The following is a 115,343-nucleotide window of genomic DNA, read 5'->3' as shown; positions in this document are numbered from 1 at the left end:
GCCCAATGTATTGATTCGATCAGTCCTTACGTAGAAGAAGTAATTGTTCTAGATACCGGCTCTACTGATAAAACAGTAGAGATTGCCAAATGCAAAAAGGTTATTGTAGAACAAACTTCCTGGAATAATAGCTTTTCTATGGTTCGTAACGAACTCATAAGGATTGCCAGCAAACCAGTTATATTAATGATAGATGCAGATGAAATACTTGTGGCTGATCAACAAGAATTATTGCAACGAAGCTATAATTTTATAGTAGAGAATAATAGTATGATTGGAAGATTAAGCATAATTAATCAAACGGAGGATAATGAAACAACAAGATCATCGGCAGCCAGATTGTTCAGTAACAGTACCGACATTTTTTTTGAAGGTGCTGTACACGAACAAATACACTCTAAAAATAGATCACTATCATATTTCGATACTGAATTGAAAGTTATGCATGATGGTTACTCTAAAGAAAGAGTTGCTCGAAATAATAAGATCCAAAGGAATTTAGAATTGTTATTTTCTGAACTACGAGATAAACCAGAAGATTCTTACTTGAACTTTCAAATAGGTAGGACATATTCAGTTAATGGTGAACATGACAAAGCAGAACATTACTTGAATAAAGCGTATAGGTCTGCTAATGGTAATGAAATTTTTCATAGTACCATCATCCAAACGTATGGATGGACATTACTAGAAAATTCCAAATTCGAGACATTACTTGCGTTGCTTTATTCAGCGATAGATAGATACCCTGATTACACGGATCTATATTTTTTGTATGGATGTACCTTAACAAAAATGAAGTCAGTTAATCATATTGATTTAATACCTGGAATTTTTGAAGCGTGTATTGCTCTAGGTGAACCGGATTCAAGAAAATACGAGACAGTTTCTGGGGTTGGATCTTATAAGGCATTCTATAATCTAGGGATTTTCAAAGAATTAACTGGAGATAAAAAAGGGGCTATTGCTGCTTATCAAGAAAGCAGCTTGGAAAACTATAAACCAGCGATGGATAGATTGCAACTGATAACTAATGAATAATAGTATTAACGTATTTGGAGAAAAGGGGAGATTAAACATGCTTCAGGGAACATTAATTCCTAAGTATATGAAGGATTTTAAATGTATAGGGGGGAATGTGCGGATACTTGTTGTTCAGGGTGGACTGTTACTATCGATAAAAAAACATATAAAAAATATCAAAAATTAAATGATAATGAGTTACGTACAAAGTTAAAAGATAATGTTAAACGAATAAAGACAAGTGATATAAAAAGTGACGAACTGTATGCACGATTTATTATGGGCAGTAATGGCTGTTGTTCCATGTTAACAGAGGATAAATGGTGTCAGATCCAAAAAGAGCTTGGAGAAGAAGCGTTGTCTGTAACTTGCCAAAGTTACCCAAGGAATCTTAATAAGGTTGATGATAATTTAGAACTTTCAGCTAGAGTTTCGTGTCCCGAGGTCGCCAGACTTGCATTATTACAACCTAATGGAATTGAATTTGAGTCACTTGATTTTGAGATAAATCCAGTGTGGCCACTATATAGATACCAAGATTCGGAATCATCTAACGGAATAAAAAGTTATTTCTGGCCAGTTCGTATGCTTGCAATCGAGATCTTGCAATCACGCCAAATAAGCTTAGGGGACCGCATGTTGGTGTTGGGCATGTTTATTAATGCTCTGCAAACAGAAATAAATAATGCGAATGAGAGTAAAATACCGCAGATAATAGAATTATATCAAGCGAACCTAAAGGATTCCAATTTTCTAGCTTCTATCTGTAACTTAAATACTAACTTAGATGTTCAACTACAAGTTCTTTTTGAGCTTATCAAATACAGAACAAAATTAGGGATAGAAAGCGACAGGTATTTAATAACAATGAAAGAAATGATCGAGGGTTTTAATCAAGTGGATGAAAATTCAAATTTCGATTCGTTTAAAGAATGTTATAAAACTAACTTCAATGATTATTATTTTCCTTATATGCAAACTAAGGAATATATTTTGGAAAACTATGTAGTGAATTTGGTATATAATTTGTTGTTTCCAAGCAGTGATGGTAGGAATAGCTCTTTATTTGATGAATTCGTTATTATTGCGACGTTGTACGCTTTATTGAAGATTCATTTAGTAGGAGTATCAGGTAAACACAAATCATTAGATGATGAACTAGTTATTCGAGTTGTTCAATCTTACGCAAAGGTTATGGAACATAATAATCGTTACATCAAATCTGTTCTTGAAGAGCTTAAGTTGAATAATTACTATTCACTGGCACATGTGTCTGTGCTTGTAAAGGATATGAAAGTATAAATAATGCATCTATATTACATTCAAATTAAAGTATTAAATGGAAGGGACATCATTATACATGGTAAATGTAATTAGTGATTATTACAATCAATTTAAAAATGATATTGAGAACCTCTTAGAAGATGGTCGCTTTGATGATGCAAATCATCTTATTAGAGAATATAGGAGATTAGATCCTAGAAATATTGAAATCTATTCGGTTGAATCAGTAGTTGCAATTATGGAAGGTAATATGAATCGTGCTGAGCAAGCATTACGAATGGGACTTACTTTAGATAAAGATAACCCAGACCTTTGGTTTAACTTCGGATATTTTCATGAAATTAAGGGAGACTTAGTTGGAGCTTTACATTGTTATCAGAATGCAAAAAAAAATGCTTCTGAGGAGCTAATAGTACAAATTAACGATGTAATTGTTAAACTATCGAGTAAGGGTAAAGAAATCCCGTTAGAAGAGAAGGAATGTTTAGATAACAAGACTACCCCAATTGTTAGCGTTCTAATTCCAACGTATAACATGAAGGAATATTTGAAAGAAGCGATAGATAGTGTATTGGCGCAGGATTTTTCTAATTTAGAAATCATCATTGCAGATGATTGCTCCACAGATGGCACCTTTGAAGTGATGAGTGAATATAAAGACGATTCAAGAGTGCGTTACGTTCAAAACAAGGTGAACCTTGGTTCGAGCATAAATTCTCAGCAATTATTATACAAATACGCTCAAGCAAAATATGTATTATTTATTAATCACGATGATTATTTAACACAAACAGACTATATTAGTAAAGCAGTAGCAATATTAGAATCTAATCAAGATATCTCACTCGTGTTTGCTAATGTAAAAATTATGAATACGCAGTCCCCACAAGGTTTTAACGGAACCAATTTAAATATAGAAAGCAGGGTTGATGGTCTCGATTACTTTTTGAATTATCAAAAAGTAAAATATCCACCAATTCCGAGCACACTCACATCGATGTTTCGTAAGGATGATGCAATTCGTATGGGGTGTCTTTTAGAAGAAGTGTACAGTCAGGATACTTTTCTATATTTAAAATTGATGTTACTTGGTGATGTAGCATTTATCGAAAACCATGTCGGAGTTTACAGAGTACATGGCGAGAATTTATCAAATAATATGCCAAGTGATCGAGATTTTTCTACCGTTGAGGAATTTGAAAGACTATATACATTTGCATTGGCAAAAGGAATGAATGTAGAAGATTTAGAGCTTTGGTTGCAAATTAGAATATTTAATTATATACGTTGGAGGCTAACGTACATTTGGCCAAGTAACAGGAAATATGCACTGGAATTGTTACTAGCTATAGCGGACCAATATAACTTTGCGTTTGATTCTATTGTCTCTAACCTGCAATGGTCTAATCCTACTAAGTAAAGAAGGAAAAACTCGATGATATTTGTTACAAAACCTTATCTGCCTGATGAGGAAAAGTTTAATCACTATGTTTCTCAAATCTTCCGTTCGGAGAGATTAACCAATAACGGCGAATTACTATTAGAATTAGAGAGGCGATTAGCCTCATATTTAGGAGTAGAGAACATTCTGCTTGTCTCTAACGGCACCTTAGCTTTATCCGTTGCTTATAAATTATTGGGATTACAAGGAGAAGTTATTACAACTCCTTTTTCTTTTGTCGCTACTACAAGTAGTTTAGTGTGGGAAGATTTAAAACCAGTATTTACTGATATAGATGAAGAAACTTTGAATATTAACCCTGATGAAATTGAAAGAAATATAACTGATTCAACAACAGCGATAGTTCCCGTGCATGTTTTTGGAAATGGTTGCGACATAAATGAAGTCGAGGCAATTGCTAAAGAATACAACTTAAAAGTGGTATATGACGCTGCTCATGCTTTTGGAGTTAGGTATAAAAATCAAAGCATCCTAAACTTTGGAGACATCTCTATACTAAGCTTTCATGCTACTAAGTTATTTCATACTATTGAAGGTGGGGCTTTAATTATTAAGGATAGGGATTTATATGTGAAGGCTCGAAAAATGATTGACTTTGGAATAGATGGCCCAGACAGAGTGCGCTATCTTGGCATAAATGCAAAAATGAATGAGTTTCAAGCGGCTATGGGGCTTTGCGTATTAGATGATATAGAAAAAATTAATGAGAAACGCGAGAAATTGTTCAGGGCATATGAGGCTGCTTTTCAATTTGATCCACTGGTGAAGCTACAAAAACAAAACCTTAATTGCTCAAATAACTTTAGTTACTTTCCTATTATATTAGAAGACGAACAATCACTGTTGCTTGTCAGAGAGCAACTATCCCTTAAGGGTATTATTCCAAGAAGATATTTTCACCCTTCCTTAGATAGGTTGGATTATGTAGAGTCGAGATTCATGCCTGTCTCTAATTCAGTTTCAAGCAGGATACTTTGTCTTCCATTGTACGATTCCCTTGATATTAATGACCAGCGAAGAATTATTCAAACAGTGAAAGAGGCGTTGGTGAAATGAAGGTAGGGATAATGCAACCATATTTATTTCCATATATCGGTTATTTTCAACTAATTAATTGTTCAGATTTGTTTGTCATATATGATGATGTTCAATATATAAATAGAGGATGGATCAACCGGAATAGATTACTAAATAAGGATCAACCATTCCTCTTTACAATGAGCTTAAAAAAAGATTCTTCAACCTTAAATATTAATGAAAGAAAGTTCTCGGAGGAGTTTGATAATGAAAGTAAGAAATTATTGAAAAGTTTAGAGTATTTTTATTCAAAAGCGCCTTATTTTAAAGATACAATGAATTTGATTACTGATATATTTCAGTTCAATACTCAAAATATTTCTGAATTTATTTCCAATCATATTTCTAAAATATGTAAGCATCTTGATATTAAGACTCCTTTGCTACTCTCGTCTGAAATCAATAGAGATCCTAGTCTTAAAGGAGAAGATGCCATTATTGATATAGTTAGTTTACTAAAGGGAGACCATTATATAAATCCAATTGGTGGAACTAATTTATATTCGAAAAATCAGTTTGATATAAATGGTATCCAACTTAGCTTCCTTAAAACTAACGGCATCAGATATCCACAATTTAACAATGATGAGTTTGTATCTAATCTTTCAATTATAGATGTTCTAATGTTTAATTCAAAAAGCGAAATAAGTGAATTGCTGCTTAAGTATGAATTATTCAAGTAGTTATTTAATGGGAGAGGAACTCATGAAAATAATAGTTATTGGAGGAAAAGGCACCGCGGTTAATATTGCGGAACAAATTGTAGATGCTCATCGGTCCTACGGAGCAAAAGCAGAATTTTTGGGTTATGCGTTTGATGATCCTGCCTTTGGTGAAAATATTAATGGCCATCCTATATTGTGTAAAACAAGAGATTTAAATGCTATGTATAGCCATTATTCAGATATTGGATTTCTATACGCTCTATATAATCCTGATAAAATGAGAGAGAGAGTTCAATTGCTGAAGAGTTATGATATTCCTCGTGAGAAGTTTTGTAATTTTATACATCCTAACTCTTATATTTCTAAAAGCTGCAAGATGGGCTTTGGAAATGTGGTGTTATCACATAGTTCTGTACAAGCCAATGTAACATTAGGAGATTTTAATATTATCAATTCGAATGTTGTAGTGGAACACGATACTAATTTAGAAAGTAACAACTTTATTGCTGCATCTACATGCTTAGGATCATTTATTAATGTGGCTAATGGTGTATTTATAGGGCTGAATTCGACAGTAAGGGAACGTGTTCGAATAGAAGATTATGCTTTTGTAGGGATGGGTTCTAATGTTCTTAATGATATTGATGCCGAAAGGATTGTATTCGGTAATCCTGCTAAAGAATACAAAAGAAGTCTAAAATAGTCACTGCCTCATTTAATATTTGCGTTCGTAAAAGAAGCAAAGACGACAATTTTCAGGTGTTTTGCAAGAAAATCTTTTTTGGGAGTGGGTCGGGATGAGGGATATAATATAACACTTTTTTACGCAGAGAAGGTTATGTCTTAGTTGAGACCGAGGAGGATTCGAACATTTCTTCGATCTAATAGGCTTCAAAAACTCTGAAAAAAGTACAATCCCTAGAATTCGAGATTTGTTGAAGGCACTCGTGATTCGCAATAGACAAATTATAAATAGCCGACCAGCATAAAAACTGAATGGATGTTTAAACAATTCAAAAACTTGTGTCGAAGACTCCGGATCTCCGGGGGTCTTTTTTGTCGAAACTTAAGTATTGATTTTAATCTTGTACACTTCTGGAATTTCAATCAAGTCCTTTAGCAATAAAAGATAGAAGTCATAATAAAATAATCCTCGAAACTAGGAATATATACATAGACAAAAATGGATTAAAGTGCTAGATTAATAGTATAAAAGAACCAATATAATACTATAGGAGGATAAAAATTGAAGAAAACTAGCAATTTATTCCTTATTCTATCTCTGTTTTTAAGTTTAGCATTTATCAATCCCGCAGTAGTCGAAGCAGCAACTCAGTATACTGGTGGGCTACTGGATGGAGAGACGGTACAAATTGGATCTTCCGTAGGACAATCATCCTCTATAGCTACACAGTTGACAGACGATGATCCATCGACCTCAGTAGTTCTGGCTAACGGAAGTCTTGCTTGGTACACTTTTACTTCTCCTGTGGAGATTTCCGCGGTCATTGCAAGATATAGTAGCCCAGTAGCTGTTGAGTTTTATGATGTAAATAATAACTTACTACAAAGATATGAAATATTAAGCAGTGATGGAGTTCAAACGCTTCCGGCCCCGGTACAAAATGTTTCATCAGTTGCGTTGAAATATACGGGAGCTAATTCGAGAGTTTACGAATGGAATGTGTTTGCGGCTCCATTAACGGCTCCGTTGCCAACAGCGATTACCTGGATTCAAGGCGGTGATCAAGTAGCGAAACTGGAATGGACGGCAAATGGAGCAGAATCGTACAATGTTAAACGTGCTACTTCTCCAGGTGGACCTTATGCCACGATTGCGAATGTTAAAGGAACCTCATATTCCGATAACACCGTAACAAATGGAACGACATATTATTATGTAGTTTCCGCTGTTAATCAGGCGGGAGAAAGCAGCAACTCGCCTGAGAAGAGTATCAAAATTGAAGCAACGAAGTACACGGGAGGTTTGCTTGATTGGGTTACTTTGCAAGTAGGCAAATCGATATCCAATCCGACAGGAAATACACGAGAACTGACGGATAACAATATATCTACTACAAAGGTCATAAGCAATGGGGAATTTGTGTGGCATACTTTCCCTGCCCCAGTTGAGATTTCTGCGGTCATTGCCAAATATACTAATCCAGTAGCGGTTGAGTTTTATGATGTAAATAATAACTTACTGCAAAGATATGAACTATTAAGCAATGATGGAGTTCAGACGCTTCCGGCTCCGGTACAAGGTGTATCGACAGTTGCGCTGAAATATACGGGAGCTAATTCGAGAGTTTACGAATGGAATGTGTTTGCGGCTCCATTAACGGCTCCGTTGCCAACAGCGATTACCTGGATTCAAGGCGGTGATCAGGTAGCTAAACTGGAATGGACGGCAAATGGAGCAGAGTCGTACAATGTTAAGCGTGCTACTTCTCCAGGTGGTCCTTATGCAGTGATTGCGAATGTTAAAGGAACCTCTTTTTCTGATAACACCGTAACCAATGGAACGACATATTATTATGTAGTTTCTGCGGTGAATCAGGCAGGGGAAAGCAGCAACTCACCTGAGAAGAGTATCAAAATTGAAGCAACGAAGTACACGGGAGGTTTGCTTGATTGGGTTACTTTGCAAGTAGGCAAATCGATATCCAGTCCGACAGGAATTGCACGAGAACTGACGGACAACAATATATCTACTACTAAGGTCATGAGCAATGGGGAATTTGTGTGGTATACTTTCCCTTCCCCGGTTGAGGTTTCTGGCGTCGTTGCAAAGTATACTAATCCAGTAGCGGTTGAATTTTATGATGTAAACAATAACCTGCTGCAAAGATACGAACTATCTACCAATGATGCTGTAGAGACGCTACCAGCCCCCGTACCAGATGTATCGACAGTTGTTTTAAAATACACGGGAGCCAATTCAAGAGTTTACGAATGGAATGTGTTTGGGAAAGGCGGGGAATTGCCTCCAGAGGCACCATTTAATTTAGTTGCTACTGCCGGTAATAAAAACGTTGTTTTACATTGGAGCAGCAGTTCTAACAATGCCGCCACAAGCTTTAATGTAAAGCGAGCCACGGTATCTGGCGGACCGTATGCTGTAATTGGAACCGTAACAGGCAATACTTACAGTTACACAGATAGCAATGTTATGAATGGCACTACATATTATTATATTGTTACCGCGGTTACTGCAGCAGGTGAAAGTGGCGATTCAAATGAAGCTTCCGCTACACCGAAGGCAGTAAATCCTCCCGGTCCTGGTGATGGTCAAGAAGGAGAGCGGGCCTTGCTTCGTCTTATCCTTTTAAATGGCATCGATAGAGAGTACGACTTATCCATGACGGAGGTGAATGCCTTCATTAACTGGTATGAAGAACGTGCCAACGGCGTTGGAACAGCTATGTATGGTATCAATAAATACAATAATAATAAAGGGCCGTTTGTAAATCGTAAGGATTATGTATTCTATGATAAGATTATTACGTTTGAAGTGAATTCTTATGATACGGGGACAATTGTACCGGAAACCCCACCCTATGATCCGGGTGCCCATTAAGACGGAATGTATCTATAGTATTTATGCTCTTGGAGGTGCCGTAGGCGCTGCCAAGAGCATTTTTTGACATAACTTTAATTTAGCTTAATGAGGATCCTTTCACTACGTTTTTGTATAATTTGGACAGGTATTTTTCTGAAGAACTTGGTTCATTATATTTTTTACCGGGTAAATAACCCTAAATCTATTTTGTCCGCAAACTATTTTTGCCCGCCAGCTCAGGCCTGAAGCCAAGTCGACATTTTTTCGGTTTTTTTGCAAAAGAAAACCTTTTCCTTGGTAATTGACACTGGATAAGTCGGGTGCTATAGTCGGAAATGTGGACAATTAGTGTCACACTTTATTTGACAATGAAGGGAATGTTAGTGCATGCAAGGTAAAGTGAAATGGTTCAACGCAGAGAAAGGTTATGGCTTCATCGAGACTGAGGACGGCGGCGACGTATTCGTGCATTTCTCCGCGATCCAATCCGAGGGCTTCAAGACTCTGGAAGAAGGACAATCCGTAGAATTCGAGATCGTTGAAGGCGCTCGTGGCCCGCAAGCAGCTAACGTAATCAAATTATAATCATCCCGGCACAGCCGACCTACATAAACGGTATAGATGATTAACAGTTCGAGATTCGCTAGCCCAAGACTCCGGTTCGTCCGGAGTCTTTTTTCTGTGCGCCGACCCCTTTAAAATATTGTGCTAAAATTCACAATTCTGACTTTTTACATAGCCTTAACAAAATGCTATAATGAAGGTGCAAAGGAGGAGTGCCCAATGCAATTCACTATCCGAGGTCAACAAATTGAAGTGACCGATGCTTTGAAAGACTATGTTGACAAGAAACTCAGCAGGCTAGATAAGTATTTTGATGCACCCCCCACCTCCGAAGGATATGTCACACTGAATGTCATTCGAGGATTGCACACAGTGGAAGTGACCATTCCGCTCACAGGCGTGGTACTGCGTGCGGAAGACCGAAGCGACGATATGTACGCTTCCATTGACGCTGTTGTGGACAAGTTGGAACGTCAGATTCGCAAGCACAAAACCAAGCTGAACCGTAAGATCAAGCAAGAGGGCGGACTGAAGACGCTTATTGCGGCGAACGGAGCAGCGGCAACCAGTCAGATGGATGCAGAGCAAGTCGAGTATGACGAGGACAATTACGAAGTTGTCCGTACGAAACGTTTTACCATGAAGCCGATGGACGTGGAAGAAGCGATCCTGCAGATGAACATGGTAGGCCATAATTTCTTCGTATTTTCCAACATTGACACACAAGAAGTAAATGTCGTTTACAAGCGTGATGACGGCAAGTACGGATTGATCGAGCGGGACTAAGTTTTTAAACGGCATTCCAAACGGAATGTAGAGGCAGTTGGACCTGATCGAATTTTAAATTTTAAACGTTGAAATGAAATTGAAATGTAAGATGAGCCTTCATCCGTGTAAGCGGGTGGGGCTCTTTATTTGGATATATACGTTTTCGATGCGATAGGCATCGTAAAGACGCTGGCATATGATGGTAAGCCCATCGGAGTGTGCTGAATAGTGCAATCATTTTTTCAATGAGGTGGCTCTTAGGGGACTTCGGGGCCGTTTCTTTAACAGCTTCAGGTACAACGTCTTAAGGACTTCCTATATAAGAGGATTAACGTTCGGTTAGCCACGATTCAGCGATAGTTCTAGGGCGGAGTCTTTGTTGTTTTCGGACAATGAGAGATGAATATTTGGCACCCACTTAGATGTAGAGTTTCATTTATGAAATGAATATACTTCCATTGGTTATGACTGGGTAAATGCTCCACGCAACTTTTTTGAGCCTTCCCGCGTCTCATAGAGTAAGGGCTTCACGTAACAGACATCTCTTGTGATAGCACATATTGTTGCGGCATCCCTTACAAACTGTTACAATTTATGCAAACCCTCATTTTATGGGACGGGCTTTTTAGCCTGCATGAAATGGGACCATCATAAGGAATCAATGAATCGATTTCATCATTTAACCCTTTGGCATTTAATGAAGTTGATTCTATCACTTGTTTTGCACGAAAGGGGTTAACCATGCTAGGACTTGTCAAAAAGATATTCGGCGACACCAACGAGCGTGATGTCAAACGTCTCATGAAGACGGTCGATGTAATCAACAAACTGGAACCGGATTTTGAGAAGCTCTCCGATGAGCAGCTGCAATCCAAAACCGAAGAGTTCCGTGCGCGGATCGAGAAAGGTGAGACGCTGGAGGAATTGCTTCCTGAAGCGTTTGCGACAGTTCGTGAAGCTTCCAGACGGACACTCGGCAAGCGTCACTATGACGTGCAGCTGATCGGAGGAATGGCCCTCCACGAAGGCAGAATTGCAGAGATGAAGACCGGTGAAGGTAAGACCCTTGTAGGTACGCTGCCGGTTTACTTAAATGCCCTGCTTGGCAAAGGTGTTCACGTTGTAACGGTCAATGATTATCTGGCGCAGCGTGACAGCCAAGAGATGGCGCAAATATATAATTTCCTGGGAATGACGGTCGGGGTTAACCTGAGCGGCATGGAACACCCGGATAAACAGCAGGCATATGCTTGCGATATTACGTACGGAACGAACAATGAGTTCGGCTTTGACTATCTGCGGGATAACATGGTCCTCTACAAAGAGCAGATGGTTCAGCGCCCACTCTATTTCTGTATCATTGATGAAGTGGACTCCATCCTGGTTGACGAAGCGCGTACGCCGCTCATCATCTCAGGTCAAGCTCAGAAATCGACCGAGCTGTACTTTGCCGCTGACCGTTTCGTGAAGCGTCTGACTGCGGAAGAGGATTATACGGTAGACATTAAAGTCAAATCCGTGGCCTTAACTGAAAAAGGCGTAGCGCTGGCGGAGCGTTCCTTCGGCATCGACAACCTGTATGACCATAACCACGTAACCTTGAACCACCACATTGTACAAGCGCTGAAAGCGAACGTGATCATGCGCCGCGATGTGGATTACGTTGTTACCGACGATGAAGTGGTCATCGTTGATGAATTTACGGGACGTCTGATGGCTGGACGCCGCTACAGCGACGGACTCCACCAGGCGATTGAAGCGAAGGAAGGCATCGAGGTTCAGAACGAGAGTATGACCCTTGCAACCATCACCTTCCAGAACTACTTCCGGATGTATCGCAAGCTGGCAGGTATGACCGGTACGGCGAAAACCGAGGAAGAAGAATTCAAGAAGATTTATGGTCTTGAAGTGCTGCAAATTCCTACGAACAAACCAAATCAGCGTATCGACATGCCGGATGTGGTTTATAAGAGCGAAGAGGGCAAGTTTAAGGCGGTTGTAGCTGAGATCGTGGAGCGTCACAAAAAGAACCAGCCGATTCTGGTGGGTACGGTTTCCATCGAGAACTCCGAGCGTTTATCGGAAATGCTGAAGCGCAAAGGCGTCCAGCATAAAGTTCTGAATGCGAAGTACCATGCGGAGGAAGCGGAAATCATTTCCCGCGCCGGTCAGCCGGGATCGGTAACGATCGCGACGAATATGGCTGGACGCGGTACGGATATTTTGCTTGGTGAAGGCGTACAGGATATTGGCGGACTTCACATTATCGGTACGGAACGTCACGAATCGCGCCGGATCGATAACCAGCTGCGCGGTCGTGCCGGTCGTCAGGGTGACCCGGGGTCGACTCAGTTCTATCTGTCCCTCGGCGATGAGCTGATGAAACGTTTTGGTACGGACAACGTGCTGAACATGATGGAGCGCCTTGGTTTTGAAGAAGACCAGCCGATTGAGAGCAAAATGATTACCCGTGCGGTTGAATCCGCGCAGAAGCGGGTAGAAGGCAACAACTTCGACATGCGTAAAGTCGTTCTCCAATATGATGACGTCATGAACCAGCAGCGTGAGATCATCTACAAACAGCGCCGCGAGATCTTGGAGTCCCAAGACATTAAGCAAATCGTTGTAGAGATGATTAAGCCGGTCATTGATCGTGTCGTTCAGGCTCACTGCAGCGATGACATTCCGGAGAACTGGGAACTGCAAGAAGTGGCAGACTACGTCAACAGCAAGCTGCTGGACGAGGGTGCCGTTACCCGCGAAGATCTGTGGGGTAAAGAAGCAGAAGAGCTTACCGAGTACATCTTCGATCGCGTGATGAAGAAGTACGAAGAGCGTGAGCAAGCCATCGGCGAAGAAATGGTTCGCGAGTTCGAGAAGGTTATCGTGCTGCGTGCGGTAGACAGTAAGTGGATGGATCATATCGATGCAATGGACCAATTGCGTCAAGGTATTCACCTTCGTGCTTACGGCGGTACCGATCCGCTTCGCGAATACCAATTCGAAGGCTTCGAAATGTTTAATGCCATGATCGCGACGATCCAGGAAGAAGTGGCGACGTACATCATGAAGGCCCAAATCGCGACGAATCAGGAGCGTCAAGCCGTTGTGGACGAGAACAAAGTCTCCACGAACAGCAGCAGCGAACCTGCCGAGAAGCGTCCGGTCCAAGTGGCTGAACAGATTGGCCGGAATGATGCATGCCCTTGCGGCAGCGGCAAGAAATATAAGCACTGCCATGGACAGAACGCATAAGCGATACGGCCTATTGGCGATGAATATAATATAAGAAAAGCATCCATCGACACGCTTTTACAGCAGTCGGATCGCGTGTAGAGGATCATTTTCTTGCGATGATCGAATTTGTTCAGTTTCGCTAAAACCGACGAATTCGGTGATTCTTATAAGCCCGTCCAGAATATGGGCGCGAACTTTTCAACTCCCTTAAGAGCGGCAGATGAACCGGGTGATTGTGGTCTATTCCACCGTGATCCGGAATCACTGTTGCGCTTAAGGGAGTTTATCTGAATAAACAGCGAAACCTGTTGTGAAGCGATGTGACATGGATTTTCTCTTGAAATGGAACGTTTTTCATACAGGAGAGGGTATACTGAAATTATTACATGAAGATAAGAAAGGACGAGGACTCATGATCGATCCAAGTGTGAAGCAGGACCTGCGTGAAATTAGCAAGAAACTAACCAATCTTAGGGGGTCTCTTTGACTTAGATTTAAAGCAGGAGATGATTGAGAACTTTGAAGAGAAGATGGCGGCCCCGGATTTCTGGGAAGACAATGAGAAAGCGCAGGCGCTCATTGCCGAGATGAATGCCGTGAAGTCATCCGTTGATCAATATCTGAAGCTGCAAGCGGATTACGACGATGCCGTCGTGATGATCGAGCTGGCGGATGAAGAAGGCGATGACTCTCTTGCGGGAGAAATTGGAGAGACGATCAAGGACCTGGTTGGGCGTGTGGAAGAGTTTGAACTCCAACTGCTGTTGAACCAGCCTTACGATAAAATGAATGCCATCCTTGAGCTGCATCCGGGCGCGGGGGGTACCGAGTCGCAGGACTGGGGCCAAATGCTGCATCGCATGTATACGCGTTGGGCGGAGAAACGCGGCTTCAAGGTAGAGACGCTGGATTATTTGCCTGGGGACGAAGCGGGGATCAAGAGCGTGACGCTGCTCATTAAGGGCTACAATGCTTATGGGTATTTGAAGGCCGAAAAAGGCGTGCATCGCCTGGTTCGGATCTCCCCGTTCGATTCTTCCGGCCGTCGCCATACCTCATTTGTGTCCTGTGACGTCGTTCCGGAGATTAACGATGAGATTGAACTGGACATCCGCACGGAGGACCTGAAGATTGATACTTACCGTGCGAGCGGTGCCGGTGGTCAGCATATCAATACGACGGACTCGGCCGTACGGATCACTCACTTGCCAACGGGTGTGGTCGTAACCTGTCAGAATGAACGGTCCCAGATTAAGAACCGTGAGCGTGCGATGACCATGCTTCGTTCCAAGCTCTACGAGCGCAAGATTGAAGAGCAGCAGAAGGAATTGGCGGAAATCCGCGGCGAGCAGTCCGACATCGCATGGGGCAGCCAGATCCGCTCGTATGTTTTCCATCCGTACAGCATGGTGAAAGACCATCGTACACAGGTGGAGACCGGAAATATAGGAGCCGTCATGGACGGGGATCTGGATGCTTTTATCGATGGATATCTGCGCAGCCAGATCAAGCAGGAAGTCGAGTAGGACGTTGAGGAGAGATTTGAAGAACTATGGCGCAATCCGCTGGCAATCCATCGATTAACAAAAGAAAAAGAGAACCCCTGATTCCGATCAACGGTCCCCTTCGACAGACGGTGGACACCGTTTTTATCATCATCGGCTCCTTTATTATGGCGCTGTCATTTAATCTGTTTTTCTTGCCCAACCACATCGCCTCAGGCGGTGTGTCCGGATTGTCGGTTCTTGCGCAAGCATGGCTCGGCATTGAACCGGCCTTTACGCAGTGGGCGCTCAATATCCCCTTGTTTGTGCTCGGCTTCTGGCTGCTAGGACGTGACTATGGCATTCGTTCCCTTTTGGGAAGCGTGGTTTTGCCATTGTTCGTATTTTTGACCAAGGACTGGCCGATTCCAACCTCCAATCCCCTCTTGGCTTCCATCTATGGCGGGATCGGCGTCGGGATCGGCATGGGGCTGGTCTATCGCGGCAGGGGTTCAACCGGTGGATTGACCATCGTGGCTCAGCTCCTGCAAAAATACAGCGGCCTCAGCTTCTCCCTTTGCGTCGTGCTCTTGGATGCGATTGTGATCTCTTCGGCAGCCCTCGTGCTGTCGCTGGAGCAGGCGTTGTACGCACTCATTGGACTGTACGTGACAGGCAAAGTGATTGATGCGATTGAGCTGGGCTTTAGCTTCACCAAGGTGGCTTACATTATATCCGATCATACGGAGCCTATAACCAAGGCCATCCTCGAGGACCTCGACCGTGGATTAACCAAGCTGACCGCAGAGGGAGGCTATACGGGTGAACACCGGACGGTTCTGATGGTTGTGGTCGGACAGAGTGAAATTCCACGTCTGAAGACGGTGGTACAATCGGTGGACCCGAATGCGTTTGTCATCATTAGCAATGCCCATGAGGTATTGGGTGAGGGCTTCCGCAATATTAAGGCGTAAAACAATAAAAGCTGTGTCGAGAGGTTCTCGGCACTCGGAGAGGCGGTGTATATCACCGTCTCTTTTTTTTGTGGACTATAGAATGTATAAGTTTTCAGCGAAGCTGAACCGTTCGTTGAGTTGCAAGCAAAGCTTCCTCTAAACGTGGTCTGTCCTCTGTGAAGTGCGTCGATAGTCGTTTTTCCGATTGGGATCTACTGTCCGGTGGGAGCCAAGCCGATATGCCTTGAATTTTCCTTTATTTTTCTAGCAAAGAGCATATAATGGTATCTAATATTGTTCAGGGGGTAGGAGATTATGGAAATCGAACGGATCTTTGCTAATTTGCCGGTGCTGGAAACCGAACGCCTGAGACTTCGCAGAATATCGATGCAGGATGCGGACCAGATGTATGCCTATGCCTCTGATGATGAGGTTGCCAAGTACGTAACATGGGAAACTCACCGCTCGATCAACGACAGTAAGAAATTCATCCAGTTTATACTTGTCCAGTATGCCAAGCATGATATTGCCCCTTGGGGAATCGAGCTGAAGGAAAGCGGACGTCTGGTCGGGACGGTGGATTTCGTATGGTGGAAGCCCGAACAGCAGAGCGCCGAGATTGGATATGTACTCGCGCGGGATTGTTGGGGACAAGGTCTCATGACGGAAGCTGCTTCTGCTCTACTGAAACTCGGTTTTGGTGAAATGGATCTTGTGCGCATCCAAGCGCGTTGCATAGAAGGGAATATCGGCTCTCAGCGTGTGATGGAGAAGGTCGGCATGTCCTATGAGGGGACGTTGAGGAAGGGGATTAAGACCAAAGGACGGCATTGGGACCTCAAATTATACTCCATTCTAAAAGAAGAATATGAAACTCTTTAGCATTGTAAGGCGATTGGAATTCATGTGCAATGGGATCAAATTTGAATAATCCATTGTATTTATATGAATACAGTCGTATAATAATACATATTTATGAGACGGATAAAGTCAATGAATACCTAGGAATAAAGCGTGTGCTAACGCAGGAGACAAAAACTCCGAAGAAGACCATTACCAGCTTGACTGCTTCTTGAAGTAAAAATGATATCAAGAAGCACCAGTAGACACGCGTGGTTTTTGATAACCCATCATATGATGAGGATAGCATCAGCGGCAGCGTGATCGATCGGATAAGGAAACGGATGAGTATGACGTAGAGATGAAGGATGGATGAATGGGACCTTGCATAAGGTCCTTCAGCTGTTCCTTGGGGAGAGGGATGAGGAGAAATGACGGACACAAACATAGTAAAAGTAGCTATTGTAGGATCTACCGGCTACGGTGGCGTGGAACTGATCCGGCTGCTGCAAGCACACCCGCGCGTTGAGATTACATCGGTAATCTCGTCTTCAACTGCAGGCGTACCGATATCGGACGGTTTTCCGCATTTGACAAATATCATGACCCAGAACCTGGATGGCGTTAACCCGGCGGAAATCGCTGAGGTGGCAGACCTGGTGTTCGCGGCCACGCCTTCGGGCGTCAGTGCCAAGCTGGTGCCGGAGCTGCTGGATGCAGGCCTGAAGGTCATTGATCTGTCGGGAGATTTTCGCTTAAAAGACGGGGCAGTGTATGAACAGTGGTATAAGCATACGGCTCCGAGTGCGGAACTATTGGAGAAAGCCGTATACGGTCTATGCGAAGTGTTTGGCGAAGAGGTCCGCGATGTCGATTTCATCTCCAATCCGGGCTGCTATCCGACAGCGACGCTGCTCGGGCTGATTCCGGCCATCAGCGCGGGATGGATTGATGCCTCTTCCCTTATTATCGATGCCAAATCCGGCGTATCCGGTGCAGGCCGGGGAACGAGTTTGATGACGCATTATGCCGAGATCAATGAGAACTTCAAAGCCTATAAGGTGAATAAACACCAGCATATTCCCGAGGTTGAGCAGGTATTGACTCAGGTGGCGGGCGAACCGATTACCGTTACCTTTACCACCCATTTGGTGCCGATGACGAGGGGAATCATGACCACCATGTATGCCACGCTGAATGGTCCATACACGGAAGAGGATTTTATTGAACTGTATCGCCAGTATTTCAAGGATCGCAAGTTTGTGAGAATCCGGGACTTGGGCGTATGGCCTGGGACAAAAGAAGTCAGCGGGTCCAATTACTGCGACATCGGATTCGCGGTAGATGCGCGTACGAACAGAGTGACCATTATATCGGTCATTGACAACGTGGTGAAGGGTGCGGCCGGTCAGGCAATCCAGAACCTGAATTTGATGATGGGATGGGAGGAGAGCCTCGGACTTACGTTTACGCCGATTTATCCGTAAGCGGCTGGGGATACAGACATGGGAGAGAATATGTTTGCGATTATTGATGGGGGCAGCATCGTAACGCCGCAAGGCTTCAAGGCTGCCGGACTCCACTGTGGACTTAAGAAGACCGACCGTAACGATCTGGGTGTCATTGTATGTGACGTGCCTGCCGTGGCGGCAGCTGTATATACGACGAATCTGTTTCAAGCGGCACCGCTGAAGGTAACGCGTGAAAGCCTGCAGGACGGCAAGCTTCGCGCGATTGTCGTGAACAGCGGGAATGCCAATGCCTGTACGGGTAAGCAGGGTGAAGAGGATGCTTACACGATGCGTGCCAATACGGCTGCGCAATTCGGCCTGGACGAGAACGATGTGGCCGTCGCCTCAACGGGAGTCATCGGGGAACTGCTGAAGATGGACCGCGTTTCCTCAGGGATTGCTGGCCTGCCTGCACGACTTAGCGGCGGAAGCGAAGGGGCTGAGAGCTTCAGCCAAGCGATTTTGACAACCGATCTCGTGAAAAAGGAAGCCTGCGTGACCGTTCAAGTTAACGGTACGAAGGTGACTATCGCCGGAACAGCGAAGGGGTCGGGGATGATTCATCCGAACATGGCGACCATGCTCGGATTTATGACGACAGATGCGGTCATTGGTCAGGAAGCGTTGCAGCTGCTGCTGCGCGAAACGACCAATCTGACCTTTAATATGATTACGGTGGATGGCGATACGAGCACCAACGATATGCTGGTTGCGATGGCTAGCGGCATGGCGGGGCACGACATGCTTTCGCCGGAGCACCCGGATTGGGATGCATTCGCAGCTGGCTTCCATTATGTTTGCCAGCAGCTGGCGAAGGCGATCGCGCGTGACGGAGAGGGAGCTTCCCGCCTGATCGAGGTTCGCGTGGACGGTGCTGAAAGCGATGATGACGCGCAAGCGATTGCCAAGACGATCATTGGCTCCAGCCTGGTCAAATCCGCCGTATTCGGCGCAGATGCCAACTGGGGACGCATTATTGCGGCTGTCGGCCGTGCGGGCCGTCCGGTTAATCCGGAGACGGTCGATATTGCCATAGGCCCGATTTCGGTGCTGGAGCAGTCAAGACCCGTTGCTTTTGACGAAGATGCAGCTCTGGTTTACCTTCAGGGAGACACCGTGGATATTGACGTGAAGCTGCATATCGGAAATGGCTCGGCTACGGCCTGGGGCTGTGATTTAACTTATGATTATGTCCGCATTAATGCGGCTTATCGTACTTAGATAATCAAACATTCAGTAGGACGGAGGAGACGGATATGAAGAGCACGATCGATCAAAAGGTTACGCTGCCGGGTCAAACATCAGGTGCGGATACGTTCGTGATGAAATGCGGCGGCAGCACGCTCGCGGCCCTTCCTGACAGCTTCTTCGAGGATTTGAAGAATCTGCAGCAAAAGGGAGTTAACCCCGTTATCGTTCATGGTGGCGGACCCGCGATCTCCGGCAATCTGGAGAAGCTTGGCATCGAGACCGAGTTCGTGAACGGGCTGCGCAAGACGACGGAGGATGTGCTGGACGTTGTGGAGATGGTACTTGCGGGCACCATCAATAAGCAGATCGTACGACGGATTCAAAGCGTAGGCGGCTCTGCCATCGGTTTATCCGGCTCGGACGGCGGGCTGATCGAGGCCAAACCGGTGACGAACCACGCGGAGGTCGGCTGGGTCGGCGACGTTACGTTTGTGAAGTCATCCATCCTGAGCGGCGTGCTGGAGATGGGATACATGCCGGTGGTTGCGCCGATTGGGGTGGATCAATCCGGTCAGCGCTACAATATCAATGCCGATACGGCGGCGGGTGCCGTGGCTTCTCATCTGGGCGTAAACCGGATGATCGTTGTCACTGACGTACCTGGAATTATGAAAGGATCGGGCGGCGAGAAGCGGGTGCTTCCAACCGTGACGGTTCAGGAGATCGAGGATATGATCGGGACAGGCGAAATCTACGGCGGCATGATACCGAAGGTCAGAGCGGCCATCAGCTGCATTCACGGCAAGGTGAGCGAGGTTGTCATCGTGGACGGAAGCGAGCCGAATGTACTGAGCCGCGTGCTTGGCGGAGAAGTGCTGGGTACGCGCATCGTGAGGATGTAAATTGAGATTAGAGATTATAGACAGAGCGGCTTCAACGGAGTAGGTGGAATTGTTCTGGAGAAGCAGCGCGGTCGCCTTTGCCCCCGGATTTTAACCGCTGCAACCATTTCAATAACAATCTGGGGGCAACAGCGATCGGAAGAACAATCCACATGCGCAGTGCTGGTTAAGCTTAATGGATGTTCATATCGTACGACGGTTCAAACGTGAAGCACGAAGCTATGCCAAATGCAAAGGAGTGTGTGAAGGTTATGGGAAAAGAAACAGCAGCAGGCGGTGTTAAAGCAGCGAATGAAAGCTCGTTGTTCCAGACGTACGCCAGATATCCAATCGCCCTGGTCAAAGGGGAAGGAAGCTGGTTATGGGACGCTCAAGGCAACAAATATCTTGATTTTATGGCAGGCCTGGCGGTAACGAATCTCGGCCATGCCCCGATAAAAGTGAAAGAGAAGCTGAAGTCCCAGCTGGATGAATTGTGGCATGTCTCGAACCTGTTCCACATTCCGGGTCAGGAAAAAGCAGCCGAGCTGCTGACAGCGAACACCTGCGCGGATGCGGTTTTCTTCTGCAACAGCGGGGCGGAAGCGAACGAAGCGGCCATTAAGCTGGCGCGCCGCTACCATCAGAAGGTGAAGGGAACGGGGCGCTACGAGGTCATTACGTTTACGCAGTCCTTCCACGGACGGACGCTGGCTACGCTGACGGCCACCGGCCAGGATAAGGTAAAGGAAGGGTTCCTTCCGCTTCCGGCAGGCTTCAAAAGCGTTCCGCTGCATGACCTTCCGGCACTGGAAGCGGCTGTTAACGACAACACCGCTGCGATCATGATCGAAATGGTGCAGGCGGAGGGCGGTGTGCATCCGGTAGAGCCGGAGTTCCTTCAAGCCGTCACCGAGCTGTGCAAGAAGCATGGACTGCTGCTGATCGTGGACGAGGTGCAGACGGGCATGGGCCGGACCGGGAAGCTGTTTGCGCATGAGCATTACGGCATTGAGCCGGATATCTTTACCGTGGCCAAAGGGCTCGGCTCCGGGTTCCCGGTCGGCGCGATGCTGGGTAAAGCTTACTTGCGCGAAGCCTTCACGGCAGGAAGCCATGCGACAACGTTTGGCGGCACACCGATTGCGAGCGCCGTTATCCAGGCCACTATCGAAACGATGCTGGAGGACAATGTGCCGCAGCGTGCGGCCGAAGCCGGAGAATATTTGATGACGAAGCTGAATGAGAGCCTCGGCAGTCATCCCTTTGTGAAGGCGATCCGGGGTAAAGGTCTGCTGATCGGCATCGAATGCGTTGAGCCGGTTGGCGAGCTGGTGCTGAAAGGGCAGAGCCGCGGGCTGCTGTTCGTAACGGCAGGACCGAATGTGATCCGGCTGCTTCCGAATCTGTACGTCACTAAAGAAGAGATCGACCAGGCGGTATCGATTGTTACGGAACTTATACATGAGCATACGGCGGTTAGCCAAGCATAGAAGAATCGTGTTGCAGCATTTTGGACAATAACAGCATGGTTAAGGAGGACTGGAGAATATGGCCACTAGCGGACAAGTGAAGGAATTAAGCCTGAAAGGGCGGGATATGATCGAGCTGGACGAATACTCGACGGAAGAGATTCAGTTCTTGCTCGATTCGGCAATTGAGATCAAGCGCAAGCAGAAGAACGGCGAAGTCTATCAGCCGCTGAAAGGCAAGACGATCGGATTGATTTTTGAGAAGTCGTCCACGCGGACGCGGGTTTCATTCGAGGCTGGGATGTTCCAGCTGGGCGGACATGCACTCTTTTTAAGTAAAAACGATATTCAGCTCGGACGCGGCGAGCCGATCAGCGATACGGCGCAGGTGATGTCCCGTTATTTGGACGGCTTGATGATCCGTACCTTCGGGCACGATAACGTGGTCAACCTGGCGAAATATGCCTCCATTCCGGTTATCAACGGCCTGAGTGACATGGCGCATCCATGTCAGGTGCTGGCCGATTTGCAGACGGTGCTGGAGCACAAAGGCAAATTGAAAGGTCTCAAAATGGCCTTTATCGGCGATGGCAACAACATGGCGCATTCGCTCCTGATTGGCGGTGCCAAGATGGGCATGCATGTGGCCGTAGCCAGTCCGAAGGGCTATGAGGCGGATGCCAGCATCGTGAAGCTGAGCGAGGAAATCGCGGCGCAAACGGGTGGCAAAATTACGATTACGCAAGACCCGATCGAAGCCGCGAAGGATGCGGACGTGATCTATACGGATGTATGGGCAAGCATGGGCTTTGAAGAGGAGCAGGCACAGCGGGAGGCTGCGTTTGCGGACTACCAGGTGAATGAGGAACTTGTGAAGGCGGCGAAGCCGGATTACTTGTTCCTGCATTGCCTCCCGGCCCACCGCGGCGAAGAGGTCAGTGAAGGCGTGATCGACGGTGCCAATTCCGTCATTTTTGATCAGGCCGAGAACCGTCTCCATGCCCAGAAGGCTTTGATGGTTGCTTTGATGGCATAATGCCGTTGATGGCAAGCGAACATTCTCTATGAAAATGCGTCAATGGACGTTATCTTTAGTATAATGAACGACAGGGTTGATAGTAACAAAGAGAGGGAGTTTAACGATGGCAAAACAAAAAATCGTGCTGGCGTATTCCGGTGGCCTGGATACGTCCGTTATTCTGAAATGGCTGAAAGAAACTTACGATGCGGAGATCATTGCTTTCACGGCCGATATCGGCCAGAAGGAAGAGCTGGACGGACTTGAGGAAAAAGCGCTGGCGACCGGCGCCTCCAAAGTATACATCGATGATCTGCGCGACGAATTTGCAACGGATTTCATCTATCCGATGTTCCAGGCGGGTGCTATGTACGAAGGGCAGTACCTGCTCGGGACCAGCATCGCGCGTCCGTTGATTGCCAAGCGCATGGTGGATATCGCTCGTGCCGAAGGCGCGACGGCGATTGCGCACGGCGCTACGGGCAAAGGGAACGACCAGGTTCGTTTTGAGCTGGGCGTAGCCGGCTTGGCACCGGACATAGAAGTAATCGCGCCTTGGCGCATCGAGGAGTTCCGTAACTCCTTCCCGGGTCGCGCAGAGATGATCGCTTACGCGGAAGCCCATGGCATTCCGGTAACGGCATCCGCGGCGAAATCCTACTCCATGGACCGCAACCTGCTCCATATCAGTTATGAGAGCGGCGTGCTGGAGGATCCTTGGTTCGATGCTAGCGCAGAGGACAGCAAGGATATGTACCTGCTCAGCGTATCGCCTGAGGATGCGCCGGACGAGGCGGAATACCTCGAGCTTACGTTTGAGCAAGGGAATGTTGTTGCGCTGAACGGCGAAACGATGAGCCCGCTGCAAGTGATGGAGAAGCTGAACGAGCTGGGCGGCAAGCACGGCATCGGTCGCGTGGATATGGTGGAGAACCGTTTCGTAGGCATGAAGAGCCGCGGTGTCTACGAGACGCCGGGTGGAACGATCCTGTTCACCGCTCATCGCAAAATGGAATCCATCACGATGGACCGCGAAGTGATGAACCTGCGCGACAGCCTGATTACCCGTTACAGCACCTTGGTTTATAACGGTTTCTGGTTTGCGCCGGAACGTCTGGCACTGCAGGCCCTGGTAACCGAGAGCCAGAAGAACGTATCCGGTACGGTGCGCGTGAAGCTGTATAAAGGCAACATTATCGGCGCAGGCGTAAAGAGTCCGGTTAGTCTGTACAACCCGGATATTGCTACGATGGAAGCCGATCCAACGCAAGCTTATGATCAGGGCGATGCGACCGGCTTTATCCGCTTGAACGCACTGCGTTTGAAAGTGGCAACCGGCGTGAACCAGAATCAATAAGTTTACAATAATGAACAGGCTGAAGGCCGTTTTCATGCAAGGGAGCTCCGTTGATTCTCGCGTAACCGGGATCAATGGGACTTCTTAAGCGGGAAGCGGCCCTCTGCCTTAAACAGAGAGGGGCAAGTGTTGTGAGCAAGTTATGGGGCGGACGCTTTACGAAGCAGACCAACGCATTGGTAGAGGAATATACGGCATCCATCGGTTTTGATAAGCAGCTGGCTGAGGAGGATATCCAGGGAAGCCTTGCGCATGTGTCCATGCTGGGCAAATGCGGCATCGTGCCGGCCGAAGACGTGGAGACGATCAAGGCTGGCTTGAACAAGGTGCTGGAGCGCATCCGTGAGGGCAGCATCGAGTTCTCCGTTTCGGATGAGGATATCCATATGAACATCGAGAAGAATCTGATCGAGGAAATCGGACCTGTCGGCGGCAAGCTCCACACAGGACGCAGCCGTAACGATCAAGTGGCTACGGATATGCATCTGTATTTGCGTAACCGCGTGGTGGCGCTGACCGGCATGCTGCATGAGCTGCAAACCGCATTAATCGGGCAAGCCAAGGATAACCTGGACACAATTATTCCGGGGTATACGCATCTGCAGCGTGCTCAGCCGATTCTGTTTGCGCATCATCTGATGGCTTACGTGTCCATGTTCCAGCGGGATATCGACCGTCTGATCGACAGCTATAAGCGCATTAATGTGTTGCCGCTCGGGCAGGCGCGCTAGCGGGGACGACGTTCCCGATCGACCGCCATTTCGTGGCGGAGCAGCTTGGGTTTGACGGCGTTTACGAGAACAGTCTGGATGCGGTCAGCGACCGCGACTTCATTCTGGAATTCCTCTCGGATGCTTCCATCATCATGATGCACTTGTCCCGCTTGAGCGAGGAGCTGGTGCTCTGGAGCAGCACAGAGTTCAACTTCATCGAGCTGGATGATGCGTTCTGTACGGGCAGCAGCATAATGCCGCAGAAGAAGAATCCGGATGTACCAGAGCTGGTCCGCGGCAAAACCGGTCGTGTATATGGCAACCTGATGGGTCTGCTCACCGTGCTGAAGTCGCTGCCGCTTGCTTATAACAAGGATATGCAGGAAGATAAAGAGGGCATGTTCGATACGGTGGCTACACTGGAAGGCGCATTGCAGCTGTTTGCTCCGATGATTGCCACGATGAAGGTCAACAAAGGCCGCATGCGTGAAGCGGTGAATACCGACTTCTCCAACGCAACCGACATCGCGGACTTCCTGGTTGGCAAAGGGCTTCCTTTCCGTCAAGCGCATGAAGTGATCGGCAAGACCGTATTGTACTGCATCCAGAACAACAAGTATCTGCTGGACCTGACGCTGGATGAGTTCAAGCAGTTCTCGGAGCTGTTCGACGACTCCATTTATGGTGTGCTTCAACCCGAGACGGTAGTCAATGCGCGTAACGTTTACGGCGGCACGGCAACCGAGCAAGTGAAGGCGGCCATTGACCGCAGCGTGCGGACGCTTCAGGTTACGGAAGAATGGCTGGGTCTCCGTCAAGGGAATGTAGAGTAACGATACAGAAATCGCAAGCGTGAAAAAATAGAGGTGGACCGGCAAACGCTACATTTGCCGATCCACCTTTTTTAAGATATCAAAAAAGTATGAACGAATCGCAGGGGCGGTGTCCTCCATTGCATGCGGATAAACCGAACAGCGGGACAACTGCTGCCCGTAGGATGGGCATGCATATCTGGATTCATCAGGCTTTCAACGGAAGCCACTTCAGCACATCCTGAATGTGAGTATCCCAATATCCCCAATCATGGCCGCCTGGGCCTTCCAGATAGGTGAGATCGAGGGAGGTTTCTTCGCAGGCCTTGCGGAACGCTTGATTGTCTTCATAGAGGAAGTCTTCGGTTCCGCAGCATTGATAAAGCAGCGGCTTAGGCCCCTCTGATCGATCGACTTCCTGAAGCAGCCACAGCAGGTCGTTGTCGGTGCCGGTAATATCTTGATCTCCGTAGACTAATTGATGTTCAAACAAGGCCTCATTCCTCCGGACATGACCCGCCATATCGAGCGCGCCCGACAAACTGGCAGCTGCGGCAAAGGCTTCGGGACAGCGAAGGGCCAGCTTGAATGCCCCGTACCCGCCCATGGACAAGCCAGCGACGAAGTTATCTTCTCTCGCGTGGGATAACGGGAAGAAGGAACGGGCAATGGCCGGCAGCTCCTGGCTGATGAAGGTCCAGTATTTGCCGCCGTATTCCATGTCCGTATAGAAGCTGCGGTGCACCTGCGGCATAACGACGGCAATACCCATCTCGGCCACATAGCGTTCGATGGAGGTTCTGCGAAGCCAGATGGAATCGTCGTCGGACAGGCCGTGCAGCAGGAAGAGCGTCGGATGCAGCCCTTTTTTGGCATGATTGGTCATACCGATCTGCGAAGAGGTTTGCTGAGGGAGAATAACGGTCATGGACGTGCTGAGACCGAGTACCTCCGAGTAGAAGTGACATTGCATAAGAGCCATGTTATGTATCCCCTTTCACTTTTGTAAATGTGAGATCGAAAAGACGAGTCTATTTAAATCATATCACAATCCTCGGGGATATAAAGGCGGCTCGGGCCGGAATCGAAATGGATAGGATAAGCTGTATACTTCATCTCGGTCTTGAGACCGAGGCGAAGTTCAGCCATCGGGCTGTTCTATGATTAGCGGGGTTGTGGTATCTTAGAGGGAGATTATGGCTCCACCCTGGTGGAGGATGGACTTTTATTTAAGGTAATTGTTGTGATGAAGCAGTTTAGATATAGATAGTGATTACTTTGTGATATGGAGGATACTCATGATACCACGTGACGACAAGCTATCCGATCTGAAGATTACGGGCACCGGAAGTTCAAGCGGCGGCCAATACGACAAGGTACGCATTGACGGTGCCGGGCAAATAAATGGAGATCTGGAGTGCCGGGAATTGATAGGCAATGGAACGATGAGCGTCAATGGCGCCGTCGCTGCGCGTACGATTCGCGTGAACGGTTCGGGAACCATTAAGGGGGCCGTGGAGTCTGAGGAGCTGAATGTTGCCGGCAGCCTGAGCTTGAAAGAAGGATTGCGCAGCAGATCCATCTACATCGGGGGGCATTGCAGCGTTCACGGAGATTCCGAATCGAAGAAGCTTGAGGTTACCGGAAACTTGAGAAGCCATGGTGATGTGCGGAGTGAATCCGCCACGTTCCAGGGAGGCTTTAAGATCGATGGCCGCCTGCATGTTGGAACAGCGGATATCCGAGTATTGGGTCGCTGCCTTGCACAGGAAATCGTTGGAGACCGGATCACGATTCGCAAAAAAGGGAAGCGGCTCTGGGAAATGCTGTCCTTGTCTTTAAGGGGAACGCACCTGGAGGCGCGTATTATTGAAGGCGACGTCCTTGATCTCGAGTATGTCGAAGCTGATATCGTCCGCGGTAATCGGGTGATCCTAGGCAAAGGTTGCGAGATTCGGCAAGTGGAGTACAGAGATGAACTGTCACAGCATCCGGAAGCCGAGGTCAGAGCGTCCAGGCGGTTTTAAGGCTGGAAACCATCCCCGCGTTCAGGCCTTAGGCCGAACAGGTGGAATATACCGAGGCCTTCAGCGCAGATGCCATGGCAGAAGTCGGGACCTTTTATAAAATCGATGTCTTACACTAAATAGCGGCAAGGCAAACAGCCCGGATTCGCGGTTCTATTCGCGAATCCGGGCTGTTCCATGTTTCTACTATGTTCGGTATGACCAATGGGAAATCCTCAAGGGCTTTCGCCGCAGAACGGAACCGATAGAGTAGACGTCGATGTTTTCAATGCTATCTCCAGGTTTAGGGTGCGCTGATACCGTCCTCAATCACTTCCTCTTTCGGTGTGTCATTCGCTTCCGGCAGTTGGACCTCGCTTGTCGGATTGATGGCAACGATGCTGTTCTGGGGGCGATAGGTATCCTTGGATATTTTAACCTTCTCTACAACCTTGCCGTTTACTTTCTTGGTTCGGTAGGTTTCAACCACATAGCCTGGCTTCCCGTTCTGAACCACCTGCTTGAGTCCTGGCGGCAGCGAGTTATTGTGAATGACCTTCTCTGGTGACGGCAAGGTTTCAACGGTGGTGGACACAAGCTCATATTCCGTGTTTTCCGGGAAGGTGCCAAACATCTTCAACGTTAAATTACCGTGCGATACTTCCGATAAAATAAGCAGATGCTTGCCTGTGTTGTTTCGGAAACGGAAATTGATCGCCCCTTCCGCGAAGGTGGCATCCTGCCCCTTGGGCAGGTAGCTGACCGGAAGGGAATGATTCCGCCTTTCGGTGATCTCCAGTCCGATCAGTAGGGCGGCATGATACACCGTGCTGGATACCTGGCAGATTCCGCCGCCGATGCCGGGGACCAGCTTGCCGTTCACGATGACAGGAGCTTCTTCAAAACCGTATTCCTTTTTCGCGGTATCAATAATATGAGCATAATTGAATTCATCGCCGGGCTTCAGAATCATGCCGTCTACGGATTTGGCAGCAGCGGTCACGTTATGAACGCGTCCAGGCCCGCTGGATCCGAGACTGGTGGAGAATTCAACGATTTTGCGCTCAATCCCTTCATCCTGCAGCGATTTTACGGTAACGGGGGGCTTTTGACGGATGAGAGGCAGCGAAACCGTAATGATCTTATCGGGATTCGGCTCGGTGAAGTGAGACTCATTCGGAAGCACAGCGCTGAACCCTTCATAGAATGCGGGCCAATCAATACGGTATGCCGTTTTCTCCGGAGTGTACCGGACAACATCATCTTCGGATATGCTCCGCACCGCATTGACGGGTTCCCCGAAGCGTTCCTTTTGCCACTCTTCGCTCAGCCTCTCTTTTAACACATCACGATCCCAGTCCGTGGATATATGCCATTCCAGCTGAAAGTTACGCCGGTATAGAACTTGATCCCATAGTGATCCTTCGGACAACCTGGCGATAGCCTCCTGAAAATCGGCTGCGTTGAATTGAACCCCGGCCTCTCGGAGAGTGAAGCTTTCCGTGTGTCCCTTAAGCGCGTCCGATTGCAGCTCCACCTTCAGCGCTGTCATCGCCTGCAGCCGTTGATCCAGCTCTGACAGCACCTCGTCTGATGGTTTACCGCCTACCTGCCAACCGGAGAGAACAACCCCCTTCGGGAGTTCCTTCTGGTTCACGTACATCGTCAATAGACCGAAGCCGACGGAGAGGAGAAGACCGAAACTGATGACAATGATGAGACCAAGATGAATTTTTTTCATTCGAAACCACCTTCTTAACTTCGTATTGGCCGCAGTTCATGCACTTGTTCATGTATATGTCACGGTGGGCTTAAACTTTCGGGTACTCAAAAGGTAACAAATTTGTTACAATAGACGATGTCGTGAGGATTTTTCATGGATTTTAAAGGAATTCGATGGAAACTGTCGAAAGTATAATGGCTAATTAAGGATTGGGAAGTGATGAAGTGATCGAAATGCAGGACGTATGGAAGACCTATCCGAACGGCGCTCATGCGCTTCAGGGAGTTTCCGTCAAAATCAATCGAAATGAATTCGTCTATGTTGTCGGACCATCAGGTGCGGGCAAATCGACGTTTATGAAACTTATCTATAGAGAAGAAGTTCCTACCAAGGGTCAAATTTCCGTTAACGGATTTAATATCGGGAAGCTGCAACAGCGCAAAATCCCCTATGTTCGCCGAAATATCGGGGTTATTTTTCAAGACTATCGTCTGCTGCCCAAGCTGACTGCTTACGAAAATGTAGCTTTTGCCATGGAGGTTATTGAAGCGCCGCCGCGTCTCATCAAGAGACGGGTCATGGAGGTGCTGGAGCTTGTGGGTCTGAAAGCCAAGGCGAACCGCGAACCTTCCCAGCTCTCCGGCGGGGAGCAGCAGCGGATCGCAATCGCCAGAGCGATTGTGAACAACCCCGCCGTCATTATTGCGGACGAGCCTACAGGTAATCTGGATCCGGAAACCTCGTGGGGCATCATGCAGCTGCTGGATGAGATCAATTTCAGGGGAACCACCATCGTAATGGCTACCCACAACAGGGATATCGTGAACACCATGCGCAAACGCGTTCTTGCGATTGAGCACGGACAAATCGTTCGTGACCAGCAGAGAGGAGATTACGGGTATGAATTTTAGAACCTTCTTGCGGCACTTGCGGGAAGGGGCGAAGAGCGTTTTCCGGAACGGATGGATGTCGGTCGCATCCGTCACTTCCATCGTGGTGTCTTTGTTTATACTCGGCGTTTTCATGCTGTTAGTCATGAATGTGAACGCTTTAGCCGATAAAGCAGATAGCAATGTGCAAATCAATACGTACTTAAATCTCAACGTGGATGAGAAGCTGCGCGAGACCATTAAGGGTGAACTCGAGGCCATGCCGGAGGTCAGCGCCATCAAGTTCGTGTCCAAGGAAGAGGGCATGAAGGAGCTTGAGGAAAGCCTGGGCTCCGAATGGGTGGAAGGCTTCAGCGAGGCGGACCAGAATCCCCTACCGGATGCATTCGAAGTTTCCGTTATTGAACCGACCACGGTCGGTTTTGTTGCCGACAAGATTACGGCCCTGAACAAGAAGTATACGGAGGAGCCGATCCTGCGTGTCAAGTATGGGGAAGGCACGGTAGAAACCCTGTTCAAGATTACGAAGACGGTACGGAATATCGGCTTTATTTTCGTAGCGGGACTCGGCTTGATGTCCATGTTCTTGATCTCGAACACCATTCGGGTTACGATTTTGGCCCGTCGCCGCGAGATCGGCATTATGAAGCTTGTCGGCGCGACCAACAACTTCATTCGCTGGCCGTTCTTCGTGGAGGGCGCCATGATCGGCCTGATGGGCTCCATTGTGACGGTCACGCTATTGTTTGTAGGCTACAACCGCCTGTACGCCGCATCGCAAACGGATTTGACGTTAGCCCAAAGTTTAATCCCTCTAGGCGATTTGTGGCTGCCGATCGGCACCATTGTTGTTGGGCTGGGCATTGTCATTGGCATCTGGGGAAGCACCATGTCGATACGTAAATTTTTGAAAGTATAAAACAAGGTAAAGGATGGGGAGCGAAACTTGAAGAAGATCGCCGCAGGAGTAGCAGCCTTATTACTGGCCACTGTTATGATCCAACCGACCGTCGGACAAGCCGAGAAGAAGACTTCAGCCGATGTAGATCGAGAGCTGAGAGTGCTTCAGGAGCAGGTCAAGAAAGCTCGGGCGCAGAAGAACAAAGCAGCGGAAAATAAACAAGAAGCTCAGCATTACAAGAAGAAAACAACGAAGAATCTGAAATATGTGATGGAGCAGATCAGCATCGTCAGCAATGAATTGACCAAAATCTCCATGAAGATCGAGGAGACAGAGGATCTGCTAAGAAAAACGACCAAGGAACTTGAAGCGGCGGAGGAGCGTATCGGCTCCCGTGAGAAGCTGTTGGAATCCCGAATTCGCCTCATCTATATGGATGGGCAAGTATCGTATCTGGATGTGCTGCTCTCCTCGACCAGCTTCAGCGATTTTATTGAGCGTGCGGATTCCTTGAAGACGATCGTTAACCAGGACCAGGATTTGCTGGTGGAGCATAAGCAGGACAAGCTGCTGGTCATTGACAAGAAGAAGGAACTTGAAGGACAGTATGCAACCGCCAAGGACCTGTATGGCCAAATGGAGGACCGTAAGAGCATCTTGAACGAGAAGGAACAGGAGAAGCGCGTACTACTGGCCCAGTATGATCAGGAAATTGAGGATGCGGAAATCTTGACCGAAGAGCAGGATAGAATGCTGGTTGCCCTGGCAAGCAAACGTTCGGATCTGCAGAAGGAAAAGAATAAGCTTGCGGCCGAGGAAGCTGCCCGTAAAGCAGCGGCTGCCAAAGCGGCTGCGGCAAAAAGAGCGGCTGCGGCGAAAAGAGCCAAGGCGACCACCCTCGGCGGTAGTAGCGGCGGCGACGGATATACAGGTAACGGCGGACCATTCGCCCTTCCGGTCTCCGGAGCCAGACTGTCTTCCGGTTATGGGCCGCGAGTCCATCCGGTAACGGGTGAGGTTGGCAAGATGCATACGGGCCAGGATTTTGCGGCTCCGCAAGGGACGGAGATCCGTGCAGCCGAGAGCGGCACGGTGATCTTGGCCGAATGGTGGAGCGGTTACGGAAACTGTGTTATTGTTGATCATGGGGGCGGCGTATGGACATTGTATGGACATATCCGCAACGGCGGCATTAAAGTCAGCGAAGGCGATAAGGTGTCCAGAGGGCAGAAGATTGCCGAAGTAGGCTCCACGGGTCAGAGCACAGGACCGCATCTTCATTTTGAGGTTCGGGTCAATGGATCGCCGGTGAATCCTTCGCCTTATCTGTAACAGAATTTCATGACTTATACCATATAACCTTCAGACCGCTGTATAAATATTCCCGGCAAGCCAATCATATACTAGGTGGACGGGATTCCCCGTGTGTGTAGCAGTTGAAACGTACAAAGGCGGTGAAGTACTTGCTGAAAAAACGAACGGCTGTCTTTCTGGTCATAGCTGCCATGCTATGCGGCGTGCTGTTAACGATGGCTTTGACCCAGCTGCCCGCTCCCAGCCAGACTGGAGATGGTGAGGGGCTGCTGGCCAGTATAGCGAACAGGAATGGACTGGAGCAGTCTGAAGCGAAAAAACTGGGGACAGCAATTGACCTCATCGAAAGCAATTATTACAAGGATATCGATCGGTCGAAACTGATCGACGGCGCCATCAACGGGATGATGGAAGCGCTGGAAGATCCATATTCCAACTATATGGGAAAAGAAACGGCAGCCCAGTTTGAAGAGAGCATCGAGGGCTCCTTCTCGGGGATTGGCGCGGAGGTGTCCTCTGTAGATGGCAGTGTGGTCGTTGTGTCTCCGATCAAGGGATCTCCTGCGGATAAAGCCGGCATTCGGGCGAAGGACACCATCCTTTCAGTCAATGGCGAATCCTTGCAGGGCCTTGAGCTGAACGCGGCCGTCAACAAGATTCGCGGTCCGAAGGGCTCCAAGGCCGTCCTTCAGATCAAGCGTGCTGGCTCCGAACAGCCGATCGAGTATGTTATCGTTCGTGATGACGTCGATCTGGAAACCGTATCGGCACGGATGGAGAAGGGCGGAATCGGCGTTATTGAGATCTCCCAATTCTCGCTGAACACAGGCGAACGCTTTAAGGAAGAACTCGAGAAACTGGAAAGCCAGGGCATGAAGGGACTGCTGATCGACGTCCGGAACAATCCAGGCGGCGTGCTGTCCGTTGTCATTGACATTGCAGAGCAGTTCGTACCTAAAGGCGAGTTGATCGTTCAGGTAGAGGATAAGAATAAGAAGCGGGAGAAGCATCCGTCGAACGGTGAGGCGAAATCCTATCCGATTACGGTGCTGATGAACAAGGGCAGCGCCAGCGCTTCCGAAATTTTGGCGGGCGCGCTGCAGCAGTCGGCGGGAGCTACCTTGATGGGTGAGCATTCCTTCGGTAAAGGAACCGTGCAAACGAGCTTCGATAAGCAATTTGGCGATGGAAGCCTGCTCAAAGTTACGATTGCCAAATGGTTGACACCAAACGGTACCTGGATCCATGAGAAGGGAATTGAGCCGGATATTCAGGTGTCACAGCCGGAATACTTTACCGTTGCACCAATCGATAAGAAGAAAACCTATACGTACGACACCAATAGCACGGATGTGAAGAACGCGCAGATCATGCTTGAAGCCGTTGGCTATAAGACTGGGCGTACCGATGGCTATTTCGACCGGAACACGGAGAAGGCGATCAAGAGCTTCCAGAGCAAGCACAAGCTGAAAGCGGACGGTATTCTTAACGGCGCCACAGCCGAGGCGTTGGAAGCCGCATTGATCGAGAAGATTCAGGATCCGAAAGAGGATAATCAAATGAATCGCGGAATTGCCGAGGTTCGGAAGGAAATCGCCGCTCAGGCGTCGAACAAGTAAGAAGGCTGAACGTTAGCCTTCTTTTTTTCTTTTAAGATATCAGAAAGTATAAGCTTTGAAGCGTCTTGAAGCTGAAAGGAGCGTGGCAAGCTGTTGGAGACATTGAAACAACTGCTTATGTATGGGATAGATGCAGGCATACAACTGCTGACGCAGCCCTTTTATTATATTTCGATTTTGTTTGTGATGCTGTTTTACCGAAGGCAGGTGCTGGTGGAGCGCAAGCTGTTCCATGTGAAGCTGCATTCCTGGGGGTTGCAGACATGGCGAACGTTTCTAGGCGGGCTGCTGGCAGGAATCGGCGTGTCCGTCGTTGTGGCCTTCCTCGGGATATCCTTAAGCCTGGAAGCCATTATATGCATATGGGTGACTTCCCTGATCCTGATGCTGTTTCATATCCGGTACTTATGCTTTGCCTATTCCATCGGCCTTCTTGGAATCATTCAGTTTGGATTAAGCTGGTTTCCGAATTGGCAGCCGGATGGGTGGATCAGTCAAGTAACCACAACGATTGTTGGATTGGACATTCCCGCGCTGCTGGCTTTATCCGCCGTCCTGCATTTTGCCGAAGCCTTACTTGTCAGGATACAGGGTTCGGGTTTTGCTACACCGCTGTTCCTTGAGGGGAAGCGTGGCAAGCTCGTTGGCGGCTATCATATGCAGAGTTTCTGGCCCTTGCCCTTGTTCCTGCTTGTTCCGGCGGTAAGCGGAGGCAGCGTGCTGCCCTGGACGCCATTCTTCGGCGGTGATGCCTGGAGCGCAGGCTTTACGATGATGGCGCTCCCGGTCGTAATTGGCTTCGGGGAAATGACGCAGAGCATGCTTCCACAGGAGAAGGCAGGAATCACATCGAAGCGGCTCATATTCTACGGAGCGATTGTGCTGGCATTGAGCCTGCTTGCCGAGTGGTGGACACCGCTTACTATCGTGGCTGCATTAGCGGCATTATTGCTGCACGAAGGCTTGGTGTGGTACAGCCGTTATGAAGAGCAGCAGCGCAGTCCGATCTTTGTTCATCCGATTCGTGGATTACGCGTCCTCGCGGTGCTTCCGAATAGTCCGGCAAGCGAACTAGGCATTCTGGCTGGAGAGACGATTCTGAAGGTGAACGGTAAACTGATCCATAGCAAGGAACAGCTGCATAGCGCCCTTCGTCAGAATTCGGCCTTCTGTAAGCTGGAGGTTCAGAATCATCAAGGGGAGAGCAAGTTCCTGCAGCGTGCGATTTACGCGGGGGATCATCATCAGCTGGGAGCTATCGTGGCGCCTGATCCGAGAGATGGCATAGCGGTGAGATTGAAGCCGGTAAGCTTGATCACGCTGCTGGCGAATAAACTTCATATTCGCAGCAAGCGGGGTTCTTCCGGCAATGCAACGACCGGCGGCTCCGAAGAAACAGGTTTCCATTCATCATGATACTGGAAAGCGGGCCTTTGTCCTATATCGGACAGTGACCCGCTTTTTTGGTTGCAAAATGCTGTATATGGAGTTAGCCCTGCACTTTTTTTAAATAAAAAATGGCGATTTGCGTGCGGTCCCGAAGATTGAGCTTTCCCAAGATTTCGGTGACATAGTTTTTGACGGTACCTTCACTTAAATAAAGCTGTCCGGCAATTTCCTTATTGGACAGGCCCTCCGCAATAAGGACGACGACCTTCTTCTCGGTCGGGGTCAGCCCGAATTGTTCCAGCTCAGCGGATTTAGGGGCGGGCTGCGCCGTTGGACGAAGCATGCCGGACAGCTTGCGTGCGATATCGGGATGAATCAGCATGTTTCCGTCATGCACGGTTTTAATCCCCTGGATGATCCGGTCCGGCGGAATGTTCTTCAGCAGATAACCGCTGGCCCCGTTCCGCAGAGCTTCGACAATATATTCATCATCATCGAAGGTGGTCAGCATAAGCACTCGCACATCCGAGTGACGTTCACAAATCCGCCGCGATCCCTCTACGCCGTCGCATACCGGCATGCGAATGTCCATGAGCACGACATCGACAGGAAGTCCCTCCTCCAACAAAGCCAACGCTTCCTCTCCGTGCTCTGCGACAGCTGATACTTCGATATCCGGATCCATCCCCACCAGCAATTTCAAGCTTTCCCGAATGAACGGATCATCATCTACAATTAAAACAGATATCATGGATGTCCACGACCTTTTCGATAAAATAAGATACTGCGTCTTGTTATATTACATAATCTCACGCTTCCGGTAGACAGGCAGCCGGGTGATGACGGTAAAAGGCACGGTTCTCCGTACCTCCAGCGTCCCGCCCACCACTTGGGTTCGTTCGAGCATGCCGCTCATTCCGATACCTTGACGGTTTGATGAAGCTTCGCCGCCAGCCGGCTCCTGGACTGCACCATCGTTGGAAACCTCCATCCGGACGTCCTGTTCCCCGTAATGCAGGATGATCTGGACCCGTTTAGCCTCGCCATGGCGGATGGCGTTCGTGATAGCTTCACGGGCATTTTTGTATAACACCACCTGTTGACTGGGATAGAGCGGATAGGGAATTCCTTGCAATATTAGCTCTGTCTCGATCCCGGTCTGTCTGCCTGTCTCCTCCAGGAGCCGATCGAGGGAATAGTCGTCTGTAATCCGCCGCGCCGGATTCATCTGTTTCACGGCCGTTCGCATCTGCTCCATGCTCTCTCCCAGCTGGTCACGGATTTGACGGAGCATATCCATGCCGCGCGCGGAATCATGCGGAACGGTGAGGAGGGCTGCTTCCATCATCATTTTAACTCGAATCAGCCGGTGGCCGATGTCGTCATGCAGCTGGCGGGAGATCCGGTTGCGCTCCTCGGCCTGCGCCGCACTCTCTACCTGATGGGCGAATTGCAGCAATTGTCTGGCGGCCTCGTCCTGCTGGAAATGCAGTCTTTTCAGCTCGTCGTATAACTGAATATGATCCGCTTCCTTCTGCTTCATTTCATGGATGTGGTTGAACGTTACCGCCACGAACAGAAACAGTAGATTGGCGGTCGTCAGCAGCATTGCATCGTAATCGATAATAGCCATGTTGAGCAGCAGAAGGTGACCGAACGCCGCCCATTGCCTGCCTGGTCGCTCGAACAAGGGCAAATAGACACATAGGGTGGAGATGGATAGGAACACCATCATGAAGCCGAATTGATGACATAGCCACAGAGATAGTGGGATTTCCAGCAGAGCGGCTGCCTTCAGATAAGCAGGCGATGGCAAAAAGCGGCTTAGCACCGTAATCGCCAGAAACAGCAATATGTACACCATGTATGCCCCGTAATCATCGAGCTGCTGCAAAAAGATGTCCGCGGCGGCCGGAAGGAGAATGAAGCCATACCTTAGATAGGTGAGTGGGGATGTCACGTGCGATCAAACCCTTTTCCTTAGTGAAATCAAACCGTTCAAAACATTGGCTTCATTATATCACATGGATGTTTTCGGTAAGGAGATGACTTTCGTCACCCTATAAAGTGACTTCTTCTACCTTAAAAATTCGGCGATTCCAGATAGAATAAAATCAACGAATGGATACGAGAGATTTGAGAAATGGAGATGGTGAAGATGGCGGTCTTTCTGCAGATGAAGGATGTCGTGAAACGATATGGAAACAAGCTGTCGGTGGATCATATGAACCTGGAAGTGAACGAAGGGGAAATCTTTGGGCTTCTGGGACCGAACGGGGCGGGCAAAAGCACGTCCATCAATATGATCTGCGGACTTCTTCCCAAGGATCAGGGCAGCATTAAGGTGGACGGCATCTCGATTGAAGAGCAGCCGCTGGAAGTGAAGCGGAGAATCGGGTTGGTGCCGCAGGATCTGGCTCTGTACGAAGAGATGTCGGCTTGGGACAATGTTGCTTTTTTTGCAAAATTATATGGACTGCGCGGCCCTTTGTTAAAGGAACGAGTGGAAGAAGCGCTGGAGTTTGTCGGCCTGCAAGATCGGGCGAAGGAAAAGCCGTCCACCTTCTCCGGAGGGATGAAACGAAGATTGAATATTGCATGCTCGATCACGCACCGTCCGAAGCTGATCATTATGGATGAGCCTACGGTAGGGATTGATCCGCAGTCCCGGAATCATATCCTGGAATCCGTGAAGACGCTGAACCGCATGGGTTCTACCGTTATTTATACAAGTCATTACATGGAGGAAGTTGCCGCGATCAGTGATCGGGTGGCGATTATGGATCAAGGTCATGTTATCGCCTGCGGGACGCAGCATGAGCTTCGGGCACGCGTTGCGCATGAGGAAAAAATCATGCTTACTGCTGATGGGATCACACCGGAACTGGTGGAGGAGCTGACCATTCACCCGCGCGTTCGGCGCGTCACGCAGAATGATAACGAGATCGAAGTTTATGTACCGTCAGCTCAGGGTGAGCTGCAGGATATTTTGTTCATCTGCAGTAAACACCGTACGACGCTTCGCTCCTTGCAGTGCGAGGAGCCGGGGCTTGAAACGCTGTTTCTCAGCCTGACCGGGCGCACGCTTCGCGATTGATCATAAGGGACACGTGCAGAGGAATCCATGAAGGAGGAATACCGAAGATGAATATGATGATTATCGCCTGGTTTGAGCTGAAGCGGATGGCTACCAGCCGAACGGTGCTGATCAACCAGTTTTTGCTGCCGCTCATCCTTATTTTTATATTGGGAAACGCGCTCTCGGGCTGGTTCGGCAATGATCAGGAATTTAAACAGTCATCGGTCAGGGTGGGGTTTGTGTTGGGTGCTGCAGATGGAGGCCAGCTGCCGGGGAGTATTCAGGCTCTAACCGGCTCGCCGGAGATCCAGGAAATTCTCGTTCATGAGATGGCAGCCAGCCGTGAAGAGGTTGAAGGAAAGCTGCGCAGGGGCGAGGTCGATTACGCGGTAGTGGTTCCCGCTTCCTTTGATGAACGGATGGGTCAGGGAGCGGCCGTGAAGCTTGAATTGCTGCCCGGAAGAGACCGTAATCTCAACCTGGTGGCAGACACGATCTTTAAGACCTTTATCGCAGATGTCAATCACAAACAGGCTGAGGTTATCGTTATGGGCGGAGATAAAGTTCTTGCGGCTCAAGCGGCAGCACCTGTGGAAACCTCGTCTGGACCGAACGTAACCATCGGGAAACTGGGCGAGAAAGGAGCCACGTATTCAGCAGCCCAATACTACGCTGCCTCCATGCTGATTATGTTTCTTTTGTATTCGGGTCTGATGGCAAGCAGCAGTCTGCTGGGAGAGCGGGAAAGCCGGACCCTGTATCGCCTGCAAAGCGCACCCGTCACCCCCGGAACCGTATTTGCCGGTAAAATTATCGGCTGCAGTCTGATCACGCTTGTACAGGCAGCAGCCATCGTACTTGGTTCCATGTGGCTGTACGGCGTGAAATGGGGGCCCCACCCCCTGCTGCTTATCGTGGTCTGCGTATTAATCACATTATCGTCCATGACCATTGCCACGTTCATCACCCTGGTCTCCTCAACGGCGGCAGGAGCCAGGGGGCTCATGCAGGCGATCATTATCGCCATGACATTTGTGAGCGGGGGATTCATGCCGCTTCCCGTGGAATTTTTCCAAAAGATCGCTTCCTTCACCGTCAATCATTGGGCCATGCAGAGCATGCTGCGTATGATGCTGAACAGCGACGTGCATTTGATCGTCACCTGCCTCGGCATGCTGGCGGCGATTACCGCAGCTCTGTCAGCTGCAGCCATGATTACGTACAGAAAGGTGGGATACCATGCATAGCCTAACCATTGCCTGGCATATGGTGCGGCGCACGCTGGGGCGAAAAAGAGGCTGGATCGTCTACCTGCTGGTTCCTTGCGTGGTCGTTACCTTGACGGTGTTTCTCTTGGGGCAGACCTCGGCTGCAAGCATCCTGGTCTCATATGTGAATGAAGACGAAGGCCCGGCAGGTCAGTATCTGATGAATGAGCTGGAGCGCAGCGGCCAATACGTACTCAAGGAGTCCGAATCCGAGAATACGCTGAGAGAAGACTTGGTGGAGAATAAAAGTACCGTAGGCGTTTATATACCGGAGGGCTTCAGCGATGGGTTGATTGAAGGACAGCAGCCGCTGGTTCAGATATACGAGGTCTCAACCTCGGAGGCTTCGGTGATGATACGAATGACGGCAGACTCTGCGGTCACACGTCTGAGCGGCACAGCTGCTTTGATCCGGGAAACCTCGGAGCCGGATGTTGACCGAATGCTGATGCTGCAAGATGTGCTCAAGCAGTCCGCAATGAATCGGGTGGATACGGAGGTCACGGATTTGAATCTGTACGCCAAGCCAGGCCTATCCAACGTAACGGGTTTTACCCTGATGTTCATGATGACCCTCATCTCCAGCGTGGTCTCGATGATGATCGATGACCGCAGGCAGCGAACGCTGTCCCGCATGTACACGGCACCAGTGCGTGCCTATCAGATCGCTATAGGCAATTTTCTGGGCAGCTTGGTGGTCGGCTCGCTGCAGGTGATCATCGTGCTTGTGCTGAGCCGGTATGTGCTCCGTTACGATTACGGAGTGCCGTTATTACTGCATTTCCTTATTCTGACGGCCTTTATGCTGGTATCGTTAGGCGTGGCAAGTACGGTCGCCGGGTTGATCCGGAACGGGCAGAATGCGGCCATGATCAATTCCATGATCGTCACTCCGACCTGCATGCTGGGCGGGTGCTTCTGGCCGCTTGCCATCATGCCGGAGTTCATGCAGAAAATCGCCAACTTCATCCCGCAAAAATGGGCCATTGAAGCGGTTGAGATAGCGGCCACCGGTGGTACGCTATCCGATATCGCACTGCCTCTGGCTGTTCTCGGCTTGATGGCGGTCATTCTGCTCGCCGTCGGTTCTGCTATCCTGCGGCCAAGCGAGAGCGGAGTTGGGCACGGCGCATAAACGAGTATGCTGGATATCTCGTGGCTCTTAGGAACGTTGTCAGTGATCGAATCATTTTTTGATAAAACAAAAGCGCCCGGCCAGATCTGAATGCATGTCCATTCAGTCTGCCGGGCGCTTATTTACTATAGGTGACGATGGGTTAAAAGTTTTCTTAAGGCAAGGCAGGGGAGCGGGTTTAGCCGCATGACGCCTCTTCCTACTCCTTAAGCTGTCGTAGAACGGTAATTTCAACCCGCCGATTCTTCTGCTTGCCTTCGGCAGTCGCATTATCCGCGGCTGGTCTTGTATCGGCATAGCCTGCGTATTGGAAGCCTTCCGGGTCCAGCTTGCTGTTGTCGAGGAAGAAGCGCAGCACCGACATCGCCCGGGCACCGGAGAGCTCCCAGTTGTCCTTGTAACTGGAGTAGCGGCCGATTGGCACATTGTCCGTATGCCCCTCGATGCTCACCGTGGTGTTTAAATCGCTGAACAGGCTGGCTAATTTGCCCAGAACCGGAGCGGCCCCGGGTTTAAGCTCGGCTTTGCCGACATCGAACAGGAAGCGGTCGCTCAGCGTAATGGCAATCCCTTGCGGCTCGTCCGCGATGAAGATATCTTCCTCGAGCTGGTTGTCCTTCACGTATTGCTGAATGAGCCCCATAAAGTTCGCCAGCTCCTCCTCCTGGGCACGGAAAGCGAGCTCCCGCTCGGTTAGCGGCTCCGCCGCCGTATCTGCATCTTTCTCTTGGCCGCCCTCCTCTTCGGCAGCAGGCTTCGGCGGAGGGTTCTTATGGTTCTCCGTATCGGCTGTGCCGGTAATGCCGGAGCCCATCTCCAGGATGCTGTCACCGCTCTGGAAGGTGGCCTGCAGGGATTGGGTGACGAGTTTGTATTTTTCCGTATCGAGCCGGCTCATGGCATACATCACCACAAAAAAGATCAGGAGCAGCGTAATCAGGTCGGCATAGGTGATCATCCAGCGTTCGCGCTGGTCGCCTTCCGCCTGCTTGCGATGACGGCGCCGTCTATTCGGCTGTCTCATGCGCGATCCCCCTTGAGGACGGAATGTCCGTGGTGCCTGCGGAAGCGAAGGAGGCTAGCTTTTTACGAACCAACAGCGGGTGCTCTCCGTTCTGAACAGCCATAATTCCTTCGAGCAGCAGCTCCATATTTGCAATTTCTTCTTCGGAACGTGCTTTAATCTTCGACGCAATGGGCAAAAAGATAATATTGGCACTCGCGACGCCGTATAAAGTGGCGGTAAAAGCGACCGCGATCGAAGGTCCGAGACCGGTTGGGTCTTGCAGACTGCCCAGCACGTGGATCAATCCCATGACGGTACCGATGATCCCCATGGTAGGAGCATATCCCCCGGCGGACTCGAAAATTTTGGCATATCCTTCGTGCTTCTGCTCGGCGGCATTGATATCGAGCTCCAGGATTTGACGAACCATTTCCGGGTCGTTGCCGTCCACGACCATCTGCATGCCTTCCCGCAGGAACGGGTCCTCGTGATCGGCCGAGATGCGCTCCAGCGCCAGCACCCCGTCTCTTCTGGCTGTAACCGACATATCGACGATGGCGTCAATCAGCTCGTCCGACGAACGGTTGCTGCGGCCGAAGGCCAGCTTGAGCGCAGCCGGGATGGTGCGGAGCCGGGTAGCAGGGAAACTGACGATGACGGCGGCGATGGTGCCGCCGAATACGATAAGCGCCGCCGCACCTTGCAGCAGGCCGCTCAGATGCCCGCCTTCCCATAAAAACCCTCCGATCAACGCGGCCAAGCCGGCGAGAATGCCAAGAATAATCGTAATATCCATAACGCTGTATCATCTCCTTAAGGAAGTTAATTAACAATCATCGGTTCGCCTCAAGCTTGTCCAACATGGATTCCGGAGCAGCCGGACGGAAGGAAGCTGAGGCTTGGAACATTCGTGCTGGAACTTATTAAAATTTAATTAAACTGTTTGCATCAAAAAAACGTAAAGGGTATAATGAGACGGGAACAAATATTCTTATTCCTTACGTAGACACCACTAATTTCCCATAGTATATCATCGGGAAGTTTCGACATATCTTTTAGCATGAATTTCATTTTAGAGTATGAGGGTGATGAAGGGCAATGAGCGATTTAGTTGTCAGTACCAAATCCTTTGAGATCCAGTCTGAATTCCAGCCGCAGGGCGATCAGCCCACGGCTATTGATGCGTTGGTCGAAGGACTCCGCCAAGGGAAAAAACATCAGACGCTGCTAGGTGCAACAGGAACGGGGAAGACGTTTACGATCGCGCAGACAATCGCCAAAGTAAACCGTCCCACACTCGTCATTGCACATAACAAGACGCTGGCTGCACAGCTGGCCAGTGAGTTTAAGGAATTCTTCCCGAACAACTCCGTGGATTATTTCGTGAGTTATTACGATTACTATCAGCCGGAAGCTTATATCCCTTCCTCCGATACGTATATCGAGAAGGACTCCAGCATCAATGAAGAAATTGATAAGCTCCGCCACTCTGCAACGAGCTCGCTGTTTGAACGGCGCGATGTCATCATTGTGGCGAGCGTATCTTGCATATATGGCTTGGGTTCGCCGCATGAGTACGGCGAAATGCTGCTGTCGCTCCGGGTAGGCATGGAGAAGCCGCGGAATGAGATTCTGTCGAGGCTGGTTGATATCCAGTATCAGCGGAACGATATCAACTTCGTTCGCGGCACTTTCCGCGTTCGTGGGGATGTTATCGAGATTTTTCCTGCCTCAAAGGGGGAGCATGCCGTTCGCGTCGAGCTGTTCGGCGACGAGATCGAGCGGATCACGGAGATCGACGTCTTGACGGGCGAGCTGGTTGGAGAACGCGAGCATATTGCCATCTTCCCGGCGTCTCACTTCGTTACCCGTGAAGAGACGATGCGGGTAGCAATCGTGAACATCGAACGCGAGTTGGAAGAACGCCTTGAGCTGCTGCGCTCCGAAGGCAAGCTGCTGGAAGCGCAGCGCCTGGAGCAGCGTACCCGTTACGACATCGAGATGATGAAGGAAGTCGGATTCTGCTCCGGCATCGAGAACTATTCCGGCCCTCTGACCTTCAGGGAGCCTGGGGCTACGCCATATACGCTCCTTGACTACTTCCCGGACGATATGCTGTTTGTCATTGATGAATCGCATGTTACGCTCCCGCAAATCCGAGCGATGTACAACGGTGACCGGGCACGGAAAACCGTGCTGGTCGATCACGGCTTCCGCCTGCCGTCCGCGCTGGATAACCGGCCGCTAAAGTTTGAGGAATTCGAGGAGAAAGTGAACCAGATCATCTATGTGTCGGCCACGCCGGGACCGTATGAGATGGAGCACTGCGATACGATGGTTGAACAGATCATCCGGCCGACAGGCCTGCTCGATCCGATCATCGATGTGCGTCCGACTGAAGGGCAGATCGATGACCTGATTAGCGAGATCCATGACCGCGTGGATCGTGACGAGCGTGTGCTCGTGACGACCCTCACGAAGAAAATGGCCGAGGATCTGACCGATTACCTGAAGGAAATCGGCATCAAGGTTCGTTACATGCACTCCGATATCAAGACGCTGGAACGGATGCAGATTCTACGGGATCTGCGGCTTGGTACATTCCACGTGCTGGTGGGTATTAACCTTCTACGGGAGGGGCTTGACCTTCCGGAGGTTTCCTTGGTAGCGATTCTCGATGCCGACAAGGAAGGCTTCCTCCGTTCGGATCGCTCGCTCATTCAGACGATCGGCCGAGCAGCCCGGAACTCGGAAGGTAAAGTTATCATGTACGGCGATAAGATCACCGACTCGATGGATCGAGCGATCAAGGAAACCGAGCGCCGCCGCAGCATCCAGGTTGCCTACAACGAGAAGCACGGCATAACGCCGCAAACGATCCGCAAGAAGATCCGCGATGTCATCGAAGCAACGAAGGTTGCGGAGGGCAAGGCGGATTATCTGGTGGGCGAAGGACAGAAGATGTCGAAGAAGGATCGTCAGAAACTGATCCAGCGTCTCGAGGCCGAAATGAAGGAAGCAGCGAAGAACTTGCAATTCGAGCGTGCGGCCGAGCTTCGTGATGCGCTGCTGGAGTTGCAAGCCGAATAAATTTGGAGAGATGAATGACAGGGGGGACGGCCTATGCGGTCGTTCTCTTTGTGAAAATATAAGCACCAACATGCATGCCATATGGAGTAGGAGATGATATCGTTTGGCAAGTGAAAATATTGTGATCAAAGGCGCACGTGCACACAATCTGAAAAATATCGACGTCACGATACCGCGTGACAAGTTCGTCGTTCTTACGGGGCTTAGCGGCTCGGGCAAATCCTCTCTCGCATTCGATACGATTTATGCCGAGGGTCAGCGACGTTACGTGGAATCCTTGTCCGCTTATGCACGCCAGTTCCTCGGGCAGATGGAGAAACCGGATGTCGATTCCATTGAAGGCCTATCGCCGGCGATATCGATTGACCAGAAAACGACGAGCCGCAACCCGCGCTCTACGGTAGGTACCGTAACGGAAATCTATGATTATCTGCGTCTGCTGTTTGCCCGGGTGGGACATCCGCACTGTCCGGAGCATGGCGTGGAGATTACCTCCCAGACGGTCGAGCAAATGGTAGACCGCATTATGCAGTATCCCGAGAAGACGAGACTGCAAATTCTCGCGCCGGTCATTTCCGGGCGCAAGGGCGAGCATAAGAATCTGTTTGCCGATATTGCGAAACAGGGCTTCGTTCGGGTGCGCGTCGACGGAGAGCTGCGCGATCTGTCGGAAAGTATCGAGCTGGAGAAGAACAAAAAGCATACGATTGAGGTCGTTGTGGACCGGATCGTAGTTAAGGAAGATATAGAGGCACGTCTGGCGGATTCGATCGAGACCGCGCTGAACCTGTCAGGCGGCCAGCTTCTGGTCGATATCATGGGTCAGGAGGAGCTGCGGTTCAGCTCCAACTTTGCCTGCCCGATCTGCGGCTTCAGCATGGAAGAACTGACGCCGAGGATGTTCTCCTTTAATACTCCATTCGGCGCTTGTCCGGATTGTGACGGACTTGGCGTCGAGATGATTGTGGATCCGGAGCTGCTTGTGCCGGATACGAGCAAAAGCGTAGAGGAAGGCGCCTTCGCTGCATGGAGCGGGGGCACGTCGACTTATTATCCGCAGTTTCTGAAATCGGTCTGCGCACATTTCGGCATTCCGCTGGACAAGCCGGTCAGTACCTTTAGCCAGGAACAGATGAATAAACTGTTGTACGGTACAGGCAATGAGAAGGTTCACTTCCGTTATGAGAATGACTTCGGTCAGCGCAAGGAAGCGCATGTGACCTTCGAAGGCATCATTCCGAACCTGGAACGTCGCTACCGCGATACCAATTCCGAGGGGATTCGCGAATACATCGAAGGTTATATGAGCAGCAAGCCGTGCGATGTTTGTAAAGGTCATCGTCTCCGGAAGGAAAGCCTGGCGGTTACGATCAATGATCGTAACATGGCTTATGTGACCAGCCTGTCGATCGGAGAATCCCTGAAATTCTTCGATCACCTGGAGCTTAGCGAGAAAGAAAAACAGATTGCCAATCTCATTCTGAAGGAGATTCACAGCCGTTTGGGCTTCCTTGTCAATGTGGGCTTGGATTACCTGACACTCAGCCGTTCGGCGGGAACGCTGTCGGGCGGGGAAGCGCAGCGGATCCGGTTAGCTACGCAGATCGGCTCCAGCCTGATGGGCGTGCTGTACATTCTGGACGAGCCCAGCATCGGGCTGCATCAACGGGATAATGATCGCCTGATTTCAACGCTGGAGCATATGCGGAATCTGGGCAATACGCTCATTGTGGTCGAGCATGACGAGGACACGATGATGGCCGCAGATTATATCATCGACATCGGCCCGGGCGCAGGCATTCATGGCGGCCAGGTCATCGCGGAGGGAACGCCGAAGGAGATTATGAACGACCCTAACTCTCTGACGGGCCAGTACCTGAGCGGCCGCAAGTTCATTCCGGTCAGCAGCAAGCGCCGTAAGACCGATGGACGCTGGCTCGAGATTAAAGGCGCGAAAGAGAACAATCTGAAGAATATCAACGTGAAAATTCCGATTGGCGTCTTCACGGCGGTAACCGGCGTGTCCGGTTCAGGCAAGTCTACATTGGTCAACGAGATCCTGTACAAGACGCTCGCTCGTGACTTGAACAGAGCCAAAGTCCGTCCGGGGCAATACCGCGAGATGAAGGGTCTGGAGCATATCGAGAAGGTTATTGACATCGACCAGTCACCGATTGGCCGTACGCCTCGCTCCAATCCGGCGACCTACACGGGCGTCTTCGACGATATCCGGGATATCTATTCCCAGACGAATGAAGCGAAGATTCGCGGATACAAGAAGGGCCGCTTCAGCTTCAACGTGAAGGGCGGACGCTGTGAGGCCTGCCGCGGGGACGGTATCATCAAGATTGAGATGCACTTCCTGCCGGATATCTACGTGCCTTGCGAAGTGTGCAAGGGCAAACGCTACAACCGCGAAACGCTGGAAGTTAAATATAAAGGCAAGAACATCGCTGAGGTACTGGAGATGACCGTTGAGAATGCAACGGATTTCTTCCAGAACATTCCGAAGATACACCGGAAGATGCAGACGCTGATGGATGTCGGTCTGGGTTATATTACTTTGGGTCAGCCTGCCACCACGCTGTCCGGTGGTGAAGCCCAGCGCGTGAAGCTGGCTTCCGAGCTGTACCGCCGCAGCACGGGCAAAACGATGTATATTCTGGATGAACCGACCACCGGCCTGCATGTGGACGATATCGACCGTCTGCTCGTTGTCCTTCATCGTCTGGTGGAATCCGGGGAATCCGTCCTTGTCATTGAGCACAATCTCGATGTCATCAAGACAGCAGATTATCTGATCGACCTGGGTCCAGAGGGCGGCAGCGGCGGTGGTACCATCATCGCTACCGGAACGCCTGAGGATTTGGTGAAGGTACCCGAGTCTTATACAGGGAAGTACCTGAAGCCAATCCTGGAACGCGATACGAAGCGAACTAAGGAATTGAACAAGGTGGAAGCGGCACGTTAACAGCTGCTCCCTCGCTTCTGCTAGGGAGACCGGATGAATTGGCAGTATCTTAAACGAATCTGCTCCATGCTGGAGTGAACTGTGGGTACACAGCTTATTGCATTTCATATTTCAGCAGATGAACAAGGTTAGCGTAATAACAGAGTCCCTGGTTTTATTAACGGGGGCTCTTTTTTTATTTTCATATCATCCTCCAATATCTTCGCATTCCAGGATATGGTATGATCTTGATGATTGCGACAAATTGGAGGGATTGTATGAAGAGGATCACCTGTTCCGTTCTGATAGCTCTGGCAGCAAGTGCTTTATACATAAACTCATCCGATAGCGTTCAAGCAGATGATGTTGTACCCGTACCCGTCTCAGATAGGGGGCGCTTCGATGCACAGGAAGCCACTCTCCGGTTAACCGAGGAAGGACTCCATCCCGGTGACGGTAGTGGGGATCTCCATTCGAACGCGGCCATCACCCGGCAGGATTTTGTCATAATGATTGTCAAAGCTCTAAACCTTAGCACGGCTGAACGTCCGGAAGTCGCTACCTTCAAGGATGTACCCAACGATCACTATGCTTTCTCCGCCATCGAAGGTGCGGTTCATGCAGGGCTGGTGAAAGGGGTAGGGAACGGTAGGTTTGGACTTGGACAATCGCTGACACGTCAGGATATGGCTGTGCTGTATCAAAGAGCTCTGCAAGGGATTACTGATAAAGAAAACTCGGACGGGGAAGCCAAGCAGCTGGAGTTATATAAGGGCTCCTTCAGCCCTTATGCTAAGGAAGCTATCGAACTGGCCATGGAGTTAGGTCTCTTTCAGGAATCCGTGACCGAGGCTTGGAATCCCAAGGGTATCGTTACCCAGGAAGAAGCAGCTTTGGTTACAGCGAAGTGGTTGAAAGCCGTGGGGCACATCGTCTCCAATACTTCGGAGGATGAGGTAGAGACACCACCAGAAAGTGCTCACCCGGTCATCCATGGTATCGTAACCTCATCATCGGGATCAACATCCACAACTCCTTCCGTTCCTGGAACAGCACAGTCCCATGCGGGGACAGAGAACTTGGCATCTCAGCCGGATTTGCCGACAACGGCACCAACTGCTCCGACGGATCTGAAGTTCCGATATGAGAAGGGGCAGATTCAATTAACCTGGACAGCGAAACAAGGGGAAACCTACAATATCTATTACAGCGAGAAGTCCGGGACGGGTTATACATTATTGTCAGACGGAGCGAATGTGAAGTCAGGCAGTTACGCAACATCCGACGTGCGTTTTCAGGAGACGGCCTACTATGTAGTCGAGGCAGTGAACAGTTTCGGCAAGAGTGGTTATTCTAACGAAGTTTCGAGCCGTCCGAATAAAATATCCGGTCTTCAGGCCATCCTAAATGAGGAAGATGAATCCATTGGTTTAACCTGGACAGATGTGCAGGAAGGCGTAATCTATCATGTATACTACATAGGACCTGACGGAGTACTGTATCGTTTGAATGAGGAACCGTTAGTGAGCCGTGCATATCTTATTCCGAACCGCAATATGTTAGTAGGTCCGTCCGGCCAGTATGCGATCCATGTCGTTGCTGTAAACGAATTGAATGTAAGCAGTGAACCGTCCAATGAGGTTGCGCTGGAGGTCAAGAAGGACCCAGAGGATCGGATTACGATCACAGATCCTTCCGTGGCATTGCCAAGTGAAGACTTGGAGGAGGAAGAGGCAGTAGAGCAGGAATCGACTCCTGAGGAGTATGAATCACAGGAGTGAACGTTTTCTCGATCCTGACCGCAGTCACTTGGATATACGAAGCAGCCTATGCCTGAATCCATAACGCAAGCTTGATTTAACCTCTGCCGTGATGAAAGTCATGCTAATATCTGAAAATTTGGTTAAAAATGAGAAAATTCTATGACTTTTTTTGATTTTTAGGGGCGGAGGGCTTGCATCTGGACGGGCACATGGATAACATAGAAGAAGATATGTAAATTTGCCCGAGAAGAAACCCACGAGGAGGTACGTTTCATGATCCTTGCAGCAGCATCGGATGCGAGCGCGACATTTAAGACATTTGATATTTTCATGATCCTGTTTACGATTCTGATCTTTGTTGGTGTGGTTCGCTTGTTGATGGCCCGCCAAAAAAATAAATTCGCAATCGCTTTCGGTCTCGTCAGCTTATTTGTGTTCTTGTACTCTGACTATGCCATGATTACAGGATGGTTTAACAATTAGGTTGGCCTAGGCACCTTATGTAAAGCGGCTTCATATGACGAATGTAATGAGTTACATACAAACAAGACGCCCGTCCGCTGTTCGCAGTGTGGAGGCGTCTTTTTGTTTCTTCGGGGAAAAGTTACACGGTCCGCAGGAAAAACGTAAAAGAAATAGGTCTAGAAGCAATGGCTACAAATGGAAAAACATGATAAATTGAGGAGTACAGGTTGGCTGGGTAGAGGATGGAACCGGGGGAGGAACAAACGAATTGAAGAATATACAATGGCAAAAACGATCGGCGGCTGTACTGCTGGGGGCCATCATTATGGCGGGAAGCGGCGATGCGGTTATGCATACAGACATTGCGGCTGCAGCAAGCGCTAAACCCAAGAATACATATGAACAAAATGCGGTGCCTCAGGTTATCAGCCGGATGTCGCCATCGGTTGTTGGCATTATCGGAAAGGCCGCACAAGGAAGCAGCGAAGTGGATGACAGATACAACCTGGCGCACGGTACGGGGGTGATCTGGAAGTCAGACGGCTGGATTGTCACCAACGCTCATGTAGTGGACGGGCTTACCGGAATCACGGTCGTGACGTCAGACGGCAAATCCTATAAAGCCAAGGGCGTATACAGCGATCCTATGAGTGATATTGCATTAGTCAAAATAAACGCCAAGTCTCTGAAGCCGGCTAAATTTGCCGCATCCGCGCAAAATGCGCTGGTTGGAGAAACGGTGGTCGCCATTGGTACGCCAATCTCTTTCTCGTTACGAAACTCGGCATCCGTGGGTGTGGTTAGCGGCCTGAACCGGAGCGTCGACGGCTCTTATCGCCTGATTCAAACCGATACCGCCATTAACCCGGGTAACAGCGGAGGGCCGCTCGTCAATCTGAAAGGCGAGGTCATTGGCATCAACAGCAAGAAGTTTGCCGCTGTTGGCATCGAGAATATGGGCTTTTCCATTCCTGCGGAAACGGTCCATTATATTGTGGATCACTTATTGGAATATGGAGAGGTTCGAAGAGCCGGCCTAGGGTTGGAACTGGAAGAAAGCTGGTCCGCCATTGTGGGTCTGCCTTCAGACGATCCATTGACCGTTACGAAGGTGCTGTCCGAGCAAGCCCGAAAAGCTGGAATCCAAGAAGATGACGTGTTATATGCAATTAACGGAAAGCGCATCTATTCCGTCGTTGATATCAACGAACGGTTAAAGCCCTTCATTCCAGGCCAGCAGGTCCAGCTGCTGATGCAGCGGGATGGAGATATTGTAAATGTTAAACTGACGCTCAGCCAGGATGATAATCGAGCTGCTTCGTCAAGCGCTGGGGAGGCCGAGTGATGGTGAAGAGAGAAAGAACGAAGTCAAGCCGGCGTTTGCGGCAGATGACAGCTGGAACCTTATCGGCTTTGATGCTATTCACGTCATTATCCCTTCCCGTATGGGGAGATGACGTTGTGCCGGAGAAGCGTATCCTGACCGTGCAAAGCGGCAGCAGCTCAGCTTCGGTCAATGGCACCTCCTATACGATAGCCAAGCCGCAGCTGAAGCAGGGCGTATTGATGGTGCCGCTGGGCGTGTTTAAAAAAGCGTTTGGCAGCGAGATCAAGCTGGAGGGCGAGAACCGGGTTCGACTGCTGCAAGGACCGCATACGGTTGTGCTCGTTATCGACAACAAGACTGCCTGGATTGACGGGAAAAAGGTCCAGCTGCCGGCAGAACCGACGATGGTGTCCGGAACGCTGATGGTACCGCTGCGTCCGGTTGCCGCGGGGATTGGAGCCAAGGTAAGCTCCTCCCAAGGCAAGCTATCCATCAGCCTCATGGTCACGGATAAGGAAGAGAAGCATGACGAGGGCGAGATCAACAATACGACCGGGAAGACTCGAATCGGAAATAGCTATTATGAATGGAGTATGAATTATCCTTCCTGGATGATCGTTGGGAGAGGAACGGACGACGAGAGCGGTGCTGCTTTCAACGATGCTACGGGCCGCTATTATCTTGAGGTTCATGCCTCCTCCCAGAAAGTAAAGCTGAGTCCTGACGATCTGTTAGAACGGCTCCTGAAAGAACTGAGCGATTCCGGAGATGTTGTGCTTCACCAAGAGACGGTCGCAAGCGGAGCTGTGCCGTATGCCAGAGTCATTTTCCGCGATATCGACGGCGTCCTATGGGAAGGCCGGCAGTATTATGCCAATGACCGCGTCTATGAGCTGTATTTTGCCGATGCGGAAGCGGTTCACTATAAAGATATGGACAAGCACGCGAGCTTGCTGGGTTCTTTCAGAACGACCTATCAGGCGGGAGACAAATCATTAAAAGACGTCTCTTCCATCGTAGGTGGGCTCCGCGAAGCAGGAAATGAAGAATACGGCATATGGTTTGGCATTCCTGCAGGCTGGGAAATCAACAATAAGGATATGTTATACGGCAGCGAAGGAGAAGGTTATCTGTCCGTCTCGGTGACATCCGTACCGACAGGGGTTGATGGCACGCTCGCAGCTTGGGGGCAGCGTCTTAAAGACTGGCTGTCGGAATCCTTCGTCCAAGAGTCATACGAATACGTGGGACTTACGCCGGTGGAGATCTCGGGCGTCAAAGGGCAGATTCAAGAGGTTCGGTACAACTTCGGAGATAAATGGGTGACGGAATATGAAGTGATGATCCAGAAGAACGGCTACCGCTATTATCTGGAATATGCGGTACCGGATGGTCAAGAGAAGACGGCTGCCAACTGGAAGAAGGTGCTGGAATCGATCGAGATCGATTATGATGTGGTACCTGAGAACTTCGGCCGCATTGGCGAAGAAGGCTACCTGACCGATAAAACCAAGATGCGGAGCAAAAACTCCGAAACGTACCGCTATCATATCGACATTCCAAAATACTGGGAACCGCTGAATGATCAGTTCGAGCAGGGAACGGTCGAATATGGATTTGCCGGAGGCGGGTTTGAAATTAATGCACAGAAGGATACATCCGCAGACTTCATCGTCAGCAACCTGAAGCGTTATTATAATGAAGCCAGCACGGCTTCAGGGACGACGGTGAAATTACTTGGCGTGGATAACATCACGTTTGCCGGTGTGCCTGCCGTGTCGTTCAAGGTGCATCAGGTGAAGAACGGCGTTGGCTTTACCACCCAGGAGATCGTCTTTGAAAGCGGAAATATCGCGTACACGATTACGACGACGTTGAATGATGCCAATGCGACGGACATGCAGCAAGCCGCTTTGGAGCGTGCGCTGTCCTCGTTCGAGCTGGTGAAGTAGTCCGAAGGATGGAATATAAAACGCAGATCACATTTTAGTGAGCAATCATATTTTTGATAACGCGGATAGCTGTCCTGCTGCATCCATAGGGGTGCCGCAGGCAGCTATTTTTGGTTTATAGAGGTTGTTCAAAACCTTCTCGGTGCTGAAAATCGACCTTTTGAACACGCACATATAGAGAAAAGGAGCGATTCTCATCCGAAATGATAGAACATATGTGCCGTTCATGCGATCTGATATGGTAAAATTAAATCTGTGAGAGCAATGGATATGTAATTAAACCGGCTTACAGAAGAGGGAATAAGCGGATGAAAAAAACGATAGGCATGTTCGCCCATGTGGATGCAGGAAAAACCACGTTGGCGGAGCAGTTGTTATATATGACCGATACGATTCAGGAGCGCGGCCGCGTGGATCATCAGAGTGCTTTTCTTGATCGACATGACATTGAAAGGGAACGGGGCATCACGGTATTTGCCGATCAGGCCACCATGCATTTTAACGGATCCACTTATTATTTAATCGATACGCCGGGTCACGTCGACTTCTCGCCGGAGATGGAGCGGGCGATTCAAGTCATGGACGCCGCCGTCGTCGTTATAAGTGCCGTGGAAGGTGTCGAAGGGCATACGGAGACGGTATGGCAGTTATTGCGTAAACATGGCGTCCCTACGTTCTTGTTTATTAATAAAATCGACCGGGAAGGCGCGGATGTGGCGCGTGTGTTTGCAGAGATTCGGAGTGAGCTTACCGAAGACGTCTGTATGATCACAGAGGAGGATGTGCTGCACGAAGGCGTAATGAAGTCCTCGGTCATTGAGGCTATCGCGGAGCGGGACGAGAAGCTGCTGGAGCAATATATGGAACAGGGATATGAGGTTTCACGGTGGCTGGATACGATGACCGCGATGATTAGGAAAGGGCAGCTATTCCCCTGCTTCGGCGGATCAGCTCTGCAAAACGTGGGCGTGTCCCATTTCTTGCAGCAGCTGGATCTGCTGACGGTTACGGACTATGATCCCGGGGCTGATTTTGCCGGAAGGGTTTATAAGATTCGCCATGACGAACAGGGCGCAAGGTTAACCTATATCAAGGCCACGGCCGGAACGCTGCGGGTGCGCGACGAAATGACTTATTTCTCCGGAACGGAGACGATCACGGAGAAGGTGACGCATATCCGTTTGATCAATGGGGGGCGCGTGACGAATGTCGATCAGGTGCATGCGGGTGATCTGTTTGTCGTTACGGGTATTTCTTCAGCTGTGGCAGGGGATGGGCTTGGGACTCTGGGTGGTGGCCGGACGGTATATGAGCTTGTACCGACACTGAAGTCGAAGGTGCAATTCGACTCCTCGATTCATCCCAAGGATATGCTGCGCGAATTCCGTCTGCTGGATGCGGAGGATCCTTCCCTGTCTGTGCAGTGGGATGAGCATGCTCAGGCGATCCATATCCATGTGATGGGGATCATTCAGCTTGAAGTGCTGGAACGCATCGTGCTCGAGCGGTTCGGTTACCGGATCACCTTCGGTGAACCGGAGATTCTATATAAAGAGACCATAATGGAAGCCGTCGTAGGCTGTGGTCATTTTGAACCGTTGAAGCATTATGCGGAGGTGCATCTCCGGCTGGAGCCTGGGGAGCGGAACAGCGGCATCGTGTTCGCCAATGCTTGTCATCCCGATGTGCTCCCGGTCAATTATCAGCATCTGGTCGCCCAGCATGTCGGCGAGAGGGATCATCACGGGCTGCTTACAGGCTCACCTATCACGGACATCAAGATTACCCTGCTGAAGGGGCGGGCGCACAACAAGCATACGCACGGCGGGGATTTCAGGGAAGCGACCTACCGTGCGTTACGCCAAGGCCTGGAGAAGGCAGCCAATATGCTTCTAGAGCCTTACTATCACTTCAAGGTAAAGGTGGATGCCGAGTATATCGGACGGTTGATGTCGGATCTGACCCAGGCGAAGGCAAGCTTCGAGCCGCCGGAAACGGCGGGAAACAAAGTGACGGTCACGGGATCGGCTCCCGTATCGACCATGATGAATTACAGCATGGAATTAGCCGCCTACACGAAGGGAAGAGGTGCGATATCCTTGGTTTACGGCGGATATGGCCGGTGCCATAACGAGGCCGAGGTCATTGAACGTAAAGGATACGATAAAAATGCGGACCCGGAATACAGCTCCTCTTCGATATTTTGTGCGAAGGGAAGCGGATATGCGGTGCCGTGGGATGAAGCGGACCGTCATATGCATGTGTAAAGTGGCGAAGGAGAATAGGCGTGCAGGCAAGATGTGCGCGCTAGTGGAATATTCGCCGATTTCATATTGCTCGTGACAAGTGAATGGTGCAGCAATGAATTGAATGATGTGTAGCGAGGCAGAATGCTGCTGTGAAAGGTAATCATGCGTAAGCGAAGCCGTTATTAGCAGGATTAAATATCAATGACATTAATTATGTAATGGAGTATATAGACAATCGAGCGATTATGTTAACGACGTTGGACTATATAAGCACACCCGATGATTCAATTTAAATCCGTAATGAAATGCGCACGCGAGATATGAAATCATCCCGCGTGCGCATCGTAAAGAGATTTTATGAAGAGAGCGATCCTTTTTCAACAGGCTGCTGTCGCGTTGGCCGCATTGTCCAATAAGTAATGGCGGTCGTAATCAGCATTAACACACCAGTCATCAAGAATACCGAATGAATGTTAAAGATGCCGCTGATCATGCCGCCCGCGAGAGGTCCGGCCATCCCGCCAATTTGGTTGGCTGTCTGGTTGAGGCTGAACGCCCGCCCGCGGAATTCGCTTGGCGTATGTTTGACAACAAGGCCGTTGAGTGCCGGGAATACGGCACAGAAGAAGGCGCCGTAAGCAAAGCGGATGGCCGAGAATGCCCAAATGTTGCTGAACAGGATTTGAGCGAGCGATCCGATTCCGCCGGCGAGCAGACCAATCAGCAGCACCTTTTGGAATCCGATTTTGTCAGATAAGCGTCCCCAGCGGGCCGCAAACAGGATGCTGGCGATCCCGACGATGGAGAACACAAAGCCGGCAATCATCGAGGTATGTGATGAAGAGCCGCCGATTTGAGCGATATACAGCGGCAGTACGGGCTCGATCGTCATGACGGAAAACTGCGTCAGCACCGTAAGCATGAGCACGGTCATCAGCGCCTTGTTATGTCCGGCGACCTTAAACGTGTTTATGACGGAGACGCGCTCTTTGCTGGGTACGAATTTCTCTTCCTTGACCCAGAAAATGACAAGCAGCGTGGCTGCGAAGCACAGCATCCCTGCCAATCCGAATGCCATTCGGTTGCTGAACAGGGAGGCCAGGGTGCCTCCGATCATCGGGCCCATGATGCCGCCGGTTGCGGTTGCGGTGGACATCATGGAGAGTGCGTAGCCGACCTTTTTCTCGGGGGTATTGGTGCCTACAATGGCGATTGCACCCGGGATAAAGCCGGAGAGAAGGCCTTGGAGCAGGCGGAGAATCAGCACCTGATACTCATTCGTGACGAACGCCATCAGAATATAGATGACAAAGAGCACCAGCCCCGCGCGGATAATCATCGGTTTGCGTCCATATTTATCCCCGACGGCTCCCCAGAAGGGAGAGGACAAGGCGCCCGCAAAAAAAGCGGAACTGAACAGCAGTCCCGACCACATTTCCGTATGCTTGGTAACGCCGAGCTCAATCAGAAAAAGCGGGAGAAATGGTATGACCATCGAGAAGCTTGATGAAACGATAAATGAGCCGAACCATAGTATCCATAAATTCTTTTTCCAGCTTTCCATGTCTTCTTCATCTCCTGGTGTGCGATTTGTTGTAATCCTTCGAGCTTCGCCTCCTGTCTTTTGAAATGGGATAATGATGTATGTATTACATTTTTAGAGATAGCAAAAGTATGAACTTCGAGACTTGAGTCCTTGTTCGCCGAGAAGCTGCAGGAGTTCCTGCAGGAGAATCCGTAGGTTTACCGTCCTGGAGAAGGCGCTGCGCTTATCTCGAAAGAAAAACTTCCTCTACATGCGGTCTGTCATCTGTGAAGGTACGTCGATAGACGTTTTTCTTGAGAGATAAGAAAGTTGTTCATATATACATTGTGACATCCCAGCAGCGGGAGGCAGGATATGGATAAAGCAAAACGCCCCACTAATTTGGCAAACTGGAATGAACCAGACTGCCGCGCTAAAGCGAAAGGCGTGCAACTTCATCCTACACCACATGTTTTGGATTGGGAAGAGGCGGGGAATGGGGTTGGAGCGGTTGACGGCTCTTTTGGAGATGGGTTGGAACCGCCGGCTTATCGCATAAATAAAGGGCTTTCAGGATTCCATAAGACGTGGATGCAATATCGTAAAAATTATTTTTTTAGGGAGATCTTATATGAGAGAAACGCTGAAGGATCTATATTCAAATACGTTGTTCCAGCAAGTGACCGATCGGTTGAAGGAGGTTTATCCGGCATTCGATTCGAACCGGTTCATGGAGCTGATTCATAATGAAGCCTGGGGACAAGAGGAGTTCAAGCAGCGCATCCGGCATATTACGCTGGCCTTAACGGACACGCTGCCTGCTTCTTACCCGGAAGCCGTTCAGATTCTGAAACAGGTAGCCCCGCATTTTAGAGGCGTGGAATATGTGTTCTTCCCTGACTATGTCGAGGTGAACGGGATGGAGGATCTGGAGACCTCGATGGAGGCTTTGGCGGTATTCACGCATTCTTCCACGGCGGAGTTTGCGGTTCGGCCCTTTATCATCCAGGATCAGGAACGGATGCTGGCTCAGATGATGACATGGGCACAGTCCGATGACGAGCATTTGCGCCGGTTGGCGAGTGAAGGCTGCAGACCACGCCTGCCTTGGGCGTCGCAGCTGCCGGCCCTGATTAAGGATCCGCGTCCGGCGCTGCCGATCCTGGAGCAGTTGAAAGAGGATCCTTCCTTATATGTTAGAAAAAGCGTTGCCAATCACTTGAATGATATCTCCAAGGATCATCCGGAGCTTGTGCTTGAGATCGCCGCCAAATGGTATGGCAAACATCCGTTAACGGATTGGATCGTACGGCATGCGCTGCGTTCGCTCCTTCGGAAGGGTGATATCCGGGCACTGGCCATTTTCGGATATGAGGAGCTTGAAGAGCTGGAGGGTCTTGAGGTGCGCGAGCTGCGGATTAAGCGTTCCGTGATCGCAATGGGGGATGATCTGGAATTCGCTTTTCAGGTGGTCAACGAAACCGGCCATCCGATGGCGCTCCGCATCGATTATGAGATCGATTATATGAAGGCAAGCGGCAAGCTTGCGCCGAAACGTTATAAATGCTCGGACAAGATCTATGCGCCGGGAAGCTGGAAGGTGGAGAAGAAGCAGTCATTTAAACCGATCTCCACGCGTCGTTTCTATTCGGGTGATCACCGTCTTCACATTGTTGTGAACGGCAAGCGGTTGGCGAGCATGGATTTTGTGCTGGAGGGTGCGGAGTAAGAGTAGGAGGGCATGGTGCAGGACGATGTACTGGCAAACTTGAAGGCAGGTCGTGCACTGGCAAACCTGTGATGAAGGAATCCAGGAACCAGTTGACGGTTGGGGCGATTTCGTTCCAACGTTGTGTACATCGTGCGCACGGTGCGTGCTTCGCGGCATGCTTGGATGGCTATCGACCGCTGAGATGTTAAGGAGGTTCTGACGGATACGGATATCAACATGCTGTATCCCAGCTCCCTGATAAAGGTAGGGGGAAGTAATCTCCATATGCAAAAGAAAAGAGATAACACTAGCCCCGCACGGATAATCATCTGCTAGTAGCAGTCGCTGAGGATGATGTGAGGCAAGCCTTCCGATGGGAGGGCTTGTTTATTTTTCTTTTAAAGATGTTATGGCTATGAAGATAACAGGGAGTCAGATCATCACAGGGAGTTTAACGTCCGCGTCCCCACCAAACTAGATAATGAACCGCAGGCAAGCGAAACCGAGTGTGCTATGCGGATTATGGCAACACTATCAAAAGTGTGGAAATCAAGTTAGCAGGTAGAAGAGAAGCCGGACTTTTGGTAAACTAGATAAGTTGAAAAGCTTTCGAAGCATTTACAAAATCAATTGATATAGATGTCGGAGGCCCTGTTCTATGAACATAGAGTATGGCTTGCAGGTTTCAATGAAAGAATAGTAGTACACAGCACGCCGGCTTGAACCGGCCTGGGAGGATATAGATGGACACGAAAGCACTACGAAGAGAAGACGTGGAGCTGCTGGCACCGGCAGGGGATTGGGATTGCATGCGGGCCGCGGTGGCGAACGGGGCGGACGCGATCTTTTTTGGGGTCGAGAAATTTAATGCGCGCGCACGGGCGAACAATTTCCGGATGGACGAGCTGTCCGAGATTATGGCCTTCTTGCACAGTTATGGGGTTAAGGGGTTCCTGACCTTCAATATTCTGGTGTTCGAGAACGAACTGGAGGATGCCAAGGAACTGATCGATGCGTGCGTAGATGCAGGCGTGGATGCGGTGATTGTACAGGATTTGGGTCTGGTAAAAATGATTCGCGAGATTTCCCCGGACTTCCCGATCCATGGTTCTACGCAAATGACGATTACGTCGCCGGAGGCCGTTGAGTTCACGAAGCCGTTCAATATGGAACGTGTCGTATTGGGACGCGAGAACAATCTGAAGCAAATCCAGAAGATCGGGGAGCAGGCGAAGCTTCCAATGGAAGTATTCGTGCATGGTGCGTTGTGCGTGTCCTATTCGGGCCAATGCCTGACTTCCGAAATGTGGGGCGGCCGCTCCGCCAACCGCGGAGAGTGTGCGCAGGCTTGTCGTCTGCCGTACGATCTGATCGTGGATGGCGAGCAGAAACCAATGGGCGACGTCGCCTACTTGCTCTCACCGAAAGATCTGGCTGCGATCGATCTGATGCCGGAGCTGATTGAAGCGGGCGTGACCTCGTTCAAGATTGAGGGCCGGTTGAAGACTCCAGAGTACGTGGCTAACGTTGTGAGCAAGTATCGGAAGGCGATCGACCGGTATTTTGACGGCGAAGATGCGAGACCGAGCAAGGAAGAGGTGCGCGAGCTGCAGCAGAGCTTCTCCCGCGGCTTCACGCATGGCTTCCTGGATGGAACGAACAATAAAAAGCTGGTCGAGGGTACGTTCCCGAAAAGCCGCGGTGTGTACCTCGGCCGGGTGGAGCAAATTCTGCGTGACGGTGTCGTCTGCAAGCTGGATGCGCCGCTGAAGCGTGGAGATGGTATTGTGTTCGATGCCGGCGACCCAACGAAAAAAGAAGAAGGTGGACGCGTCTACGACGTTCGCCGCAAAGGCGTCAAGCTGGAGGGTGAAGCGCAGGAAGGCTGGATCGTCGATATCGTTCCCGGCCGGAGTGACGTGGACCTACGCAAGCTGCATGTCGGCGACCGGATCTGGAAGACCAACGATCCGGCGCTGGATAAGCGCCTCCGTCAGACGTACGAGACGGAGAAGCCGTACCGGGTATTCCCGGTACATGTGCGTATCAGCGGCCGTCCCGGACAGCCGCTGTCGACCTGGTGGACCGATGTGCAGAAGGGCACGACGGTCCAAGTGGATTCGGAGCTGGAACTGGAGATAGCCCAGAAGCGGCCGCTCAGCCAGGAGATCCTGGAGGAGCAGCTTGGCCGCCTGGGCGGAACGGTGTTCCAGCTCGAGGCACTCGACGTCGACCTGTACGGCGACGTCATCGTGCCGATTCGCGAGCTCAACAGCATCCGCCGCCGTGCGGTGGAGCTGCTCGCTGGCGAGCGGCCGAAGCCGCCCGTGTACGTGAAACGGGCGGTGTCGGTGTATGGCGATGCGGCTGTGCCCGCAGCGCCCGTGGCCCGCGGTGAAGCGAAGCTCACCGCGCTGTGCCGCAGCCTCCCGCAGGTTGAGGCTGCGCTTGAGGCCGGCGTCGAGATGATCTACGCCGACTTCGAATTCATCAAGCAGTTCCCGGCAGCGGTGGAAGCCGTGCGTGCAGCCGGCAAACAGATTGCGCTGGCAACGCCGCGCATTCACATGCCGGGCGAGAACGGCTACCACAACAACATCCTGCGCCTCCAGCCGGACGCCGTGCTGGTGCGCAACACCGGTGCGCTGTATTTCTACCTGCGCCACCGGATGGAGAACCCGGGGGCGAAGCATCCCCGGTTGATCGGCGACTTCTCCCTGAACATTGCCAACCACAAGGCGGTTGACCTGTTCCTCGAAGCCGGATGCGACACCGTCACGCCTTCCTATGATCTGAACATCCAGCAGATGGTGGATCTTCTTGGGAAGGCCGACACGTCCAAGATGGAGATCGTCATCCATCAGCATCTGCCGATGTTCCATACCGAGCACTGCGTGTACTGTACGTTCCTCAGCGAAGGAACGGACTTCACGAACTGCGGTCGTCCGTGCGAAGAGAGCCGCGTGTCCCTGCAGGACCGGATCGGCATGTCCCACCCGGTACGGGTCGACGAAGGCTGCCGTAACACCGTCTACAACGCCATCGAGCAATCCGGCGCCGAATACCTGGCCAACTTCATGGAGCTAGGCGTATCCAGCTACCGCGTGGAGTTCCTCGAGGAAACGCCGGAACAAGTCCACGAGGTCATCGATCTCTACAACCGCGCCCTGCGCGGCGAGATCAGCGGCACCCAGGTGTGGAAGAAGCTGAAGGCGACCAACCAGCTTGGCGTAACGCGGGGGCAGTTGGTGAAGTAAGGAAGCAGCACGCGTATTGCGTATATATCGAGCGATTTAATGAATAAGAGGGAGTGATGCCAAGTTAGGCATCACTCTTTTTTGCGTCGGAACGCTTCGTTTCGGCGCGTTCATGGCGGTGCTTGGATCGATAATGGAATAGAAACCCGACGTTCGGCTCGACGATCCAACCGAAGCCGCGTTTGATCCAAGACGAGGATAGCAGCCAAGTCAAGAGGGTGCCGAACAGGATTAGCAGCAGCTTGCCTCCGGTAGACCGGAACGCTTCAAACCAGCTCAGATGCTGCATCGTTTTGACGATGAACCCGTGAAGCAAAAAGACGTACATGGTATTAACCCCACGGGCGGTGAAGGGCGTATCCGACTCCGGAATGAGGGAGAGGACGCATAGTCCCATGATGACGGTGAACGCGTAGGTGATCATTCGGTAGAAGCCTGCATACCACGAGTCCAAGCCGAACTCCAGATAAGGCATTGCTCCGTAGAACCAGCTGGCATCCAGAATTGGCGATAGCATATACAGCAAGACAAATCCGCCAGCGAGCAGGGCAATCGATAGTAGCTGGAAGGATCGAGCCTTGATGGCATCCAGCCATTCCTTTTTGAAAACATATCCGATGAGAAAAAATGGCAGGAAGTACAGCGTGCGCGAAATGCTCGCGTAATAGTCGACATCGATCGAGTACCCGAGCATGATGGACATCGCGAAACAGACGACGAGCGGGTATTTGAGCATCAGCAGGTACGGCAGAAGCATTTTCCAGAGCATCATGCTGAACAGGAACCACAGGATCCAGTTGGGGTAAAAGTACGTGAAATCGAGCCGATCCAAGCCTTGCATGTAATAGTCGAACAGGGTATAGAGCGTCTCGAATATGAAATACGGTACGACCAGTCCCGACAGCAGGCCGACGTATTGTTTGGGGGATTGAATGCATTTGGCAAAATAACCGGCCGCAAAAATAAACAGCGGCATATGAAACGAGTAAATGAACTGATAAATCGCTCCCATTGCTGCTTCGCCGTTAAACGGCTCGATGAGATGCCCCACGACCACCAACAGGATCAGTATGAATTTGAGGTTATCGAAATAGGCGTCTCTCTCTTTCATCAGTAACCAGCTCCTTTGGCTTTTTGGTCCATCGAAGTTTCGTACTAGTATATCGGAGGAGTCTTGGCTATTTCCATGGATAAAACTGGGAGGCGTCATTTCCAGTTATCGGCCCCACCTTGAAAAAGCCACATCAAAACCGATAAGGTAAAGAGAAAGGTAACGCGGCCTAAGCGGCTAAAATCACGGACACTATGCCGCCTGCATCTGATAAAAACTGATTTTATCGATGGGTTGGCCGGACTCATGATACAATGTCATCAATATGGGAGACTTACTGGATTGGAGAAGATAAAATGAACATTCGTAAAGCGATCATACCGGCCGCTGGACTTGGTACGCGTTTCCTGCCAGCCACGAAAGCGATGCCGAAAGAGATGCTTCCCATTGTGGACAAGCCGACCATACAATACATCATCGAGGAAGCGGTCGCTTCCGGCATCGAGGACATTATCATTGTGACGGGTAAGGGGAAGCGGGCGATTGAGGATCATTTTGATTCTTCATTTGAGCTGGAACATAACCTAGCAGAGAAAGGGAAATGGAACCTCCTCGAAGAAGTGCGGAAGCCCTCCAACATGGCAGATATCCATTATATCCGTCAAAAGGAACCTAAGGGGCTGGGTCATGCCATTTGGTGCGCACGCAAGTTCATTGGAGATGAGCCTTTTGCGGTGTTGCTAGGCGATGACATTGTAGAGTCAGAGACTCCATGTCTCAAGCAGATGATGAAGGTATATGATGCCTACCAATCTGCCATTGTAGGCGTTCAGCCGGTATCCTGGGACGAAGTGGATCGTTACGGGATCGTAGATGGACTTCAGAAATCAGAACGAATCTATGAAACATCAAGATTGGTAGAGAAGCCCTCCCGTGCCGAGGCGCCTTCCAATCTGGCCATCATGGGCCGCTATATTTTGCCGCCGGAAATCTTCGATTTGCTGGAGAATCAGGAGGTTGGAAAGAACGGGGAGATCCAACTGACCGATGCGCTCTCCACCTTAGCTCATCGGCGCCCCATCTATGCGTATCATTTTGACGGGATGCGCCATGATGTCGGAGAAAAGCTGGGTTTTATTGAAACCAGTATTCATTATGCATTGCAGCGGGAAGATTTGAGAGAGGATTTACTTGCATATTTAAGCGGTGTTTTGGCTAAAGTTCGGTAAAAGCGATTTGTTACACATAAGAAAAAGGGGCAGTTGGGTAGAAGATTTCTACCACGAACTGCCTCCTTTTTAATTAGAATTGAAGATTAGCAAGTTGTTGAACATTGTCCTTCGCATTCGGATCAACTTGGGTTAGTTTCCCCATAAGGGCATCATCACTCAAGTTTTGTTTTTGCAATGCTGCCAGATACCAACGCACAATCTCCTGTTGGGTTGTCTGTGAGAGATCTTCTTGTATGCCGAGCTTAAGAGTTTCTGATGCTTGCTCTGGTTGATTCATCATGAAGTGCATTTTGCCTGTATGGAGGATCATGTCGGGTGTGTTTTCAAATGAGCGCCCTTGCAATTGACCTTCCGGTAATGTAGCCAAATGCTGAATACCTGTCTGAACCTTGGCAAATGCTTCAGTTGCTTGCTTGAAGTACTTGTCTTTCGTTGCTGCGTCTCCAGCCCCAAGTGCCTTCATCCCTAGATCATAACCTTTATTGATAATCTGTTCGGACCAGCTAATGTCCCATTTAAATTTATAGGCATTATTGATAAGTACTTCATAAGCTTGCTCCGGTTGCTGTTTCATTTCGTAACTTTCAATTAATCGACTAAGCATAGATTTGTTATATGGTTCAGCTTCTAACGCTTTATTTAGTAGATCAACAGATGCGCTATAAAAATTCTCATCTTGATTTTGCTTATATATAGTCTGATAGAGTGATGCGGTTAACAGTACTGAATCGGGATGGCTCGGGCGTATGCTCAGGTCTTTATCAAGGGGAGCCTTAATTTCCTCAAATGAAGAGCTGACCTGAACGATTCTGCCTGCTTCCATTCCAGAGTCGGCAGCTTGTACATACCGGATAGATGTAATCATGACAAGAATACCGCAAAGTCCGACGATTGCACTAAATGCACCTCTGGCAGTTGAATCTTTGAGGCTCCATTTTTTCACTGGCTTATTATCCATTACGGCTGCCATTCCGCCAAGTCCCAGAAATACTAGAATTCCCATGAACACATAACTCATGTTAAAGTCCAAAATACTATGAATCAAAATGGAAAGGACGATGATCAGATAAAGGAAGTGACTATTACGTTCGCCTTCATTTCCTTTGATATAACCGCGAATATACTTGTAGAAAATATACAGGATAAACGACATGAATATCACAAATCCGACAATTCCAACTTCGATCAAGTACTGCAAAAAGAAGTTATGCGCTTGACGGCTTGTATATGGGTTGTTCTGATATTGCTCATAGAGTGAAGCCCATGCTCCGCCTCCGGCTCCGATGATCGGATAGTCAGCCAGCACCTTCATGGCGTCTTTATAGAATGTAAAACGTTCCAGAACACTATGCTGATTAAAGTTAATATTTTCGAGTCGGACGCTGATGTTTTGCGGTAGTATATTTTTCAATCCGGTACCGATGAATAGGAAGATCAGCAAGCCTCCAATGGCAACGGAACCTAGTGGAATCCATAAGTTGGAGGTTTTTTTAACCGACCAATTGTCTAAAGAACGTTCAAGTTTGGGAGCAATAAAACTTTGTATAACCCATCCGAGAATTCCTACAATAGCGGAAACACCAAGCAAAATACCCCAGCCTTTAAGGGCACCAGTGCTGCTAAAGGCTTCATTTAACTTCAACCCTAACTCTGTTACTGGTTTGGAAATGATCAGTGAAGTCACGCCTGCTATACTGCAGTATAGGATCCACAATAATTGCTTAGCTGGCTTCAGGAATAGGAGTAACAAAACAAACACAACAGGTAACATCACCAGACCGCCCCGAGATAACGTCAAGAGCAGCGATACGATGATGGGTACCAACATGAAGCTATGAAAGGCTTGACCGTACCATTTTCGAGAAGTCGTAACGAAAAAGACTGCCGCGAAAAGGAATGCCATGAGAAAAGCGGCATAAGTATTCGCGTACTGGAACACCGAAGTCAGACGCAGACCGTTAGAGTCAGTCATGACGGCATGGGTATACGTGCCGTTTAAAACGGTATTGGAAAACCATTTCGCAATGGCGCCCGCTGTCTTGCCTTGGCCAAACCAGTTGAGTAAGCCGAATCCCACGATCAGATAAGAAACCGTCATAATCGTGATTTGAATCATTCGATTCCCCAAATTCTCGCGTAACACATATAATCCGATGATAAACATTATGGCGTAGATACAATTGATGATGACCATATTCATGGCAAGAACATGGGAGGCGGCGCTAATGAGTGAGAGTATGTAAGTTAGGGGGAGTAAAAGTACACCCACGGCCAGCCAATCTTTTTGATCTTTTAATTGGATGCTTTTATAAGAATGAGCAATCCAGAGAAATAGTAGTAGACAAGCCAAGATAGCTGCCCAGAAAATCGGTTTCTCAAATACTAACATTTGTCCGTTAAATAGAGCCGTCTGGAATGGCGTCCATGCTAGAAACAGAATTATTCCTGATATTAACACCCAAAACAAAACCGATCTCGTCTCACCTTTTCTCGACGTGGCGGCTTTTTTACCGTATACTGGATTCGACAACGTAATTAGCTCCTTTTCTTGTAGATACGACAATATTCTAGCATAATGAGAGGAATGGGGCTAGATTCCTGTTCTACGTATATTTGTTATCCGGTGGTGTTGTATATTAAAAGAGTAATATATCAATTTACATATAAGTTAGCAGTATTAACAAAGCCCCTTATAACTCGCTTGTTATCTCCTGGCTTTAGGCAAAGAGTGAAAAGGGCGCTTTTGAAGAAGGCTTATCCTCTAGAAAAGAGTCAAGATCAAAGTTACGGCAATAACCTGGAAAAGGGTGTTAATCTACTGGGCTATTCACGTGCGGAGATGGGGATTGGAGAATCATGTCGAATAGCTGCTAATAGTATGGATTCCGCGGGTATCCCTTTTGGAATTATTAATTTCAAGGGCACGAATAGTGCTAGAATGTCTGACCTTACATGGTTGTCGAAGGAAATTGGAGAACCTAAATACAACATTAACTTATTTCATGTTAATGCCGAACAAATGATGGAGGTCTACGCTCAATATGGAAATTCCTTGTTCCAAAATCGATATAATATCGGTTTTTGGCATTGGGAGTTACCGGATTTTCCAGATGAATGGCTAGAGGCTTTTGAACTTGTTGATGAAATCTGGGTTCCTTCTACATTTGTGGCAGATTCAATAGCTTTGAAAAGCCCAGTCCCTGTGGTGAAAATGCCGCACTCCATTCAGGTTGGTATAAATGAAGCTCGTAATAGGGAGTTCTTTGGTCTGCCCGATGGAGTCTTCCTGTTTTTATCTATGTATGATGTTAAGAGTTATCAAGAACGTAAAAACCCTAAGGCCGTGATAAAAGCGTTTAAAGCAGCCTTTGAGCCTGACGATCGATCAGTTGGATTGGTACTGAAAGTAAACTCATATAATAGCGGTAAAGCTGAACTGGACGAACTTTTGGAACTTACTAGTGATTATAAGAATATTTATTTGATTAAAGATACAATTAGCCGAAATGATATAAATGCCTTGCTTTCAGTTATAGACTGCTTTGTGTCTCTGCATCGAAGTGAAGGATTTGGCTTGGGGCTTGCAGAGGCCATGTATCTCGGGAAGCCGGTTATTGGGACAAATTGGTCTTCAAATATTGACTTTATGAATAGTACTAACTCGTGTTTAGTTAGATATAGCCTTATTAACGTCGGGAATGATCATGGTCCATATAAAGCCTATCAACATTGGGCGGATCCGGACATTGATCATGCAAGTGATTATATGAAACGCCTGGTTAATAACTCGGATTTCTATAACTCGGTTGCAAGTAAAGGGGAGGCTTTTATCAAAGAATATTATTCTCCGAAAGCTATTGGCTCATTAATACAAAAGAGACTTGAATATATTAACTTCTGGAAATTTGGGGGAGCGAAATGACAATAACCTGTGTAATTATGGCTGGTGGAAAAGGTGAAAGGTTTTGGCCAAAGAGTCGGACTAATTTGCCAAAGCAATTTTTAAATATATCAGGTAATAAATCGATGATTCAGCAATCTATACATAGATTAGAGAAACTCGTAGATATCAGCCAAATTTTCATTGTAACCAACGAGTTATACGCTGAACTTTTAAAGGCACAAATTCCGCATTTACCAAACAGCAATATCATTATTGAACCAGTGGGGCGAAATACAGCACCGTGTGTTGGGTTAGCTTCGATCGTCATTGAGGAAAAATTCCCTGACAGTACCATGGTTGTTATTCCATCCGACCATATTATCGAGAATGACGAAGGATTTATTAAAATTATCAAAACTGCTGTTGATGTTGCTCAAGAGGGGTCGAATCTTGTTACACTAGGTATTAAACCTACCTACCCAGAAACTGGATATGGTTATATTGAAAGTTCTGGTGAATCCACGCAATTAAATGATCTAGATATAATAAAAGTTAGTAAGTTTGTTGAGAAACCTGACACTGAGACAGCTCAATCTTATCTTAAGTCTGGAAATTATTATTGGAATAGCGGCATTTTTGTATGGAAAGTTAGCGTGATTCGGAATTATATTAAAGAACTGATGCCTGATATGCATGATGTTCTAGAGACCATGAAGGCTACTTTTGACTTTCCAGAGCGTGATGAAACTATCAAAAGCGAGTTTTCTAAAATGCCAGATCAATCTATTGATTACGGGATTATGGAGAAGGTTAGCAATATATACATGATCCCTTGTGTTTTTGGTTGGGATGATGTCGGAAGCTGGACAGCCCTTGAACGTATTAATGATCTTGATGAGGATGGTAATGTTATTAAAGGTAACATCCTGAATTTAGATACTAAGCGATGCATTATTGAAAGCAATGGGAAGTTAATTGCGACGCTTGGAATTGAGGACTTAATAATAGTAGATACAGAAGATGTAACTCTTATATGCACAAAGGATAAAGCTCAGGAGGTCAAGTTGCTACTAAAGGAACTAAGAAACCAAAAAAGGGAACAGTATCTCTAAACTAAATTGGAATATATTACTAAATGAACTTAAAAAGGAGAATTATTAAATCATGAATAAAAAAGCGCTAATTACAGGCATTACTGGACAAGACGGATCATATTTGGCTGAGCTTCTGCTCTCCAAGGGATATAAAGTTTATGGATTACGAAGAAGAACGAGCGTTCCAATTCTTGAAAACATTGAACATATCAAAAATGAAATCGAATTTATCGAAGGTGATTTGTTAGATCAGGGATCTCTTATTAATGCAGTGAAAAAATCTAATCCAGATGAAGTGTATAACTTAGCGGCGCAATCCTTTGTTGCAACCTCTTGGGATCAACCCGTACTCACGGGACAAGCAACCGGTATGGGAGTAACTAATATGTTAGAAGCAGTACGAATTGTAAAGCCAGAGGCTAGGTTTTATCAAGCTTCTAGCAGTGAAATGTTTGGTAAAGTAGTTGAAACCCCTCAAAAAGAAACAACTCCGTTCTACCCAAGAAGCCCATATGGTGTGGCGAAGGTATACGGCCATTGGATTACAGTGAATTATAGAGAAAGTTACAATATGTTTGCTTGTTCAGGTATTCTCTTTAATCATGAATCACCTCGTCGTGGTGTTGAATTTGTTACGCGGAAGGTTACAGACGCAGTGGCTAGAATTAAGTTGGGACTTCAAAGTGAGCTTCGTATGGGGAACCTAGATGCGAAAAGAGACTGGGGATTTGCTGGAGATTATGTTAAAGCAATGTGGCTGATGCTTCAACAGGAAACACCAGAAGATTACGTTATTTCAACAGGTGAAACACACACGGTTGAAGAATTAGTTGAGATTGCCTTTAGTCATGTCGGTCTTAACTGGAGAGATTATGTGGTTATTGACCAGAAGTTTGTGAGACCGGCTGAGGTTGATCTGCTATTAGGTGACTGTTCTAAAGCTAAGAGTAAGCTCGGATGGGAACTAGAAGTCGGTTTTGAACAGTTGGTGAAGATGATGGTGGATAGTGATCTTAACAGACTAAAATAAGCCTCAACTAAAGGTGGTTAAGCTATGAAAGCCTTGATTACAGGCGTTAACGGTTTTGTAGGTAGGCATTTGGAAGATTACCTGCTCTCCCAGCAGATTGAAGTTTGGGGGACCAGCCGAAGTGTTAATCACGAGCAAGATCATTTAAACAGGGTTCAGCTTGATTTTAATCAAGAGGAAGCCATTGTTCAATTGCTGAATACTATAAAACCTGATCTAATCTTCCATTTAGCAGCTCAAAGTTCGGTGGCAAAGTCCTGGGTACAAGTGTCCAGGACTTTGGATGCTAACGTTACCAATACTGCATTATTTTATGACGCCATCAAACAATCCGAAATATCCGATACAGTAAAAATTCTTTCTATTGGATCTTCAGAGGAATATGGGATTGTATCTAAGGAGAACATCCCAATTTCGGAAACAGACTCTCTTAATCCTACAAATCCTTATGGAATTTCAAAGGTTACTCAGTATATGCTGGCTAAATTTTATTCATCACTTGGTCTACATATTGTTCATGTAAGGCCATTTAATCATATCGGGCCAGGGCAGAAATTGGGATTTGTTGCTTCTGACTTCTCCTATCAAATTGCTAAGATAGAGTTAGGCTTAATAGATCCTGTTATAAAAGTTGGTAATCTGTCTGCGAAAAGGGATTTCCTTGATGTTAGAGATATCGTTAGGGCGTATGGACAAATAATAATGGAGGGGGTATCGGGAGAAGTTTATAATATATGCTCTGGAGAACCTATCGAGATATCTACTATACTTAGTACTTTAGTAAGTTTATCAAAATTAAGAATAGAAGTTATAACTGATCAAAGCTTGTTAAGAGATGTCGATATTCCTCTGTATGTAGGTTCAAACAGAAAAATTAAAAATATTATTGATTGGAAACAAGAAATTCCAATAGACAGAACCCTGCTTGAAGTTTTGAACTTTTGGCGCGGGAAAATACAAATCGTTGAATGAGAATTGTTGTCTCAAATTTAATTATTTTTATGAGATAAGTTTATAATAACAAAATTTAGGATGTTTTTTGTTTATAGATTGTTGGTTTAAAATATATATTTATATAGAGATGATTTTCACTTTAAAGTGAAATAAAAGTGCAAAATCGCTTTATTGTTATTAATTATTTTTAAGCAGAATGAAGGATAAGGTGAGTTTGCTATGTTTTATCGCTTGCAAGAGGTTTATCGTTATAGGCAAATGCTTAAGAGCATGGTACTTACTGATTTAAGAACAAGATATAAAGGATCAGTTCTTGGTTTTCTATGGACATTTATTAATCCATTATTGATGCTTGTTATTTATTCACTAGTATTTTCGTCTATAATGAGAATGAATATTGATAATTATCCTATGTTTCTTTTTGTAGCAATATTACCGTGGATATTTTTCTCTACTTCTCTTCAGAGTAGTGCAGCAGTTGTATTGAGAAACAATAGCTTAGTTAAAAAAATATATTTCCCTAGGGAGATTTTACCTATATCGGTAGTTATCGGGGGAGTTATTAACTACTTGTTTGGGTTAGTTATATTGATTCCGGCTTTATTAATATTTGGAGTGAAAATCAGCCATGCTATACTTCTATTCCCAATTGTACTAATTATACATGCATTTATCACTCTCGGTCTCTCATTTGTAGTTGCTTCTATAAATATTTTCTTTAGAGATTTAGAACATATCCTTTCATTCTTACTGCAATTCCTTTTTTACTTAACGCCGATTATTTTTAGCTTGGATTATATTCCTGAAAAGTTTCAATATTTGTTTAAATTAAACCCATTGTCTTACATTATTGAGGCTTATCGAGATATATTTTTTTACGGTGTCCTCCCACAAATGGATAAGCTTGGACTCTATGCTCTTGTCTCTATCCTTATATTAATTGGAGGTTGGTTTATATATCATATTTTACAACGTAAATTTGCTGAGGAAATATAACGCATATTAGGGTGTGATGAAATGGTCTCTATTAAAGTCAAGAATCTTTCAAAAGTCTTCATTTTAAATAAAAACAAGAGAACTACTTTAAAAGAAAAAATAATTATTCGAAAAACATCCTCAAAAGAAGAGTACTGGGCGTTAAAAAATGTGAATTGTCAAATTGATGCGGGGAAAACTGTAGGTATTATTGGACGTAATGGATCTGGCAAGAGTACTCTTCTAAAAATGATGACGAAAATTATGTATCCTACTAAAGGTAGTATTGAGGTAAATGGGAAAGTGTCAAGTTTGTTAGAATTAGGTGCAGGATTCCACCCGGACTTTACTGGAAGAGAAAATATTTATATGAATGCATCAATTCTAGGATTTACTAAACGAGAGATAGATAAGATGGTTGATGATATCATTATGTTTTCTGAACTTGAAGACTTTATCGACAATCCTTTACGTAGCTATTCTTCAGGTATGTATATGAGGTTGGCTTTTTCTGTAGCAATAACTGTAAATCCAGATATCTTATTAATTGATGAGATTCTTTCTGTCGGAGATACAGCGTTTCAAAGAAAATGTATAAATCGTCTTAAAGAGTTGAAAAAGCAAAATAAAACAATAGTAATTGTATCGCACGATAATACTACTCTTGAGAATATGTGTGATGAGGTAATCTGGTTGAAGTATGGTGAAGTTTATAAAATAGGACCGGCTAAAGAGGTTATTCGAGAATATTTAGACTATCTAGAAGGGGAAGAGGGGGATAAGCATAACAATCAGCAACTACGAGATAATAAATCTCTTGTTAATTCAAATTTAGTGCAGGAAAGTCCTAAGGGGCACGTATTGAGTGGAACATCTAGTAGATGGGGAAATGGTAAAGTTCGAATTAATGGTATTAATATATTCAATCACAATAATGAAGAAAGTTATTCATTTAAAAGTGGTGACCGTGTATTAATCAAAGTTGACTATGCTATGCATGAAATTGTTGAAGATATTGTTTTTGGTTTTATGTTAACTACTATTGATGGTATAAACTGCTATGGATCTAACACTCGAATTGATGATTTTAATGGGAAATTTAAGTCCAAAGGAACTATAATTTGTCAATTTGATCAACTCCCCTTGGTAGCTGGTAAATATATGCTTGACTTTGCATTTCATCAAATAGACGGTACAGCCTATGACTATTATTCTAGAGCTGTCTCAATACATGTGTCCTCATCAGTGTTAGATATAGGCATTGCTAAAATACCGCACCAATGGTTGATTGAGTAGAAGGGAAACGAGAATGAGAATTATTATGGACGGTATGCCATTGCTAGGAAGAAAGACCGGGATTGGATATTATGTTGAAAATTTATATAACAATCTAAGTAGATTTAATGAACTGAATTTGGAGTTATTATGTAATGGTATTGGATTTTCGAAAAGTATAGATGTGGATAACTACACATTAAGAAAAGCTCCTTTTCCATATGATTTATATCGTACTAAATCCAACAATAAATTACTATACAATACCTTCCAAATCGAAACATTTATTGGAAGGTTTGATGTTTTTCATGGAACTAATTATGTTCTGCTACCTACACGAAGAGCAAAGAAGGTAGTTACTATTCACGATCTTTCCTTTATAAAACACCCTGAATTTGTACCAAAATCTATTGTAGACCATCATACAGAGTGGTCAAAGTATGCTGCAAATGAAAGTGATCTAATTATTGTTGATTCATTCAGTACCGGAAAGGATCTTCAACAATATTTTGGGGTCAAGGAATCTAAAATTGTGTGCATCCATTTAGCTGCATCCCCTAATTACTGTTTAAGGAAACCTGAGAATGTAGAGTATATTAGAGGTGTATATGGTTTGCCATCTAAGTTTATTTTGTTTGTCGGGACTATTGAAATGAGGAAAAATGTAATAAATATGATAAAGGCTTATGCGGAAGCAAGGAACAAATATCAAATTGAACATAAACTTGTTTTGATTGGTGGGAAAGGGCTTGGTTATGATGAAGTACTTCATACAGTCACACAACTGAAATTAGAAAATTATGTTCTTTTTCCTGGATATATAAAAGAAAACGATCTCCCAAAGATATACAATCTGGCTTCGCTATTTATATATATATCTATCTATGAAGGCTTTGGCCTTCCAGTGCTAGAGGCAATGCAGTCAGGTATTCCAGTCATAACGTCGAATTGCTCTTCTTTACCTGAGGTTGTAGAACAAGCGGGCATTCAAACGGACCCTTATGATGTTAATGAGATTGCCTTAGAAATTGCAAGAGTAATACAGGACGAAGAAATTCGAAGTGATTTAATTGCCAAAGGCTTAAAGCAGGCTGCAAAGTTTTCATGGGAAAGTACTGCTTCGAAAACTTACGAGGTATATAAGGGATTATAGGAGGTATAAATGTGGATAAGAAAATGCGGCCGCTGCGTTCACAAGATATTATAAATAGTATCAATCACTTTTTGGAGTTACCGTCTCTCGAAAATATTGATATTAAAGAAATCACCGAGGTTGGAAAGGGAATAGTCAATGAACAGAGAATGGAATTGTCTCGTCTACGAGAAGATATCAAACTTCCGATAAAGGAGATTTATTTTCTTGAGGAACTCTTACAATATGATGATGAGGAATTTATCCGGGTTTGTTATCATGCCTTGCTAAGGAGAAATCCCGATAGTCAAGGGTTTAACAATTTTCTGGCTTTGTTGCGTAACGGTACTTTATCTAAAGTTCAAATACTTGGCCGTCTGAAGAAATCAAAAGAGGCACAAAGATTTAATGTGCAAATTATTGGTTTGAAAAAAAAGTACGCATACAGCAGGATAACAAACTTACCGTTTTTTGGGTACGGTTTGAAAGTCATTGCTTCAATGATTAAACTCCCTCGGATCGTTAAACACCTTCAGCAAATTGAAGCCTATACAAATGCCAGATTCACTATACGTGATAAAATAAATGATAATAATGTTGAGGCAGTTGAGAGTTTACTATCAAAACAAAACAACATTATTGATCAATATAGGTTGGAGATACATAGGCTCCAATCCAAAGTCGAGATTTTAGAATCGATGGTGGCGAATGTAGAATCAAAGGTAACGAATATAGAATCACATAACAAGGAGACAACATTGAAGAGTCAGGTATTAGATAATAGAACCAAAGTGTTGTGGGAAAATTATGTCGATAATGATAATAGTCTTTTTGATTCTATGTATCTAGCATTTGAAGATAGATATAGGGGGACGCGTTCAAACATTAAGATGCGCCAAGAATATTATATTCCCCATGTAGACAAAGTTTTTAAAAAAATGTCGAATTGTAAGTTATTAGACCTCGGCTGTGGACGTGGAGAATGGCTAGAACTTCTTAAAGAAAAAGGGTATGCTGCCGAGGGCACTGACCTTAATGAAGATATGGTGAATTATTGTACGGAATTGGGGATTAAAGTGGAGTATATGGATATATTATCATATCTATTTAAACAGAATGCTGAGTCGGCGGGAGTTATTACCGGATTCCATATAATTGAGCATATTCCCCTAAACATAACTATAAAAGTATTAGAAGAATGTATGCGAATACTTAAGCCGGGCGGGATGATTATATTTGAAACTCCAAATCCAGAGAATATTATGGTTGGGTCATATAGTTTCTTTTATGATCCAACCCATCAGAAGCCACTTGTACCCGACACCATAGAGTTTATTGCCCAACAGAAAGGGTTTATCAATACCGAAATACACCGTTTACATAAACGGAATGATCCAGATTATGTGAATCATCGTGATATCGACGAAGTGCTTTATAAAATTAGTATGGAACAGGATTATTCTTTGATCGCTTATAAACCGTGACTTATCAGGAGGTAAGAATGAAGAAGGCTTTAGTTATGAACTTTTTCCCGGCATTTAATCCATCTACTAGTGGGGGAGAGTTGAGATATTATAATTTTTATAAAGAATTAAGCAGAACTATTGATGTAACTTTGTTATCTCCAACATATTCTCACCATGAATTAGAGGTAATTTGCCATAATGATCATTTTCGAGAATATCGAGTTCCTAAACAAAGTATTCATGATACGCTACACTTTAATTTAGATAAAGAGGATGTTGGCACAGAGATTTCAGCACTTGTCTGTGCACTAAGCGCAGAGCAATACAACAATTATCATGAGAAGTATCTAGAGTTGTACGAATATTGTGATTTCATTATCCATGATTCCCCATATATGCTAAATTACGACGTTTTTTTTGGAATAGATAAAAAGCCTAGAATCTACAATAGTTATAATCATGAGACAGAACTAGTCCGGCAAACTTGGAAAGGGAAAAATGCTAGTAAATATGTTGAATATATTGATAATTTAGAGCGTAAATTAGCACAAAAATCAGATGTTGTATTTGTGATATCGGAAGAAGAAAAAATAAGCTTTTTGAATAATTACAATCTAGAATTGCGGAAAATATTTCTAGCTCCTAACGGAATTGAACCAAATGATTGGAAGGACATTACTCGTACTGTCGAAAAGGGTAGACTAACAGCATTTTTTATAGGAAGTGCACATCCTCCAAATGTGGAGGCAGTTGACTTCATTCTCACTACTTTGGCTCCTAGTTGTCCCGATATAGAATTTCTAGTAGCCGGCGCATGTTGTAACAATTTCACGAATGTAACTCAAGCTAATGTGAAATTATTAGGATTGATAGATGATGAGAAAAAAAATCAACTGTTCTCTAATTCAAGTATAGCAATTAACCCCATGTTTTCAGGGGCTGGAACTAACTTGAAAATAATAGAATATCTTGCTGCTGGTATACCAACCGTATCTACGGAGTTTGGAGCTAGAGGCTTAAATTTAACTGATGAATTGAACTACTTTAGGGCGACAAAAGATAATTTTTCAGATGTTTTAAACACTCTCTCAAAAGAGAGGGATGATAAGATAGAAAGTATTGGGCTAAACGGTCAATGTTATATCTTAGAAAATTTCTCTTGGGAAAAGATTGTAGGTAAGGTTGGTTTAAGGCTTTCGGAATTATTACAAAGTAATTTAAAGAAAAAACCTAGCATTCTATTACTAAATGATTTTGAAGTTTCAAATCCTACATCTGGTGGAGAAATTAGAATTAATAAGCTATACTCAGCCGTTTCAAAATATTATCAAGTTAATATGTTGTGTCTAAATGATAATAAAGGAATAGTGAGAGAAGATATAACTGATAGTTTTTCGCAGATTTCAGTCTCAAAAACATCTGAGCATGTAGAGGAAGAGATTAATGTTAATAGTTTATACTGGATTAGTGCTTCGGATATTGTGACTTCTTATATGGTTGAAAAGAATGAACTCTTGAAAAAAATTTACAAATTAATGTATTCAACAGCAGACCTAATTATTTTAGTACATCCTTACATGGTAATGCTTACTAACTTTGCAGAGGATGATAAACCTTTTGTTTATGAGAGCCTAAATTCGGAAATTACTTTAAAAAGAGAAGTGCTAGTAGGACACCCTCGATTTAAAGAACTAAATGACCAAGTGTTCAAGATTGAACACTTAGCTTGTCAAAAAAGTGAATTTATTGTAAGCGTTTCTGATACAGATCATGATAGTTTAAGGGAGTTAATTGGGGATAAAAATACTGAAATTGAAACTGTTAAAAATGGAGTAGAAGTAACTAAAAAAATCAACAACACTCAAAATTTAAAAGCTGTATTCAATGGATTTCCGGTGGTTGTTTTTGTCGGAAGTGGACATCCTCCCAACATAAAGGCTGCTAGGTTTATTATAGAGGAATTAGCGCCACATATAGCTGCATACTTTGTCATAATAGGAACGGTATGTGATGCACTTATAGGTGATTATCCGGATAATGTCATCCTTTTTGGTAGATTAAATGATGTTCACAAGGAATTTATTATGCAAATGGCTGATGTGGCTGTTAATCCTATGTCTGGTGGATCAGGTTCTAATTTAAAGTTGGCAGATTATATGGAACACTCATTACCAACCCTCACTACTAATATAGGTAAACGGGGATATGATATTGAGGATAATGTCCATGCTGTAATTAGCGAATTGACGGATTTTCAAATGAATCTAAAGAAGTTACTTTCTGATTCAAAACAACAAGAATTAATAGGAAGGAAAGCAAGGCTATACGTTAAAAACCATCTTTCGTGGGAAGTATTGGCTAGAAGATATAAAAACCTGATTATGGAAAAGGTTTTTGAAAGGAAAAAGAAAAAGTTGCTTGTATTAACATACAGGTACACTGAGCCTCCGCTTGGAGGAGCTGAGACTTATCTTCTAAACATTATCAAGAAAATAGATGACATAGAGGATTTCTCTATAGATGTTGCTACATTAGACATTGAATATATATATAATAAATTTCATTTTTCCAATGAGTATACCTATGATGATGATTTTAATAATAAATCTTATAAGGATACTCATATCTATAAGTTTCCGGTTTATAACTTGGATGACAAAATAGCGTATGATAATAGCAAACTGTTATTTAATCAATGGGTTCATGAATCTATAAGATTCTCGTTGAATTTTATTCATAAGTATGAGTTTCCAATTTTGCTTGGAGGCTGGTTTTACCCTGAACATAGCGGAAAATATTCATCAATCTGGTCATCAAATCACGCCTATATTTACACAAAAAACGTTCAAACTCTAACTTTCATTGGGAGTGTTCCAGAAAAGAAGGAGGTGTTATTCAAGAACAATAACAAAATATTAAGGAAAGAAAAACTTAATGGTAGTTTTGAGATTGTTATTAAACCCAATGGGGCTGAAATCATTGAGTTGGAAATGGATCCATATTACTTAGAGGGTTCAGACCCACGTTGTCTTGGAATAAGAATAGAATCAATATTAATTGAAGTAAACAATAAGTCGAAAGAGTTGCAATTAGATTATAGTTATAAAGATTATCTTAAACAACATTATTATGAGGAATATATTGAAGGACTTATTACTCAAGCAAAAACTAGGGATCCTCATTGGGATGAGTTATTTCAAAGGACTCGCGGACCGCTTTCGAATGAGATGGACAAATGGTTAGAGGTACATATTAAGGAGGTAGACATTGTTCTTGGACATAGCGTTCCCTTTAATACGACAATTAAAGCTGTTGAACTTTCAAAAAAACATAATAAACCAGTAGTTGTACTTCCTCATTACCACATAGATGATGAGTTCTATCATTGGAACTCATATTACAATGCTTTATTAGAAGCTAATAAAGTCATTGCAGCTCCAGAACTGTCAGTCCCTCTTTTCTATAATAAAATAGGAGCGAATACTATATGTCTTCCAGGTGGAGCAATAAGTAAGGATGAGTATCAGAATATAGATGATACATTGTTCAGAAAAAGGTTTGATTTAGAACTTCCATTCATATTGGTTCTAGGTAGAAAAGCTCGTTCCAAAAATTATAGCTGGGTTATAGATGCTGTTGAGAAAATAAACCGTGATTTTAAAAAATGCAACCTAGTTATTGTGGGAAAAGATGAAGATGGTGATCCCATAGAAAACGAAAATGTATTCTATTTTGGAGAGCTGACACGTGAAGAAGTATTGGGGGCACTTAAAAAGTGTTCAATGCTTGTCACAATGAGTAGTAGTGAGAGTTTTGGGATAGTCATTTTGGAAGCGTGGATGCAAAAAAAACCGGTTATAGTGAATGAGGATTGTCCTGCTTTTGTTGAGCTTGTCCAAAACGGCTTCAATGGTATTACGAGTAGAAAAGAGAAACTCCATGAGGATATTCAATACTTATTGAACAATCCGGCTGCTGGAGAAAAAATGGGAGAACAGGGGTACTCGCTCTTATCAGATAAATACACATGGGAGTCTGTTGGTAAGGAAATAAATAACATTTTGAAAAGCTTGGCACATCAAAATTAAGTCTATAATTTCCCTTAAAAAATTTTATGTTTAAATTTTTTTTAGACGGAAGAAGGTGCCGCGAATGAAAGGAATTATTTTAGCAGGCGGAACAGGCTCACGCCTCTATCCCTTAACCAAAGTCACCAATAAACACCTTCTGCCAGTTGGCGCATATCCAATGATCTTCTACCCTGTGTATAAACTCCGTCAAGCTGGCCTTACAGACATACTCATTGTGACGGGGAAGGACCACATGGGGGATGTAGTAAACCTATTAGGTAGCGGTAGCGAAATGGGGGTTTCCTTCACATATAAAGTGCAGGATGAAGCAGGAGGCATTGCTCAAGCGTTGAACCTTGCAGAGCAATTTGCAAATGGCGAATCAGTGGCGGTCATCCTCGGCGATAACGTGTTTGAGGATGATATCTCCACGTATGTGGCTAACTTTCAAAGCCAAATGTCCGGTGCCAAGATCCTAATTAAGGAAGTTCCTGATCCTAACCGTTTTGGTGTTCCGGAAATCCAAGGCAGCCAAATCATTTCCATTGAAGAAAAACCGGAACAGCCTAAGTCCAATTATGCTGTCACGGGAATATATATGTATGATGATAGGGTTTTTGATATTATTAAGACGTTGAAACCATCAGCTCGTGGCGAATTGGAAATCACAGACGTCAACAATGCATATATTGAACGAGAAGAGCTTACCTTTGATACGCTTCAAGGCTGGTGGACGGATGCGGGAACGCATGCGTCGCTCGCTCGGGCCAATGAGTTGGCTAGAGATGTTCGATTCGGTGATGATTTCGGAAAACTTAAACTGTAGTTAGGGAGGAATTGAAAGATGAACGTAACTCCTTTAAAACTCACAGACGCCTTTGTACTTGAACCGGTGGTCCACGGCGATCACCGGGGTTTTTTTATGGAGAGTTACAACAATTCACTTTTTAAACAACATGGCATTGCCTATAACTTCATCCAAGACAACCAATCTTTATCCGCAGAAGCTGGTGTTTTGCGTGGTCTTCATTATCAGCTCAACCCTAAGGCTCAAACCAAACTCATACGTGTCCTAACAGGTGCAATTTACGATGTGATCGTAGATATTAGAAAAAGCTCTCCTACCTTTGGTCAGTGGATTGGTGTCATCTTGAGCGAGCATAACCATCGTCAGCTGCTTGTTCCTAAGGGCTTCGCACATGGTTTTTGTACGCTGGTGCCGAGCACCCAGGTTCTTTATAAAGTCGATGAATATTATTCCCCTGAGAATGACCGCGGCATATTATGGAATGATCCAGCTTTGGGGATTGATTGGCCAATGTCGAATCCGATACTATCGGATAAAGACCAGCGGCACCCACTGCTGAAAGACGCAGAGATCAATTTTGACTAGGGGGCAGTTCGGATGAAACTTCTTGTTACCGGCGGTGCCGGTTTTATCGGCAGTAACTTCATTTTGTATATGATGCAGCAGTATCCCGATTACCAGATCGTGAATATGGATGCACTTACGTATGCAGGCAACCTTGAAAATTTAAAATCCGTACAATACCACCCAAACTACTCGTTCGTGAAAGCAGATATTGCTGACAAACCATCAGTAGATGCGATTTTTCAACAAGGCATCGATGTGGTGGTTAATTTCGCAGCAGAATCACACGTAGATCGCAGCATCTTGGAACCGGAAATCTTTGTGAACACCAATGTGCTGGGTACACAAGTCCTTCTGGATGCAGCCAAAAAATATGGCGTGACCAAATTTGTTCAAGTATCCACGGATGAAGTATATGGGTCCTTGGGCGAAACCGGTTTGTTCTCTGAAACCACGCCACTTGCTCCTAACAGTCCTTATTCAGCCAGCAAGGCAGGTGGGGATCTGCTTGTAAGGGCTTATCATGAGACCTTTGGTCTTCCAGTTAACATCACTCGCTGCTCGAATAACTATGGTCCATATCAATTCCCTGAGAAGCTGATCCCTCTTATTATCTCTCGTTCCCTAAATGATGAATCTCTACCTATATACGGTGACGGCCTGAATATCCGCGATTGGCTGTATGTTGAGGATCATTGTAGTGCGATCGATCTGGTTATTCATCAAGGGAAGTTGGGCGAGGTTTATAATATCGGGGGGAACAATGAGCGGACCAATCTGCATATCGTAAAAACGATTTTGGAAGAGCTCGGGAAGCCGGAATCATTGATCACTTATGTAGCAGACCGTCCAGGCCATGACCGACGTTATGGCATTGATCCTACAAAAATAATGAATGAGCTGGGCTGGAAGCCAAAGCACAACTTCGAGACAGGCATTAAGGAAACGATTCAGTGGTATTTGAGCAACAATGAGTGGTGGACGAGAATTCAATCCGGCGCATATCGTGATTATTTGACCCAGCAGTATGGCAGCCGTTTGGGTGGGAACGGATGAAGGTATTAATCACAGGAGCACATGGTCAGCTAGGGCAGGATATTGCACGGATATTTAACCTAGCTGGTCATGAAGTTTTTAGCTGCGGTAGAAAAGAACTAAACATAACGGACCTAGATCAATGCCTCCAAGTAAGTTCAACTCGCCGACCCGACTGGATCATTCATTGTGCCGCTTATACGGCAGTAGATGCTGCAGAGACGGATGTGGAAGCTGCTTATGTCGTGAATGCAATAGGTACTAGAAACATGGCTCTCGCTGCCGAAAAAATCGATGCCAAGATCGTATTTATTAGCACGGATTACGTTTTTAGTGGTACAACCGAGAGGCCTTATATAGAGCATGATTTCCCCCACCCGCAAAGCGTTTATGGAAAATCGAAGCTTGCTGGGGAGCAAATGGTTCAGAGTTTTTGCTCTCGTTGGTTTATTGTACGAACATCGTGGCTGTTCGGCCTGCATGGGAATAACTTTGTGAAAACGATGCTCCGTCTAGGTCAGGAAAAACCGTTATTAAGGGTGGTTAACGATCAAAAGGGTTCCCCCACCTACACAGTAGATCTGGCACAATTTTTGTTAAACCTCATCTCCACTGAAAAATACGGTATATATCATGCCTCCAACAGTGGTTCTTGTACTTGGTATGAGTTTACTAGCGCCATTTTTGAAGAGGCTCGTGAACAATTGGGACTTACCATAACAGCTGAATTGCAGCCTTGCACTACTGAAGAGTTTCCCAGACCCGCTCCACGTCCGGCCAATTCAACGATGGATCACCTGGCTATCCGTCTAAACCAATTTGAGGATTTGCCACATTGGCGTGAAGGGCTGAAGCAGTTTATGCTGGATATGAAGCAGCGCCCTGAACTATACTTAAAGTGAATACAGCGATGTTAGAGACCTGATCTGTATGATCAGGTTTTTTTATTAACCTCTTCCCTAAAACCACTTGTAGATCTAATGAATTACAAAAGTATGAAGCCAATGTATTTTTTCCGGAGGTTCCCGTATGAAAAAAGTGCAAGTATTGTTATCCGCCTATAACGGCGAACAATATATATCCGAGCAAATCCAGAGTATTCTTAATCAGACGTATGCTACTGTCTCCATCCTGATAAGAGACGATGGGTCGACTGATAAAACGATGGAGCTTCTCGACCAATGGGTGACAACACATCCAGACAAGATCAAGCTCATAAAAGGATCAAATGTTGGCGTTGTGTCCAGCTTCTTTGAATTGCTGCGTGCTGCAGACGCCGAAGTTGATTACTACTGTTTTTGTGACCAGGATGATGTGTGGCTTGATCATAAGGTAGAGCATGCTATAGCACGTTTGAATTCATCTATATATACAGAAGTACCGGCGATGGTATTTACATCGACCTACCTTGCGGATGACGAGTTAAACCGGAAAGGTGCATGGCCTAAACCTCCTGCTCAGGAGCCTTCTTTCTTCAATGCGTTATACGAGAATATTGCCATTGGCGCAACGATTACGATGAATCGATCAACAAGAAACCTGTTTATAAATAGTAAATCGGTGGACAGCCAAAAGGTTCTTATGCACGATTGGTGGTTCTACCTGCTCGTATCCGCATTTGGAACCGTAATCTACGATAACACGCCGTCCATGTTATACCGTCAGCACAATAATAATGTGGTAGGAGGCAGTAACTCCATCGTGGGTAAGTTGAAGAGCAAATGGGCCAGTTTTAAGAGGCATACAGGCAAAGACTTGCTGCATAAACAAGCGAGCGAGTTTCATCGAATCTATGGATCGCGATTGACTGGAGAACTGAAAGAACAGCTGGAGTTATTTCTCGCATCTCGCACAAAATTCATCGATAGATTACATTATGCGCGCAAGAGCAAATTGTACAGACAATCCAAGGCAGAGAGTTTGTTGTTCAAGTTTTTTATTTTGATCGGGTTTATATGAGAGTTGAATGGAAGAGGACAGAGCAAACTTATTCCTTGATATTCCTTATTTCCCCGCGAACTATGCTATAATGTCGATAGATTACTATATTTGTCAGGAGACGTTATGCAATGGATTTAAGCATTTTAATCGTGAACTACAATACCTGTCAGCTGACGGTGGACTGTTTGCGATCCGTGTTTGCATCAGAGACGGAATATACATACGAAATCATTTTGATTGATAACAACTCGAAGGACGAGTCGGTTCAGACCATCCGAGAGTTATTCCCGCAGGTCAAGCTGATCGAGAACACGGAGAATACCGGCTTTGCCAAAGCGAACAATCAGGGGATGGAAATGGCGCAAGGTCGCTATATGCTGCTGCTGAATTCCGACACGATTATCCAGCAGGATACGATCCAGACGATGGTCGCTTTTATGGACTACAATCCGATCGTTGGGGTCTCTGGATGTAAAATCGTCCTCCCGGACGGTTCGCTGGATAAGGCCTGCAAAAGAGGGTTCCCGACGCCTTCGGCTTCCTTTTACTATGCCTTCGGGCTCAGCAAGCTGTTCCCGAACAAGCCGGAGTTTAACCAGTATCAATTGGGGTATTTGAATCCGGACGTCGAGTATCCGGTGGATTGTTTGGTTGGTGCGTTCATGCTGGTACGTCGCGAGACGATTGAGCAGGTAGGCGGGCTGGATGAGACGTTTTTTATGTACGGGGAAGATATTGACTGGTGTTACCGCATCAAGCAGGCGGGATGGGGCATTCACTATTATCCTCGGACCACGATTATCCATTATAAAGGCGGCAGCGCCCGGCGCAGGCCGTTCAAGATTATTTATGAGTTCCATCGCGCGATGATTCTTTTTCATCGGAAGCATTACCGGCAGAAATACAACATATTCGTTAATGGAGCCGTCTATGCAGGCGTGGGTTTAAAATTGCTCCTATCCTTGCTTATGAACCGGCTTAAGCCTATTCGTCCAGCAACGATAACGCAATCTTCAGGTGGAGTGGAGGTGAAATCATGATTCGCCAAAATCAGGGGTTTTTGACCAAATTGTATATGATTACCGATTTTGCTTTTATCCAACTGGCATTCTTGTTTGCATGGTGGATCAAGTTTGAGAGCGGTTGGTTTCCGTACGAAGAACCGCTCCCTCTTGAAACCTATACTTTGTGGAGTCTAGTTTATGGTGCAGTAGCCTTGGCTGTCGGCATCATGATTTCCTTATACTCACCGAAGCGGAAAAAGCGCTTTGCCGACGAGTTCATGAAGATCTTTCAGATGCATTTCATCGGGATGTTCGTCCTCCTCAGTTTAATGTTCTTCGTGAAGGAAGTGAATATCTCCCGTTGGTATCTCGCCATCTACATGATTCTCAATGTTGCTTTCATCATCCTATACCGTTATTTCCTCAAGAAATCCCTCAAGCATTTTCGGGAAAAAGGCTACAACCGCCAATTTGTGCTCATCGTGGGTGCAGGGTCGTTAGGCAAGCGCTTCTTCAAAAATCTGAAGCAATACCCGGAGCTTGGTTATGAAGTCATCGGTTTCCTGGATGATTACCAGCAGTGGGACGACATCGAGGCGAGACGGCTTAAACCCATTCTGGGGTCCGTCGGTGATCTACATAAGGTGTTAAACGAAAAGCTTGTCGACGAGGTCGTACTAGCCCTTCCGCTAAATGCGCACCACAAATATCCTGAAATCATTGCCGCGTGTGAAAAGGCCGGTGTCCGAACGCTGATCATCCCGGACTTTTTCGATTACCTCCCGGCAAGGCCAGTGTTTGATAATTTTGCTGGTATGCCGATGATCAACGTGCGCGATATTCCGCTGGATCTAGCGGCAAACCGACTGTTTAAGCGAGCATTCGATATTGTATTCTCCTTAGTAGCGATTATCCTGACCCTGCCGGTGATGATCGGGATTTACCTGGGTATTCGTTTGACTTCTCGGGGCCCTGTCATTTTCAAACAGGAGCGGGTTGGGCTGAATCGCCGGAACTTTTATATGTATAAATTCCGCTCCATGAAGCCGCTGCCGGAGGGGGCACCGGATACAGGCTGGACGGTGGAGAATGATCCACGCCGCACCAAGTTCGGCTCTTTTCTTCGGAAGACCAGTCTGGATGAGCTGCCACAATTCTTCAATGTCCTGTTCGGTCATATGAGTGTGGTGGGCCCTAGGCCCGAACGTCCTTATTATGTCGAACAGTTCAAAGAGGAGATCCCGAAGTACATGGTGAAACACCACGTACGCCCGGGCATCACGGGATGGGCGCAGAGCAATGGTCTGCGCGGAGACACTTCGATTGAGGAACGGATCAAGCACGATATTTTTTACATCGAGAATTGGTCCATTCTATTTGATATCAAAATCATTCTGCGCACGATCCGCAACGGATTTAAGAACGCATACTGATTTTAATGAATGTAGACGTCATTTGGCAGCCGCCAAGTGGCGTTTTTTGTTTGGCCGACCCTTCAACCGGGTATTTACCTAGCAACAGCGATGAACGAAACAAAGGGTGGGGATACCATGAAACGGATCGCAGCTGTCCTTCTATTATGTTCCGCCATTATAATACTGCTTCTGAATCATCTGGAGTTAGAAGAGGAAGCGCCGCAAGGATTCACGGCCTATCGGCTGATCGCCCATGCCATGGGGAGCATAGGGGAACAGTCCTACACGAACGCCTATGAAGCCATGGTCATTAACTACGAGAAAGGCACCCGGGTATTCGAGATTGGTTTGATGCTGACGGAGGATCGCAAAGTCGTGGCCAGGCACGAGTGGACGGAGAGCATGACACAGCAGCTGGGTCAGAAGGAGAAACTCCCCGATGATAAGCAGGCAGCGCGCCTGAGCCATGAAGAATTCATTAATACGCCGATTTTGGAGTTATACCAGCCGATGGATATTGAGGGGATCATGGATATGATGGAGCGTCATCCCGATATCTACATCGTGACGGATACGAAGGAGCAGGAGGATCAGGATATTCGGCACCTGTTCACGGAGATTGTAAGTGCTGCTAATGAGCGAGACCCGGAACTACTGGATCGGGTAGTCGTCCAAATTTATAATGAGCCGATGCTTGATATGGTTCAGGACATCTACCCGTTTCAATCGATTATATATACGCTGTATGCCACGCAGGACTCACCTGCTGAGATCACCGCCTTCGTACAGGAGAACCACATTGACGCGGTTACCATGCCGGAGTACAAGGTCAGCCCGAATTTCGTAGCGAAGCTGAAGGAAGCGGGTGCTGTGACTTATGTCCACACCATCAATGACACCACGACCGTGAACAATTATGAAAAATGGGGCGTGTACGGCGTTTACTCGGACCTGCTGACAGAGCCGGAGCTGGAGCAGAACAGCTTGAGATATACTATTAAAAAGTGACTGCCATAGAGGGCGCTTTTCATGGTTTGCCCCCCATGTTGTATCGCCCGTCAATTGAAAAGGCTAATTTCATATACAGTGATGCCGAACATCGAAGTCCGTTGTCTCCCAAAGAGACGCGGGCTTTTTCTTGATATCAGAAGATATAAATTCGAAGCATGGACTACTTGATATCACAAAAAACCACCATCTATATGTCCGGGATTGTGCGTCATGCGGTCCGGGATTATACGTCGATAGACGTTTTTCTTAGCGAAGTATCAGCCCCAATCCCTTTCCAGCGGCCCGGTTCGGATATCGACTGAACGGATAAATGACAATTACCAAAAAAATGTTCGTATTTTATGCGAACATAAATTGACTTGCTTACCGTGCTAGCATAGACTTATTTTAGTATAATAGTAACCCGTGAACGTGGAGGAATGACGCTTGAAAGAGATGATACAATCCTGGAGGCATGTGTTTAAGCTGGACCCCGACAAGGAGATCGATGACGAAACCCTTGATGCGGTATGTTTGTCAGGAACCGATGCCATTATGGTCGGAGGCTCAACCGGAGTCACTTATGAAAATACCGTGGATCTGCTGTCCCGAGTTCGGCGTTACGAGCTGCCTTGCGTGCAGGAGGTATCCGATCTGGAAGCCGTTGTACCCGGATTTGATCTATATATGGTCCCGATGGTTTTGAATACGCAGGATCCGACCTGGATTATGGGCCGGCATCGCGAAGGAATCGAACGCTACGGGTACATGATCCCGTGGGATCTGGTTGTGACCGAGGGGTATATCGTGTTGAACGAGAATGCCGCGGTGGCGAAGCTGACTGGAGCTGAGACTTCAATTGAAGCGAGCGCTGCCGCCGCTTATGCCCAGATTGCGGACAAGCTGATGAATCTGCCGATTGTGTATTTGGAATACAGCGGCGTTTATGGGGATATGGAGACCGTCCGTACGGTTCGAAGATCGCTGGATAACGCCCGTTTGTTCTATGGTGGCGGAATTACCACCTTCCAGCAGGCGCTGGAGGCTGCAGCTATCGCTGATACGATCGTTGTTGGAAACGTTGTGTATGATCATCTGGAGCAGGCGCTAGAAACGGTCAAGGCCGTGAAGGGCTGACTTGTCTCTGTTATAAGATATTAATAAGATCTGCCCAAAAATATAGAGGCGCGTTAAGCCAGTTCAGGCTCTATAATAGTGTGTTTTCTCCATCCGCCTTGTGACGGTTAAGTATACATTTATATAATATTTAATTTTATATTCCATTTAACCAAGCTAGCAGAACGCACCGTGTCTTAGACAGACAGTATTCAATATTCATATTCATTCACTTTGAATTTCATCTATCTGCCAGACCCTACTTCATTTTTTTCGCTTGTCATCTTTAACCAAGTTTCTCCCTTACCAAATCTACACTTATTAGGAGGCAATACTATGCATTCCATTGATATACACGACGCCGTCAGACGGCTGAATCCGCAGCAGCGCCAAGCCGTTGAAGCAACCGACGGACCGCTGCTCATTATGGCAGGTGCCGGCTCCGGTAAGACGCGGGTACTGACACACCGAATCGCATACCTGATCGCCACGCGCAAAGCTGCACCTTGGAGCATCCTGGCGATTACGTTTACGAATAAAGCAGCCCGTGAGATGCAGGAGCGGGTATCCAAACTGGTCGGCCGGGAAGGCCAGGACATCTGGGTCTCGACGTTCCACTCGATGTGCGTGCGGATTTTGCGTAGAGACATTGAACGGATTGGCTTTACATCGAATTTCAGTATTCTAGACTCGACGGATCAGCTGTCCGTTATTCGGAACGTGATGAAGCAGCACAACATTGATCCGAAGAAATTCGAGCCGAAGGCAATTCAAGCGGCCATGAGCGCGGCCAAGAATGAGCTGATCTCCCCGCAGCAGTATGAACAGAAGGCCGGAGACTATTTTGAAACCCTTGTTGCCAAGGTATATACGGAATATCAGAAGCGCTTAAAGAGCAACAACTCGCTCGATTTTGACGATCTGATCATGACCACGATCCAGCTGTTTAAGGAAGTGCCGGAGGTCCTCGACTTCTACCAGCGGAAGTTCCAGTACATTCACGTGGATGAGTATCAGGATACCAACCGGGCGCAGTACATGCTTTGCCGCATGTTGGCAGACAGCCATCACCGCATCTGCGTTGTCGGGGACAGCGATCAGTCGATCTACCGCTGGCGTGGCGCGGATATCACGAACATCCTGAATTTTGAGCAGGATTATCCCGAGGCGCGGACGATTCTGCTGGAGCAGAATTACCGTTCTACAGCGAATATTTTGAATGCTGCCAACAATGTGATCGGCCTGAACACAGGCCGCAAACCGAAGAATCTGTGGACCGAGCAGGGTGAAGGACCGAAGATCAAGGTGTTCCGCGGGGATACGGAGCATGATGAGGGGTATTTTGTTACCTCGGAAATCAGCAAGAGTGTTACCGCCGGCAAAAGCTATCAGGACCACGCGATTCTGTATCGGACCAATGCGCAGTCCCGGGTGATCGAGGAAATTCTGATCAAGTCGGATATTCCGTACCAGATCGTCGGGGGCATCAAGTTCTACGATCGCAAAGAGATTAAGGACCTGCTCGCCTACCTACGCCTGATCTCCAACCCGGACGACGATATCAGTTTAACGCGGATCATTAACGTGCCAAAAAGAAGCATCGGCGACACAACCGTTGCGAAGCTGGCTGCTGCAGCCGCAGAGCGGGGCATCTCGATTTTCCGCGTGCTGGAAATCGTGGACGACCTCGGTTTTGCCGGACGGACGCGCAATGCGCTGGTGGGCTTCTACGACATGATTGCCGCGCTTAGCCGAATGGTTGAGTTTCTGTCGGTCACCGAGCTTACGGAAAAAATACTGGAAATGTCCGAGTACCGGCTCGAGCTGCAAAACGAGAATACGATCGAATCCAGATCCCGCCTCGAGAACATTGACGAGTTCCTGTCGGTGACGCAAGAGTTCGAGAAGAACAACGAGGATAAATCGCTCATCTCCTTCCTCACGGATCTTGCGCTGATCGCGGACATCGATTCGATGAACGATGACGAAGAAGATCGTGACGACGCTGTCGTGCTCATGACGATGCACAGTGCCAAAGGCCTGGAGTTCCCGGTGGTGTTCATCATCGGTATGGAGGAGGGGGTATTCCCGCATAGCCGTGCCTTCATGGATAACGAAGAGCTGGAAGAGGAACGCCGACTAGCTTATGTAGGCATCACGCGTGCGGAGAAGCAGCTGTTCCTTTCCTGTGCACGCATGCGGACGCTATTTGGCCGCACGACGGCGAACATGCCATCGCGATTCCTGGAGGAGATCCCGGAAGAATTGAAGGAAGACACCCAGATGGCGCATGACCGATACCGCCGCGGCGGCGGTAGCAATGTGGGCGGATCTTACGCAGGACGCGGCTTCGGAGGCGGTGGAGGCAGCAACTTTGGCGGCGGTCGCAGTGTTGACCTCTCCCTCAGCGGATCGACCGCTTCCGCGCAAGCCGCGCCGAAGAGCCGGGTGACGATGACAACCGGTGGGTCATCCCGTCCGGCTGCTGCTTCGGGCAGTGGGGAATTTAAAGCCGGCGACAAAGTGGCCCATGGCAAATGGGGAACCGGTACGATCGTAGCGGTAAAAGGCAGTGGCAACGACATGGAATTGCAGATTGCATTCCCGGCGCCTGTGGGCGTGAAACGTCTGCTTGCCGGCTTCGCGCCGATTACGAAGGTGGAATAATGAATGGTGAGAATCACAAAGCCATTTAAGGGAAGCAGCAGGAGATGAACAGACGGTAACCTTATATTTTTTATTGAACAGGGAAGTACGCAGGAATGCAGTGCTTCCCTGTTCATGTTGTAGTAATGCCACAAAGGCGCTTCTTTCTCTGTCAGGTCGTATCCCCAACAACCAGTTCCACATCCAAAATAGTTGTGTTATTGATGTCCTCTGGCTTTTTTTCGATCATCTGAATCAGTGTATTGAGCAGCAACCGTCCGATGCGGTCGATCGGCTGTTTTACCGTTGTCAATTTCGGGCTTTGCAGCATGCGGGTGAAGCTGTGATGGTCATACCCGACGATCCTTAATTGTTCAGGAATTTTTATTCCTTGTTGTTGGGCATAGATATAAAGAGCGTATGCGACGATATCATTGCTGCAGAAAACGCCATCATATCCGGTTAACTCGACCGACGACAGCTCATGAGTGATAAAATCCCAAAAATAGTCGAAGGTCAGCTTGTTGCGGGCTCCCTGAATGAAATCGTATTCGATTCCGTGTTTCATGCAAGTGAGAATAAAGGCGTCTCCCCGCCGGTTGGACAGCATGTCGAGATCCAGCGGTCCCGAAATATGCAATATTTTCTTACAGCCCTGTTTGATCAAGTGTTCTGTTGCTAACTCGCCCCCCCGGTAGTTGTCTGAACCGACGCATGGGATGTTGGGGGAGATCATCCGGTCGAACGATACGATGGGCAACGTCACTTTTTTGTACTGTTCGATATCCAGTGTATGGCTGCACATAATAATCCCGTCCACCTGATTTTGCCGGAGCATGTTGATATAATTGGCTTCCTTTTCGGGATCGTCGAGCGAATTGCATACCAATACTTTGTAGTTTCGTTCATTGGCCTGAATCTCGATGTATTTGATCAACTCGGAGAAAAACGGATGGTTTGAATCCGGAACAATGACGCCAATGAAAAAGGTTTGGCTTCTTTGCAAAGCCCTGGCGATCTGATTGGGATGATAATCTACCGCCTGCATGGCCCATTCTACTTTTCTGCGGGTCTCCTTGCTGATATAACCGCGATTGTTTATGACCCGCGACACGGTTGTCACGGAAACCCCGGCCTTTTTGGCCACATCTTTAATGCTTGACATAAGATCATCCTTTTTTGTTGTTGCTTTATTTTTAGTTCTATAACGGTTTCATAATTCCTTTTTAACTATATCAATAATGTGTTAACGTTACCACACTATTATGGCATATACGTCATAATATTATTAATAAGTTCCTTTAATTGTTGAATATATTATATGAAAACGTTTGACATAAAATATAAAAGTAATATAATAAGCATGAGCTCACATCAATCTAACTTAAAAATGCAAGATTGGGGGAAGAACGCATGAAAATGAAGAAATGGGTTTCTTTATCGCTTACCGCGATAATGCTTACTGCTGCCTTGTCGGCTTGCGGGGGAGGCGGAAAGGCTAACGAAGAGGGCCAGGCAGGGGATCAAACGGCTGGTAAGCCGGTTGATATCACCGTGTTGGTCGGCAAGGAGGAAATTGCCAAGCCATTTGAAGCGATGGTGCGGGAGTATAACGAGTTGCAGGATAAAGCCAAGGTCACGATCATCCCGTTGTCCGGGGCAAACGGATATGAAAGAATGACTACGCTGTATGCGTCGAACAATGCTCCGACTGTGATCAGTATTGGTCAGGAAATGCCGCTGATGCAGGACAAGCTGCTCGACTTGTCGGATCAAGAGTGGGTGCAGCATGCCTCTGCAGGAACTTTGGATTATGCTACTTTTGATGGCAAGGTGCTCGGAATGCCGATGGCCGTCGAAGCCTTTGGGTTTATTTATAACAAAGCTGTGCTGGATAAAGTGACAGGCGGCAGCTTTGATCCGGATAGCGTAAGAACTGTAGATGAATTGAAAGCGCTTTTTGAAAAGATTAAAGCGAGCGGAGTTGCTCCGATTACCGTTAGCCCGCTGGATTGGTCACTCGGCGCCCATTTTGCCAACATTATGTTTACGAACCAATCGGCTGACCGCGACGAGCGCCATAAGTTCCTCGAAGAGATCAAGTCCGGTTCGGTCGATCTCGAAAGCAACGCGGTATTCAACGGATGGATGGATACCTTTGATTTGATGAAGCAGTATAACTCGGCGAAGGACGCGCCGCTTGCGGCACAGTACGACGAAGCGCCACTGCTTCTGGCCGATGGCGGAGCGGCGATGTGGTTCATGGGCAATTGGGCTTATCCGCAAATCAAGGAAGCAGATCCGGACGGTGAATATGGCTTTTTACCGGTACCGGTCAGCAATAACCCGGATGATTACGGGAACAGTCAGATTTCGGCAAGTGTCTCCTTGTACTGGGGGATTGACAAGGAGCAGTCCACTCCGGAACAGCAGGCGGCAGCCAAGGACTTCCTGAACTGGATGATCGGCAGCGAGGTAGGACAGGATTACTATGTAAATCAGTTCAGCGCGATTCCTGCATTCACTAATTTTCAGATTCAACCAGGGGACAGCCTGTCTCAATCCGTAATGTATTACATGGACAAACAGAGGACTCTTGAGTGGATGAATCTATACTTCCCGACAGACGGATTTCCGACGATGGGAGCGTCATTGCAGAAATATTTGACTGATAATCTTGATCGTGCCGGAGTTGCTAAGGAATTTGAAGAGTACTGGAAGACGAAGCGATAACATTGCACTGCTCAGAGGGATAGGTCAATTGGCTTATCCCCCTGCTTTATATTGAAAGCCCTTCTTGGAGGAGAGTCCAAAACATGTATAACGAAAAAACTTGGTTAGGGAAAACGAAGGTGTTCGGGCTTTTTGCGGCCGTGCCGTTGTTCGTGTTTATTACCGTTGTCATTGTCCCCTTTTTGGCTGGTTTATTTATGACGCTGACGAACTGGACGGGTACAGGCGATTTTGAAATTACGGGTCTGAGCAATTATGCCACTGCGCTGCAGGATTCCGTTTTTTGGAATTCGATATGGCTGACGTTGAAATATGTATTCTTTACCTTGGTGTTAACCAATGTGATCGGGTTTGCTCTTGCTTTGCTCGTGACGAGCGGGCTTCGCAGCCAAAACTTTTTCCGGGCTGGATTTTTCACGCCCAATCTGATCGGCGGAATTATACTTGGCTTTGTCTGGCAGTTTATTTTCACCAGGGTGCTTGTATCCTTGGGAACTGAGTTTAATCTCGGCATATTCTCATCATCCTGGCTTGCCGATCCCGGCATGGCTTTCTGGTCGCTGGTCGTGGTTGGCGTGTGGCAGAACGCGGGATATATGATGCTGATTTATATCGCTGGACTTACAGGCATTTCCGAATCGCTGACCGAAGCGGCTAACCTGGACGGTGCCAGCTACTGGAAACAGTTGACCCGGATTCGCATTCCGCTGATGGTACCAGCTTTTACAATTAGTCTCTTCCTGACGCTGCAGCGCAGCTTTATGGTCTACGATACGAACCTGTCATTGACCAAAGGCGGACCTTACCGTTCTACGGAGATGATCGCCATGCACGTCTATAACGAGGCGTTTGTTTATCAAAATTACGGACCGGGTCAGGCGAAGGCGTTCGTGCTGTTTTTGATCGTCGCCTTGATAGCCATCCTTCAGGTTAGAGCGATGAAAAAGGTGGAGGTGGAAGCCTGATGATCGGCAAAACTGGAAAAAGAATTCTCTTGTTTGTTGTGGGTTTGCTGTTTCTGGCTGTGTTTATTTTTCCCCTGCTTATGATTTTTCTGAATTCGTTGAAATCCCGTCTGGATATTGTGCGCGACCCGCTTGGCCTGCCGGGGGAACTGAGCTTTGGCAATTACAAAGAGGCCTTTGTGACGATGAATTTCTCGCATGCACTGCTGAATTCCGTGATTGTTACGGTCCTTTCGGTTGCCTTGATCATCGTATTTTCATCCATGCTGGCTTATTTTCTAGTTCGTTGGAATTGGAAAATCAATAATTACATTCTGATGATTCTTGTATCGTCGATGATCATTCCGTTCCAGGCGGTGATGATTCCGTTTGTGTCGATTTTCGGCGATTTAAACATGTTGAACAGCAAGTGGTGGCTGGCTTATTTCTATCTCGGCTTTGGCCTTTCACTGGCCACGTTTATGTACCACGGTTTTGTCAAAGGGGTTCCGAAGGAATTGGAAGAAGCGGCGCTGATCGATGGCGCGGGGAAATTGCGGGTGTTCGGCCAGGTCGTATTTCCGATCCTGAAACCGATCTCGACCACACTGGCGATTTTGGATGTATTGTGGATTTGGAACGATTTCCTGCTTCCATCGCTCGTGCTGATCTCGGAAGAAGACCGAACCTTGCCGCTGTCCACGTTTTATTTCTTCGGGAAATATACGTCGGATTACGGCGTGGCGATGGCCGCCCTTGTCTTGTCGATCATTCCGGTAATTATTTTTTATCTCTTTATGCAAAAACAAATTATTCGAGGCGTCGTTGAAGGAGCAGTTAAATAATGTCATATAAATCAACGGAATTTTCGAACGATTTCATCGCCAGGGCGGAAACGTATTTGGAGCAGGTGAAACCCGTGGCAGAAGCGAGTCTTTGGAAGCCGAAGTATCATTTATCCGCTCCGGCCAACTGGTTGAGCGATCCAAACGGTTTTAGCCGATTTAAGGGCGAATACCATATGTTTTATCAGCACCATCCTTACGGTCCCACATGGGGGAACATGTATTGGGGGCATATGAAAAGCCGGGACCTGGTCAATTGGCAGCATATGCCCATCGCTTTGGCCCCGGATCAGAACTATGACAAGGACGGTTGTTTTTCCGGAAGTGCCGTGGAGAAGGACGGGAAACTGTATTTGCTGTACACGGGGAACGTTTGGACCGGATCGGACTGGACCCGCGATCTGCTGCAAGTGCAGTGCGCGGCGGTCAGCGAGGACGGAGTCACTTTCACGAAGCTGCCGCAAAATCCGTTGATTTCAGCAGCGCCTTCGGGGGACATTCATCCGAATCATTTTAGAGATCCCAAAGTATGGCGGCAAGGCCAATATTATTATTTTGTCCTGGGCTCGCGCAGTCGCAGTGACAGGGGACAGGCGCTATTGTACCGTTCCACCGATCTGCTGAACTGGGAGTTTGTCAGTGTGTTGGCTCAAGGCGACGAGCGGCTGGGCTACATGTGGGAATGTCCCGACCTGTTTGCTGTGGACGACAAGCATGTGCTAATCATTTCGCCGGAGGGAATGGCGCCCGAGGGCGACCTGTATCATAACAAAAGCCAATCGGGCTATCTCGTCGGACAGTTTGATGAAGAGCGTGGTAAGTTTGAACATGATGATTTTTATTTGTTGGATTACGGGTTTAATTTTTACGCACCACAGACTACGCTGGATGAACAAGGGCGCCGGGTGCTGATTGGCTGGATGTCCATGTGGGATGATGAGAAGCCCGAAGCGGCGGACCAATGGGCCGGCATGATGACCATTCCAAGAGTGTTGATGCTGAGGGGAAACCAGGTGTTGAGCACACCGCATCCGGAGCTCTCGCAATTGCGGGGAACACATATCGCGCATACTGGCGTAACTTTGAAAAATGAAGTGACGCTAACAGGCATTCGCGGTAATTGTCTGGAACTAGGAATGACCATTCGTGCCCAAGAAGGTTCGGTGTTCGGTTTGAAGTTCGGCTGCAGCGAAGACGGCACGGAGGAAACGGTGCTGACCTTTGACGGCCGGGAAGGAAAATTGATTCTGGATCGTACGCGTTCGGGACAAGGTCCGGGCGGAATCCGCAAGGCGCCGGTGCAATTGAAGGATGGCCGGCTGGTTTTGCGCATCTTTATCGATCAGTCCTGCGCCGAAATTTTTGTAGGCGATGGCGAACAGACGATGAGTGCCAGGTTCTACCCGAGCGATACATCCGACGGTATCGTGTTGTTCGGTGACGGCTTAGCCGTGCTGGAACAATTGGGTAAATGGGAAATGAACAGCTGCTGGCTGTAAACATAGATGTTTTGATTCTCTGTATGGATGGGGACGGAGGTTAATGATGAGAGAGCAGAAGCGACAGTGGTGGAAGGAAAGCGTGGCGTACCAGATTTATCCACGTAGCTTCCAGGATTCTGACGGAGATGGAATCGGGGATTTGCGGGGCATCACGGAACGCCTGGATTATTTGCAATACCTTGGGATCGACTTGCTGTGGCTAAGCCCGGTTTATGATTCGCCGAACGATGACAACGGATACGACATCCGCGATTATCAAGGCATTCTGGACGAATACGGGACGATGGAGGATATGGACGAACTGCTGGAGGAGGCTCGCAAGCGCGGAATCCGGCTGGTGATGGATTTGGTTGCCAATCATACCTCGGATGAGCATGCCTGGTTTATCGAGTCCCGTTCCTCCAAGGACAGTCCGAAGCGAGATTGGTATATTTGGCGCCCGGGCAATGAGGGGGCGGAACCAACCAACTGGGAATGTGCATTTGGCGGATCGGCTTGGGAATTCGACGAGCAAAGCGGGGAGTACTATCTTCACTGCTTCTCGAAGAAACAGCCGGATCTGAATTGGGAGAATGTGGAGGTGCGGCAAGCGCTCTATTCCATGATTGATTGGTGGATGGACAAGGGAATAGCCGGCTTCCGCGTGGATGCGATTACGTATATCAAGAAAAATCCGTCTTTCCCGCAGCTGGCTGCCGAAGACGGCCGCCGCTACGCTCCGGTTGAACAGGTCAGCCTGAATCAGGAGGGCATCCTCGACTTTCTGCGTGAATTGAAGCAGGCAGCGTTGGAGCCCCGGGGCGCGATTACGGTCGCCGAAGCGCCGGGCGTGCCGCTGGAGCAGATCCATGATTTCGTCGACGATACGGACGGCGTGTTCACGATGCTGTTTCAGTTTAATCACGTCGACCTCGATATCAAACCCGGCGGCAAAGCGGAATTTATCGACTGGGATATGAAGAAATTCAAGGACGCGTTGTCCTTGTGGCAGCGGGAATCGAACCGGCACGGCTGGATGGGGCTGTTTCTGGAAAACCATGACCATGTCCGTTCGGTATCCAAATTCGGCGATGATGGAGAGTGCCGCGATCTGTCGGCCAAAATGCTGGCGGCGTATTATTTTCTGATGCGCGGGACGCCGTTTATCTATCAGGGACAGGAGATCGGCATGACCAACTGCCAGTTTGATTCGATCGACGAATACCGCGACATCGGCAGTCTTAATCTGTTCCGCGAGGAGACGGTCAAGGGCCGGCCGGCATCGGAGATATTGGACTATCTCGGCAGACGCAGCCGCGATCAAGGACGGACGCCAATGCAGTGGAGCGACGATCGGGAAGCGGGCTTTACCTCTGGGACGCCGTGGATTAAGGTAAACCCTAATTACACAGAGATCAACGTTGAGCAGAATATGCGGGACGAGTTTTCGGTGCTCCAATTTTACCGGCGACTGATCGCCTTGCGACGTCAGCATCCGGCGCTGGTGTACGGGTATTATGAGAGTCTTTGCGAGGAATCGGTGGAGATCGGCGCGTATCGGCGCGTCTATGACAGTGAAGCATTGATCGTTGTCTGCAATTTTACCGGTCATCGCGTCGAGTCGGCAGAGTTGGAGGAAATCCTGGCTGGCGGCGAACCGGTTTTATCCAATTATGAAACAAGGGAGCAAGGAAGCTTGCGTCCGTACGAAGCGACGGTGTACAGATGGGCGGCCGCAACGGGAGGTCAATGATGGAACGGTCCATGGAGGGGATTTTCACGAATTTACCCCTGGAGGAAAAAATCATGATCCTGAGTTGGCGGCTGGCGATCGGAGAGAGGGCTGGTTGAAATTTGATCGGCCGATTCTCCAGGGGCACTGCCACGTTCGTTTACGTCGAAGGCGTGACCAAGCGAAAATATATCTATTACTCGTAATTCCACTTTGGGAGAGCTGTTGGCGAAAAGCCAACTGACGCGTGGACCCTAATGCTGATCGATCGCTTTAAAAACTTGAGCGGCATTCCGGAGGATAAACCCTCGGATATCGCCGCGGCCGATTTGCAATTTTTGCCGTTGGACGCCCTCGTTGCGTGAAGCAAGGGGGGTCTTCATGAGAGCGAAAAGGAGGAACTGCTGAGCCAAGTGAATGGAGGTTGGTTCAGCTCCGACCGTCCCCTTATGCAGGGGGTATAACGTTGACTTTAAAGCCGGGGATTGGATATAATATTTGCTGATCAACCTATATTTGCTGAATTGTGAAAGAGGGCAGCAGTCTGTATTGTATTAAGCTATCCAGAGAGTCGGCAGCTGTGCAGGCGAGTAGACTCGCCTGGTAGTTATGATGTGATAATCCTCATCGTTTTGCCCGCGTTAAGGGTGTAAAGGGAGCTAGGGCAAAGCATGCCTGAGGCTAACTAGGGTGGTGCCCACGGGGAAACTTCCTCTCGTCCCTAGCGATGACACGCTATGGGGCGGGAGGTTTTTTGAGTTTAAATCAACATAGAATTTCATAGAATCTTGAATTCAAGATGAATTATTGAAGGAGGATTGCCCCTGCATGGATTTCAAGGAAAAGATGGAGAAGCTCATTGCGGAGCTGAACAATTACAATTACCATTACTACACGCTGGATCAGCCGCTTGTAAGCGACAAGGAATATGATGCCCTGTACGACCAGCTGGTAGCGTTGGAGGCCGAGACCGGAGTGACGCTTCCGGATTCTCCGACCCAGCGGGTGGGCGGGGAGATTCTGAAGGGTTTTGCCCCGCACCGCCATTTGGCTCCGTTATGGAGTCTCGATAAGGCTCAGAACATCGAGCAGCTCCGTACCTGGCATGATCGCGTGGTCAGGCTGGTCAATGACTATAATACGAAGAATCCCGGCAATCCTCTCAAGGCACCTTGTTATGCACTGGAGCTGAAGTTTGACGGGCTCACGCTGAATCTGACCTATCAGAACGGTAAGCTGGTTCAGGCGTCGACACGGGGCAACGGTGCAGTTGGCGAAGGTATTTTGGCTCAGGTGAAAACCATCAAGTCGGTGCCGATGACGATCCCGTACACGGCAGGTACGATTGAAGTACAGGGCGAAGGCATCATGAACCTGTCCGTGCTGGACAAATACAATCAAACCGCGGCCGAGCCGCTCAAGAACGCGCGTAATGCCGCCGCAGGGGCGCTCCGCAATCTTAATCCCAAGGTGACGGCCGAGCGTAAACTGAACGCTTACTTCTATAATGTAGGTTATTCGGATGGAATCACTTTTGCCGATCACAAGGAGATGATGGATTTCCTGCGCGAGAACCGGCTCAAGGTCAATCCGTACATTTTCTATTTTGAGCAGTTTGATGATGTAATGGAGCAATTGGCCGATATCGAGAAACGTCGTTCCGAGCTCGATTATCTCATTGACGGAGCGGTGGTGAAGGTGACCGATTTCCGCATTCGCGAAGCGCTCGGATATACCGATAAGTTCCCCCGCTGGGCAGTCGCTTATAAATTCGAAGCGGAAGAAACCACGACCGTGCTGCAGTCGGTAACCTGGAATGTGGGGCGGACCGGAAAAATCACGCCGTTAGCGCGTGTAGAGCCAGTTGAGCTTGCTGGGGTCACGGTGCAAAATTGTACGCTGAACAATATCGGGGATATTGAGCGCAAGAACCTCAAGTTCGCACTGGGCTCCCGAGTCTTCATTCGCCGTTCGAATGACGTTATTCCCGAGATCCTCGGCAAAGTAACGGAGGAGCAGGACGGAGAAGAGATCCTGTATCCGGAACAGTGTCCATCCTGCGGATTCCCGCTGGAGCAGCGCGGCGCTCATCTCTTCTGCAACAACAAGACGGGGTGCAAACCGCAAATCGTGGCCCGGATCACGCATTTTGCTTCCAGGGATGCCATGGACATTGAAACATTCAGCGACAAAACCGCGATCCAGTTATACGACGAACTGGGCGTGAGAGAACCGGCTGATCTTTATACATTATCTTTTGATAGCTTGCTGAAGCTGGAGCGCTTCGGCGAGAAAAAAGCCCAGAACCTGCTGGATGCCATCGAGAAGAGTAAGGAGCGGGATCTTGCATCGTTCCTCTTCGCACTGGGTATACCGAATACCGGTAAATCCACAACCAAAATGCTGGCTGATCACTATCGCGATCTGAACCGCGTGATGGCGGCGACCGCAGAAGAACTGGTCGAGCTGCCGGACGTGGGCGGCATCGTGGCCGAAAGCATCGCTGGATACTTTGCGGACCCGTTTGCCCAAGCAAGCATTCAGAAGATGCTCTCGCTGGGTGTCCAAGCAAAAGCGCCGGAAGCACCGAAGCCGGTCAGCACCGATTCCTACTTCAGCGGCAAAACGGTCGTGCTGACAGGCACCCTCCACCTGCTGACCCGCGAAGAGGCAACCGAACGCTTGGAAGCGCTCGGCGCCAAAGTCACCGGCAGCGTGTCCAAGAAAACCGACCTCCTCATTGCAGGCGAGAAAGCCGGCAGCAAACTGGCCAAAGCTCAGCAGCTCGGCATCGACATCCTGGAGGATGAAGAAGAGTTCGTGCGGTTGCTTGACGAATCATAATACAACCGGGAATATATCTTGCAGAATCAGTTGCGACTCCATGTGAACCGAGGCTAACGATAGCCTCGGTTTTCTTTTTCCCCGATTCCCTGACTTCTTCCTTACTTGCAATGTAAGCCATATTTTCTATGAATCTCTGACATTTTTGATCATTCGTCAAAACCTCCTATACAATCGACTGAATTTAACAAAAGCATACAGAAAAGGATGAAGGAATCTAATTTTGAGTTCTAGAATAATTTACCACGGGTCAGTCTTATGCGGAAAGGAGTGGATACCATCGTTAGGCAGCGCAGATATGCTGATGACATCCCAGACCCTAATGTGATTGGGAAATCTATCTTATGGGAGGGGCAAAGCCTTGAGTAAAAAGTTATGGTCCGCACTACTAATTTTTGTATTAACGCTATCACTCGTTGCACCAGCGGCTGGGGCCGCTCCGTCAGAACGGCAGATCGAGCTGGACAATCAGCTCAGTGCCGATGAAGCTGGTCAGATAAAGGATATTCTGAAACAGCGAGCTAAGCTTGCCGAGTTTCCGGTGCTTGATCAAAGTCTGCAGAGATCTGCCGGGGGGCCTACAAGAGTCATTGTAGAGCTGTCTACTGAGCCGGTGGCCTTAGCCAAAGGGCTTTCCTCTATTCAGGGTCAATCCTTTAGTTCTTCCGCAGAGGCGAAGGTTGAGGCACAAGTGCAATTGGAGCAGCAGACTTTTATACGCAGCCTGAGCACGAAGAATATAACGCACGAAATTTCGGAGCAATATAGTTACGCATTCAACGGAGTGTCCATGGAGATCGACGGCAGCAAGGTTGAAGCGCTGCTTGATCTCCCTGGCGTTCTAGGCGTATATCCCGATCTGGAGGTAACGGTTGGACCGAAGGGCGAAGTGAATCCATACATGAAAGATACGGGGCCGTTCATCGGTGCTCCGGAAGTATGGGATCTCGGTTATACAGGTAAAGGCATTAAAGTAGGCGTTATCGATACGGGTATTGATTACGTACACCCTGTTTTGAAGGATGCTTATAAGGGTGGATATGATTTCGTAGACAATGATAACGATCCCTATGAGACGACTCCGCTCGACTGGGAGAATGACCCTTCCAATCCCCCACAGGTCGATGACAGGGGGAGTACGTATTGGACGGATCACGGAACGCATGTAGCGGGTACCATCGGGGCCCGTGATGCCGGCGAATATGGAGTCGTGGGCATTGCGCCGGAAGCGGATATCTATGCTTACCGAGTTCTTGGGCCATACGGAAGCGGCTATTCCAGCTGGGTACTGGGTGGTATTGACCGTTCCGTCCAAGACGGAATGGATATAATCAACCTCTCCCTTGGCAATTCACGCAATGATCCGGACTATGTGACGTCCGTAGCACTCAACAATGCTGCGCTGGCTGGTGTCACGCCAGTCGTTGCAAGCGGCAATTCGGGGCCTAACCGCTGGACGGTTGGCTCGCCGGGGGCGGCGGCTTTTCCGATTACGGTAGGAAATTCAACGGGGCCAAGTGACGAAATTGCGGCAACAGCGCACTTTTTCACGGATTCGGAATTGCCGGGTGAGCCAACGGATAACAATGAAGGTCCGTTGGAGCTTGGAGCTGAGCCAACACAGCCCGTTACACCAGAAGAGCAGACGGATGTAGGAGCACAGGCAGATGAAGCCGCTGGGCCAACCTCGACGGATGACACGGTTGCTATGGTTGAGACGGAGCCTTCCGTCGATACGGAGCAAGATCTAGAGCCGGCTCAACCGACTGAAGGAGCCGGAGAGGAGCAGGTTACGGAAGAAGAGACTGTTGAACCTGTTAAGGACAAGGAACTGCCTTTAGCAGACGATGCCGCTCCGATCACGGTGACAGATGCAACGTATAAGCTTGAATTAATGGCCTGGAATCTGGCCGAAGATCCTGAAGTTGCCCTAGATGGCGATTTCGAACTGGTTTATGCGGATCTGGGTAAGCCAGAGGATTTCGCAGATAAAGATGTTGCAGGCAAAATCGCATTGATTAAACGCGGCGAAATTGCCTTCGTCGAAAAAATTGCCAATGCTAAGGCGGCAGACGCGAAGGGTGTTATTGTGTTCAACCAGAACCCTGGTCCTATCGGTGTGTTGCTTGGGGACAGTTTTGCCTTCATTCCAACCTTTAGTATGAGCAAAGAAGACGGTGATTATATCAAATCGCTGCTCGATGCCAGCCCGAATATGAAAGTGAATTTTACGGATTTTATCAAGAACCGAACCGCAGGCGATGAAATCAATGATTCCAGCTCCCGCGGCCCGGCTAAAAAGACGCTGGACATTAAACCTGACGTGGTTGCACCGGGAACCAGCATTTTGTCATCCATTCCGGCGTACGGTAGGGACATTGCCGATGCAGATTACAGTCAATCTTATGATCGCTTCACGGGCACCAGTATGGCAACCCCGCATGTGGCAGGGCTTGCAGCTCTCATATTGGAGAAGCACAACGACTGGACTCCATTCGACGTCAAAGTCGCAATGATGAATAACGCCAAAGTGCTGAATACCGAATCCTACGATGTAACGGATCAAGGAGCCGGACGCGTACAAGCACTCAATACCATCCAGGCAGAGGCTCTGGTGAAGGTCCTAGACAAGACTTCGTATCAGGAGAACGGAACAAGTAAAGAGCAGGATAATATTACGGGAAGCATCAACTTCGGTAATTTCACGGGCAAAGCTGCCAAGACTGTTCAGAAAAAAGTAAAGGTAGAGAGTATTGGAAATGCGGGCGGGACTTTTAACGTGGAAATCAATAACACGCAGGTCACGCCGGGGGTAAGTGTTACAACCGATAAAAGCACCTTCACCCTCAACGGTCAAGAAGAGGTCACAGTAACCCTTCAAGTGCCGGAAGGGATAGAGGGCGTATCAGAACAACAAGGGTATATTACCTTTACGAATGGAGCCCACACCTATTCGGTTCCTTACGTTGCGTACTTTAACCTTGAGATCACAGGCGTGAAATATACAAAAGCCTACAGTGACAAAGAGAACTATTTACCGCATGTGCCGTTGACCAAGACTGGTGAATTGGGCGAACTCAACCTGGCTTTCGAATTTTACAATCCGATGCAGATCGTCATTGTGGACTTGTATGACAGTCTTAATCCAGGAGCGGGTGTTGACGGCGACGGTATTATTGGCCAAATATTTGGAGGGGAAGCCTACTTTGATGCAAACACCTCGTTTACGATCGGCTGGAACGGGAAGTATGCCGATTATGAAACCGAGAAAGAGGCAGAGGTTCAGGACGGATTATATTCGATCGAGCTTTTATCCCTTGGTACGGATGGAATCGTTTATTCCGATTATGCCACGATTCCTTTCTTCGTGAAGAGATCAGCGCCATCGATCCAAACCGAGCTGGATGTCAAAATATCCGGCAAGAGTAATCCTGCACTAACCGGTACGATCGATGACCTCTATGTAACGGCTGTTCCGGCTCTGTGGGATGAATGGGCAATTGATTTTGATGTAAGCGAATGGTTAGATGCCAATTACGTTATTAAAAGAGCTAACAAAACGGTCGCCAAGCAAGGCACCTTTGATGTTGGACAGGATGGTGCATTTAACATTGCCCTAGACGGGTTATCTTCAGGCAACTATACCGTTGAGCTTTCCGTCAAGGACCGTCAAGGACTTCAAGGAACGGCTTCCGTATCTTTGCAGTTGACGGGCGCGCCTGGACCAGGCAACCCGGATCCAGGTAACCCAGGTGGCGGATCTGGAGGAGGCGGTGGAGGCTCGTCCTCCGGTGGGGGTTCCACAGGAACTCCAACCACTCCAGCACCTGAATTAACGGGGGATGCCAAAGTAACCACGAAGAAAAATGCGGATGGTACCGAGTCTGCAACGGCCGCTCTATCTGAAGCAGCGGTTGCGGCAGGAATTACCGGAGACGGCAAAGAAGTGAAGCTGGACGTATCGAAGCTGGATTTCAGCAAATATAGCGATGTAGCCCTTACCCTCGGTAAGGCTGCCGCGGATAAGCTGAAGGCATCCGGCAAGCCGCTTGTTATTACAGGTAACGGTTTTACCTTGACGGTGCCTGCTGATGCCTTGGATGATTTCACTACGAGCAGCGGATTCAGCTTAGCGGTTTCCGTAGCTGCAAGCAAAGCGGGATCCGAAAACACATTGAACGCTGTATCCCCGATCGTTTCGATCAAGCATGGGGATAAGTTTAAACATCCGCTTTTGCTGACATTGAACTATGACCCAACAAAAGTGAAGGATGCGCGCAAGGTAGGTGCCTACGTGGAGTCGGATAAAGGGGAGCTGCAATCCGCAGGATTGCTGCAATCGGCTGAGCGTGGATCGATCACGTTCCGTGTTAACGGTCCAGGTTCATATATGGCTGCCGAGAATAACGTAACCTTTAACGACATCGTCAGCCACTGGGCTAAGGATGAGATCGAGGTTGCTGCCTCGCAGCATATCACGAACGGTACAGGTGCAGGCCGCTTCTCTCCGAACAATGCGGTGACCCGTGCCGAATTTGCGACACTGCTTGATCGTATTTTCGAAACAGGCATCGATTGGGAAACACGCAGCAAAGAAGCGGGAGCGAAGAATCCGCTGACCCGTGAGGATATGGTGGTCATGATTGCGGAAGCGCTGAAGATTGATTCCGAAGCAGGCTCCTTGTCATTTAATGATACGAATCTGATTTCGGAGGATGCGCGTGCGGCCGTAGCTTTTGCAGTGAAGGAAGGTCTGGTGAAGGGAGTGAATGGCAACCGCTTCGGACCGGGTGAGACTTCCACTCGGGCTCAGGTATCCGTGATTGTGTACCGTTTGCTGGATTATCTGAACAAAATCTAATCTAGGATAGGCAGAGGCGGATTTTTAACTATGAAAGACTCGGCTGGCAGCAGCCGAGTCTTTTTCATTTTCTCCAAAGATCCCTCATACGGGGGATGTATATCTACCCAGGCAAAAGCTACTATTTTATATAGGTATACATTCCTATTTCACTAAGGTTGTATGTTTAAAAAACGAAAAAAGGAGGATTAGAGCCATTAAGCGCAGTGTAGCACAAACATTCATTGTGATGGCCATGATCGTACCGCTTCTATTAGGCAGCCTGGCCATTCCGGTGAGAGATCGAGCTTTTGCATTACAGGTACAGGCCGAGACGCTCGGTGACATCGTTTATGATCCAAGGGGATTTGCCGGAGTCCTTCATATTTACAGCGACGGGACGACCATCAGGTCGACCAATTTATCGGAAGTCCCATCAAGCGCAAAGTGGGCCACGTTTGTGCCGATCAATTTTGACGGCATGGAGCTTTATTATAGCCGGGATGGGATTACAACGGAGAAGAGAATGCTTACCACTGGACAATTGAACGACATTCCTGCCGATGTGAAGTGGCTGACATTAAGCAACTTTGATGGATCGTTCTTTGAGAATCAACCCATCGATAATCAGCAGTATACGTACAGTGTGGACGGCGTCAATGTTTTAAGTGGTCCTGAGGTGCCGGCTAACGCGCTATGGGCCACAATAAGTTATTATACGACCACCTGGAGCGGCGAAAACAAGGCCTTAAACTACAGTCGTTCCCAGGCAAGTTACAACCTGAAGACGGACCTCATCCGGAGTGTTTCGATTGAGTCCCATGGGGCAGATACGGGATATGCACTGGCAGGCGATAACGTTACCCTGTCCTTTACTTCGCTTCCAGCACTGCAATCTCCGAGTGTCATGCTAGCCGGACAGCAAGTACAAGCAACCGCTATACCAAACGCTGCCTTAAACGAATGGAGGGCATCTGTGACGCTGGACGCTAGCCATCCTGAAGGGCAAATAGATTTCAGCATTGCATACCAAGACGAAGGGATTCCAATGACCGTATCGGCAACCACGGATGGAAGCTCCGTATTTTTCGACAATAGCCCGCCGTCGATATCTCTGACGCAATCTACGTCAGAATGGACACAGGGCAACGTCATTGTTAACGGACGAGCTTATGATACGGGGAGCGGGGTCCAGATTGAGAAATGGGTGGAAGGCCGCCAAACGGAGTCCTTCTTCCATAATAACGGTCATTTGCCGCAAGGCGGCACATTTACCGCGTTTAATAACGGATGGTATACCTGGTACGCCAGCGATCGAGCGGGAAATGAGACGGTGCAGTACATTGAGATCGGGAACATTGATCGAGCATCACCTACGCTTAGCCTGACGTCATCGCCGACGGGGTGGGCAGTTGGGTCTGTCCAAATCACCGCATCAACCGCAGATGATCTCAGCGGGATTAAGCTCACGAAGTGGGCCGCCGGCAGCCAGCCTTTGGCATTTTTCAAGAATGGCGCCGGAACCATGTTCAGCGATTCTTTTACAGTGACAGATAACGGGGGTTACACCGTCTATGCAGAGGATCAAGCGGGGAATGCGGTAACAGAGCAGATCACGATTGACAATCTGGACGCCATCCCTCCTGTAATTTCGTTGGCGCCATCCACGACGGAGCCGACGCAGACGGATATCGCTATTACTGTAGACGCCTCTGATCAGGAAAGCGGCATCGAGATCGTCAAATGGGCAGCGGGCAAGCAGCCGTATTCCTATTTTGCGGGAGAGGGGAGCGCCTTGCGAGGGACAGGCTTTACGGTTTCGGAGAATGGTCTATACACGGTCTATGCCAAGGACAAGGCCGGGAATGAACAGATCGAGACTGTAGAAATTACTAATATTTATAAAAGCGGCCCAAGCCTTCGTCTGTCACTCGACAACGCGAATTGGACGAACAGCTCCGTACGAATACAGCTCGATGTAACGGACAATGGCAGCGGTATGGCATTGCAGAAATGGGCAGCCGGACATCATGATCCCGATTATTTCATGAATGAAGGCACTCCGTTTACCGGTAACAGCTTTGCCGTTGACAGCAATGGAATGTATACCGTTTATATCAAAGACAATGCTGGTTACGAGGCCGTGGCCGTCATTGAGGTTACCCGAATGGATAACGAAAAACCGATCATATCGGAGCTGAGGCTGACGCCCGAAGCGTGGACGAGTCAGGATGTCGAAATATGGGTATCCGGCATGGACAACTCCGGCGTGATCTCACTTATGAAATGGAGCGCCGGTGTGCAGGATGAAGCCTACTTCGAGCAGGGATGGGGCACCGTGTTCCAGAATGTATTTATGGTGGACGCGAACGGAGAATACACGGTATATGCGAAAGACGCTGCCGGTAACGGGAATGTTAAGTCCTTGCATGTAAGCAACATCGATAAAGAAGAACCGATCATCCGCCTGCAGCCTTCTATCAAGGATCCGACGAACCAGAACGTGGCCGTGACGGCTGATGTATACGGTACGTTAAGTCCGATCATGGTTACGAAGTGGGCGCCGGGAATCCAGCCGTTGTCCTATTTTGACGCGGAAGGGAACGACTTTAACGGAACCTTCGAAGCGGAGCTGAACGGATGGTACACGGTATACGCCGAGAGTGCCGCGGGCAACAAGAGGATTGAGACCATTGAAATTACGAATATTTTTAAAAGCGTGCCTGTCATTCAGGTTACGGTGTCCCCAACCGTGCCAACAAAAAAGGAAGTAACAGTCACCGCTTCGGTCTATGCCCCGAGCCCTTTAGTTGATCGCAAGTTTGTCTTCGGACAACAGGATGCTGCCTATTTCGGAGTTGGAGGTGGTGAGCCTTGGAGCGATAAGCTGGAGGTCCATGAGAACGGCTGGATTACTTATTATGTCCGCGATCATGCAGGCAATGAGTCGGTAAAACAGGTCGAAATCACGAATATCGATCGGGAGAAGCCGGTGATTACCCTGCTTGGTGATTCTCGAATCTCTTTGATGCAAGGTTCTGACTATACGGACCCGGGGGCCACGGCCATTGACAATCTGGACGGGGATCTAACGGATCGCATCGAGGTTGAAGGTAAAGTCGATACTTCCAGACCGGGACAATACACGCTCCGTTATTCGGTAGCCGATCGTGCCGGCAATGAGGCGGAAGAGGTTGTTCGAACGGTTAACGTTACGCCTTGGCCGGGTGGTGGAGATACAGGACCGACTGATCCTACTCCGGGAAGCGGCGGGAGTAAGCCGAATCCCTCTCCGGTAGATAAGGGGGATCAGAACGAAGGACTTTCAGGATCGATTTCAACCCCAGCACCACCCCCAACAACACCAGCTCAGGGAAATGACGGCGACTCGTCTGCTACTCAGCCGCCCCCTAGCAAACAAACTCCTGCCTTTGCGGATATTTCCGGCCACTGGGCGGAGTCGGAAATCCAGGCACTATATGATCTGAAGCTGGCAAAAGGTTATCCTGACGGAAGCTACAAACCAGACCGTCCGGTGACCCGGGCCGAATTTGTCGCGCTGCTGGTACGGAGCCTGGGTTTAGAAGGGCAATACAGCGCTGCATTCGAGGATATTAAAAATCACTGGGCTGGCGATGCGATTCGCACGGCTCTAGCCCATGGGATTATTGGTGGTTACAGCAGCCGTGCTTTTGGCCCTGATGATCTGATCACACGTGAGCAAATGGCTGTTATGCTGTCTAAGTCAAGCCGGCTTGCGAGTCTTTCCTCCGGTGAATCCAGCAAAGATATGCTGTCCTTCAAAGATCAAAGCTCTATTTCTATCTGGGCGAAGCAGCATGTATCCAACGTGGTCGAGAACGAGTTGATGAACGGATACCCCGGGGGACGCTTTTTGCCTCGAGGCTTAGCAACACGAGCAGAGGTAACAGCGGTTATACACCGTTTTATAACAGCAATTGAACAGAGCGTATAAAAGAAAAGCTTACTTAAGGACTCTTCCTTAAGTAAGCTTTTTAGATCTATTATAAGAGCTTTCCCTTGCTGCCCAGCATAACTGATTCGTGGAACAGAAGAACAGAGGCGACGGGATAGCAGCTTATAACTGGCGTTTAGTTCATTCAGAAGGTAGGAGCTATTCAGGAGATTGATGGTCTTCGTGAAGCAAACCGAGCGTATTAGCGATGGCTGCGGCTTTTCCCCTTCGGTCAACCTTCAGTTTTTCGAAGATTTTCTTGATGTGGGTCTTTACTGTCTCATGGGTAATGGTAAGTGCCGCAGCGATTTCTTTATTCGAGAGCCCCTTTGAGATCAGGCGAAGCACTTCCTTCTCCCGTCCCGTTAAATCATGCACTTCTCCCGTATGCTTTCTTACTGTTTGGAGGCCATGTTCGGAAAGCTGCAGCTCGGCATGGGAGCGGACTCTCGCATGAATGGCGAATAAAGCTTGGGAGGCAATGGTACTCAACACGTGAAATCGTTCGGGGGCAAACGCTTTCGTGATCACATCATTTTGCAAAAACAATACTCCTAGCAACTGATCCTGTACAACGACAGGAAAATAAAGCACGGAACCTTTTGCCGAATGAGCGGAAGAAGGGGAATTCAACTCGTCCATCCCTAATGTGGCAGCCGAGCCGCAAAGGGCAGCTTTGGATTCCGCTGTCTGAATGAGCAAACGCCGACTGACTCTATGGGCATCCCCAAGGAGCGTTCGCCGGGAAGAAGCCGTCATAAGTCTCCCGTCTTGCTTTGCCTCAGCTTCTACATACCACATGCCTTCCTGAAGTGTCAGTATCAGTCCGCGATGGGCACCAGCGTTCATAATCAGGAGCTGCAAGAAACGTTCAGCTACTCGTTCCGTTACGATCTCCGAGTTAAAAATATGTGATGCCTGCATGATGGCGGCCAAATCCAACACTTGTGGATAGTTGACGATATGGCCTGAAAGCGAGATGGAGGGGATCGTTTCTTGGAAGGACTTATCCTCCTCGTTCTTAGCATTGGGTACTTCATGATGCTGCTGAGTCGGAATTGAATTGGAAGCGAAAGGATTCTGCCTGATTTCATGCTTGCAGCGCTTGGCATCCGAATCTGATTCTTTTATAGCCGCTAATCGATGCTGGGCTATTTCCTCAGTAATGCTCTGCATGTCGAAGTAGCGGTCAGCGGGGTCTTTTTCCAGCATGTTCAGGATAAGTTCGGATATCCATTGAGGCAGATGAATATCATGGAAGGGCTCAGGCCTTATGGTAAGATGGGCGTGAGCCCAAGGAAGCGCGCCGTTCGCGGTAAAGGGAAGTCTATGAGCGAATAGCTCGTAGAATGTTACGCCAAGTGAGTAGATATCGGCTCTGCTGTCCAGTCGATGGCCTATCCTCCCGGTTTGTTCCGGAGACATATAGATTGGATTGGCTTCCAGACTGCCATGTCCTTCTATATTCATTTGATCCCTGCGAACGGCGTATCCGAAGCCTGTTAAATAAACGTCCTGGGAACTTTCTTGAACAAGGAGCGTATCTGGCCTGATGTTTAAATGAAGAATGTCGTGGATATGCAGTTCCTGCAGCCTGCGGGCAGCACGCTCAAGCATTGGTATTAATACTGAGGGTGAGGAGCCGTGAATTCGCACATATTCCCTTAAGGTAATAGCGTGGATGGGTTCAAACTCCAACACGATCATTGTCTTGAATGATAGGTAGGATACTGGCTTGAACAGCCCGTCCACATCCAAGTCACTGAGGAAATGATATTCGTGGATGAGCTTCGCGTTCTCGATCGTTGTACGGGTACCTTCTTTTACAATTTTCAGGAGCATCGTTCTCCGGGTTCGCTCGGAACGGGCATACGCCACCGTTATATATGAATCCTCATAGACGATGCCGATGATCGTATATCCTGGGATTTTCAACATATCGCACATTCCTTTGGTCTAGCCTGGTCATACTATGGCTTGTATTTTGTTTAGTATACCATGTCTATTGACTGGGATTATCAAAAACAAAGCGCTAAAGGAAGGGAAGATTAGCGATACAGGCACAGATATCCTTTTTATGTCAATATAAATGACAGACGCCCAGTCGATCCGTATCGGCGCGGATGATCTGGGCGTCTGTCTTATAAGGACCATAACTATGTTATTTAAAGCAAGCAATCTGAACGGTTACAGAGACTTAGCGGAAACTGTTAATCTCTTGCCCACTGGTCCAGCTTATCATCACCGGGAAGAAGCAGGGCAAGCAGACCAAGCAGCGGCAAGAAGCCGATGGCGATCATAACATTGCCGATTCCCCAAGCATCCCCGAGATTGCCGAGCACAAGCGAACCGACCCCGCCCATGCCAAAAGCAAACCCGGTAATCAGCCCGGATACCGTACCGATATTGCCCGGATGCAGCATTTGGGCATAGACGACGGTAACTGAAAAACTGGACAATAGAACAAATCCGCCAATAAGGAGCAATACAGCCGCCCAGAACGGGGAGGCGAACGGCAGAATCAACGCAATGGGTGCTGTGCCGATCATGGAGAGCATGATCATGTTGCGGCGGCCAAAGCGGTCGGCCAACGGACCGCCGAAGAAGGTACCCACAGCTCCGGATGCGAGAAATAGAAAAATATAAATCTGAGCGTTATCAATCGTGATCTTGTACGCATCCATGAGGTAGAACGCATAATAGCTGCTAATGGCTGCGCCATACCAGGAGCGGATAAATACGAGAATGACGAGAACCAGCGTTGCATGGCGTACGCTTTTGCGGCGGGCGGGATCAAGCATACGTCCGGCGGCTTTCTTTTTAAACGTGTAACCAGCTTTCAGCATGCCGTGGTACCAATGGGCAACATAGGATTGCACGAGGATACCAGCTGCGGCAACGAAGGTGAAACCGATCGCGCCGAACTGTCCGAACGGTACGAAAATGTATCGTGTCAGGAGTGGAGCAAGTGATTGCCCGGCATTGCCTCCTACTTGAAAGATCGATTGGGATAACCCTTTTCGCATACCTGCAGCCATATGAGCGACTCGCATTCCCTCAGGATGAAAGGTCGCCGAGCCTAATCCGATCAGAACGACGGCGAACAGAACAAGGATATATGTATGTGCATATGCAAGAATGAATACGCCTGCAAACGTGAAACACATACCGATCGGTAGCAGAATCGGTGTCGGCCTTCGATCCGCAGCATACCCGATAACCGGCTGAATAATGGATGAAGTAAAATTAATGGCAAAGGAGATCCAACCGATCTGCGTAAAGGTAAGCAGCAGGTTATCCTTTAATATAGGAAAGATAGCAGGGATCACGGACTGAATAGAATCATTAAACAAATGAACGAAACTGATGGCGATTAGAATTTTATATACGGTAGCCTGATTTGCCTCTCCGTGCGCAGGACTTGGAGTATCAGTGGGCTTTTGGAGAGCGATGCTTTTGTCTGCCATTCGGCGAACTCCTTTCTTATGTATATAGTCGGGCTTCAGAAAAGCGATGAACTAACCTTAAAACCTTTTCTATAGGAAATCAATTACATTTCGAGATGATACTTCATGAATTTAAAGTCTGAGATGAAGCGAATTTATAGTAAGGTCGCCGGCAGGCGGGGTTAGATATCGTTCTCTATAAGGTATAAATCCTGATAGGAACGATGTTATGCGAAACTTTACATATTTTCTTTTAAAAATGCTTGCTATATCTTTTGGATCATGGTATATTACTAACTGTCGCTTTTGACGAAAGCTTTTGAAG

General features: G+C 47.9%; 78 protein-coding genes and 1 pseudogene (1 of these 79 cut by a window edge). 67 read left to right on the top strand and 12 right to left on the bottom strand.

Annotated elements, in window-relative coordinates; all coding sequences use genetic code 11:
* The 20 genes and pseudogenes from BJP58_RS17280 to argH all read left to right on the top strand — a co-directional run.
* Positions 1-1,041, top strand: partial view of a glycosyltransferase gene (locus tag BJP58_RS17280; RefSeq protein ID WP_194539911.1) — the 3' portion only. 54 nt of this gene lie to the left of the window's left edge; 1,041 of the gene's 1,095 nt are visible here — the last part of the coding sequence; the start codon falls outside the window, past its left edge; it ends in the stop codon at positions 1,039-1,041.
* An 81-nt stretch (positions 1,042-1,122) separates the two neighbouring features.
* Positions 1,123-2,325, top strand: coding sequence for a flagellin lysine-N-methylase (gene fliB / locus BJP58_RS17275; protein ID WP_194539910.1), 1,203 nt, complete (start codon positions 1,123-1,125; stop codon positions 2,323-2,325).
* 58 nt (positions 2,326-2,383) lie between these two features.
* Complete coding sequence (locus tag BJP58_RS17270) at positions 2,384-3,727, top strand: glycosyltransferase (RefSeq protein ID WP_194539909.1); 1,344 nt, start codon at positions 2,384-2,386, stop codon at positions 3,725-3,727.
* 15 nt (positions 3,728-3,742) lie between these two features.
* A complete protein-coding gene (locus BJP58_RS17265; protein ID WP_194539908.1) occupies positions 3,743-4,825 on the top strand; it encodes a DegT/DnrJ/EryC1/StrS family aminotransferase in 1,083 nt (360 codons plus the stop codon).
* Positions 4,822-5,529, top strand: a complete 708-nt coding sequence (locus BJP58_RS17260; protein WP_194539907.1) for a WbqC family protein — start codon at positions 4,822-4,824, stop codon at positions 5,527-5,529. The genes BJP58_RS17265 and BJP58_RS17260 overlap by 4 nt, the downstream gene beginning before the upstream one ends.
* A 22-nt stretch (positions 5,530-5,551) precedes the next feature.
* Positions 5,552-6,214 carry an LbetaH domain-containing protein gene (locus tag BJP58_RS17255; protein ID WP_194539906.1) on the top strand — a complete coding sequence of 221 codons (663 nt, stop codon included), beginning with the start codon at positions 5,552-5,554 and terminating at the stop codon, positions 6,212-6,214.
* A 543-nt stretch (positions 6,215-6,757) separates the two neighbouring features.
* Positions 6,758-9,091 (top strand): fibronectin type III domain-containing protein, encoded by a 2,334-nt coding sequence (locus BJP58_RS17250; protein ID WP_194539905.1) that lies wholly within the window; start codon positions 6,758-6,760, stop codon positions 9,089-9,091.
* A 369-nt stretch (positions 9,092-9,460) separates the two neighbouring features.
* Complete coding sequence (locus BJP58_RS17245) at positions 9,461-9,658, top strand: cold shock domain-containing protein (protein WP_009594275.1); 198 nt, start codon at positions 9,461-9,463, stop codon at positions 9,656-9,658.
* 198 nt (positions 9,659-9,856) lie between these two features.
* Positions 9,857-10,423 (top strand): ribosome hibernation-promoting factor, HPF/YfiA family, encoded by a 567-nt coding sequence (gene hpf / locus BJP58_RS17240; RefSeq protein WP_113059715.1) that lies wholly within the window; start codon positions 9,857-9,859, stop codon positions 10,421-10,423.
* Between the two features lie 723 nt (positions 10,424-11,146).
* A complete protein-coding gene (gene secA, locus BJP58_RS17235) occupies positions 11,147-13,660 on the top strand; it encodes a preprotein translocase subunit SecA (RefSeq protein WP_071219788.1) in 2,514 nt (837 codons plus the stop codon).
* Positions 13,661-14,054: 394 nt separating this feature from the next.
* Positions 14,055-15,168 (top strand): peptide chain release factor 2 gene (gene prfB / locus BJP58_RS17230; protein ID WP_194539904.1). Its coding sequence is split into 2 segments (ribosomal slippage): positions 14,055-14,126 and positions 14,128-15,168, totalling 1,113 coding nucleotides; the frame shifts between segments, so codons are not numbered across the junction.
* A gap of 26 nt (positions 15,169-15,194) precedes the next feature.
* Positions 15,195-16,100, top strand: coding sequence for a YitT family protein (locus BJP58_RS17225; protein ID WP_071219787.1), 906 nt, complete (start codon positions 15,195-15,197; stop codon positions 16,098-16,100).
* A gap of 297 nt (positions 16,101-16,397) precedes the next feature.
* On the top strand, positions 16,398-16,964 hold the full coding sequence (locus tag BJP58_RS17220; protein ID WP_194539903.1) for a GNAT family N-acetyltransferase: 567 nt from the start codon (positions 16,398-16,400) through the stop codon (positions 16,962-16,964).
* A gap of 389 nt (positions 16,965-17,353) precedes the next feature.
* A complete protein-coding gene (gene argC / locus BJP58_RS17215; RefSeq protein ID WP_194539902.1) occupies positions 17,354-18,409 on the top strand; it encodes an N-acetyl-gamma-glutamyl-phosphate reductase in 1,056 nt (351 codons plus the stop codon).
* An 18-nt stretch (positions 18,410-18,427) separates the two neighbouring features.
* Complete coding sequence (gene argJ, locus BJP58_RS17210) at positions 18,428-19,654, top strand: bifunctional glutamate N-acetyltransferase/amino-acid acetyltransferase ArgJ (protein ID WP_194539901.1); 1,227 nt, start codon at positions 18,428-18,430, stop codon at positions 19,652-19,654.
* Between the two features lie 35 nt (positions 19,655-19,689).
* On the top strand, positions 19,690-20,526 hold the full coding sequence (gene argB / locus BJP58_RS17205) for an acetylglutamate kinase (RefSeq protein ID WP_194539900.1): 837 nt from the start codon (positions 19,690-19,692) through the stop codon (positions 20,524-20,526).
* A 251-nt stretch (positions 20,527-20,777) separates the two neighbouring features.
* The gene (locus tag BJP58_RS17200) at positions 20,778-21,998 is read left to right on the top strand and encodes an acetylornithine transaminase (RefSeq protein WP_194539899.1); all 1,221 of its coding nucleotides are present in this window, start codon (positions 20,778-20,780) and stop codon (positions 21,996-21,998) included.
* A gap of 58 nt (positions 21,999-22,056) precedes the next feature.
* Positions 22,057-23,013: an ornithine carbamoyltransferase gene (argF, locus tag BJP58_RS17195; protein ID WP_194539898.1), complete on the top strand. Its 957-nt coding sequence runs from the start codon at positions 22,057-22,059 to the stop codon at positions 23,011-23,013.
* A gap of 106 nt (positions 23,014-23,119) precedes the next feature.
* Positions 23,120-24,352, top strand: coding sequence for an argininosuccinate synthase (locus tag BJP58_RS17190; protein WP_194539897.1), 1,233 nt, complete (start codon positions 23,120-23,122; stop codon positions 24,350-24,352).
* Between the two features lie 131 nt (positions 24,353-24,483).
* Positions 24,484-25,898: pseudogene (argH, locus tag BJP58_RS17185) on the top strand (argininosuccinate lyase).
* A gap of 187 nt (positions 25,899-26,085) precedes the next feature.
* Here the strand turns inward: argH and BJP58_RS17180 are convergent.
* Positions 26,086-26,859 (bottom strand): alpha/beta hydrolase, encoded by a 774-nt coding sequence (locus tag BJP58_RS17180; protein WP_194539896.1) that lies wholly within the window; start codon positions 26,857-26,859, stop codon positions 26,086-26,088.
* 316 nt (positions 26,860-27,175) lie between these two features.
* Between BJP58_RS17180 and BJP58_RS17175 the strand changes: the two genes are divergently transcribed.
* Complete coding sequence (locus BJP58_RS17175) at positions 27,176-27,904, top strand: bactofilin family protein (RefSeq protein ID WP_194539895.1); 729 nt, start codon at positions 27,176-27,178, stop codon at positions 27,902-27,904.
* A gap of 283 nt (positions 27,905-28,187) precedes the next feature.
* On the opposite strand, the gene BJP58_RS17170 is transcribed toward BJP58_RS17175, so the two are convergent.
* On the bottom strand, positions 28,188-29,624 hold the full coding sequence (locus BJP58_RS17170; protein WP_194539894.1) for a VanW family protein: 1,437 nt from the start codon (positions 29,622-29,624) through the stop codon (positions 28,188-28,190).
* A 206-nt stretch (positions 29,625-29,830) separates the two neighbouring features.
* Between BJP58_RS17170 and ftsE the strand changes: the two genes are divergently transcribed.
* The 5 genes from ftsE to BJP58_RS17145 all read left to right on the top strand — a co-directional run bounded on the left by ftsE (position 29,831) and on the right by BJP58_RS17145 (position 35,746).
* A complete protein-coding gene (gene ftsE / locus BJP58_RS17165; RefSeq protein WP_113059704.1) occupies positions 29,831-30,517 on the top strand; it encodes a cell division ATP-binding protein FtsE in 687 nt (228 codons plus the stop codon).
* Entirely contained in the window at positions 30,507-31,415 is a 909-nt protein-coding gene (ftsX, locus tag BJP58_RS17160) for a permease-like cell division protein FtsX (RefSeq protein ID WP_194539893.1), read from the top strand. Before ftsE ends, ftsX begins: the two co-directional genes overlap by 11 nt.
* Positions 31,416-31,442: 27 nt before the next feature.
* Entirely contained in the window at positions 31,443-32,729 is a 1,287-nt protein-coding gene (locus BJP58_RS17155; protein WP_194539892.1) for a murein hydrolase activator EnvC family protein, read from the top strand.
* A gap of 131 nt (positions 32,730-32,860) precedes the next feature.
* On the top strand, positions 32,861-34,330 hold the full coding sequence (locus BJP58_RS17150; RefSeq protein WP_071219771.1) for a S41 family peptidase: 1,470 nt from the start codon (positions 32,861-32,863) through the stop codon (positions 34,328-34,330).
* A gap of 93 nt (positions 34,331-34,423) precedes the next feature.
* Entirely contained in the window at positions 34,424-35,746 is a 1,323-nt protein-coding gene (locus BJP58_RS17145) for a PDZ domain-containing protein (protein WP_194539891.1), read from the top strand.
* Positions 35,747-35,819: 73 nt separating this feature from the next.
* Here the strand turns inward: BJP58_RS17145 and BJP58_RS17140 are convergent, their stop codons facing one another.
* Positions 35,820-36,470, bottom strand: coding sequence for a response regulator (locus BJP58_RS17140; RefSeq protein ID WP_194539890.1), 651 nt, complete (start codon positions 36,468-36,470; stop codon positions 35,820-35,822).
* Positions 36,471-36,518: 48 nt separating this feature from the next.
* Positions 36,519-37,679 carry a sensor histidine kinase gene (locus BJP58_RS17135; protein WP_233354675.1) on the bottom strand — a complete coding sequence of 387 codons (1,161 nt, stop codon included), beginning with the start codon at positions 37,677-37,679 and terminating at the stop codon, positions 36,519-36,521.
* A 189-nt stretch (positions 37,680-37,868) separates the two neighbouring features.
* On the opposite strand from BJP58_RS17135, the gene BJP58_RS17130 reads away from it, so the two are divergent.
* Genes BJP58_RS17130 through BJP58_RS17120 form a run of 3 tightly spaced genes read left to right on the top strand, consistent with a single transcriptional unit; the run spans position 37,869 to position 41,201 of the window.
* Positions 37,869-38,816, top strand: coding sequence for an ABC transporter ATP-binding protein (locus tag BJP58_RS17130; RefSeq protein WP_233355143.1), 948 nt, complete (start codon positions 37,869-37,871; stop codon positions 38,814-38,816).
* Positions 38,817-38,863: 47 nt separating this feature from the next.
* Complete coding sequence (locus tag BJP58_RS17125; RefSeq protein WP_194539889.1) at positions 38,864-40,045, top strand: ABC transporter permease; 1,182 nt, start codon at positions 38,864-38,866, stop codon at positions 40,043-40,045.
* Positions 40,038-41,201, top strand: a complete 1,164-nt coding sequence (locus tag BJP58_RS17120) for an ABC transporter permease (protein ID WP_194539888.1) — start codon at positions 40,038-40,040, stop codon at positions 41,199-41,201. The genes BJP58_RS17125 and BJP58_RS17120 overlap by 8 nt, the downstream gene beginning before the upstream one ends.
* Before the next feature lie 199 nt (positions 41,202-41,400).
* Here the strand turns inward: BJP58_RS17120 and BJP58_RS17115 are convergent, their stop codons facing one another.
* Positions 41,401-42,225 carry an OmpA/MotB family protein gene (locus BJP58_RS17115; RefSeq protein WP_194539887.1) on the bottom strand — a complete coding sequence of 275 codons (825 nt, stop codon included), beginning with the start codon at positions 42,223-42,225 and terminating at the stop codon, positions 41,401-41,403.
* Positions 42,209-43,003 (bottom strand): flagellar motor protein, encoded by a 795-nt coding sequence (locus tag BJP58_RS17110; protein ID WP_071219764.1) that lies wholly within the window; start codon positions 43,001-43,003, stop codon positions 42,209-42,211. The genes BJP58_RS17115 and BJP58_RS17110 overlap by 17 nt, the downstream gene beginning before the upstream one ends.
* A gap of 302 nt (positions 43,004-43,305) precedes the next feature.
* On the opposite strand from BJP58_RS17110, the gene uvrB reads away from it, so the two are divergent.
* From uvrB to BJP58_RS17075, 7 genes are all read left to right on the top strand, one after another.
* The gene (gene uvrB / locus BJP58_RS17105) at positions 43,306-45,297 is read left to right on the top strand and encodes an excinuclease ABC subunit UvrB (protein ID WP_194539886.1); all 1,992 of its coding nucleotides are present in this window, start codon (positions 43,306-43,308) and stop codon (positions 45,295-45,297) included.
* A gap of 103 nt (positions 45,298-45,400) precedes the next feature.
* Positions 45,401-48,268: an excinuclease ABC subunit UvrA gene (gene uvrA, locus BJP58_RS17100; protein ID WP_194539885.1), complete on the top strand. Its 2,868-nt coding sequence runs from the start codon at positions 45,401-45,403 to the stop codon at positions 48,266-48,268.
* 257 nt (positions 48,269-48,525) lie between these two features.
* Positions 48,526-50,028, top strand: coding sequence for an S-layer homology domain-containing protein (locus BJP58_RS17095; RefSeq protein WP_194539884.1), 1,503 nt, complete (start codon positions 48,526-48,528; stop codon positions 50,026-50,028).
* Positions 50,029-50,283: 255 nt separating this feature from the next.
* Positions 50,284-50,493, top strand: coding sequence for a hypothetical protein (locus BJP58_RS17090; RefSeq protein ID WP_071219760.1), 210 nt, complete (start codon positions 50,284-50,286; stop codon positions 50,491-50,493).
* A 250-nt stretch (positions 50,494-50,743) separates the two neighbouring features.
* Entirely contained in the window at positions 50,744-51,820 is a 1,077-nt protein-coding gene (locus tag BJP58_RS17085) for a S1C family serine protease (RefSeq protein ID WP_194539883.1), read from the top strand.
* On the top strand, positions 51,820-53,754 hold the full coding sequence (locus BJP58_RS17080; protein ID WP_194539882.1) for a copper amine oxidase N-terminal domain-containing protein: 1,935 nt from the start codon (positions 51,820-51,822) through the stop codon (positions 53,752-53,754). The genes BJP58_RS17085 and BJP58_RS17080 overlap by 1 nt, the downstream gene beginning before the upstream one ends.
* 308 nt (positions 53,755-54,062) lie before the next feature.
* Entirely contained in the window at positions 54,063-56,021 is a 1,959-nt protein-coding gene (locus BJP58_RS17075) for a GTP-binding protein (RefSeq protein WP_194539881.1), read from the top strand.
* Positions 56,022-56,358: 337 nt separating this feature from the next.
* Here BJP58_RS17075 and BJP58_RS17070 read toward each other — a convergent pair whose 3' ends face one another.
* Positions 56,359-57,567, bottom strand: coding sequence for an MFS transporter (locus BJP58_RS17070; RefSeq protein ID WP_194539880.1), 1,209 nt, complete (start codon positions 57,565-57,567; stop codon positions 56,359-56,361).
* 336 nt (positions 57,568-57,903) lie between these two features.
* On the opposite strand from BJP58_RS17070, the gene BJP58_RS17065 reads away from it, so the two are divergent.
* The 3 genes from BJP58_RS17065 (at position 57,904) to BJP58_RS17055 (ending at position 62,496) form a co-directional block, all read left to right on the top strand.
* Positions 57,904-58,275 carry a hypothetical protein gene (locus BJP58_RS17065; protein WP_194539879.1) on the top strand — a complete coding sequence of 124 codons (372 nt, stop codon included), beginning with the start codon at positions 57,904-57,906 and terminating at the stop codon, positions 58,273-58,275.
* The gene (locus BJP58_RS17060; protein WP_233354674.1) at positions 58,196-59,257 is read left to right on the top strand and encodes a DNA alkylation repair protein; all 1,062 of its coding nucleotides are present in this window, start codon (positions 58,196-58,198) and stop codon (positions 59,255-59,257) included. The genes BJP58_RS17065 and BJP58_RS17060 overlap by 80 nt, the downstream gene beginning before the upstream one ends.
* A 725-nt stretch (positions 59,258-59,982) precedes the next feature.
* Positions 59,983-62,496, top strand: a complete 2,514-nt coding sequence (locus tag BJP58_RS17055) for a U32 family peptidase (RefSeq protein ID WP_194539877.1) — start codon at positions 59,983-59,985, stop codon at positions 62,494-62,496.
* A 64-nt stretch (positions 62,497-62,560) separates the two neighbouring features.
* Here the strand turns inward: BJP58_RS17055 and BJP58_RS17050 are convergent, their stop codons facing one another.
* The gene (locus BJP58_RS17050; RefSeq protein ID WP_194539876.1) at positions 62,561-63,607 is read right to left on the bottom strand and encodes an acyltransferase family protein; all 1,047 of its coding nucleotides are present in this window, start codon (positions 63,605-63,607) and stop codon (positions 62,561-62,563) included.
* A gap of 296 nt (positions 63,608-63,903) precedes the next feature.
* On the opposite strand from BJP58_RS17050, the gene galU reads away from it, so the two are divergent.
* Positions 63,904-64,776: a UTP--glucose-1-phosphate uridylyltransferase GalU gene (gene galU / locus BJP58_RS17045; protein WP_194539875.1), complete on the top strand. Its 873-nt coding sequence runs from the start codon at positions 63,904-63,906 to the stop codon at positions 64,774-64,776.
* Between the two features lie 73 nt (positions 64,777-64,849).
* Here galU and BJP58_RS17040 read toward each other — a convergent pair whose 3' ends face one another.
* Positions 64,850-67,309 carry an O-antigen ligase family protein gene (locus BJP58_RS17040; RefSeq protein WP_194544750.1) on the bottom strand — a complete coding sequence of 820 codons (2,460 nt, stop codon included), beginning with the start codon at positions 67,307-67,309 and terminating at the stop codon, positions 64,850-64,852.
* A 96-nt stretch (positions 67,310-67,405) separates the two neighbouring features.
* On the opposite strand from BJP58_RS17040, the gene BJP58_RS17035 reads away from it, so the two are divergent.
* The 19 genes from BJP58_RS17035 (at position 67,406) to pcrA (ending at position 92,198) form a co-directional block, all read left to right on the top strand.
* The gene (locus tag BJP58_RS17035; RefSeq protein WP_336245459.1) at positions 67,406-68,701 is read left to right on the top strand and encodes a glycosyltransferase; all 1,296 of its coding nucleotides are present in this window, start codon (positions 67,406-67,408) and stop codon (positions 68,699-68,701) included.
* On the top strand, positions 68,698-69,774 hold the full coding sequence (locus tag BJP58_RS17030) for a mannose-1-phosphate guanylyltransferase (RefSeq protein WP_194544748.1): 1,077 nt from the start codon (positions 68,698-68,700) through the stop codon (positions 69,772-69,774). The genes BJP58_RS17035 and BJP58_RS17030 overlap by 4 nt, the downstream gene beginning before the upstream one ends.
* Positions 69,775-69,826: 52 nt before the next feature.
* A complete protein-coding gene (gene gmd, locus BJP58_RS17025) occupies positions 69,827-70,786 on the top strand; it encodes a GDP-mannose 4,6-dehydratase (RefSeq protein ID WP_194544747.1) in 960 nt (319 codons plus the stop codon).
* A gap of 24 nt (positions 70,787-70,810) precedes the next feature.
* The gene (locus BJP58_RS17020) at positions 70,811-71,758 is read left to right on the top strand and encodes a GDP-mannose 4,6-dehydratase (protein ID WP_194544746.1); all 948 of its coding nucleotides are present in this window, start codon (positions 70,811-70,813) and stop codon (positions 71,756-71,758) included.
* A gap of 201 nt (positions 71,759-71,959) precedes the next feature.
* Positions 71,960-72,736, top strand: a complete 777-nt coding sequence (locus BJP58_RS17015; RefSeq protein WP_194544745.1) for an ABC transporter permease — start codon at positions 71,960-71,962, stop codon at positions 72,734-72,736.
* 21 nt (positions 72,737-72,757) lie between these two features.
* A complete protein-coding gene (locus BJP58_RS17010) occupies positions 72,758-74,011 on the top strand; it encodes an ABC transporter ATP-binding protein (protein WP_194544744.1) in 1,254 nt (417 codons plus the stop codon).
* A 13-nt stretch (positions 74,012-74,024) separates the two neighbouring features.
* Positions 74,025-75,143 carry a glycosyltransferase family 4 protein gene (locus BJP58_RS17005; RefSeq protein ID WP_194544743.1) on the top strand — a complete coding sequence of 373 codons (1,119 nt, stop codon included), beginning with the start codon at positions 74,025-74,027 and terminating at the stop codon, positions 75,141-75,143.
* Positions 75,144-75,154: 11 nt separating this feature from the next.
* A complete protein-coding gene (locus tag BJP58_RS17000) occupies positions 75,155-76,606 on the top strand; it encodes a methyltransferase domain-containing protein (protein WP_194544742.1) in 1,452 nt (483 codons plus the stop codon).
* A 17-nt stretch (positions 76,607-76,623) separates the two neighbouring features.
* Positions 76,624-80,676, top strand: a complete 4,053-nt coding sequence (locus BJP58_RS16995) for a glycosyltransferase family 4 protein (protein WP_194544741.1) — start codon at positions 76,624-76,626, stop codon at positions 80,674-80,676.
* Positions 80,677-80,740: 64 nt separating this feature from the next.
* On the top strand, positions 80,741-81,484 hold the full coding sequence (locus BJP58_RS16990) for a sugar phosphate nucleotidyltransferase (RefSeq protein WP_194544740.1): 744 nt from the start codon (positions 80,741-80,743) through the stop codon (positions 81,482-81,484).
* A gap of 18 nt (positions 81,485-81,502) precedes the next feature.
* Positions 81,503-82,051: a dTDP-4-dehydrorhamnose 3,5-epimerase gene (rfbC, locus tag BJP58_RS16985; protein WP_194544739.1), complete on the top strand. Its 549-nt coding sequence runs from the start codon at positions 81,503-81,505 to the stop codon at positions 82,049-82,051.
* Positions 82,052-82,063: 12 nt separating this feature from the next.
* Positions 82,064-83,086, top strand: coding sequence for a dTDP-glucose 4,6-dehydratase (rfbB, locus tag BJP58_RS16980; protein WP_194544738.1), 1,023 nt, complete (start codon positions 82,064-82,066; stop codon positions 83,084-83,086).
* Positions 83,083-83,967 (top strand): dTDP-4-dehydrorhamnose reductase, encoded by an 885-nt coding sequence (rfbD, locus tag BJP58_RS16975; RefSeq protein WP_194544737.1) that lies wholly within the window; start codon positions 83,083-83,085, stop codon positions 83,965-83,967. Before rfbB ends, rfbD begins: the two co-directional genes overlap by 4 nt.
* A 127-nt stretch (positions 83,968-84,094) precedes the next feature.
* Positions 84,095-85,024: a glycosyltransferase family 2 protein gene (locus BJP58_RS16970; RefSeq protein WP_194544736.1), complete on the top strand. Its 930-nt coding sequence runs from the start codon at positions 84,095-84,097 to the stop codon at positions 85,022-85,024.
* A 110-nt stretch (positions 85,025-85,134) separates the two neighbouring features.
* On the top strand, positions 85,135-86,046 hold the full coding sequence (locus BJP58_RS16965; RefSeq protein ID WP_194544735.1) for a glycosyltransferase family 2 protein: 912 nt from the start codon (positions 85,135-85,137) through the stop codon (positions 86,044-86,046).
* Positions 86,043-87,443, top strand: coding sequence for an undecaprenyl-phosphate glucose phosphotransferase (locus BJP58_RS16960; protein WP_194544734.1), 1,401 nt, complete (start codon positions 86,043-86,045; stop codon positions 87,441-87,443). Before BJP58_RS16965 ends, BJP58_RS16960 begins: the two co-directional genes overlap by 4 nt.
* Positions 87,444-87,560: 117 nt before the next feature.
* Complete coding sequence (locus BJP58_RS16955) at positions 87,561-88,433, top strand: phosphatidylinositol-specific phospholipase C/glycerophosphodiester phosphodiesterase family protein (RefSeq protein WP_194544733.1); 873 nt, start codon at positions 87,561-87,563, stop codon at positions 88,431-88,433.
* 429 nt (positions 88,434-88,862) lie between these two features.
* A complete protein-coding gene (locus tag BJP58_RS16950) occupies positions 88,863-89,552 on the top strand; it encodes a heptaprenylglyceryl phosphate synthase (RefSeq protein WP_194544732.1) in 690 nt (229 codons plus the stop codon).
* 315 nt (positions 89,553-89,867) lie between these two features.
* The gene (pcrA, locus tag BJP58_RS16945; RefSeq protein ID WP_194544731.1) at positions 89,868-92,198 is read left to right on the top strand and encodes a DNA helicase PcrA; all 2,331 of its coding nucleotides are present in this window, start codon (positions 89,868-89,870) and stop codon (positions 92,196-92,198) included.
* 151 nt (positions 92,199-92,349) lie between these two features.
* Here the strand turns inward: pcrA and BJP58_RS16940 are convergent, their stop codons facing one another.
* Positions 92,350-93,342: a LacI family DNA-binding transcriptional regulator gene (locus BJP58_RS16940; RefSeq protein ID WP_194544730.1), complete on the bottom strand. Its 993-nt coding sequence runs from the start codon at positions 93,340-93,342 to the stop codon at positions 92,350-92,352.
* A 248-nt stretch (positions 93,343-93,590) separates the two neighbouring features.
* On the opposite strand from BJP58_RS16940, the gene BJP58_RS16935 reads away from it, so the two are divergent.
* From BJP58_RS16935 to BJP58_RS16900, 8 genes are all read left to right on the top strand, one after another.
* Positions 93,591-94,910, top strand: coding sequence for an ABC transporter substrate-binding protein (locus tag BJP58_RS16935; RefSeq protein ID WP_233355098.1), 1,320 nt, complete (start codon positions 93,591-93,593; stop codon positions 94,908-94,910).
* Positions 94,911-94,993: 83 nt separating this feature from the next.
* Entirely contained in the window at positions 94,994-95,875 is an 882-nt protein-coding gene (locus tag BJP58_RS16930; protein WP_194544729.1) for a carbohydrate ABC transporter permease, read from the top strand.
* Complete coding sequence (locus BJP58_RS16925; protein WP_194544728.1) at positions 95,875-96,699, top strand: carbohydrate ABC transporter permease; 825 nt, start codon at positions 95,875-95,877, stop codon at positions 96,697-96,699. The genes BJP58_RS16930 and BJP58_RS16925 overlap by 1 nt, the downstream gene beginning before the upstream one ends.
* Positions 96,699-98,198 carry a glycoside hydrolase family 32 protein gene (locus BJP58_RS16920; protein WP_194544727.1) on the top strand — a complete coding sequence of 500 codons (1,500 nt, stop codon included), beginning with the start codon at positions 96,699-96,701 and terminating at the stop codon, positions 98,196-98,198. The genes BJP58_RS16925 and BJP58_RS16920 overlap by 1 nt, the downstream gene beginning before the upstream one ends.
* Before the next feature lie 46 nt (positions 98,199-98,244).
* Complete coding sequence (locus BJP58_RS16915) at positions 98,245-99,933, top strand: alpha-glucosidase (RefSeq protein ID WP_194544963.1); 1,689 nt, start codon at positions 98,245-98,247, stop codon at positions 99,931-99,933.
* A gap of 807 nt (positions 99,934-100,740) precedes the next feature.
* A complete protein-coding gene (ligA, locus tag BJP58_RS16910; RefSeq protein ID WP_194544726.1) occupies positions 100,741-102,756 on the top strand; it encodes an NAD-dependent DNA ligase LigA in 2,016 nt (671 codons plus the stop codon).
* Positions 102,757-103,117: 361 nt separating this feature from the next.
* Positions 103,118-107,617 (top strand): S8 family serine peptidase, encoded by a 4,500-nt coding sequence (locus BJP58_RS34060; protein ID WP_194544725.1) that lies wholly within the window; start codon positions 103,118-103,120, stop codon positions 107,615-107,617.
* 229 nt (positions 107,618-107,846) lie between these two features.
* A complete protein-coding gene (locus BJP58_RS16900; protein WP_194544724.1) occupies positions 107,847-111,572 on the top strand; it encodes an S-layer homology domain-containing protein in 3,726 nt (1,241 codons plus the stop codon).
* Between the two features lie 159 nt (positions 111,573-111,731).
* On the opposite strand, the gene BJP58_RS34055 is transcribed toward BJP58_RS16900, so the two are convergent.
* Complete coding sequence (locus BJP58_RS34055) at positions 111,732-113,510, bottom strand: protein kinase domain-containing protein (protein WP_194544723.1); 1,779 nt, start codon at positions 113,508-113,510, stop codon at positions 111,732-111,734.
* 272 nt (positions 113,511-113,782) lie between these two features.
* The gene (locus tag BJP58_RS16890; protein ID WP_194544722.1) at positions 113,783-115,039 is read right to left on the bottom strand and encodes an MFS transporter; all 1,257 of its coding nucleotides are present in this window, start codon (positions 115,037-115,039) and stop codon (positions 113,783-113,785) included.
* Positions 115,040-115,343: the final 304 nt, after the last annotated feature.

It is taken from the genome of Paenibacillus sp. JZ16 (genome assembly GCF_015326965.1).
Classification (GTDB): Bacteria; Bacillota; Bacilli; order Paenibacillales; family Paenibacillaceae; genus Paenibacillus_AQ.
The sequence above is the reverse complement of the archived record's forward strand: the minus strand, read 5'-3'. Positions and strand labels throughout refer to the sequence as shown.

Excerpts from the sequence above, each read along its gene's own strand:
- argB (WP_194539900.1), top strand. The coding sequence starts at position 19,690 with ATGAAGAGCACGATCGATCAAAAGGTTACGCTGCCGGGTCAAACATCA.
- BJP58_RS17200 (WP_194539899.1), top strand. The coding sequence starts at position 20,778 with ATGGGAAAAGAAACAGCAGCAGGCGGTGTTAAAGCAGCGAATGAAAGC.
- fliB (WP_194539910.1), top strand. The coding sequence starts at position 1,123 with ATGTATAGGGGGGAATGTGCGGATACTTGTTGTTCAGGGTGGACTGTT.
- BJP58_RS17130 (WP_233355143.1), top strand. The coding sequence starts at position 37,869 with ATGGTGAAGATGGCGGTCTTTCTGCAGATGAAGGATGTCGTGAAACGA.
- ftsX (WP_194539893.1), top strand. The coding sequence starts at position 30,507 with ATGAATTTTAGAACCTTCTTGCGGCACTTGCGGGAAGGGGCGAAGAGC.
- BJP58_RS17125 (WP_194539889.1), top strand. The coding sequence starts at position 38,864 with ATGAATATGATGATTATCGCCTGGTTTGAGCTGAAGCGGATGGCTACC.
- BJP58_RS17050 (WP_194539876.1), bottom strand. The coding sequence starts at position 63,607 with ATGAAAGAGAGAGACGCCTATTTCGATAACCTCAAATTCATACTGATC.
- hpf (WP_113059715.1), top strand. The coding sequence starts at position 9,857 with ATGCAATTCACTATCCGAGGTCAACAAATTGAAGTGACCGATGCTTTG.
- BJP58_RS16960 (WP_194544734.1), top strand. The coding sequence starts at position 86,043 with ATGATTCGCCAAAATCAGGGGTTTTTGACCAAATTGTATATGATTACC.
- BJP58_RS17010 (WP_194544744.1), top strand. The coding sequence starts at position 72,758 with ATGGTCTCTATTAAAGTCAAGAATCTTTCAAAAGTCTTCATTTTAAAT.
- BJP58_RS17270 (WP_194539909.1), top strand. The coding sequence starts at position 2,384 with ATGGTAAATGTAATTAGTGATTATTACAATCAATTTAAAAATGATATT.
- BJP58_RS17260 (WP_194539907.1), top strand. The coding sequence starts at position 4,822 with ATGAAGGTAGGGATAATGCAACCATATTTATTTCCATATATCGGTTAT.
- BJP58_RS17115 (WP_194539887.1), bottom strand. The coding sequence starts at position 42,225 with ATGAGACAGCCGAATAGACGGCGCCGTCATCGCAAGCAGGCGGAAGGC.
- BJP58_RS16935 (WP_233355098.1), top strand. The coding sequence starts at position 93,591 with ATGAAAATGAAGAAATGGGTTTCTTTATCGCTTACCGCGATAATGCTT.
- BJP58_RS34055 (WP_194544723.1), bottom strand. The coding sequence starts at position 113,510 with ATGTTGAAAATCCCAGGATATACGATCATCGGCATCGTCTATGAGGAT.
- galU (WP_194539875.1), top strand. The coding sequence starts at position 63,904 with ATGAACATTCGTAAAGCGATCATACCGGCCGCTGGACTTGGTACGCGT.
- argC (WP_194539902.1), top strand. The coding sequence starts at position 17,354 with ATGACGGACACAAACATAGTAAAAGTAGCTATTGTAGGATCTACCGGC.
- BJP58_RS17015 (WP_194544745.1), top strand. The coding sequence starts at position 71,960 with ATGTTTTATCGCTTGCAAGAGGTTTATCGTTATAGGCAAATGCTTAAG.
- BJP58_RS17220 (WP_194539903.1), top strand. The coding sequence starts at position 16,398 with ATGGAAATCGAACGGATCTTTGCTAATTTGCCGGTGCTGGAAACCGAA.
- BJP58_RS17080 (WP_194539882.1), top strand. The coding sequence starts at position 51,820 with ATGGTGAAGAGAGAAAGAACGAAGTCAAGCCGGCGTTTGCGGCAGATG.
- uvrB (WP_194539886.1), top strand. The coding sequence starts at position 43,306 with ATGAGCGATTTAGTTGTCAGTACCAAATCCTTTGAGATCCAGTCTGAA.
- BJP58_RS17140 (WP_194539890.1), bottom strand. The coding sequence starts at position 36,470 with ATGATATCTGTTTTAATTGTAGATGATGATCCGTTCATTCGGGAAAGC.
- BJP58_RS16890 (WP_194544722.1), bottom strand. The coding sequence starts at position 115,039 with ATGGCAGACAAAAGCATCGCTCTCCAAAAGCCCACTGATACTCCAAGT.
- ligA (WP_194544726.1), top strand. The coding sequence starts at position 100,741 with ATGGATTTCAAGGAAAAGATGGAGAAGCTCATTGCGGAGCTGAACAAT.
- BJP58_RS17120 (WP_194539888.1), top strand. The coding sequence starts at position 40,038 with ATGCATAGCCTAACCATTGCCTGGCATATGGTGCGGCGCACGCTGGGG.
- BJP58_RS17030 (WP_194544748.1), top strand. The coding sequence starts at position 68,698 with ATGACAATAACCTGTGTAATTATGGCTGGTGGAAAAGGTGAAAGGTTT.
- BJP58_RS16925 (WP_194544728.1), top strand. The coding sequence starts at position 95,875 with ATGATCGGCAAAACTGGAAAAAGAATTCTCTTGTTTGTTGTGGGTTTG.
- BJP58_RS16955 (WP_194544733.1), top strand. The coding sequence starts at position 87,561 with ATGAAACGGATCGCAGCTGTCCTTCTATTATGTTCCGCCATTATAATA.
- gmd (WP_194544747.1), top strand. The coding sequence starts at position 69,827 with ATGAATAAAAAAGCGCTAATTACAGGCATTACTGGACAAGACGGATCA.
- BJP58_RS17180 (WP_194539896.1), bottom strand. The coding sequence starts at position 26,859 with ATGGCTCTTATGCAATGTCACTTCTACTCGGAGGTACTCGGTCTCAGC.
- BJP58_RS16995 (WP_194544741.1), top strand. The coding sequence starts at position 76,624 with ATGAAGAAGGCTTTAGTTATGAACTTTTTCCCGGCATTTAATCCATCT.
- BJP58_RS17075 (WP_194539881.1), top strand. The coding sequence starts at position 54,063 with ATGAAAAAAACGATAGGCATGTTCGCCCATGTGGATGCAGGAAAAACC.
- secA (WP_071219788.1), top strand. The coding sequence starts at position 11,147 with ATGCTAGGACTTGTCAAAAAGATATTCGGCGACACCAACGAGCGTGAT.
- BJP58_RS16920 (WP_194544727.1), top strand. The coding sequence starts at position 96,699 with ATGTCATATAAATCAACGGAATTTTCGAACGATTTCATCGCCAGGGCG.
- rfbB (WP_194544738.1), top strand. The coding sequence starts at position 82,064 with ATGAAACTTCTTGTTACCGGCGGTGCCGGTTTTATCGGCAGTAACTTC.
- BJP58_RS17070 (WP_194539880.1), bottom strand. The coding sequence starts at position 57,567 with ATGGAAAGCTGGAAAAAGAATTTATGGATACTATGGTTCGGCTCATTT.
- BJP58_RS17255 (WP_194539906.1), top strand. The coding sequence starts at position 5,552 with ATGAAAATAATAGTTATTGGAGGAAAAGGCACCGCGGTTAATATTGCG.
- BJP58_RS16990 (WP_194544740.1), top strand. The coding sequence starts at position 80,741 with ATGAAAGGAATTATTTTAGCAGGCGGAACAGGCTCACGCCTCTATCCC.
- BJP58_RS16915 (WP_194544963.1), top strand. The coding sequence starts at position 98,245 with ATGAGAGAGCAGAAGCGACAGTGGTGGAAGGAAAGCGTGGCGTACCAG.
- pcrA (WP_194544731.1), top strand. The coding sequence starts at position 89,868 with ATGCATTCCATTGATATACACGACGCCGTCAGACGGCTGAATCCGCAG.
- BJP58_RS17110 (WP_071219764.1), bottom strand. The coding sequence starts at position 43,003 with ATGGATATTACGATTATTCTTGGCATTCTCGCCGGCTTGGCCGCGTTG.
- BJP58_RS16940 (WP_194544730.1), bottom strand. The coding sequence starts at position 93,342 with ATGTCAAGCATTAAAGATGTGGCCAAAAAGGCCGGGGTTTCCGTGACA.
- BJP58_RS16900 (WP_194544724.1), top strand. The coding sequence starts at position 107,847 with ATGGCCATGATCGTACCGCTTCTATTAGGCAGCCTGGCCATTCCGGTG.
- BJP58_RS17225 (WP_071219787.1), top strand. The coding sequence starts at position 15,195 with ATGGCGCAATCCGCTGGCAATCCATCGATTAACAAAAGAAAAAGAGAA.
- BJP58_RS16970 (WP_194544736.1), top strand. The coding sequence starts at position 84,095 with ATGAAAAAAGTGCAAGTATTGTTATCCGCCTATAACGGCGAACAATAT.
- BJP58_RS17055 (WP_194539877.1), top strand. The coding sequence starts at position 59,983 with ATGGACACGAAAGCACTACGAAGAGAAGACGTGGAGCTGCTGGCACCG.
- BJP58_RS17175 (WP_194539895.1), top strand. The coding sequence starts at position 27,176 with ATGATACCACGTGACGACAAGCTATCCGATCTGAAGATTACGGGCACC.
- BJP58_RS16965 (WP_194544735.1), top strand. The coding sequence starts at position 85,135 with ATGGATTTAAGCATTTTAATCGTGAACTACAATACCTGTCAGCTGACG.
- argF (WP_194539898.1), top strand. The coding sequence starts at position 22,057 with ATGGCCACTAGCGGACAAGTGAAGGAATTAAGCCTGAAAGGGCGGGAT.
- rfbC (WP_194544739.1), top strand. The coding sequence starts at position 81,503 with ATGAACGTAACTCCTTTAAAACTCACAGACGCCTTTGTACTTGAACCG.
- BJP58_RS17005 (WP_194544743.1), top strand. The coding sequence starts at position 74,025 with ATGAGAATTATTATGGACGGTATGCCATTGCTAGGAAGAAAGACCGGG.
- BJP58_RS17245 (WP_009594275.1), top strand. The coding sequence starts at position 9,461 with ATGCAAGGTAAAGTGAAATGGTTCAACGCAGAGAAAGGTTATGGCTTC.
- BJP58_RS16930 (WP_194544729.1), top strand. The coding sequence starts at position 94,994 with ATGTATAACGAAAAAACTTGGTTAGGGAAAACGAAGGTGTTCGGGCTT.
- BJP58_RS17190 (WP_194539897.1), top strand. The coding sequence starts at position 23,120 with ATGGCAAAACAAAAAATCGTGCTGGCGTATTCCGGTGGCCTGGATACG.
- BJP58_RS17065 (WP_194539879.1), top strand. The coding sequence starts at position 57,904 with ATGGATAAAGCAAAACGCCCCACTAATTTGGCAAACTGGAATGAACCA.
- rfbD (WP_194544737.1), top strand. The coding sequence starts at position 83,083 with ATGAAGGTATTAATCACAGGAGCACATGGTCAGCTAGGGCAGGATATT.
- BJP58_RS17090 (WP_071219760.1), top strand. The coding sequence starts at position 50,284 with ATGATCCTTGCAGCAGCATCGGATGCGAGCGCGACATTTAAGACATTT.
- BJP58_RS17095 (WP_194539884.1), top strand. The coding sequence starts at position 48,526 with ATGAAGAGGATCACCTGTTCCGTTCTGATAGCTCTGGCAGCAAGTGCT.
- BJP58_RS17170 (WP_194539894.1), bottom strand. The coding sequence starts at position 29,624 with ATGAAAAAAATTCATCTTGGTCTCATCATTGTCATCAGTTTCGGTCTT.
- BJP58_RS17265 (WP_194539908.1), top strand. The coding sequence starts at position 3,743 with ATGATATTTGTTACAAAACCTTATCTGCCTGATGAGGAAAAGTTTAAT.
- BJP58_RS17020 (WP_194544746.1), top strand. The coding sequence starts at position 70,811 with ATGAAAGCCTTGATTACAGGCGTTAACGGTTTTGTAGGTAGGCATTTG.
- argJ (WP_194539901.1), top strand. The coding sequence starts at position 18,428 with ATGGGAGAGAATATGTTTGCGATTATTGATGGGGGCAGCATCGTAACG.